At 63.4% G+C, this 114,375-nt stretch carries 101 protein-coding genes and 1 tRNA gene (2 of these 102 cut by a window edge); 47 read left to right on the top strand and 55 right to left on the bottom strand.

The window, feature by feature from the left end; genetic code table 11:
• The 6 genes from GBJ34_RS09595 to GBJ34_RS09570 form a co-directional block, all read left to right on the top strand.
• On the top strand, positions 1-155 hold the final stretch of the coding sequence (locus GBJ34_RS09595) for an ABC transporter permease (protein ID WP_151719039.1). It extends 619 nt beyond the left edge of the window; the window shows 155 of its 774 coding nt (coding positions 620-774); its start codon lies beyond the left edge, outside the window; its stop codon occupies positions 153-155.
• 34 nt (positions 156-189) lie between these two features.
• On the top strand, positions 190-1,230 hold the full coding sequence (locus GBJ34_RS09590; protein ID WP_151719038.1) for an extracellular solute-binding protein: 1,041 nt from the start codon (positions 190-192) through the stop codon (positions 1,228-1,230).
• A gap of 73 nt (positions 1,231-1,303) precedes the next feature.
• On the top strand, positions 1,304-2,464 hold the full coding sequence (locus tag GBJ34_RS09585) for an amidohydrolase family protein (protein WP_151719037.1): 1,161 nt from the start codon (positions 1,304-1,306) through the stop codon (positions 2,462-2,464).
• A gap of 14 nt (positions 2,465-2,478) precedes the next feature.
• Positions 2,479-3,132, top strand: coding sequence for a flavin reductase family protein (locus GBJ34_RS09580; RefSeq protein WP_151719036.1), 654 nt, complete (start codon positions 2,479-2,481; stop codon positions 3,130-3,132).
• Entirely contained in the window at positions 3,132-3,863 is a 732-nt protein-coding gene (locus tag GBJ34_RS09575; RefSeq protein ID WP_151719035.1) for an aspartate/glutamate racemase family protein, read from the top strand. The genes GBJ34_RS09580 and GBJ34_RS09575 overlap by 1 nt, the downstream gene beginning before the upstream one ends.
• Positions 3,860-5,338, top strand: a complete 1,479-nt coding sequence (locus GBJ34_RS09570; RefSeq protein ID WP_226341109.1) for an amidohydrolase family protein — start codon at positions 3,860-3,862, stop codon at positions 5,336-5,338. The genes GBJ34_RS09575 and GBJ34_RS09570 overlap by 4 nt, the downstream gene beginning before the upstream one ends.
• Here GBJ34_RS09570 and glpK read toward each other — a convergent pair.
• A complete protein-coding gene (gene glpK, locus GBJ34_RS09565; RefSeq protein WP_151719034.1) occupies positions 5,335-6,828 on the bottom strand; it encodes a glycerol kinase GlpK in 1,494 nt (497 codons plus the stop codon). The two genes, GBJ34_RS09570 and glpK, sit on opposite strands and share 4 nt — an antisense overlap.
• A 104-nt stretch (positions 6,829-6,932) precedes the next feature.
• Positions 6,933-8,510: a glycerol-3-phosphate dehydrogenase gene (glpD, locus tag GBJ34_RS09560; protein ID WP_151719033.1), complete on the bottom strand. Its 1,578-nt coding sequence runs from the start codon at positions 8,508-8,510 to the stop codon at positions 6,933-6,935.
• Between the two features lie 251 nt (positions 8,511-8,761).
• On the opposite strand from glpD, the gene GBJ34_RS09555 reads away from it, so the two are divergent.
• A complete protein-coding gene (locus GBJ34_RS09555; protein WP_151719032.1) occupies positions 8,762-9,523 on the top strand; it encodes a DeoR/GlpR family DNA-binding transcription regulator in 762 nt (253 codons plus the stop codon).
• Between the two features lie 12 nt (positions 9,524-9,535).
• Here GBJ34_RS09555 and GBJ34_RS09550 read toward each other — a convergent pair whose 3' ends face one another.
• On the bottom strand, positions 9,536-10,105 hold the full coding sequence (locus GBJ34_RS09550) for an HD domain-containing protein (protein WP_226341108.1): 570 nt from the start codon (positions 10,103-10,105) through the stop codon (positions 9,536-9,538).
• A 139-nt stretch (positions 10,106-10,244) separates the two neighbouring features.
• Here GBJ34_RS09550 and ahcY point away from each other — a divergent pair, with 139 nt between their 5' ends.
• The 3 genes from ahcY to GBJ34_RS09535 all read left to right on the top strand — a co-directional run bounded on the left by ahcY (position 10,245) and on the right by GBJ34_RS09535 (position 12,834).
• Positions 10,245-11,633, top strand: coding sequence for an adenosylhomocysteinase (gene ahcY, locus GBJ34_RS09545; protein ID WP_151719030.1), 1,389 nt, complete (start codon positions 10,245-10,247; stop codon positions 11,631-11,633).
• A gap of 124 nt (positions 11,634-11,757) precedes the next feature.
• Positions 11,758-12,339, top strand: coding sequence for a class I SAM-dependent methyltransferase (locus tag GBJ34_RS09540; protein ID WP_192931166.1), 582 nt, complete (start codon positions 11,758-11,760; stop codon positions 12,337-12,339).
• Between the two features lie 153 nt (positions 12,340-12,492).
• Positions 12,493-12,834 carry a DUF2853 family protein gene (locus GBJ34_RS09535; protein ID WP_151719028.1) on the top strand — a complete coding sequence of 114 codons (342 nt, stop codon included), beginning with the start codon at positions 12,493-12,495 and terminating at the stop codon, positions 12,832-12,834.
• Between the two features lie 286 nt (positions 12,835-13,120).
• Here GBJ34_RS09535 and GBJ34_RS09530 read toward each other — a convergent pair whose 3' ends face one another.
• Genes GBJ34_RS09530 through tsaD form a run of 4 tightly spaced genes read right to left on the bottom strand, consistent with a single transcriptional unit; the run spans position 13,121 to position 15,827 of the window.
• Positions 13,121-13,540 carry an EVE domain-containing protein gene (locus GBJ34_RS09530; RefSeq protein WP_151719169.1) on the bottom strand — a complete coding sequence of 140 codons (420 nt, stop codon included), beginning with the start codon at positions 13,538-13,540 and terminating at the stop codon, positions 13,121-13,123.
• The gene (locus GBJ34_RS09525; RefSeq protein WP_151719027.1) at positions 13,537-13,809 is read right to left on the bottom strand and encodes a YciI family protein; all 273 of its coding nucleotides are present in this window, start codon (positions 13,807-13,809) and stop codon (positions 13,537-13,539) included. Before GBJ34_RS09525 ends, GBJ34_RS09530 begins: the two co-directional genes overlap by 4 nt.
• A gap of 3 nt (positions 13,810-13,812) precedes the next feature.
• On the bottom strand, positions 13,813-14,748 hold the full coding sequence (locus GBJ34_RS09520; protein ID WP_151719026.1) for an NAD(P)H-dependent glycerol-3-phosphate dehydrogenase: 936 nt from the start codon (positions 14,746-14,748) through the stop codon (positions 13,813-13,815).
• On the bottom strand, positions 14,745-15,827 hold the full coding sequence (tsaD, locus tag GBJ34_RS09515; protein ID WP_151719025.1) for a tRNA (adenosine(37)-N6)-threonylcarbamoyltransferase complex transferase subunit TsaD: 1,083 nt from the start codon (positions 15,825-15,827) through the stop codon (positions 14,745-14,747). Before tsaD ends, GBJ34_RS09520 begins: the two co-directional genes overlap by 4 nt.
• 45 nt (positions 15,828-15,872) lie before the next feature.
• Between tsaD and GBJ34_RS09510 the strand changes: the two genes are divergently transcribed.
• From GBJ34_RS09510 to GBJ34_RS09485, 6 genes are all read left to right on the top strand, one after another.
• Complete coding sequence (locus GBJ34_RS09510; protein WP_151719024.1) at positions 15,873-16,607, top strand: uroporphyrinogen-III synthase; 735 nt, start codon at positions 15,873-15,875, stop codon at positions 16,605-16,607.
• Positions 16,608-16,688: 81 nt separating this feature from the next.
• On the top strand, positions 16,689-17,807 hold the full coding sequence (locus GBJ34_RS09505) for a COG4223 family protein (protein ID WP_151719023.1): 1,119 nt from the start codon (positions 16,689-16,691) through the stop codon (positions 17,805-17,807).
• Positions 17,808-17,817: 10 nt separating this feature from the next.
• On the top strand, positions 17,818-19,278 hold the full coding sequence (locus GBJ34_RS09500; protein ID WP_151719022.1) for a heme biosynthesis protein HemY: 1,461 nt from the start codon (positions 17,818-17,820) through the stop codon (positions 19,276-19,278).
• 74 nt (positions 19,279-19,352) lie between these two features.
• A tRNA-Thr gene (locus GBJ34_RS09495) sits at positions 19,353-19,428 on the top strand.
• Positions 19,429-19,617: 189 nt separating this feature from the next.
• Positions 19,618-20,061: an Rrf2 family transcriptional regulator gene (locus GBJ34_RS09490; protein ID WP_151719021.1), complete on the top strand. Its 444-nt coding sequence runs from the start codon at positions 19,618-19,620 to the stop codon at positions 20,059-20,061.
• 4 nt (positions 20,062-20,065) lie between these two features.
• Positions 20,066-20,950: an NAD(P)/FAD-dependent oxidoreductase gene (locus GBJ34_RS09485; RefSeq protein ID WP_151719020.1), complete on the top strand. Its 885-nt coding sequence runs from the start codon at positions 20,066-20,068 to the stop codon at positions 20,948-20,950.
• A gap of 147 nt (positions 20,951-21,097) precedes the next feature.
• On the opposite strand, the gene GBJ34_RS09480 is transcribed toward GBJ34_RS09485, so the two are convergent.
• The 10 genes from GBJ34_RS09480 to GBJ34_RS09435 all read right to left on the bottom strand — a co-directional run bounded on the left by GBJ34_RS09480 (position 21,098) and on the right by GBJ34_RS09435 (position 30,993).
• Positions 21,098-21,994 carry a homocysteine S-methyltransferase family protein gene (locus tag GBJ34_RS09480; protein WP_151719019.1) on the bottom strand — a complete coding sequence of 299 codons (897 nt, stop codon included), beginning with the start codon at positions 21,992-21,994 and terminating at the stop codon, positions 21,098-21,100.
• A 5-nt stretch (positions 21,995-21,999) separates the two neighbouring features.
• Complete coding sequence (locus GBJ34_RS09475; RefSeq protein WP_192931165.1) at positions 22,000-22,668, bottom strand: GntR family transcriptional regulator; 669 nt, start codon at positions 22,666-22,668, stop codon at positions 22,000-22,002.
• Between the two features lie 13 nt (positions 22,669-22,681).
• Positions 22,682-23,470: an amino acid ABC transporter ATP-binding protein gene (locus tag GBJ34_RS09470; protein WP_318843222.1), complete on the bottom strand. Its 789-nt coding sequence runs from the start codon at positions 23,468-23,470 to the stop codon at positions 22,682-22,684.
• Positions 23,467-24,156 (bottom strand): ABC transporter permease, encoded by a 690-nt coding sequence (locus tag GBJ34_RS09465; protein ID WP_151719017.1) that lies wholly within the window; start codon positions 24,154-24,156, stop codon positions 23,467-23,469. Before GBJ34_RS09465 ends, GBJ34_RS09470 begins: the two co-directional genes overlap by 4 nt.
• Position 24,157: 1 nt before the next feature.
• On the bottom strand, positions 24,158-24,874 hold the full coding sequence (locus tag GBJ34_RS09460; protein ID WP_151719016.1) for an ABC transporter permease: 717 nt from the start codon (positions 24,872-24,874) through the stop codon (positions 24,158-24,160).
• A gap of 3 nt (positions 24,875-24,877) precedes the next feature.
• Complete coding sequence (locus GBJ34_RS09455; RefSeq protein WP_151719015.1) at positions 24,878-25,729, bottom strand: transporter substrate-binding domain-containing protein; 852 nt, start codon at positions 25,727-25,729, stop codon at positions 24,878-24,880.
• Between the two features lie 17 nt (positions 25,730-25,746).
• A complete protein-coding gene (locus GBJ34_RS09450; protein WP_151719014.1) occupies positions 25,747-26,934 on the bottom strand; it encodes a M20 metallopeptidase family protein in 1,188 nt (395 codons plus the stop codon).
• Between the two features lie 539 nt (positions 26,935-27,473).
• Positions 27,474-28,298: an alpha/beta hydrolase gene (locus GBJ34_RS09445; protein ID WP_151719013.1), complete on the bottom strand. Its 825-nt coding sequence runs from the start codon at positions 28,296-28,298 to the stop codon at positions 27,474-27,476.
• A gap of 27 nt (positions 28,299-28,325) precedes the next feature.
• Positions 28,326-29,777 (bottom strand): NAD-dependent succinate-semialdehyde dehydrogenase, encoded by a 1,452-nt coding sequence (locus GBJ34_RS09440; protein ID WP_151719012.1) that lies wholly within the window; start codon positions 29,775-29,777, stop codon positions 28,326-28,328.
• 16 nt (positions 29,778-29,793) lie between these two features.
• Positions 29,794-30,993, bottom strand: coding sequence for an iron-containing alcohol dehydrogenase (locus tag GBJ34_RS09435; protein WP_151719011.1), 1,200 nt, complete (start codon positions 30,991-30,993; stop codon positions 29,794-29,796).
• Between the two features lie 385 nt (positions 30,994-31,378).
• On the opposite strand from GBJ34_RS09435, the gene GBJ34_RS09430 reads away from it, so the two are divergent.
• The 5 genes from GBJ34_RS09430 to GBJ34_RS09410 all read left to right on the top strand — a co-directional run bounded on the left by GBJ34_RS09430 (position 31,379) and on the right by GBJ34_RS09410 (position 36,290).
• Positions 31,379-32,065 carry a GntR family transcriptional regulator gene (locus GBJ34_RS09430; RefSeq protein WP_151719010.1) on the top strand — a complete coding sequence of 229 codons (687 nt, stop codon included), beginning with the start codon at positions 31,379-31,381 and terminating at the stop codon, positions 32,063-32,065.
• Entirely contained in the window at positions 32,062-33,642 is a 1,581-nt protein-coding gene (locus GBJ34_RS09425) for a sugar ABC transporter ATP-binding protein (protein ID WP_151719009.1), read from the top strand. The genes GBJ34_RS09430 and GBJ34_RS09425 overlap by 4 nt, the downstream gene beginning before the upstream one ends.
• On the top strand, positions 33,643-34,632 hold the full coding sequence (locus tag GBJ34_RS09420; RefSeq protein ID WP_151719008.1) for an ABC transporter permease: 990 nt from the start codon (positions 33,643-33,645) through the stop codon (positions 34,630-34,632).
• A 43-nt stretch (positions 34,633-34,675) separates the two neighbouring features.
• Positions 34,676-35,638, top strand: coding sequence for a substrate-binding domain-containing protein (locus tag GBJ34_RS09415; protein ID WP_151719007.1), 963 nt, complete (start codon positions 34,676-34,678; stop codon positions 35,636-35,638).
• Positions 35,639-35,702: 64 nt separating this feature from the next.
• Complete coding sequence (locus GBJ34_RS09410; protein ID WP_151719006.1) at positions 35,703-36,290, top strand: DJ-1/PfpI family protein; 588 nt, start codon at positions 35,703-35,705, stop codon at positions 36,288-36,290.
• Positions 36,291-36,717: 427 nt separating this feature from the next.
• On the opposite strand, the gene GBJ34_RS09405 is transcribed toward GBJ34_RS09410, so the two are convergent.
• Positions 36,718-37,623: a LysR family transcriptional regulator gene (locus GBJ34_RS09405; RefSeq protein ID WP_151719005.1), complete on the bottom strand. Its 906-nt coding sequence runs from the start codon at positions 37,621-37,623 to the stop codon at positions 36,718-36,720.
• A 99-nt stretch (positions 37,624-37,722) separates the two neighbouring features.
• On the opposite strand from GBJ34_RS09405, the gene GBJ34_RS09400 reads away from it, so the two are divergent.
• The 5 genes from GBJ34_RS09400 to GBJ34_RS09380 all read left to right on the top strand — a co-directional run bounded on the left by GBJ34_RS09400 (position 37,723) and on the right by GBJ34_RS09380 (position 43,092).
• Positions 37,723-38,793, top strand: a complete 1,071-nt coding sequence (locus GBJ34_RS09400; RefSeq protein WP_151719004.1) for a 4-oxalomesaconate tautomerase — start codon at positions 37,723-37,725, stop codon at positions 38,791-38,793.
• Between the two features lie 68 nt (positions 38,794-38,861).
• Positions 38,862-39,833: a Bug family tripartite tricarboxylate transporter substrate binding protein gene (locus tag GBJ34_RS09395; protein ID WP_151719003.1), complete on the top strand. Its 972-nt coding sequence runs from the start codon at positions 38,862-38,864 to the stop codon at positions 39,831-39,833.
• A gap of 5 nt (positions 39,834-39,838) precedes the next feature.
• Positions 39,839-40,366 (top strand): tripartite tricarboxylate transporter TctB family protein, encoded by a 528-nt coding sequence (locus GBJ34_RS09390; RefSeq protein ID WP_192931164.1) that lies wholly within the window; start codon positions 39,839-39,841, stop codon positions 40,364-40,366.
• Between the two features lies 1 nt (position 40,367).
• A complete protein-coding gene (locus GBJ34_RS09385) occupies positions 40,368-41,873 on the top strand; it encodes a tripartite tricarboxylate transporter permease (protein ID WP_151719002.1) in 1,506 nt (501 codons plus the stop codon).
• Positions 41,874-42,036: 163 nt separating this feature from the next.
• Positions 42,037-43,092, top strand: coding sequence for an AbrB family transcriptional regulator (locus GBJ34_RS09380; protein ID WP_192931163.1), 1,056 nt, complete (start codon positions 42,037-42,039; stop codon positions 43,090-43,092).
• A gap of 114 nt (positions 43,093-43,206) precedes the next feature.
• On the opposite strand, the gene tcuB is transcribed toward GBJ34_RS09380, so the two are convergent.
• Genes tcuB through GBJ34_RS09355 form a run of 5 tightly spaced genes read right to left on the bottom strand, consistent with a single transcriptional unit; the run spans position 43,207 to position 49,591 of the window.
• The gene (gene tcuB, locus GBJ34_RS09375; protein WP_151719001.1) at positions 43,207-44,361 is read right to left on the bottom strand and encodes a tricarballylate utilization 4Fe-4S protein TcuB; all 1,155 of its coding nucleotides are present in this window, start codon (positions 44,359-44,361) and stop codon (positions 43,207-43,209) included.
• Positions 44,348-45,754 carry an FAD-dependent tricarballylate dehydrogenase TcuA gene (gene tcuA, locus GBJ34_RS09370; RefSeq protein WP_151719000.1) on the bottom strand — a complete coding sequence of 469 codons (1,407 nt, stop codon included), beginning with the start codon at positions 45,752-45,754 and terminating at the stop codon, positions 44,348-44,350. The genes tcuB and tcuA overlap by 14 nt, the downstream gene beginning before the upstream one ends.
• Before the next feature lies 1 nt (position 45,755).
• On the bottom strand, positions 45,756-46,811 hold the full coding sequence (locus tag GBJ34_RS09365; RefSeq protein WP_151718999.1) for an ABC transporter ATP-binding protein: 1,056 nt from the start codon (positions 46,809-46,811) through the stop codon (positions 45,756-45,758).
• The gene (locus tag GBJ34_RS09360) at positions 46,804-48,474 is read right to left on the bottom strand and encodes an ABC transporter permease (protein ID WP_151718998.1); all 1,671 of its coding nucleotides are present in this window, start codon (positions 48,472-48,474) and stop codon (positions 46,804-46,806) included. The genes GBJ34_RS09365 and GBJ34_RS09360 overlap by 8 nt, the downstream gene beginning before the upstream one ends.
• Positions 48,475-48,478: 4 nt before the next feature.
• On the bottom strand, positions 48,479-49,591 hold the full coding sequence (locus tag GBJ34_RS09355; protein ID WP_192931162.1) for an ABC transporter substrate-binding protein: 1,113 nt from the start codon (positions 49,589-49,591) through the stop codon (positions 48,479-48,481).
• A gap of 160 nt (positions 49,592-49,751) precedes the next feature.
• On the opposite strand from GBJ34_RS09355, the gene GBJ34_RS09350 reads away from it, so the two are divergent.
• Complete coding sequence (locus tag GBJ34_RS09350; RefSeq protein WP_151718996.1) at positions 49,752-50,447, top strand: GntR family transcriptional regulator; 696 nt, start codon at positions 49,752-49,754, stop codon at positions 50,445-50,447.
• 871 nt (positions 50,448-51,318) lie between these two features.
• On the opposite strand, the gene GBJ34_RS09345 is transcribed toward GBJ34_RS09350, so the two are convergent.
• Positions 51,319-51,795, bottom strand: coding sequence for an FCD domain-containing protein (locus tag GBJ34_RS09345; protein ID WP_151718995.1), 477 nt, complete (start codon positions 51,793-51,795; stop codon positions 51,319-51,321).
• Between the two features lie 122 nt (positions 51,796-51,917).
• Here GBJ34_RS09345 and hpaI point away from each other — a divergent pair, with 122 nt between their 5' ends.
• Positions 51,918-52,691 (top strand): 4-hydroxy-2-oxoheptanedioate aldolase, encoded by a 774-nt coding sequence (hpaI, locus tag GBJ34_RS09335; RefSeq protein WP_151718994.1) that lies wholly within the window; start codon positions 51,918-51,920, stop codon positions 52,689-52,691.
• Positions 52,692-53,348: 657 nt separating this feature from the next.
• Here the strand turns inward: hpaI and GBJ34_RS09330 are convergent.
• The 5 genes from GBJ34_RS09330 to GBJ34_RS09310 form a co-directional block, all read right to left on the bottom strand.
• Positions 53,349-56,096: an ATP-binding protein gene (locus GBJ34_RS09330; protein WP_151718993.1), complete on the bottom strand. Its 2,748-nt coding sequence runs from the start codon at positions 56,094-56,096 to the stop codon at positions 53,349-53,351.
• 233 nt (positions 56,097-56,329) lie between these two features.
• Positions 56,330-56,728 carry a response regulator gene (locus GBJ34_RS09325; protein WP_151718992.1) on the bottom strand — a complete coding sequence of 133 codons (399 nt, stop codon included), beginning with the start codon at positions 56,726-56,728 and terminating at the stop codon, positions 56,330-56,332.
• 125 nt (positions 56,729-56,853) lie between these two features.
• A complete protein-coding gene (locus GBJ34_RS09320) occupies positions 56,854-60,576 on the bottom strand; it encodes a PAS domain S-box protein (protein WP_192931161.1) in 3,723 nt (1,240 codons plus the stop codon).
• 258 nt (positions 60,577-60,834) lie between these two features.
• Positions 60,835-61,155 (bottom strand): Hpt domain-containing protein, encoded by a 321-nt coding sequence (locus GBJ34_RS09315; protein WP_192931160.1) that lies wholly within the window; start codon positions 61,153-61,155, stop codon positions 60,835-60,837.
• Positions 61,156-61,160: 5 nt separating this feature from the next.
• On the bottom strand, positions 61,161-62,114 hold the full coding sequence (locus GBJ34_RS09310; RefSeq protein ID WP_151718989.1) for a response regulator: 954 nt from the start codon (positions 62,112-62,114) through the stop codon (positions 61,161-61,163).
• Positions 62,115-62,362: 248 nt separating this feature from the next.
• On the opposite strand from GBJ34_RS09310, the gene GBJ34_RS09305 reads away from it, so the two are divergent.
• Positions 62,363-62,938, top strand: coding sequence for a tyrosine-protein phosphatase (locus GBJ34_RS09305; RefSeq protein WP_226341107.1), 576 nt, complete (start codon positions 62,363-62,365; stop codon positions 62,936-62,938).
• Here the strand turns inward: GBJ34_RS09305 and GBJ34_RS09300 are convergent, their stop codons facing one another.
• From GBJ34_RS09300 to GBJ34_RS09260, 9 genes are all read right to left on the bottom strand, one after another.
• Complete coding sequence (locus tag GBJ34_RS09300; RefSeq protein WP_151718988.1) at positions 62,939-63,967, bottom strand: trans-3-hydroxy-L-proline dehydratase; 1,029 nt, start codon at positions 63,965-63,967, stop codon at positions 62,939-62,941. It lies immediately after the preceding gene.
• Between the two features lie 4 nt (positions 63,968-63,971).
• Entirely contained in the window at positions 63,972-65,648 is a 1,677-nt protein-coding gene (gene lhpI / locus GBJ34_RS09295; RefSeq protein WP_151718987.1) for a cis-3-hydroxy-L-proline dehydratase, read from the bottom strand.
• Entirely contained in the window at positions 65,645-66,646 is a 1,002-nt protein-coding gene (locus GBJ34_RS09290; RefSeq protein WP_151718986.1) for a 4-hydroxyproline epimerase, read from the bottom strand. The genes lhpI and GBJ34_RS09290 overlap by 4 nt, the downstream gene beginning before the upstream one ends.
• Positions 66,647-66,654: 8 nt before the next feature.
• Positions 66,655-67,899 carry an NAD(P)/FAD-dependent oxidoreductase gene (locus GBJ34_RS09285; RefSeq protein ID WP_151718985.1) on the bottom strand — a complete coding sequence of 415 codons (1,245 nt, stop codon included), beginning with the start codon at positions 67,897-67,899 and terminating at the stop codon, positions 66,655-66,657.
• Positions 67,900-67,917: 18 nt separating this feature from the next.
• The gene (locus GBJ34_RS09280; protein ID WP_151718984.1) at positions 67,918-68,640 is read right to left on the bottom strand and encodes an amino acid ABC transporter ATP-binding protein; all 723 of its coding nucleotides are present in this window, start codon (positions 68,638-68,640) and stop codon (positions 67,918-67,920) included.
• The gene (locus tag GBJ34_RS09275; RefSeq protein WP_151718983.1) at positions 68,633-69,301 is read right to left on the bottom strand and encodes an amino acid ABC transporter permease; all 669 of its coding nucleotides are present in this window, start codon (positions 69,299-69,301) and stop codon (positions 68,633-68,635) included. Before GBJ34_RS09275 ends, GBJ34_RS09280 begins: the two co-directional genes overlap by 8 nt.
• Before the next feature lie 13 nt (positions 69,302-69,314).
• Positions 69,315-69,980 carry an amino acid ABC transporter permease gene (locus tag GBJ34_RS09270; protein WP_151718982.1) on the bottom strand — a complete coding sequence of 222 codons (666 nt, stop codon included), beginning with the start codon at positions 69,978-69,980 and terminating at the stop codon, positions 69,315-69,317.
• Positions 69,981-70,051: 71 nt separating this feature from the next.
• Positions 70,052-70,861, bottom strand: coding sequence for a transporter substrate-binding domain-containing protein (locus GBJ34_RS09265; protein ID WP_151718981.1), 810 nt, complete (start codon positions 70,859-70,861; stop codon positions 70,052-70,054).
• A gap of 176 nt (positions 70,862-71,037) precedes the next feature.
• Positions 71,038-72,555 carry an aldehyde dehydrogenase (NADP(+)) gene (locus tag GBJ34_RS09260; protein ID WP_151718980.1) on the bottom strand — a complete coding sequence of 506 codons (1,518 nt, stop codon included), beginning with the start codon at positions 72,553-72,555 and terminating at the stop codon, positions 71,038-71,040.
• A 141-nt stretch (positions 72,556-72,696) separates the two neighbouring features.
• On the opposite strand from GBJ34_RS09260, the gene GBJ34_RS09255 reads away from it, so the two are divergent.
• Entirely contained in the window at positions 72,697-73,728 is a 1,032-nt protein-coding gene (locus GBJ34_RS09255; protein ID WP_151718979.1) for an Ldh family oxidoreductase, read from the top strand.
• Positions 73,729-73,972: 244 nt separating this feature from the next.
• Here GBJ34_RS09255 and GBJ34_RS09250 read toward each other — a convergent pair whose 3' ends face one another.
• The 6 genes from GBJ34_RS09250 to GBJ34_RS09225 form a co-directional block, all read right to left on the bottom strand.
• Positions 73,973-74,929: a dihydrodipicolinate synthase family protein gene (locus GBJ34_RS09250; protein WP_151718978.1), complete on the bottom strand. Its 957-nt coding sequence runs from the start codon at positions 74,927-74,929 to the stop codon at positions 73,973-73,975.
• 183 nt (positions 74,930-75,112) lie between these two features.
• Positions 75,113-75,817: a GntR family transcriptional regulator gene (locus GBJ34_RS09245; protein WP_151718977.1), complete on the bottom strand. Its 705-nt coding sequence runs from the start codon at positions 75,815-75,817 to the stop codon at positions 75,113-75,115.
• A gap of 116 nt (positions 75,818-75,933) precedes the next feature.
• On the bottom strand, positions 75,934-76,665 hold the full coding sequence (locus GBJ34_RS09240; RefSeq protein WP_151718976.1) for an SDR family oxidoreductase: 732 nt from the start codon (positions 76,663-76,665) through the stop codon (positions 75,934-75,936).
• A 55-nt stretch (positions 76,666-76,720) separates the two neighbouring features.
• Positions 76,721-77,449 carry an SDR family oxidoreductase gene (locus GBJ34_RS09235; protein ID WP_151718975.1) on the bottom strand — a complete coding sequence of 243 codons (729 nt, stop codon included), beginning with the start codon at positions 77,447-77,449 and terminating at the stop codon, positions 76,721-76,723.
• A gap of 27 nt (positions 77,450-77,476) precedes the next feature.
• Positions 77,477-78,238: an SDR family NAD(P)-dependent oxidoreductase gene (locus tag GBJ34_RS09230; RefSeq protein ID WP_151718974.1), complete on the bottom strand. Its 762-nt coding sequence runs from the start codon at positions 78,236-78,238 to the stop codon at positions 77,477-77,479.
• 334 nt (positions 78,239-78,572) lie between these two features.
• Positions 78,573-79,532 (bottom strand): sugar-binding transcriptional regulator, encoded by a 960-nt coding sequence (locus tag GBJ34_RS09225; protein ID WP_151718973.1) that lies wholly within the window; start codon positions 79,530-79,532, stop codon positions 78,573-78,575.
• Between the two features lie 225 nt (positions 79,533-79,757).
• Between GBJ34_RS09225 and GBJ34_RS09220 the strand changes: the two genes are divergently transcribed.
• The 7 genes from GBJ34_RS09220 to GBJ34_RS09190 all read left to right on the top strand — a co-directional run bounded on the left by GBJ34_RS09220 (position 79,758) and on the right by GBJ34_RS09190 (position 86,139).
• Positions 79,758-81,200 (top strand): extracellular solute-binding protein, encoded by a 1,443-nt coding sequence (locus GBJ34_RS09220; protein WP_151718972.1) that lies wholly within the window; start codon positions 79,758-79,760, stop codon positions 81,198-81,200.
• 127 nt (positions 81,201-81,327) lie between these two features.
• A complete protein-coding gene (locus GBJ34_RS09215; RefSeq protein WP_151718971.1) occupies positions 81,328-82,206 on the top strand; it encodes a carbohydrate ABC transporter permease in 879 nt (292 codons plus the stop codon).
• Positions 82,207-82,210: 4 nt separating this feature from the next.
• Positions 82,211-83,047, top strand: coding sequence for a carbohydrate ABC transporter permease (locus GBJ34_RS09210; protein ID WP_151718970.1), 837 nt, complete (start codon positions 82,211-82,213; stop codon positions 83,045-83,047).
• Positions 83,048-83,052: 5 nt separating this feature from the next.
• The gene (locus GBJ34_RS09205) at positions 83,053-83,301 is read left to right on the top strand and encodes a DUF2160 family membrane protein (RefSeq protein ID WP_226341106.1); all 249 of its coding nucleotides are present in this window, start codon (positions 83,053-83,055) and stop codon (positions 83,299-83,301) included.
• Between the two features lie 26 nt (positions 83,302-83,327).
• On the top strand, positions 83,328-84,380 hold the full coding sequence (locus GBJ34_RS09200; protein WP_151718969.1) for an NAD(P)-dependent alcohol dehydrogenase: 1,053 nt from the start codon (positions 83,328-83,330) through the stop codon (positions 84,378-84,380).
• Between the two features lie 11 nt (positions 84,381-84,391).
• The gene (locus GBJ34_RS09195; protein WP_151718968.1) at positions 84,392-85,453 is read left to right on the top strand and encodes an ABC transporter ATP-binding protein; all 1,062 of its coding nucleotides are present in this window, start codon (positions 84,392-84,394) and stop codon (positions 85,451-85,453) included.
• Positions 85,454-85,464: 11 nt separating this feature from the next.
• On the top strand, positions 85,465-86,139 hold the full coding sequence (locus GBJ34_RS09190) for an HAD family hydrolase (protein ID WP_151718967.1): 675 nt from the start codon (positions 85,465-85,467) through the stop codon (positions 86,137-86,139).
• 2 nt (positions 86,140-86,141) lie between these two features.
• On the opposite strand, the gene aroE is transcribed toward GBJ34_RS09190, so the two are convergent.
• Complete coding sequence (aroE, locus tag GBJ34_RS09185) at positions 86,142-86,990, bottom strand: shikimate dehydrogenase (RefSeq protein ID WP_151718966.1); 849 nt, start codon at positions 86,988-86,990, stop codon at positions 86,142-86,144.
• Between the two features lie 10 nt (positions 86,991-87,000).
• Positions 87,001-88,527, bottom strand: coding sequence for a GMC oxidoreductase (locus tag GBJ34_RS09180; protein WP_151718965.1), 1,527 nt, complete (start codon positions 88,525-88,527; stop codon positions 87,001-87,003).
• 119 nt (positions 88,528-88,646) lie between these two features.
• Between GBJ34_RS09180 and GBJ34_RS09175 the strand changes: the two genes are divergently transcribed.
• Complete coding sequence (locus tag GBJ34_RS09175) at positions 88,647-89,519, top strand: helix-turn-helix domain-containing protein (RefSeq protein ID WP_151718964.1); 873 nt, start codon at positions 88,647-88,649, stop codon at positions 89,517-89,519.
• A 69-nt stretch (positions 89,520-89,588) separates the two neighbouring features.
• Here the strand turns inward: GBJ34_RS09175 and GBJ34_RS09170 are convergent, their stop codons facing one another.
• From GBJ34_RS09170 to GBJ34_RS09150, 5 genes are read right to left on the bottom strand one after another with little or no spacing between them, the layout of a single operon-like run.
• Complete coding sequence (locus tag GBJ34_RS09170) at positions 89,589-90,548, bottom strand: ABC transporter substrate-binding protein (protein WP_151718963.1); 960 nt, start codon at positions 90,546-90,548, stop codon at positions 89,589-89,591.
• Between the two features lie 18 nt (positions 90,549-90,566).
• Entirely contained in the window at positions 90,567-91,538 is a 972-nt protein-coding gene (locus GBJ34_RS09165; RefSeq protein ID WP_151718962.1) for an ABC transporter permease, read from the bottom strand.
• Positions 91,531-93,039, bottom strand: coding sequence for a sugar ABC transporter ATP-binding protein (locus tag GBJ34_RS09160; RefSeq protein WP_226341105.1), 1,509 nt, complete (start codon positions 93,037-93,039; stop codon positions 91,531-91,533). Before GBJ34_RS09160 ends, GBJ34_RS09165 begins: the two co-directional genes overlap by 8 nt.
• On the bottom strand, positions 93,036-94,175 hold the full coding sequence (locus GBJ34_RS09155) for a Gfo/Idh/MocA family protein (RefSeq protein ID WP_192931159.1): 1,140 nt from the start codon (positions 94,173-94,175) through the stop codon (positions 93,036-93,038). Before GBJ34_RS09155 ends, GBJ34_RS09160 begins: the two co-directional genes overlap by 4 nt.
• A gap of 5 nt (positions 94,176-94,180) precedes the next feature.
• Positions 94,181-95,239, bottom strand: coding sequence for a sugar phosphate isomerase/epimerase family protein (locus GBJ34_RS09150; protein ID WP_151718961.1), 1,059 nt, complete (start codon positions 95,237-95,239; stop codon positions 94,181-94,183).
• A gap of 149 nt (positions 95,240-95,388) precedes the next feature.
• On the opposite strand from GBJ34_RS09150, the gene GBJ34_RS09145 reads away from it, so the two are divergent.
• A complete protein-coding gene (locus GBJ34_RS09145) occupies positions 95,389-96,396 on the top strand; it encodes a LacI family DNA-binding transcriptional regulator (protein WP_151718960.1) in 1,008 nt (335 codons plus the stop codon).
• Positions 96,397-96,532: 136 nt separating this feature from the next.
• Here GBJ34_RS09145 and GBJ34_RS09140 read toward each other — a convergent pair whose 3' ends face one another.
• Positions 96,533-96,841: an H-NS histone family protein gene (locus GBJ34_RS09140; protein ID WP_151718959.1), complete on the bottom strand. Its 309-nt coding sequence runs from the start codon at positions 96,839-96,841 to the stop codon at positions 96,533-96,535.
• A gap of 99 nt (positions 96,842-96,940) precedes the next feature.
• Positions 96,941-97,507 (bottom strand): ActR/PrrA/RegA family redox response regulator transcription factor, encoded by a 567-nt coding sequence (locus tag GBJ34_RS09135; RefSeq protein ID WP_151719161.1) that lies wholly within the window; start codon positions 97,505-97,507, stop codon positions 96,941-96,943.
• Positions 97,508-97,714: 207 nt separating this feature from the next.
• On the opposite strand from GBJ34_RS09135, the gene regB reads away from it, so the two are divergent.
• The 7 genes from regB (at position 97,715) to addA (ending at position 109,173) form a co-directional block, all read left to right on the top strand.
• Positions 97,715-99,061 (top strand): sensor histidine kinase RegB, encoded by a 1,347-nt coding sequence (regB, locus tag GBJ34_RS09130; RefSeq protein WP_151718958.1) that lies wholly within the window; start codon positions 97,715-97,717, stop codon positions 99,059-99,061.
• A gap of 80 nt (positions 99,062-99,141) precedes the next feature.
• On the top strand, positions 99,142-100,743 hold the full coding sequence (locus GBJ34_RS09125; protein ID WP_151718957.1) for a PAS-domain containing protein: 1,602 nt from the start codon (positions 99,142-99,144) through the stop codon (positions 100,741-100,743).
• Positions 100,744-100,803: 60 nt separating this feature from the next.
• Positions 100,804-101,256, top strand: a complete 453-nt coding sequence (gene tsaE, locus GBJ34_RS09120) for a tRNA (adenosine(37)-N6)-threonylcarbamoyltransferase complex ATPase subunit type 1 TsaE (RefSeq protein ID WP_151718956.1) — start codon at positions 100,804-100,806, stop codon at positions 101,254-101,256.
• Positions 101,253-102,260 (top strand): aminoglycoside phosphotransferase family protein, encoded by a 1,008-nt coding sequence (locus GBJ34_RS09115; protein WP_151718955.1) that lies wholly within the window; start codon positions 101,253-101,255, stop codon positions 102,258-102,260. The genes tsaE and GBJ34_RS09115 overlap by 4 nt, the downstream gene beginning before the upstream one ends.
• On the top strand, positions 102,239-102,934 hold the full coding sequence (locus tag GBJ34_RS09110; RefSeq protein ID WP_151718954.1) for a nucleotidyltransferase family protein: 696 nt from the start codon (positions 102,239-102,241) through the stop codon (positions 102,932-102,934). The genes GBJ34_RS09115 and GBJ34_RS09110 overlap by 22 nt, the downstream gene beginning before the upstream one ends.
• The gene (gene addB, locus GBJ34_RS09105) at positions 102,927-105,875 is read left to right on the top strand and encodes a double-strand break repair protein AddB (RefSeq protein WP_151718953.1); all 2,949 of its coding nucleotides are present in this window, start codon (positions 102,927-102,929) and stop codon (positions 105,873-105,875) included. The genes GBJ34_RS09110 and addB overlap by 8 nt, the downstream gene beginning before the upstream one ends.
• Positions 105,868-109,173 carry a double-strand break repair helicase AddA gene (gene addA / locus GBJ34_RS09100; protein WP_151719160.1) on the top strand — a complete coding sequence of 1,102 codons (3,306 nt, stop codon included), beginning with the start codon at positions 105,868-105,870 and terminating at the stop codon, positions 109,171-109,173. The genes addB and addA overlap by 8 nt, the downstream gene beginning before the upstream one ends.
• On the opposite strand, the gene GBJ34_RS09095 is transcribed toward addA, so the two are convergent.
• Together GBJ34_RS09095 and GBJ34_RS09090 are read right to left on the bottom strand one after the other, a co-directional pair.
• The gene (locus GBJ34_RS09095) at positions 109,165-110,028 is read right to left on the bottom strand and encodes a ribokinase (RefSeq protein WP_151718952.1); all 864 of its coding nucleotides are present in this window, start codon (positions 110,026-110,028) and stop codon (positions 109,165-109,167) included. The genes addA and GBJ34_RS09095 overlap by 9 nt on opposite strands.
• An 18-nt stretch (positions 110,029-110,046) precedes the next feature.
• Positions 110,047-112,302 carry an NADP-dependent malic enzyme gene (locus GBJ34_RS09090; RefSeq protein ID WP_151718951.1) on the bottom strand — a complete coding sequence of 752 codons (2,256 nt, stop codon included), beginning with the start codon at positions 112,300-112,302 and terminating at the stop codon, positions 110,047-110,049.
• A gap of 126 nt (positions 112,303-112,428) precedes the next feature.
• Between GBJ34_RS09090 and mutS the strand changes: the two genes are divergently transcribed.
• A protein-coding gene (mutS, locus tag GBJ34_RS09085) for a DNA mismatch repair protein MutS (protein ID WP_151718950.1) crosses the window boundary here: on the top strand, positions 112,429-114,375 show its 5' portion. It continues 693 nt past the right edge of the window; only the first 1,947 of its 2,640 coding nucleotides appear in the window; the start codon lies at positions 112,429-112,431; its stop codon lies off the right edge, out of view.

The following is a 114,375-nucleotide window of genomic DNA, read 5'->3' as shown; positions in this document are numbered from 1 at the left end:
TGTCGGGGCCAGGCACCACCACGCTGCCGGTCTATATCTTCTCGGCCATCCGCGCCGGGATCACGCCGGAAATCAACGCGATCTCCACCGTCATGCTGGTGATCTCGGTCCTGCTTGTCTCGCTTTCCTTCTTCCTCAGCCGCCTGCGGCGCTGAGGCAATAAACATACCAACAGAGAGGAAGACCCCGATGAAAAAGACCCTGCTGGGCCTCGCCCTATCGGCGCTGACTGCGCTGCCGGTGATGGCACAAGACTCTGAAAAGACGCTCTATTTCTACAACTGGACCGATTACTATCCGGTGGAGTTGCTGGCGCGTTTTGAAAAGGAAACCGGGATCAAGGTCATCCTGGACGGCTTTGACAGCAACGATACGCTGCTGGCCAAGCTGCAATCGGGCGGGGCTGCCTATGACGTGATCGTGCCCTCGGATTATGTGATCCCCGGCCTGATCCAAGACGGTCTTTTGCTGAAGATCGACACCCATGCGATGCCGAACTATGCCCATATGAAGGACGCGTTCAAGAACCCGAACTTCGACCCCAAGCATGAATACAGCGCGCCTTACCTTTGGGGGGTGACCGGGCTTGCCTATGACAGCGCAGTCCTTGGCGGCGGCGAGATCGAGCATAGCTGGAAAGAGTTTTTCGAGCCGCGCCCCGAATTTGTCGGCAAGATCGCCGAGCTGGATACCGCAAGCGATGCGGTGCTGGCAGCATCGCTTTATCTTGGCATTCCGCAATGCACCGAAAGCAATGACGACGCCAAGCGCATTCTGGAACTGCTGGAATCCGCCAAGCCCAATCTGAAAATGTATACCTCTGACAGCACGGTTGACCGCATGGCCTCGGGCGAGGTGTCGATGTTCCACGTCTGGAACGGTGCCACCGCCCGCGCCACGCTGCAACGCGACACCATCCGCTTCATCTATCCCAAAGAGGGCACGCCGATGTTCCGCGACAATTTCGCGGTGCCAGCCAATGCGCCCCACCCGGAAAACGCCAAGATCTTCATCAACTGGATGATGACGCCGGAAATCGCGGCAACCGTTTCCAATTCCATCGCCTATGGCAATGCGATGAAATCGGACGCGTTTCTGGATGAAAAATGGCGCAAGATGGATGCGATCAACATGCCCGAGGAATACGCATCTCGGCTGGTTCCGACGCAGGATTGCGGCCCCGCCGCGCGCGAATTGCGCGACCGGATCTGGACCCGCCTGAAGGGCTGATCCGCCCGTCCGCAGAAATGATCCGGCCCTGTCATCATGGGGCCGGGATGACCGAACCGGGAGGAGAGCGACCATGACCACCACCTTTACCAATCTGCGCGACATCGACGGCAACGCCATCGGCATTCGTTGCGCGGGCGGGCGGATCGAGGCGCTCGGCCCGGATGTAACTGCCCCCGATGCCTTTGATGGCGCGGGGCGGCTGGTGCTGCCGGCCTTTGTGGAGCCGCATGTCCATCTGGACAAGACTCTCTGGGGCGAGGGCTGGCAGCCCGGTTACCGCGCGGGCAAACTGCGCGACTATATCGAGAATGAACGTCGGGTGCTGACCGCCAACACCACCCCGCCCGAAGACCGCGCCGGGCGGCTGCTGGCCCGGATGTTGGCCTATGGCACCACCGCCATCCGATCGCATATCGATGTGGCCCCCGATATGGGTCTCACGCATGTCGAGGCGATGTTCCGGCTGCGCGAGACCTGGGCCGACCGGATCGACCTGCAATTCGTGGCCTTTCCGCAGCAGGGGCTGCTCTGCCGCCCCGGCACCACTGACCTGGTCCGCGCCGCGATCGAGATGGGGGTGGAAACCGTGGGCGGGCTTGATCCCGCTGGCATTGATGGCGACCCTGACGGGCAACTGCGCTTTGTCTTTGATCTGGCGGTGGAAAAGGGCGTGGGCGTCGATATCCACCTGCATGACAAGGGCGATCTGGGGGCCTGGCAGGTGGAACGCATCGCCGACTATACGGAAGCCTCGGGCCTGGCGGGCCGCGTGATGATCAGCCACGCCTATTGCCTTGGCATGATCCCCGAGGCGCGGCTGGCGCGGATCGGGCGCAGGCTGGCCGATCTGGGCATTTCGCTGATGACCTCGGCCCCCGCCGATACCGCCGTGCCGCCGGTCGAGGCGTTGACCGCGATGGGCGTCACGGTCTGCTGCGGGTCGGACGGGATCCGCGATGCCTGGTCACCCTTGGGCAATGGCGACATGCTGGAACGCGCCTTCCTGACCGCCTACCGCTTTGATTGGAACACCGATGAGGATCTCCGCCGCGCGCTTGGCTGCGCCACCCATCAGGCCGCCCGCGCCATCGGGCTGGCCGATTACGGGCTGCATCCCGGCGGGCGCGCCGATTTCGTGATGATCGCCTGCGACGGCCCCGGGGATGCGCTGTGCCGCCGCCCTGCGGACCGGCGCGTGGTGCGGCGCGGCCAGTTGCTGCCCGCCGCCTGACAGGAGCCATTCAGATGGATTACGACTTTACCGCCCTTCCGGCGCCCGATCGCTATCGCCTGCTGACCAACTTTATCGGCCCGCGTCCGATTGCGCTGGTCGGCACCCGGTCGGAGGCAGGACATAACAACGCGGCCCCGATGAGCTTTTTCAACGTCTTCTCCCATGAGCCGCCTTTGGTGGTGCTGGGCATCCAGAATCGCGGCAATGGCGAGGAAAAGGATACGGTCGCCAATATCCGCCGCAGTGGCGAATTTGTTGTGAACATGGTCGATATGGCGCTGGCCGATGCGATGATCGTTTGCGGCGTCAACTTTGCCACGGATGTGGATGAACTCGCCTTTGCCGGGCTGACCCCGGTGCCCTGCCAGCAGATCAAGGCCGCCCGCATTGCCGAAAGCCCCTGCGCCTTTGAGTGCCGGGTGGAGCGGATCCTGGATTACCCGCGCCGGGTGCTGATCATCGGCGAGGTGGTGCAGATGCATGTCGATGATCGCTGCCTTGATGCCAGCGGTCGCTATGTGAACCCCGAAACCTATCAACCCATCGCCCGGCTACATGCCGACAATTACATCACCTCGGACCGACAGTTCGAGCTGAAGAAGCCCGAGGCGCTGATCCCGCATGAATTGGCGCAGATCACCCCGCCGGAAAAGGTCACCGCCTGATGCGCATCCATGTCATCAACCCCAATTCCACAACGGCCATGACCGCGACGATTGCCGCCGCCGCACGGGCCGCCGCCAGTCCCGGCACGGTGATTGATGCCCGCACGGGTGCCGGCGCCCCGGTCTCGATCGAGGGCTATCATGATGAGGCCATGGCGGTGCCCGCGATGCTGGCCGCCATTCGCGAGGCCGATCGTTCAGGCGCGGGCGCCCATGTCATCGCCTGTTTCGACGATCCGGGCCTTGCCGCCGCGCGCGAGGTGGCGGGCGCGCCGGTGATCGGCATCTGTCAGGCGGCAGTGCAGGTCGCAACCACACTATCGGCGCGGTTTTCCGTCATCACCACCCTGCCCCGCTCGGTCCCGGTGATCGAGGATCTGGTGACGGCCTATGGCGCGGCGGGCCGCTGCCGCCGGGTGCGCGCGGTGGATCTGCCGGTTCTGGCGCTGGAGGCCGATCCCGCGACCGCCCGCGCGCGGCTGCTGGCCGAAACCCGCGCCGCCATGACACAGGACGGGGCCGAGGCCATCGTGCTGGGCTGTGCCGGCATGGCCGATCTGTGCCAATGGCTGTCGGATCAGGCGGGGCTGCCGGTGATCGACGGGGTCACCGCCGCGATCAGGCTCGCGGAGGCTTTGGCGGGCGCGGGCTACCGCACCTCCAAATCCGGGGCCTATGCCTGGCCACGCGACAAATCCGGCGATCTGGCCGCCCATGCAGGGGCCGCATGATGCGGCTGGATGATCTTGTTCTTGGCCAGCGCCCGGCGGGTCGCACGGCGCTGACCGCCCGCTGGATCATCGCGCATGAGGCGGGCCAGCACCGCCTGCTGGAAGATGGCGAGATCGTGTTTGAAGGCAACAGCATCCTTTACACCGGCCCCCGCTTTGAAGGCGAGGTGGCGCGGCGCATCGATCTGGGCGAGGTGCTGATCTCGCCCGGTTTCATTGATCTGGATGCGCTGTCGGATCTGGATACCACGCTGCTGACGGTGGATTACGGGCCCGGCTGGGCCAAGGGCCGGGTCTGGCCGCAAAGCTATGTCGATGCCGGCCCCTATGAGATGTATACGCCGGATGAGCTGGCATTCCAGAAACGCTATGCCTTTGCGCAATTGCTGCGCCATGGCATCACCACCGCCCTTCCCATCGCCTCGCTGTTCTATCGGGAATGGGCCGAAACGGTGGCGGAGTTCGAAGCGGCAGCCGAGGCTGCGGGCGATCTGGGCCTGCGGGTCTATCTTGGCCCGGCCTACCGGGCCGGTGGAATGGTCTGCACCGCGCCCGGCGTGCTGGAGCCGCAATTTGACGCCGCGCGCGGCATGGCGGGGCTGGAGGCCGCGCTGGATTTCGCGGCACGAATCAAGGGCGCGCATGGCGGCTTGATCCAGCCGATGCTGGCCCCTGACCGGGTGGAGACATGCACGCTGGAGCTGCTGCGCCGCACCATGGCTGCCGCGCGTGAGGCCGATCTGCCGGTGCGCCTGCATATGGCGCAAGGCAGGATGGAACGGGCAACGGTGCAAAAGCTGCATGGCACCACCGCGCCGCAATGGCTGGCCGCCCATGGCTTGCTAAATGATCGGCTGATTGCCCCCCACGCGGTCGAGGCCACTGCGGCGGATCTGGCGCTTTATGCCGATCACGGCGTTACCATCGCGCATTGCCCGCTGGTCTATGCCCGCGATGGCGAGATGCTGCGCTCGTTCCGGCGCTGCCATGATATGGGTATCAATATCGGCATGGGCACCGATACCGCCCCACCCGACATGGTGCTGAACATGGCGGTTGCGCTGATGATGGGCCGCGCGGCAGCGGGCGGATCAGAGGGGCTGACCACGGCCGAGGTGTTCAATGCCGCCACCATCGGCGGGGCCGATGCGCTGCGCCGCCCCGATCTGGGCCGCCTGCAAGCCGGGGCCAAGGCCGATATCGCGATCTTCGACATGGCTGACAGCCATTTCGCCCCCCGCATCGATCCGGTGCAAAGCCTGATCTTCGGCGCCTCGGGTCGGGTGACAAAGGCGGTCTTTGTCGACGGGCGGCTGTCGATGCGCGATGGCGCGGTGCCGGGGCTGGATATGGCGGCGGCCAGGGCGCGCGCGCAGGCGCAGTTTGACGGGCTGCTGGCCAAATATCCCGACCGGACCTGGGGCCATCCCTCAGCGCAAAGCCTGTTCCCCCCGACATTCAAAAAGCTGGATTAACCGCCCATCAGCATGGTGGCCTGCACCGCCCGCTGCCAGCGCGCATGGCGACTATCGCGTGTCGCCGCAGGCATGGCAGGGTCAAACCGCCGCTCCAGCGCCCATTCGCGGGCGAAGGTGTCGGGATCGGGGCAAAGCCCGGCCTGAAGCCCGGCCAGATAGGCCGCGCCCAGCGCCGTGGTCTCGTTCACCTGCGGGCGATCCACCGGCGCGCCCAGGATGTCGGCCAGATATTGCATCGTCCAGTCGCTTCTGGCCATGCCGCCATCGACGCGCAGCGCCGTGGCCGCGCCCCCCGGCCAGTCGGCCTGCATGGCCTCCAGCAGATCGCGGGTCTGATGGCCCACGCTTTCCAGCGCCGCGCGGGCAAATTCCGCCGGACCGGAATTGCGGGTCAGACCATAGATTGCGCCCCGACAATCGGGCCGCCAATAGGGCGCGCCAAGGCCGGTAAAGGCGGGCACCATCACCAGCGCCTGCGCCGGGTCGGCGCTTTCGGCCAGCGCCTGTGTGCCCCCCGCATTGTCGATCACCCCCAGCCCGTCACGCAGCCATTGCACCACCGCGCCCGCCACGAAGATCGAGCCCTCCAGCGCATAGGTGCTTTGCCCGTTCAGGCGATAGGCAACCGTCGTCAGCAGCCGGTTGCTAGAGGCCACCCGCGCGGCCCCGGTATTCAGCAGCGCGAAACAGCCGGTGCCATAGGTCGATTTCATCATGCCTGGGCGGAAGCAGGCCTGCCCGACCGTCGCGGCCTGCTGATCGCCCGCCACACCCCGGATCGGGATCGCCGCGCCGAAAAGATCGGGTTCCGTCACGCCGAATTCATCGGCGCTGTCACGCACTTGCGGCAGCAGCGCCATCGGAATGTCCAGCAAGGCGCAGATCTCTGCGTCCCATGCGTTGCGGCTGATATCGAAGATCAGTGTCCGCGCGGCGTTGGTGGCGTCGGTTGCATGGACCTTGCCGCCGGTCAGGTTCCAGATCAGCCAGCTGTCGACCGTGCCAAAGGCCAGCTCGCCCCGCGCCGCGCGGGCGCGGGCATCGGGGATGTGATCCAGCAGCCATTTCAGCTTGGTGCCCGAGAAATAGGGGTCCAGTAGCAGCCCGGTGCGCGCCGCAATCAAGGCCTCATGCCCACCTGCGCGCAGGTCATCGCAGATCCCCGCGCTGCGCCGGTCCTGCCAGACAATGGCACGGTGCAGCGGCTGGCCGGTGGCCCGATCCCAAAGCAGGGTGGTTTCGCGCTGGTTGGTGATGCCAAGGCCCGCGACCTGCGCCGCGCCGATCCCGGCGCGGTCCAGCGTCTGGCGCACCGTCTGCACCACGGATGACCACAAATCGCCCGGATCATGCTCCACCCAGCCCGAGGCGGGGAAATGCTGTGCAAATTCCTGCTGGGCCGAGGCGATCGGGCGCAAGGTCTGGTCGAACAGGATCGCCCGGGACGAGGTCGTGCCCTGATCGATGGCAAGGATATGGCGGGTCATGCGATGCCTTCTTTATCGGGGCCTCCTGTCGGTGCCCGTCCACAGCTTAGCGATGGAAGGGCGCGCCGGAAACCGTCAGGCCGCAACCGTCCGGCCGCGCGCATTCAGGCCGCGCGCGCCGCCAACTGGTCGATATGGGCGGCCAGCCGCGCGCGCTGTGCCTCATCCAGATGCAGGCCCAGCTTGGTGCGGCGCCACAGGATGTCTTCGGCCGTGCGGGCATATTCGTGCCGCATCAGCCAGTCGACCTCCGCCCCGGTCAGAGTGGCACCGAAATCCTCACCCAGATCCTCCATCACCTCGGCGCCTTGCAGCAGGGCAAAACTGTCGGTGCCATAGGTCCGCACCAGCCGCGCGGCATGGGCGGGCGTCAGGAACGGGAAACTGGCGCCCAGACGCGCCCGCAGATCGGCCACACCATCGACCGGAAAGTCGCCGCCGGGCAGCGCAACGCCCGCCGTCCAGTCGCCGCCCGCCGCTGGAAAGAAGCGTGCCAGCTTTTCCAGCGCATGTTCCGCCAGACGGCGATAGGTGGTGATCTTGCCGCCAAAGACATTCAGCAGGGGTGCCCCGCCTTCATCTAGGCTCAGCACATATTCGCGGGTGGCGGCGGTCGCCGAACTTGCCCCGTCATTATACAAGGGGCGCACGCCAGAATAGGTCCAGACCACCTGATCGGGGGTGACGGGTTTCGCGAAATACTGGCTGGCGAAGGCGCACAGATAATCGCGCTCCTCATCCGAACAGCGGGCATCCAGCGGGCTGCCCTGATGGTCCTTGTCGGTGGTGCCGATCAGGGTGAAGTCATCTTCATAGGGAATGGCAAAGATGATACGGCCATCGCTGCCCTGGAAGAAATAGCAGCGCTCGTGATCGTAAAGTTTCGGCACCACGATATGGCTGCCGCGCACCAGCCGCACGCCTTCACGGCTGCGGATATGCGTGACATTGCGGATCACATCCTCGACCCATGGCCCGCCGGCATTCACCAGCGCCCGCGCCTGATACTGCGCGCGACCCTCTGGCCCCTCGACAGTGATCTGCCAAAGATCGCCCTGGCGCGCGGCCTCCACCACGCGGCTCCGGGTCAGGATACGCGCGCCCCGCGCCGCGGCATCGCGGGCATTCAGCACGACAAGGCGCGAATCCTGCACCCAGCAATCGCTGTATTCATAGGCCAGCCGGAAGCCCGGACGCAGCGGCCGCCCGGCCGGATCATCGGCCAGATCCAGCTTGGCCGTGCCGGGCAGGATCTTGCGACCGCCGAGATTGTCGTAAAGGAACAGCCCTAGTCGGATCAGCCAGGCAGGCCGCCGCCCGCGCATCCAGGGCATCACAAGCCCCAGCAGGCGCGAGGTGGGCGTGTCATTCTCGAACCGCATCGCCGGGTCATAGGGCAGCACGAAACGCATGGGCCAGCTGATATGCGGCATGGCACGCAGCAGGGTCTCGCGCTCGGCCAGTGCCTCGCGCACAAGGTGGAACTCGAAATATTCCAGATAGCGCAAGCCGCCATGAAACAGCTTGGTCGAGGCCGAAGAGGTACCCTGCGCCAGATCGCCCTGTTCGGCCAAGAGGACCGACAGCCCGCGCCCGGCGGCGTCCCGCGCGATGCCGCAGCCATTGATGCCACCGCCGATGACAAAGAGGTCGATCACCCCTGCCGGAGCCGCTTCTGACACCCTGACCTCCCGCCCGTTTTCTGTCTGTCCTGAGGCTTCACGGTTAGCAACTTCGGGGCACCGATCAAAGCCAATTTTCGTTTCACTTCGATTTTCACAAATATGTAACAAAAACGCGCATAGATGGCGGGGTAAGCCGCTGCCTGTGGGCAGGGTCATGCAGTCCGGCCCTTGCGTCAGGCGGGGTCCTTCGTAAACTCTGGCCAGGCGCGCCGTGGCGCGATCCACAATGAACCCGCGAGGCTTTTCCGGTGGCGCTCAGCATCCGTCAAAATGAAATCCTCGAACTTGCCCGCAGCGAGGGCCGCGTGCTGGTAGAGGATCTGGCGCTGCGTTTCGACGTGACGCTGCAAACCATCCGCCGCGATCTGGGCGATCTGGCCGAAGCCGGGCTTCTGGACCGGGTGCATGGCGGCGCGGTGGCCCGCACCGGGATGGTCAATCTGGGATATGAGGCGCGGCGCCGGATGAATGCCGAGGCCAAGGCCGCAATCGGGGCCGCCTGCGCCGCGATGATCCCCGATAATTCCAGCCTGATCCTGAACCTTGGCACCACGACCGAGGCGGTGGCACAAGCCCTGCTGCACCATTCCAATATCACCGTGGTCACCAACAACATGAATGTTGCCAATATCCTGCTGGCCAATCCGGGCTGCGAGATCATGGTGGCGGGCGGGGCCTTGCGCCGATCAGATGGCGGGCTGGTGGGCGAGTTGACCACCCAGTTCTTCGAGCAGTTCAAGGTCGATTACGCGATCATCGGGGCCTCGGCACTGGATGCCGATGGCGATCTGCTGGATTTCGATCTGGCCGAGGTGCGGGTCAGCCGGGCGATCTTGCGACAGGCGCGCGAGGCGTTTCTGGTGACCGATCATTCGAAGATCGGACGCCGGGCCCCGGCGCGGATCTGCAGCCTGTCAGATGTGACCCGCGTCTTCACCGACCGGCCGCTTTCGGACGATCTGACGCGGCGCTGCACCACCTGGGGCACCGGCATCACGATCTGTCGTTAGCCGGGGCCGTCGTCAGGCGTCCATCTCGGCCAGCAGGGCCGCATGGCGCGCAGTATAGTCGGCGCGCACCAGAACCGGCGCGCGCAACTCGATCGCCAGCGCGCGGATCAGATCGGGCTTCTGGCGGCCAAACAGCCGCGTGGCCTCTGCCGCCTCGAACCCCGCGATCTGCACGGCTTCCAGCCAGGCGGAAACATTGTCGGCGGCCTTGATCGCCTTCTTGATCGCCGCAGGCAGCGTGGCAGGCAGACCGAAGCGCAGATGGATCGCCGCCATCAACCGGGCATCCATTTCACCATAGGCGGGGCCAACGGCGGATTTCACCGGGCTGATCATATCGCCGATCACATATTCCGGCCCGTCATGCAGCAGGGCCGCCAGCCGCCAGCGCGCCGCGATGCCCGGATTTTGCAGCGCGAAGATACGCTCGACCAGCAGCGAATGTTCTGCCACCGAATAGGGAAAATCACCCTTGGTCTGGCCATTCCAGCGCGCGACGAAGGCAAGCCCATGCGCGATATCGTCAATCTCGATATCCAGGGGAGAAGGGTCCAGCAGATCCAGCCGCCGCCCCGACAGCATCCTTTGCCATGCCCGGGGGGCCGCTCCCCGATTGTTTCCCAAAACCGCCATAATTTGGACCAAACGCACCCGATAGATTGCCGCAAGAGCATCAGAGTGCTATTTCAGCGCCAAAGAAAAAAGGCAAGGAGTGCGGCGAATGCCGAAGGATTACATCGTCAAGGATATCGGGCTGGCGGAATTTGGCCGCAAGGAGCTGGATATCGCCGAAACCGAGATGCCGGGCCTGATGGCCTGCCGCGAGGAATTCGGCAAATCCCAGCCGCTGAAAGGCGCGCGGATCGTCGGCTCGTTGCACATGACGATCCAGACCGCCGTGCTGATCGAGACGCTGACCGCGCTGGGCGCGGATGTGCGCTGGGCCTCGTGCAACATCTTCTCGACCCAGGATCACGCGGCGGCGGCGATTGCCGCGGCGGGTGTGCCGGTCTTTGCCGTGAAGGGCCAGACCCTGACCGAGCATTGGGATTATCTTGACCGTTCGTTCATGTTCCCCGAGGGCGCGAACATGATCCTCGACGATGGCGGCGACGCCACGCTTTACGTCCTGTTGGGCGCACGGATGGAGGCGGGCGAGGATGTGCTGGCCGTGCCGCAATCCGAAGAGGAAGAGGTCATCAAGGCCCAGATTCAGAAGCGGATGAAGGAATCCCCCGGCTGGTTCGCCAAGACCAAGGCCGCGATCAAGGGCGTCTCGGAAGAGACCACCACCGGCGTGCATCGCCTTTACGACCTGCACAAGAAGGGCCAGCTGCCCTTCCCGGCGATCAACGTCAATGACAGCGTCACCAAGTCGAAATTCGACAACAAGTATGGCTGCAAGGAATCGCTGGTTGATGGCATCCGCCGCGCCACCGACACCATGATGGCCGGCAAGGTCGCCGTGGTCTGCGGCTATGGCGATGTGGGCAAAGGCTCTGCCGCCTCGCTGCAGGGCGCAGGGGCCCGCGTGAAGGTGACCGAGGTCGATCCGATCTGCGCGCTGCAAGCCGCGATGGACGGGTTCGAGGTCGTCCTGCTGGAAGATGTGGTCGACAGCGCCGATATCTTCATCACCACCACCGGCAACCGCGACGTGATCCGCATCGAGCATATGCGCGCGATGAAGAACATGGCGATCGTCGGCAATATCGGCCATTTCGACAACGAGATCCAGGTCGCCTCGCTGCGCAACCACAAATGGACCAATATCAAGGAACAGGTCGACATGATCGAGATGCCCTCGGGCAACAAGATCATCCTGCTGTCGGAAGGCCGCCTGCTGAACCTCGGCAATGCGACCGGCCACCCGTCCTTCGTGATGTCGGCCAGCTTCACCAACCAGGTTCTGGCGCAGATCGAGCTGTGGACCAAGGGCGAGGATTACGCGCCCGGCGTCTATATCCTGCCGAAAGCGCTGGATGAGAAAGTGGCGCGCCTGCATCTGAAGAAGATCGGCGTGAAACTGACCGAACTGCGTGCAGATCAAGCTGAATATATCGGCGTGAAGGTCGAGGGCCCGTTCAAGGCCGAGCATTATCGTTACTGATGTGACACTTTGACCGCCGGGGGCCGCATCAGATGCGGCCCCTGCGCTTTGTAACTAGCGCATTTTCAGCTAGTGTTGAGTGATTATCGCGCCGCAGAGCGCAACAGGGGCAATGAGGGAAACCATGACCGAGCAAGTTCAGGAAGAAAGCAAACGCGACAAACTCCGGGGCCGCCTGCTGGCGAGCCTGCCGAAAGGTGCCCGCGTGGCCGAGGTCGGCGTCTGGGAAGGGGCCTTCTCCAAACGCATTCTGGAAATCTGCGAGCCGGTCGAGCTGCACCTGATCGACCCTTGGCTTTATCAGCCGGAATTTGCCAATACCGGCTTTGGCCGCAAGAAGAACGAAGACCTGATGGAAGTGAAATATCAGGACGTCTGCAACGCCTTCAAGGATGATCCCCGGGTGAAGATCCACCGCGCAATGTCGGATGTGGCATTGGCGGCGCTGCCCGATGCCTCGCTGGACTGGGTCTATCTCGATGGCAACCACAATGCCCCCTTCATCGACAATGACATCGCCCAGGCGCTGCTGAAGGTGAAGCATGACGGCATCATCACTGGCGACGATTTCAACTGGATGGCAGATGCCTCGGGTGCGCCGGTGAAACGCGCGGTCGAGGAGATGGTCGCGAAACTTGGCGATCAGGCGACCCTGACCCTGATGGCCAATCAGTGGATCGTGAAGCTGAACCGCCCGGCACCCTGAGACCCGCTGGCGACAGCCTTCCCCCATATTTTGTTGGGGGGAAGGCGCGACGATTATTCCCTTTGTCCATTGCAACGCATGGCCTAGTGTTGCCGCCGTGATAGCGGCAGCACGCCAGCCAGAACATTAACGATAAAAGCGAGGGATTTGCAGATGAGCAAACGTCAGGCTCTGATCGAGAAATATGCGGGCGATCTGCGCGACAAGTGCAAGGTGGAACCGGATATGGCCCTGTTGACCAAGGTGACCATCGGATGTGGTCCCGCAATTTATGACGCCGATGCCGAAACCGTGGCGGCCAGCCAGGAAAGCGAGATCGAGACGGTCAAGCGCAACTTCCTGATCAAGAAGCTGGGCCTGGCCGATGGCCCGGAACTGCTTGAGGCGATCAATGCGGTGATCGACATCTATGGCCGGTCGGAGCGCAACAAGTATCGCGCCGTGGTCTACTATCTTCTGACCAAGCATTTCGGAAAAGAAGCCGTCTACGCCTGATCGGGATTTGCCCGCAAGGCAAAGCGCCCGCCGGAAACGGCGGGCGTTTTCATGCGCGAAGCCTGACCTGAGCAAGCAGGTGTCGCCCCCTGCAGCATTGTCGTGCAGCATTGTCGTAAAATGCAACGAATTGAAGATTTGGCGGAATCATCGTTCCGCGCTAGACCTAGATCAACGGCAGGACGCCGGGGACCTTTTTCAGAACACATGCGGTGCTTGGGGAGCATGTGGGGTGGATGAAGGGTCCCGCTATGGGGTCGGGGCCCTTCATTTTCTACGTCGCACCTTACGGTTCGATCCCACCCAAACGGCAAACGATCTCCCATTCTGCGCGCGTCACCGGCTGGACCGACAGGCGCATGGATTTCACCAGCGCCATATTCTCCAATCCCGGCTCAACCTTGCAGGTTTCCAGGGTCACGGGCCGCAAAAGCGGCCGCACGGCGCGGATATGCACGCAATCCCAACGCGGATCGTCGGTGGTGCTGTCTGGTGCCGATTCCGCGCTGACCTCGACCACCCCGACAATCTCTTTGCCGATATTGGAATGGTAGAAAAAGCCCAGATCGCCGATCCGCATGGCCCGCATATTGTTGCGGGCCTGATAGTTGCGCACGCCGCCCCATTCCTCGCCCGCAGCACCCTTGGCGACCTGCTGCTCCCAGCTCCAGCTGTCCGGCTCGGATTTGAACAGCCAGTAGTTCATCCGATGACCTTTTTCCATTCGGTGATCTGCACATGCTCGAACAGACCTGCCTTGGCATAGGGGTCATTCGCCGCCCAGTCGCGGGCCTGATCCAGTGTCTCGACCTCCAGCACGACAAGCGAGCCGCACATCTCGCCCGCTTCGTTCAGGAAGGGCCCGGCCATTTCCACCACGCCGGAGGCCTTGATGTGATCCAGATGGGCGGCACGGTTTTCCAGCCGGATCGGCAGAGATTCGGCCTTGTCCTTGCATATAAGCGCGACGCGCATGGGCTACTCCTGTTTCAGAGGGCGGTTCAAAAGGTTCTGCATGGCATCAGCCACGCTGATCTTGCCGTCGGCAAGCGCGGCCACCATGGTGGAGATCGGCATATCCAGCCCATCCGATCGGGCGATCTGCGCCACCGCGCGGGCGGTCGCGGCACCTTCCACCGTGGTGGACAGATCGAACGCCTGCCCCGCGCCCAGCGCGAGGCCATAGCAGAAGTTGCGCGATTGCTGCGAGGTGCAGGTCAGCACCAGATCGCCAAAGCCCGACAGCCCCGCCAAGGTCTCGGCCCGGGCGCCGCGCGCCAGCGCAAAGCGCAGCATCTCGGCATAGCCGCGCGTCATCAGCGCCGCCCGAGAACTATCCCCCAAGCCCGCCCCGATCACCGCACCCGCGGCGATGGCGATCACATTCTTCAGCGCGCCACCCAGCTCTGCCCCGATCACATCGCATGACCGATACAGCCGCAGGACCGAGGTCGACAGGTTTTCCTGCAACTGCTGGCCCAGCACCTCATCTTCGCAGGCCAGCGTCAACGCGGTGGGCAAGCCGCGCGCGATATCGGTGGCAAAACTTGGCCCCGTCAGCACGGCGGGCGATGGCCCGGCAAGGCGCGCCAGAATCTCCACCGGGCCAAGGCCGCTGCGCAGATCAACCCCCTTGCAGCAGGCCACCAACGGGCGGTGGCGCAGGCGCGCGCCCTGTGCATCGATGAATGACGCCAGTTGCTGCATCGGCAGGGCCAGAAGCACGATCTTGGCCACATCGGTCGCATCCAGATCGTTTGTCACCTGCACCGCCTGCGGCAAGATCAGATCTGGCAGCTTGCGGATGGTGCGATCGGTCTGCGATCGCCCCCACAGCACCACCGGCCCCTCACGCCCCAAGGTGGCGGCCAGTGCTGCGCCAAATGCCCCGGAGCCCAGCACTGCAATCGTCATGCCTTAGCCCCCTTCTTGCCCGATCCCAGCAAGGCGGGGCTGGTCTGGTCCAAAGGCCAGCGCGGGCGTGCCGACAGGGTCAGATCATCGGCCCCCGATTGCTGGAACCGCTCGATCCCGGCCCAAGCGATCATCGCGGCATTGTCGGTGCAAAGCGGCAAGGGCGGCGCAAGGAAGCGCACGCCCTGTTCGGCACAAACCACCTCCAGCCGGGCGCGGATCTCGCGATTGGCGGCAACGCCCCCGGCGACCGCCAGCACGGAAACCGGATGATCGCGCAAGGCACGCCGGGTTTTCTCGGCCAGCACATCGGCCACGGCACGCTGGAAGGCCGCGCAAAGATCGGCACGATCCTGACGGCGCAGCCCCCCCAGGCCAGCCATCAACCCGTCCCGCGCGCGCAGCACGGCGGTTTTCAGGCCAGAAAAGCTCAGGTCATAGCCCGGCCGATCCAGCAACGGACGCGGCAACGGGATGCGTTTGGCATCGCCCGCCTCGGCCTCGGCCTGCACGGCGGGGCCACCTGGCTGCGGCAGGCCCAGGATCTTGGCAACCTTGTCAAACGCCTCGCCCGGCGCATCGTCGATGGAGCCACCAAGACGGGTATAATCTTCCGGCCCGTCCACGCGCAGAAACTGACAATGCCCGCCCGAAACCAGCAACATCAGGTAGGGAAATGCAATGCCGTCGGTCAGGCGCGGCGTCAGGGCATGGCCCGCCAGATGGTTCACGCCGACCAGTGGCAAGCCGGTCGCGGCCGACAGGCCCTTGGCACACATCACCCCTGACAGCACGCCGCCAATCAGCCCCGGCCCGGCGGTGACCGCGATGCCGTCCAGATCGGCCAATGTCTTGCCAGAAGCCGCCAAGGCCTCGCGCACGCAGATATCCACCCGTTCGGCATGGGCGCGGGCAGCAATCTCCGGCACGACACCGCCAAAATCGGCATGAAGGGCTGTTTGTCCCTGCACCACGGAAGAAAGGATGACCGCCACACCATCCGGCCCCCGCTGCACCAGCGCGGCGGCGGTATCGTCGCAACTGCTTTCGATTCCGAGGAAGGTAAGGCTCTGTGACATGGCTCGCGGTTGTAACGGGGGCATGGTGGAGGTAACACCTGACACATGGTCAGGCAATCCCGTCCCGGTCCGCTGCCCGCGCAGATCCTGCTGACCCGCCCCTTGGCGGAGGCAGAACGCTTTGCCGATCTGATCCGCGCCAGCAGCCCGGCGCCTGCGCCGGATATCCTGATCTCACCGCTGCTCGCGCCGGAATTCCTGTGCCCGTCCCTGCCAGATCGCGCCTTTTCGGCGCTGGTCCTGACATCTGCGACGGCGGTAGAGGCCTTGCGGCATCTCGGCCCGCCCCGGGCTCGCCACGCCTTCTGTGTCGGCCCGCGCACGGCGGACGCCGCCCGCGCCTTCGGCTTGCAGGCGATCTCGGCCGATGGCGATGCCGAGGCGCTGCTGGACCTGATCCTGCATCACCGCCCCCCCCCGCAGCTCTTGCATCTGCATGGCGAAGAGACGCGCGGCGATCTGGCCCGACGCCTGACCGATGCGGGGATCGAGACCCTGAGCCGTGTGATCTATCGCCAGAACGCGCAGCCGCTGTCAGACGCCGCACGATACATGCTTGCCGGTGTTGCCCCGGTTGTGCTGCCGGTTTTTTCGCCACGTTCCGCCGCCTTGCTCGCCGCCGCCTTGCAGACACAACCTGCCCGTGCGCCGCTGCACATTGTCGCGCTTTCGCAAGCAACCGCAGTCGGTTTTGCGGGTTTCCCTCTGGATTCGCTGACGATCGCAGCACAGCCCAATGGCAAGGATCTGCTTGCGGCGCTGCTGGCGCGGATTGCCTGAGGGCACTGGCCCCTCAGTCGGGTTGAACGCCGGGGGGTGGAGTGATTAGCTGTGATGACAAGTGCAAGGAAGGATAGCGGTATGGCAGAAAACGAATCCAAAGACGTGGAGCCCGTGCTGCAACCCGAGCCGGATCAGCCGCTTCCCCCGATACCAGACACTGAAACGCCCCCTGTCATCGCGCAGGAGCCTGATCGCAGCGGGATGGAACGCCCCGAATCGTCCGTCATGGATGCTGACACCACACCGCCAGCAAAAAGCCGTTCCGGCGGGTTTGGCCGCTTTTTAGGCATCTTGCTGGGTGGCGTGGCCGTGGCCGGGCTCGGCTATGGTCTGGCCGTCTATGGCACCCAGCAGGGCTGGACCCTGCCAATGCTGCAAAAGCCCGCCTCTGCGGCTGAACTGTCTGCGCTGCACCAACAGGTTGAAACCCTGACGGCCCGTCTGACCGAGCTGGAGGCCCGCCCAGCCCCGGCCCCCGCCGCCGCGCCCGATCTGACCCCGCTGGAGGATCGTATCGCCGCGCTGGAGGCCCGGCCCGTAACGGAGGCTGGCCCCGCCGTTGATCTTGCGCCCCTGCAGCAGCGCCTGAATGCGCTGGAGGCCGAAGTTTCAAACCTGCAACCCACTGATGATGCAGCCATTCAATCCGAGATTGCGGCGCAGATTGCCAGCCGGATGGACGCGGTCAAGGCCGAGGCTGGAGCGCTGACCGCCGAGGCCGAACGCCGCGCCGCCGTGATCGGACTGCAAGCCGCGCTGACCAGCGGTCATGGCGTGACCGAGGCGCAGGCCGCGCTGGAGGCCACAGGCATCCCGCTGCCCGAACCCGTCACCGCCTATCTGGCCGACCCCGTCTCGCTTGCCGGTTTGCAAGCCAGCTTCCCCGATGCCGCGCGCGCGGCCCTTGCCGATGCGCGCAGCGCCGCGCGCGCGGATGGCAGCGTGACCGACCGGATGGCGGTGTTCCTGCTGAACCAGACCGGCGCCCGATCCGCGACCCCGCGTGAGGGCGATGACCCCGATGCCGTGCTGTCGCGCGCCGAGGCAGCGCTGGCTGCGGGCGACCTGGCGGCCGTAATGCCGCTGCTGTCCGGTCTGCCCGAGGCCGCACAACCCGCCCTTGCAGACTGGCAGGCTCAGGCCGGGCGTCTGATTGCCGCGCAGGCCGCGTTGGCGCAACTGACATCCGCGGATTGAGGAGACTGAGATGGTCTGGACATTGATCAAGGTCCTGCTCTTCGTGACGCTGGTGGCGGCGGCCACCTGGGGTGCCACGCTTCTGCTGGAAACCGGCGACGGGTTGCGCATCACGGCGGCGGGTTATGAATTCACCCTTGGCCCGTTGCAGGCGGTGATCGGCGCGATCCTGCTGGTGATCGCCCTGTTGCTTTTGATGAAGATCGTTGGGCTGCTGCTTGCCATCCTGCGCTTTGCGGCGGGCGACGAGACCGCGATCTCGCGCTATTTCGACCGCAACCGCGAACGCAAGGGCTATGCTGCGCTGGCAGACGGCATGGTGGCGCTGGCCAGTGGCGAAAACCGCATCGCTTTGTCGCGGGCCTTGAAGGCCGAAAAGCTGCTGGGGCGGCCCGATCTGACCAATCTGATGGTGGCCCAGGCAGCCGAGGCTTCGGGCGATACCAAACGCGCCGAACAGGCCTATAAGGCGCTGCTCGATCATGAACAGACGCGCTTTGTCGCCATTCGCGGGCTGCTAAGCCAAAAGATCGCCGAAGGCGATCGCGAGACTGCGCTTAAGCTGGCCGAAAAGGCCTTTGCGATGAAGCCGCGCCATGGCGATCTGCAAGATGTGCTGCTGAAACTGCAGGCCGAATCGCAGGATTGGAAGGGCGCGCGCAGCACGCTGGATGCGAAACGCCGCGCCGGTGGGCTGACCAAGGATGTGTTCCGCCGCCGCGACGCGGTATTGGCGCTGCAAGAGGCCCGGCAGGTGATGGAAGATGGCGCAAGCATCGAAGCCCGTGAGGCCGCGATTGCCGCCAACAAGCTGTCGCCTGATCTGGTGCCCGCCGCCGCGATGGCGGCGCGCGCGCTTGCAACCTCGGGCGATACGAAAGGCGCAACCCGCGTGCTGCGCAAGGCGTGGGAGGCGCAACCGCATCCCGATCTGGCAGCAGCCTTCGCCGATATCGAACCCGAGGAAAGCCCGACTGACCGGCTGAAACGCTTTCGTGTGCTGACCAGCATCCACCCGGAAAACCCGGAAACCCGGATGCTGGAAGCCGAGCTGCAGATCGCCGACGAGAATTTCCCCGCTGCGCGCCGCGCGCTTGGCGATCTGGCGGAAAAGCATCCGACCGGCCGCATCATGGCGCTTCGCGCCGCCATCGCCCGTGGCGAAGGTGCCGAGGAATCCGAGGTCCGCGCCTGGCTGGCCCGCGCCCTGACCGCACCGCGCGGTCCGCAATGGTGCTGCGACAAGTGCCACGCCATCCATGCGCATTGGGGGCCGATCTGTGACAATTGCGGCGGCTTCGACACGCTGAGCTGGCGCGAGCCCCCGGCGGTCGAAACCCTGAGCCCGACCGGCACCGAGATGCTGCCCCTGCTGGTCAACCCGCCGACACCACACCCCGCGCCCCCGCCCGAGGTGGTCGAGGAGGAGGAACCGATCGACCTCGCCGCCATCGCCCGGCGCGCAAATTAGGGCTACACAAGCCGCAACTTGGATGCTATCAGCGCACCCATATTCGCAATCGGGCCTGCCCGGCGCGCATATGGGCCGCTGTAGCTCAGCTGGTAGAGCACGTCATTCGTAATGATGGGGTCGGGGGTTCGAGTCCCTTCAGCGGCACCAGTTCCTTTTTGGAGCGAACTCAAAATGGCCGCCCTTCGGGGCGGCTTTTTGCGTTTCCGCCCTGGTCGTCAAACTGGCTGGTGAGCAGCCCTTGCCGTCTCCTGCCCCCTGCCCCGGGATGCGGGATGCGGGATGCGGGATGTTGGCACCACCTTGACCTTCACCCCTATTCGTAACATATAGAATTACATGAGACAGGACAGCCGCCTTTCCTCGGTCCTTCACGCCTTGCTGCATATGGCAGAGCAGGACGGACCGATGACCTCCGAGGCGCTCGGGCAATGCCTGGGTGCCCATCCCGTCGTCGTGCGCCGCACCATGGGCCTTTTGCGAGAGGCAGGCCTGGTCTCGGCCGAGCGGGGCCATAACGGCGGCTGGCGTATCGCTGCGGATCTGGAAACCGTCAGCCTGCGCCAGTTGCATATCGTGCTCGGCGAGCCCGCGCTTTTCGCGGTCGGCCATCGCAACGAGGCACCGGAATGTCTGGTGGAACAGGCGGTGAATGCGGCGCTTGAGGGCACCTTTGCGGAAGCGGAGGCCCTGCTTATGGCCCGGTTTGCCGATGTGACGCTGGCCGATCTGGCCCGCGATTTTGCCCGCCGTCATGCCGAGAGGCGGACCAGACAGGAGTAGGACCATGCAGGATGTGATCGTGATCGGGGGCAGCTACGCCGGAATGGCAGCCGCCCTGCAACTGGCGCGTGCGCGCCGCAAGGTGTTGCTGATCGATGCTGGCCAACGCCGCAACCGTTTCGCCAGCCATGCCCATGGCTTTCTGGGGCAGGATGGCGTGCCGCCCGCCCGGATCTGGGAACAGGCACAGGCGCAGCTTCTGGCCTATCCGACCATCGGCTGGCAGTCGGGCAGCGCCCTGACCATTCGGGGCGGCAAGGATGATTTCCATGTCGATCTGGCCGAGGGCGGTTCGGCGCAGGGGCGGCGCATCCTGCTGGCGACCGGCGTGGTCGACGAACTGCCAGATGTGCCGGGCCTTGCCGAACGTTGGGGGCAAAGCGTGTTCCATTGCCCCTATTGCCATGGATATGAGTTGGATCAGGGCCGGATCGGCGTCATCGCCACCGGGCCGATGTCGCTGCATCAGGCGCAACTGCTGCCGGAATGGGGCGAGATCACGCTTCTGACCAATGCCGCCCTGCAACCGGATACCAATCAGCGCGCGGATCTGGACCGGCGCGGCGTGCGGATCGAGGAGACCCCGATCACCCGGATCAGCGGCCTTGCGGATGTGGAGCTGGCGGATGGCAGGGTGCTGGCTTTTGCCGGGCTGTTTACGGCGACTCGCACCCGGCCCGCTGGCCCGCTGGCCGAAGCCATTGGTTGTGACCTGATGGAGACTCCGCTGGGCGTGCAGATTCGCACCGATGACAGCAAGGAAACCAGCGTCCCCGGCATTTTCGCCTGTGGCGATGCGGCGCGCGTGCCGCATTCGCTATCGCTTGCGGTGGGCGACGGGGCTTGGGCAGGGGCGCAATTGCATCGTGCGCTGGTTTGGCCGGACTAAGGACCGATACCGCAGGCCATATTCGGCCGCCCAAAACAGGAATCCGGCGCGAAAAACCGCGCCGGACCGGGGCTGGCACATCCGCGCCCAACCATGAGTCAGCGGCGGCGCTACCGGATCATCTGGAGCACGCGCCCTTGCGTCGGTTTAGCCGGGCTGATCCGTCAGATGGGCGGCCAGATGGTGGATATGTTCGGTGCCGATGCCGCAGCAACCGCCGATGATGCTGGCTCCCTGCGCGGCCCAGCCTTTCGCCCAGCCGCAGTAATGCGGCGGATCAAGATCGGCCCGGATGGATGAGACCGTCTCATTCGCGGCGCCGTCATCGTCCTGCGATTCATCAAAGGCATTGGCATAGACACCAAGCGCCAGATCCGGTGCCGCAGCACGGGCGGCGACAAGGGCCGCGCCCATCACTTCGGGGCGCGAGCAGTTGAACAGCATCGCCTCCGCCCCCAGTTGCTGCGCAACAAGCGCAGCTTCGGCGACGGTTTCGCCGGACCGCAGTTGCGGCGCAGGCATTTCAGCCGGCTCCACATCATCGCGCAGGGTGAAGGACAGCCAGAGCGGTTTGCCGGTCTGGGCCACGGCGGCGGCGGCGGCGCGGGCTTCGGCAAGGCTGCTTTGAGTTTCAGCCAGCCAAAGGTCGACATGCGGTGTCAGCCCATCGACCAGCACACCCAGATATTCCGCTGCCAGCTCGGGCCGGAGCAGTTCCGGCTGATAGGACCCGAAGACCGGCGGAAGTGAACCTGCAACCCGCACGCCCGTGCTTTCACCCACTGCCTGCCGCGCCATCCGCCCTGCCAGATCGGCCAGACGCGCCCCGTCGCTGTGGAAACGCTCTTCGCCGATATGGAAGGGCACCAGGGCATAGGAGTTGGTGGTAATCACCTGCGCACCCGCGCGAATATAACCCTCATGCACACGAGCCACGGTTTCCGGTGCCTCGATCAGCGCAAGCGCCGACCATTCGGGCTGGCGGAAGGGGGCACCGCTGCGTTCCAGTTCGCGGCCCATGCCGCCGTCAAGGATGGTGATCATGGTGTTTAGGCCTTTCCTGCCGCAAGGCTGTGAAAGCCCGCGACGTCCTGAGTGATCGAATAATCGATATGATTGCGCACGGCCGCCTCTGCCTGATCGGCGCTGCCGGTCAGCAATGCCTCAAACAGCGGCTGATGCTCTGCGACAAGGGGATTGCGGCAGGGCCAATGGCTTTCCGACCAGCGGTAAAGCCATTCCATCTTGTCGGCCAGAAGCGCATGGCGGCGGATCAAATGTTGATGCCCGGTCTGGGCCACAAAGCTGGCATGGAACCCCAGATCCGCCGCCACGCGCGCATCTGTGCCTGCGTCATTGGCACGATCCAGCGCAGCAAAGGCCGTCTGGATCAGATCGGTGCCGAGGTCATCGCGCTTTTCGGCCAATATGCGCGCGGCCAACCCTTCATAGGCCGATCGCAGACTGTAGATCTCCCAGATCGCCTGCGCATCAAGCACCGCAACCTTCCAGCTTGAATAGGGTGTGCGGGTTACCAGTTCCTGCGCCTCAAGCGTGAACAGGGCCGAACGCACCGTGCCGCGCCCGGTGCCGATCTGTTCGGTCAGCGCGAGTTCGGTCAAAGTGGCCCCGGGGGGCAGATCGCCGCGGATCACCGCCTCGCGCAGCCAGTCGGTCGCCTGATCCTGCAGACTTTTCCTCTCGATCGGCTGGCGCATCGCGCGGGCTCCTTCAACGGTTACGATCGAAATGGCTGGACAGGAAAGCGCGTGCGCGATCGGATTTCGGGGCACCGAACACCTCGGCAGGCGTTCCATCCTCTTCGATCTGTCCGTGATGCAGGAACACCACCCGCGAGGAAACCTCGCGCGCAAAGCCCATCTCATGCGTGACGATCAGCATGGTGCGCCCCTCGTCTGCCAGCGCCCGGATCACCTTCAGCACCTCACCGACAAGTTCGGGATCAAGGGCGGATGTCGGCTCGTCGAACAGGATCGCGCGCGGATGTTGGGCCAGGGCGCGCGCAATGGCCACCCGTTGCTGCTGGCCACCCGACAGATGCGCGGGCCAGGCGTCACGCTTGTCCGTAAGCCCCACTTTCTCCAACAGCGCCATGGCTTCATCGGTTGCCTCGGCGCGGGAGCGCCCCTGCACGAACAAGGGGGCCTCGATCACATTTTGCAAGACGGTGCGATGCGGCCAGAGATTGAAGTTCTGGAACACAAAGCCAAGATGCCCGCGCATCCGTCTTGCCCTGGCCTCTTCGGCGCGGGTCAGCCGCCCACCCTTGGGGCTAAGGCTGTCAGCCCCGACCGAGACAGTGCCGCTGCCGGGGATCTCCAGCATCGGAATGCAGCGCAGCAGCGTGCTCTTGCCCGAGCCGGACGCGCCGATGATCGAGATGACATCCCCGTCATGCGCGGCGAGATCGATGCCGCGCAGCACGTCGTTCGCACCAAAGTTCTTGCGCAATCCGGTGACGGAAAGGGCCGGGGTCTGGCCCGGAGTCAGAGCTGTCACGGGGTCGTCCTTCCGAATTGCCAGGGCGACAGGCGGGCCTCGGCCCAGGCGCTCGCCCGCGTCACCAGCATCGAGATTGCAAGATAGATCACCGCCGCGCAGAGCAGGATTTCCACCGCCCGCCATGTTTCCGAAATGGCCGCACGGGCGATGCCGGTCATATCCATCAGCGTGATGGTCGAGACCAGCGCCGTGGCCTTGAGCATGGAGATGATCTCGTTTGAATAGGCGGGCAGGGCTTGACGGATTGCCAGTGGCAGGGTGATCCGGCGCAGGATCGCGACACGCGACATGCCGGAAACCCGCCCGGCCTCAACCGCGCCTTTCGGCACCGCACGCAGGCCGCCGCGCAGGATTTCCGAGGTATATGCCGCATCGTTCAGGATCAGCGCCAGCAGCCCGCACCAATAGGGCTCGCGCAGGAAGGGCCAGAGAAAGCTCTGCCGGATGAAACCAAAGCCCGCCAACCCATAATAGATCATGAAGATCTGGATCAGCAGCGGCGTGCCCCGGAACAGGAACACATAGCTGCCCGCGACCGCCGCGCCGATCCGGCTTTGTCGCATCAGATTCAGCAAAAGCGCAAGACAGCCGCCCCCCAGCAAGGACAGAACCCAAAGGTTCAATGTCAGCGGCAAGCCTTTGAGGATGCTTTGAAACATCGAAGACAGGAACGTCAGATCCATTTCAGAACCCCGCCCCATGATGGCCGCGCAGGCTGCGTTTCTCCGCAAGCCGGAACAACTGGTCTGACAGGGTGGTGATGATCAGATAGATCACGGCACCCGCAGCATAGAAGAGGAAATGCTCCTGCGTGGTGCCGGCGGCCACCGAGACCTGGCGCATGGTCTCAACCAGACCCGTCACGGAAACCAGTGCAGATTCCTTGATGACGGATTGCCATTGATTGCCCATTCCGGGCAGCGCGGTGGTCATCGCCTGCGGGGCGATCACCCGGCGGAACAGGGTGAGGCGCCCCATGCCGACCACGCGGCCCGCCTCGATCGTGCCCTTGGGCACCGCCTGATAGGCTCCGCGCAACACCTCGGACTGGCCCGCTCCCGAGATCAGGCCGATGGCCAGCATCCCGGCGACAAAGCCCGAAATGTCGAAAGGCCCCGGGAAACCCAAGGCGGTTCCGATGGCCGCCACCACCTGGCGGCCGCCGAAATAGAACAGATAGATCACAAGGATATCGGGCACGCCGCGCAGCACAACGGTATAGCCCTCGGCCAGCGCACGAACCGGGCCGTTGCCCGCAACACGGCCCCAGGCGACCAGCGTGCCCAGCATCAGCCCGCACAGAAAGGCCGCAACCGATACGGCAAGCGTCATGAGCCCCGCCCTGAACAGGACGAGGCCCCAGCCATCAGGGCCGAAGCCCAGAAGTCCGATATCCCCCATGCGTCAGAGCTTGGGTGTGACGTTGATGCCGAACCATTGCTGCGACATGGCCTCAAGCGTGCCGTCATCCGACATGGATTTCATCGCCGCGCTGATCTTGTCGGCCAGCTCGGCATTGCCCTTTTGCACCACGATGGCCGCGCCGCGCCCCATCACCCCGCCTGCGAAGGCAGGCCCGGTGGTTGCAGCGGTTTCAGCATTCTTTTCAAGGAAGGCCGAGATATTGGTGACCGAAGCCATGGCCGCATCCAGCCGCCCATTGGTCAGATCCTGATAGACATCGGGGCCGTTGGGATAGGTGCGGATGGTGACGCCGCGCGGCGCGAGGTATTTCTCAAGGAAATCCGCCTGGATGGTCGAGACATGGACGCCCACCGTCTTGCCTTCCAGCACCGCGGCGATCGCGGCAATCGCCGCTTCGGTCGCGGCCTCGTCATCCAGATCGACCGAAGTGCCGCCGCCGGGCAGCTCAACCCCGCTTTCCTTCAGCACCGCGAAGGTAGACCCGCCCGTGGTATAGGGCAGCGCGAAATCGACCACCTCCAGCCGCTTTTCGGTGATGGTGACGGAATCGATCACGGCATCATATTTGCCATCGATCAACCCCTGGATCATGCCGTCCCAAGCCTGGCTGATCAGCTCATATTCAAAGCCCGCGCGTTTCGCGATCTCGGCCAGCATATCCATCTCAAAGCCGTAAAGCGTGCCGTCGGGCTTGGTCATGTTGAAGGGCGGGAAGGCCCCCTCGGTCGCGAAGACCAGCTTCTTGCCCTGCGCAAACAGGGGCACGCCAGAGGCAAGGGTCGCGGCGGCGGCAAGACCGGCGCGCAGAAAGGTGCTGCGGGTGATGTTCATGGTGATCCTCGGTTTCGTCAGGACAGGAGTTCAACGGCCATGCGGGTCAGGGCAATGGCGCTTTGCGCGATACAGGCTTCATCGGGCTGGTAATCGGAATTGTGGACGCGGTCATCGCGGCCCGGCTGGCCCGAGCCAATGAAGATCTGGACCGAAGGAATGCGTTCCGAGAAATAGGAGAAATCCTCGGCCCCAAAGGTGCTGCCGGGTTCGACCTGAACCGGCACCCCGAATTGCAGACCAAGCGCCGCGGCGGTGCGGTCGATCATGGCATCGTCATTCATCAGGGGCGGCGCGCCACGCACATATTCCACCTCGGCCCGGACGTTCAGCGCCAGGGCCGCGCCCTCACAGATCCGGCGGAACGAGGCCTCGGCCAGATCGCGCGACTGCGGCGAGCGGCAGCGCACCGTGCCCTCGAACATGCAGGTGTCAGGGATGATGTTCTGCGTGGCACCGCCCGCGATATGACCCACCGTCAACACGGCCGAGAGCGACGGGTCCATCTCGCGCGAGATGACGGTTTGCAATTGGGTGATCATATGCGCCGCTGCGACGATCGGGTCTATGGCGGCATGGGGGCGGGCGGCATGGCCGGATTTGCCATGCACCACCACCTTGAATTCATCACTGGAGGCGGTGCTGGCCCCCCGGTTCAGCGAAATCGCACCTGCGGGATGTTCGGGACGGTTGTGAAAGGCGATGGCCATGTCCACCCCATCCGCCGCCCCATCGGCAACCATGGCGGCAGCCCCGCTTTCCTGCGTTTCTTCTGCGGGTTGGAAGATCAGCCGCACCGTGCCCGCCAGCTGCGGCGCGATCTGCACCAACGCACCGGCCGCGCCCAGCAGGGCCGATGTATGCAGGTCATGGCCACAGGCGTGCATCTTGCCCGCAATGGTCGACGCAAAGGGCAGGCCGGTTTCCTCATGGATGGGCAGGGCATCCATATCGGCGCGCAGGATCAGACAGGGACCGGGCCGCCCGCCCTTGATTTCCGCCACAACGCCGGTGCGGCCGACGCCGGTCTGCGGCTGCAGGCCCATTGCGGTCAGCTCATTCGCAACGATCCCGGCGGTGCGCACCGTCTCAAACCCCACTTCGGGATGGGCGTGCAGATCCCGGCGGATCTCGATCAACCGCGGCTCCACCTCACGCACAAGGTGTTCGATCAGGGTAGCGGGGTCGTTGGGTCGGTCGTTCATCTTGCAAGTCTCGGCATGACAGCGGCTTTTGATCGTTCGGCCATACGTCATGGAACTGTAATCTTGAGTCAATGATCGATGATCGACAATCGGCCATTAAGGACCATTTTTGCTGTGCCATGCCGGGATGGCAGAAGAATTTCCGCGAAACCCATGTGGGCTCTCATCCCCCGAAATGCGCATTATGGCGATGCGCGCGGTGAGACGGGGCTTTGAGGCCCATGGACCCCAAAAGTTGCACCATGGCGGCAACGCCTTCTGGTCGTCGCAGGGGACGTGTCGCAATCGGCCAAACCCAACCCGCCCTCGACCATGGGTCGGGCCACGCGGGCAAGTATGAGACCCCCGGCAGCCACAGCAAACGCGGCCATGAGCCGTGCCGTGATCCCCGTCGGGGCATATCTGGTGCGTCAAACGGCGGCACGAATTCTCGTTAACGGGCCAAGTTTCATGCGCCTCATGCCCTGTTAAGACATCGGAAAACCCTGAATGTCAGCGCCGGGTCCCGCACGGTCCACCCCGCTGCCGGACCTGAACATCTAGCTGTTGGCGACAAGATCGGCCAGCGCGGCACCAAGCGGGCGCATGGGATCAGCAAGATCCAGAACAAGGCTCAGATGGTTCAGGCCGGGTTCCACCCGCAGCACGCATGGGGCTGGCAGCAGGCTGGCCAATTCATGGGCCTGATCGTGAAAAGGGGCGGTCTCGGCCTCGCCACGGGTCAGAATGCGGGGCAGGTCAGGCCGATGCACAGCGTCGCGCGGTGCCCAGAGGGCGGCTTCTTCTGTGGTCATTGCCGCCTCGTTTTTCAGGAAGCTGCCGGGAATGCCGCCAAGGTCATAGATCCCGCTGGCCAGCAGCAGGCCGCGCAAATCCGGCAAGGAGGGGGGCTGGAGATCGCCCCGGGCCCGGGCCGCAAGCAAGCTGGCAAGATGGGCCCCCGCCGAATGGCCCGACGCGGTAAAACGCGCCGGATCCGCACCGAAGGCAGCCGCCTGCGCCTGAATCTGCAGCGCCGCGCGGCGCAGTTGGGCCACAATCGCGCCCAGTCTGGTCGCAGGCATCAAATCATAGGTGACGATTGCCGCGATGCCGCCTGCGGCCAGAACCGGGGCGGCGACAAGGTGATGCACATCCTTTTCGCCCGCCCGCCAATAACCGCCATGGATGAACATATGGATCGGCGCGCCTTGCCTTGGGCGGTCCGGCAAGATCAGGTCATAGGTCTGCCGCGGCGTCGGACCATAGGCAATGTCCGCCCGCAGATCGCGCCCTTTGACAAAGGCACGGCTGCGGGCAGCGGTTTCAGCCATGATGGCATCAAAATCGGGGATGAAGGCCCGGTTGTAATAAAGATCGGTCATGGCCCGCCCCCCTTTGAAAACGCCGGTTCAGAGTTCGACGGCGTAGTATTTCGGCTCGGTGAACTCCAGAATACCGTGAACACCACCCTCGCGACCAAGGCCGCTTTGCTTGACGCCGCCGAAAGGCGCGGCGGGGTCCGACATCAATCCGCGGTTGATCCCCACCATGCCCGTCTCGATCCCGCCCGCGACCCGCATCGCGCGGGAAAGGTCGCGCGAATAGACATAGGCCGCAAGGCCATATTCGGTATCATTGGCCATGCGGATCGCCTCTTCCTCGGTCTCGAACCGATAGATCGGAGCGACCGGGCCGAAGATCTCGTCATGGGCGATATCCGCCGCCGGATCGACATGTTCAAGCACCGTCGGCGGGTAGAAAAAGCCCTCGCGTTCCAGGGGTGCGCCGCCGGTTGTGGCGCGGGCACCGCGCTTGATTGCGTCCGTGACCAGTGCGTCGATCTTGGAGACGGCTTTCGCGGTGATCATCGGGCCACATTGCACGCCCGCCTCATAGCCCGAACCGATCTTCAGCGCAGCCATGCGTTCGGTCAGCCCCTTGACGAAGGCGTCATGGATGCCCGCCTGCACATAGAAGCGGTTCGCGGCCGTGCAGGCCTCACCGGCATTGCGCATCTTTGCGACCATCGCGCCATCAAGTGCAGCATTCAGATCGGCGTCATCCATCACCACGAAAGGCGCATTTCCGCCCAATTCCATCGAACAGGAGACGACAGTCTTCGCGGCTTCGGCCAGAAGCCCACGCCCAACGCCCGTCGAGCCGGTGAAGGAAAGTTTGCGCACGCGCGGATCGGCCAGCATTGCATTGGTCACCTGGCCAGGCTGGCGGGTGGTCAGCACATTGACCACACCCGCAGGAACCCCCGCCTCGGCCCCAAGTCGCGCCATGGCATAGGCGGTCAGCGGCGTCTCGGACGCGGGCTTGAGGATCACGGTGCACCCAGCCGCCAGGGCGGGGCCGATCTTGCGGGTGGCCATCGCGGCAGGAAAGTTCCACGGCGTGATGAGCACCGAAACCCCAATTGGCTCATGATCCACAAGGATCTTGTGTGAACCTGACGGTGTCGGACGGAACTCGCCCGGGATGCGCACCGCCTCTTCGGCATACCAGCGGAAGAATTCCGCCGCATAGCTGACCTCCCCCCGCGCATCCGGCAACGCCTTGCCATTTTCCAAGGCAATCAGCGTCGCAAGTTCTTCGGCATGATCTGTCATCAGCACGAACCAGCGACGCAAGATCTCGGCCCGCTGGCGGGCGGGGGTCTTGCGCCAGTTGGCGGCAGCGGCATGGGCAGCCTCGACCGCGGCCATGGCATCCGCGACAGAAGCATCCGGCACCTCGGCCAGCACCGACCCGGTCGAGGGGTTGATGACGGGGATGCCAGAGCCGCCAATCCATTGGCCATTGATGAAAAGCCCGTGGGCGTGAAGGGCGGGGTCGGCATAGCCGGTCGGTATCATGGTCAGAATCCTTGTGTCAGGCAAGCGCAGCAAGATCGCCGGTGAACGCGGCACCGATCAGGCGGCGCATATCCTCAAGCGGCAGTGGGCGGGGGTTGTTCTGGATCAACCGGGCGATACCGATGCTTTGCTCGGCCACCTCGTCGATACGGTCTTCCGTCAGGCCAAGGTCACGCAGCGTGACGGGGATGCCGATCCGGGCGAACAGCGCCGCGATGGCCGGGATCACCGCGGCGCCGCTGGCCAAGCCCGTCACGCCAGCGATCTGGTCCAGCTCTGAGGCGATGACAGGGGCGTTCCAGGCCATCACATAGGGCATCATACAAGCAACACCTGCGCCATGTGCGGTATGTGTCAGCGCGCCGACCGGATACTGGATCGCATGGGCGGCAGCGGTTCCGGCAACGCCAAAGGCCAGCCCGGCAAGCGTGGCCCCCATCATCACCCGGGCGCGTGCCTCGGCATTGTTGCCGTCGGTGCAGGCCGTCTCCAATCCCTGCCAAAGCAATGAAATTGCCTGCAACGCGAAATGGTCGGACAGGGCGTTCTTGCCGACAAAAACCCGGTCCTGCGCCAGCCCCGGCACAGGGTCGCGACGGATGGCCGTAAAGGCCTCAAGCGCATGGGTCAGTGCATCGGCACCTGCAATGGCGGTCAGGCCGGGGGGGCAAGTCATCGTCAGATCGGGATCACAGATGGCCGCCGTCGGGATCAACCTGGGCGATGATATCCCCACCTTCAGGCTGCGCGCACTGTCGGACAGCACTGCAACCGGCGTGACCTCAGACCCGGTGCCGGCCGTGGTCGGGACCGCGATCAACGGCATGACCGGGCCGGGCACCAGATATTCGCCATAATAATCCTGTGGCCTGCCGCCATGGGTCAGCAGCAAGGCCAGGCATTTCGCCATATCAAGGCAGGAACCGCCACCGATACCGATCACCAGATCAGGGGCAAAATCACCGGCAGCCGCAGCGGCGGCAATCGCCGACTCGACCGGCACATCGGGCAGCGTCCCGGGCTCGATCCGGGTTTCAAGCCCGGCGACTTTAATTCGAGCCACCATATCGCCAAACTGCGCATCCGCCGCCAGCCGCGCATCCGTCACGATCAGCGCGCGCTTGCCCAGCCGTGCTGCAATTCGCCCAATCGCCGCCCGCTGGCCGGTGCCGAAGACCAATTCCTGTGGGGCCCTGATCGTTCCAAACTGCTCCATCCCTCGTCCCTTCCCTGTTCCCTCTGCGGCGCGATGCGCCGCGCGTTCTGTCTGTGCCAAGTCAGGCGGTTCGCTGCACGGCATCCGTATGAACATACCATCCACCTTTCGTTGCGTGTCGGCCCTTCAGGGCAATCTCTGCCCAGCTGGAACGACTGGGCGTCGTCCACGCGATCATTCGGCCTTGCCACCGCCATTCCGCTAGGATGCCGCAAGCTGTTGTTATTGCTTTACTTTGCAGTCGATCCTGCAAGGTTCTGACAGAAGGGCGCGCCGATCTCGGTTTCAAAATATCGTATCCTATAGGATATAGTGTTTGACATACGATATCCTATCGGTATGAGTTTTGCCTGTGTCAAGTCGAATGATCGGGGAGGAGAGGTCCATGGCGGCAACAGCGGAACGGTCTGAGAAGACTGCCGGTATCCGCCCTTCCAGCATCGTGGATGGCGTCTATGACGGAATCTATGAACGGCTGATGTCGCTGGAGATCCCGCCGGGTGCCCGCATCACCATCGACGCCTTGGCGCGCGACATGGGCGTCTCCCAGACCCCCGTCCGCGAAGCCATGAGCCGGCTGGAGCGCGAGGGCCTGGTGCGGAAGGCGCATCTGATCGGATATTCAGCGGCCCCGCAGCTGACGCGCAAGCAATTCGATGACCTCTATGCTTTTCGGCTGCTGCTGGAGCCCGAGGCGGCCGCCATTGCCACCCGCAATCTGACACCGGAACTGCTGGCGGTGCTGGAAGAGGCCGCCGCAGATATGGGCCATGGCGAACCGCCGATGGATCGCAACAGCCGCTATTCCCGCTTTGCCCGGACAGATGCACATTTCCACGACGAAATCGTTCGCATCGCCGGAAATGAGGTGATCCGTCACGCGCTGGCCGATCAGCACATCCATCTGCACATCTTCCGCCTGATGTTTCACACCCGCGTCACCCAAGAGGCGCTTGGCGAACACGAAACGTTGCTTTCCGCCTTCCGCGCAGGCGATGCCGACGCCGCGCGGGCAGCGATGGCGGTTCATATCGAGCGATCGCGGGATCGCCTGCTCGCGGCCTTCGAATGACCGCGCCCCTTCCCAAAACCTTGACAGGTGACCCTGCCGCCCCGGTCGCGCTCCGCGCCGAAGGGCTGGGAAAGGCCTATGGGCCGATTACCGTCCTCTCGGACATCACGCTCGATATCGTTGCCGGCGAGGTCCATGCCATCATCGGCGAGAATGGCGCAGGCAAGTCGACGCTGATGAAGCTGCTATCCGCCCATGTGCAGCCCAGTCTGGGCCATCTGAGCATGGCGGGCCAACGCGTCGATTTCCCCGATGCGGTCGCGGCCGAAGAGGCCGGCGTTGTGCTGGTCCATCAGGAGATCTTGCTGGCCCCGGATCTGACCGTCGCGCAAAATCTATACCTTGGGCGTGAACTGGGTGGCTGGCTTGGCGTGGATGATCACCGGATGGACGCCCGCACGACCGAGGTGCTGGCCTCGATCGGCGCGCATTGTGGCCCGCGTGACCGGGTTTCCGATCTGCCACTGGCGCAGCGCCAACTGGTGCAGATCGCGCGGGCGCTGCTGGATGACCGCAAGGTCGTGATCTTTGACGAGCCAACCGCCGTTCTTGCCAATGACGAGGTGGCGGCCCTGCTGGATGTGGTGCGGGGTCTGCGCGATCGCGGGGTCGCGGTGCTTTATATCTCGCACCGGCTGGATGAGGTCGAGGCGCTGGCCGATCGCGTGACGGTGCTGCGCGACGGGCGGATGATCGGCACATGGGCTGGCCACGATCTGAGCCAACGCCAGATGGCCGAGCTGATGGTCGGGCGCGAGCTGGAGATGCTTTACCCGCCGAAACGCCCGCCGGTCACAGCCGCCCCCATTCTGGTGGTCAGCGATCTGGAGGTGGATCACGGCGCGGTCCATGCGGGCCTTACCCTGCACCCGGGCGAAGTTCTGGGCATTGGCGGCATGATCGGGTCTGGTCGGACCGAACTGTTCGAGGGGCTGATGGGTCTGCGCCCCGCACATGCGGGACGGATCACCATGGCGGGTCAGGACATCACCCGCCGTTCGGTGCGCGACTGGATGGCGGCGGGGCTGGTCTATCTGACCGAAGACCGTAAGGGAAAAGGGCTTTTGCTCGATGAGCCGATGGCCCGGAACCTGACCCTTCAGGCGCTCGATAACGTTCATCCGGGCTTCGTCACCAAGGCCCGCAACGAGATGGCGCTGCTGGAACGCAGCGTGGCCGAATATGACATTCGCGTGCGTTCCCTCGGGCTGGAGGCCGGGCAGCTGTCTGGTGGAAACCAGCAGAAGCTGCTGCTCGCCAAGGTCATGCTGGTGGACCCGCAGGTCATCATCATCGATGAGCCGACACGCGGCATCGATATCGGCAACAAGAGCCAGATCTACGATTTTATCGACAGTCTCGTGCGGGCGGGCAAAGCGGTGATCGTGGTGTCTTCCGAACTGCCGGAGCTGGTCGGACTTTCGGACCGCGTTCTGGTGATGCGCATGGGCCGCATCGTCGCGGAACTACATGGCGACCGGATCACCGAACAGAATGTCGTCTTTGCCGCAACCAGCACAGAGGCGGGCGATCAGCGCGAGACCGTCGCAAATCAAACCAGGCAGGAGGAGCCATAAATGACAAGTGCGACGTCCACACGCGCGACGCCAGAGCCCGGGCGGCGCATCCGCTGGGCCGATATGGGTCCGTTTCTGGCGCTTGCGCTGGTCATCGTGATCGGCACGCTGATCAATTCGAACTTCGTCTCGGGCACCAATATCGCCAATGTCGTGACGCGGTCGGCCTTCATCGCGATCATCGCGGTCGGCGCGACCTTCGTGATCTCTTCAGGCTGCCTTGACCTGTCGGTCGGCTCGATGATGGCCTTTGTGACCGGCATCATGATCCTGACCATGAACCGGCTGGAACCATCGATGGGTGCCAATGCGATCCTTGTGGGTGCAGCTGTCGGGCTTGTCGTCGGTGCCGCTTGCGGGCTTTTGAACGGGTTGATCGTGACCTTGGGCAAGATAGAGCCCTTTATCGTCACGCTCGGCACGATGGGCATCTTCCGTGCGCTGATCACCTGGCTGTCGGATGGGGGCTCCATCCCCATCGCGCGCGAGCTGCGCGACCCCTACCGTCCGGTCTATTTCGGCAATCTGTTCGGTGTGCCGCTACCTGTTGTCATCACCCTGATCGTGGTGCTGGCCGGCGCATTCATCCTCTATCGCACCAAATACGGTCGGCGCTGCATGGCAGCGGGATCGAACTCCGACGTCGCGCGGTTCTCCGGGGTCTCTGTCGCTTGGGTGCGAACGCTGGCCTATGTGATCCAAGGGCTTTGCGTGGCCATCGCCGCCATCTGCTACATCCCCCGCCTCGGCGCGGCGACACCCACCACCGGAGCCCTGTGGGAACTTCAAGTCATCACCGCAGTCGTCATCGGCGGCACCTTGTTGCGCGGCGGCAAGGCCCGGATCTGGGGGACCGTTGCGGGTGCCCTGATCCTCGAGGTCATCGCCAACCTCATGGTGATGTCCAACTTCGTCTCCGAATACCTCGTCGCCGCCGTGCAGGGGGTAATCATCATCCTCGCCATGCTGGCCCATCGTTTCATCAGATAACCGCCCGGGAGGGGCGGAGCATTTCAAAAGGGAGGAACTATCAATGACACTCATCTCCAGACGTGCACTTGGCCTGTTCTCGGCCGCAAGCATCATGGCCCTGTCTGCCGGCGCGGCGTTGGCGCAGGATAAGGTCACGATTGCCGTGTCGATCCCCGCCGCAACCCATGGCTGGACAGGCGGCGTGGTCTACCACGCCGAACAGGCAGAAAAGGAAATCGAGGCCGCCTTTCCGAATATCGACGTGATCGTGAAGACCTCACCCTCGGCCACGGCACAGGTGTCTGCGCTGGAGGATCTGTCTGCCAGCCAGAAGCTGGACGCGCTGGTGATCCTGCCCTTCACCTCGGAAGAGCTGACCGGCCCGGTGGAGCAGGTCAAGGCCAACGGCACCTTCATCGCCGTCGTCGCTCGCGGGCTGACCGATCCGTCGATCCAGGATCTTTACGTTGCCGGCGACAACATCGCCGTCGGTGCCAATACCGCGAAATGGATGGCGGAAAAGCTGGGCAATGAAGGCAAGATCGTTGTGCTGCGCGGCATCCCGACCGTGATCGACGATGAGCGCATCCAGGGCTTCACCGATGTGATGAAGGGCACCAATATCGAGATCCTCGATATCCAATATGCCAACTGGAACCAGGACGAAGCCTTCAAGCTGATGCAGGACTACCTGGCCAAGTATCCGCAGATCGATGCGGTCTGGGCAAATGATGATGACATGCTTCTGGGCGTGCTGGAGGCCGTCAAACAGTCGGGTCGGACCGATATCAAATATGCCCTTGGCGGCAACGGCATGAAGGATGTGGTGAAAATGGTCATGGATGAGAATCCGATGACCCCGGTCTCCACCCCCTATCCGCCGTCGATGGTCAAATCCGCGATCTATATGGTTGCCGGACAGTTCAACGGCCAGGCCCCGATGCGGGGCAGCTTCAAGCTGGATGCGCCGCTGATCACGCCGCAGAACGCCGACCAGTTCTGGTATCCCGACAGCCCGTTCTGATCCCTTTCGCCGGGTGCGTCCGCGCGCCCGGCCTCTGCCACCAAGCCGATTTGAGGAGACCACCATGGCCGGCAAGAAGATCCTGATGCTTTGCGGTGAATTCACCGAAGAATATGAAATCTACGTCTTCCAACAGGGGATGGAGGCCGTCGGCCATACCGTCCACGTCATCTGCCCCGACAAGAAGAAGGGCGAGATGATCCAGACCAGCCTGCACGATTTCGAAGGCCATCAGACCTATATCGAACGCTTCGGCCACCTGGCCGAGATCAACAAGACCTTCTCCGAGGTCGATGTGAACGAATATGATGCGGTCTATGCGGCGGGCGGCCGCGGCCCGGAATATATCCGCACCGACAAGCGCATTCAGGCGATGGTTCGCCATTTCCACGAAGCCGGCAAACCGATCTTCACCATCTGCCATGGTGTGCAGATCCTGATCGCTGTTGACGGCGTGGTGCGTGGCAAGAAGGTTGCGGCACTTGGCGCATGTGAGCCGGAGGTGATCCTGGCGGGCGGCACCTATATCGATGTGAAACCGCATGAAGCCTATGTCGACGGCAATATGGTCTCGGCCAAGGGCTGGACCGGGCTTGCCGCCTTCATGCGCGAATGCCTGAATGTGCTGGGAACCAAGATCACCCATAGCTGAAATGGCGCAGGGCTTCGGGGGGCGGGGACAGCGCCCGCACCCCGATGCAACTCCTGTTCACTGGTCACCCGGTGATTCCGCATGGGCACCCGGATTTGATCTGCGGCATTGCGGCCCTTGGCCGGACACTGTGCCCAGATCCGCAGCCCCGTCCGCTTTGACGGCGCGGCGGACGATGCAGCCGCCACGGCCTCTGCTTCGATAAGGTGTCCCATCGCCTGACTTTCGACCATCAGCCTGCCCGCATCCCCCCTTATTCCAACTTGCAGGGAATGGGTCCAGGGCAGGCCCGTTCGTGGAAAATTGCCCGTGCTTTCTCGCGGGACGAAGCGTGACCGTGGTCGCGGCCGTGCCATGACCCGGTTCTGACAAACTTCCTGTCACCCATTGATGCGGGCCACCCGCTCAGGCCGCCAGGCTTTGGGACCTAGGACCCACGCCATTCATCAACCAGCAGATCGCGGAATCGGGTGGCGGCGGGGGAAAGCGGCGCGCCACGGCGTTCGACGATGCCAATCGTGCGCGAGACGACCGGATTCTCCAGCTTGACGGTCGCGATCAAGGGATGCTCGTGCTGCGGCGTCGCCAATTTGGGCAGAACCGAGATCCCCAACCCCGCCTCGACCAGCCCCAGCGAGGTGGACAGGTGGTTCACCTCGTAAAACCAGTTCAGCTCCAGTTGCAGGCCTGTCGCGGCCAGCGCGTGATCCAGCACGGCCCGGTTGCCGGAGGATTTCGAAACCCCGATCAACGGGTGCCCGACCAGCTCGGCCCAGGGCAGCGTCTCGCGCCCGGAAAACGGGTGGTCGCGGTGACAGGCCAACACGAACGGGTCTTCCATCAGCGGTGTGAACAACAGATCATCGCGGGTGGCACCGGTGATGTTGATGCCAAATTCGACCTCGCCATTCGCCACGGCATCAAGGCCCTCATTCGCAGACAAATCCATGATCCTGAAACGAATTCCTGGATACCTCACATTGAACTCCCGCACGACGCCCGGCAGGAAGTAGAAGGCGGCCGTAGGCACCGAGGCCAGCCGGACCTGCGTTCGGTGCCGCCCGCCAAGGTCGGAAATCGACAGGATCGATTCCTCGAATTCATCGACCAGCCGCCGGACCAAGGGCATCAATTCACGCCCGACCTGCGTTGGTGCGACGCGCCGGGTGGTGCGTTCGATCAACTGGGCACCCACCGCCTCTTCCAGCGCGCGGATGCGCCGCGACAGGGCGGGCGGGGACAGGTTCAACAGCTTTGCTGCGGCATGGAACGAAGAAAGTTCCAGCACGGCAAGAAAGGCCTTCAGATCCAGAAATTCAAAATTATTCCGCATGTCGAAATAATGGATCAATTCTTTGCAATTCACAACACAGATGTTTCCCGGCATTTGAAGGTGAGACGGCGGTGAACCCCGCCGGAGGGAAAGACCGACATGGATGATCTGTTGCGCATACCGTGCGTCCTGATGAGGGGCGGCACGTCCAAAGGGCCATTTTTTCTACGCAGCGATCTGCCGGCAGATCCTGCGCAGCGCGATGCGCTGCTGATCGAGATCATGGGATCCGGTCACCCGCTGGAGATTGATGGAATCGGCGGTGGCAATCCGCTGAGTTCCAAAGTCGCCATCGTGGGGCCCGCCAGCCGCGAAGGCGCGGATGTCGACTATCTTTTCGCCCAGGTGAAGGTCGAGGAACGCCTGGTCGATACTGCCCCCAATTGCGGCAATATGCTGTCGGCCGTCGCCGCCTTTTCGGTGGATCGTGGCCTTGTGCAGCCGGGACAGGCGGAAACGCGGGTCCGGGTCCATAACGTGAATACCGGCAAGATCATCGAGGCGCGCATCCTCACCCCCGGCGGGGAACTGCGCTATCAGGGCGATGCGGTCATTGACGGGGTGCCCGGCAACGCAGCGCCGGTCTATCTTGCTTTCATGGAGGCAATCGGTGCCAAGACCGGGCGGCTTCTGCCCTCGGGGGCACCGCAAGAAGTGATTGACGGGGTTCCGGTTTCGCTGATCGATGGCGCGACGCCGGTGATGATCGCCCGTGCCGAGACCTTTGGCCTGACCGGATCGGAAAGCCCGCATGAGCTGGACCAGAACACCGCCTTCATGGCGCGACTGGAGGCGATCCGCATCAAGGCCGGGCAGCGGATGGGGCTGGGGGATGTGTCGCAATCGGTGCTGCCCAAGCCCGTGCTGATCGGGGTGCCGCAGCAGGGTGGCGATCTGGCGGTGCGCTATTTCACCCCCTGGACCTGCCATTCGGCACTGGCGACCACAGGTGCCGTCTCGGTCGCAGTTGCCGCGACGCTGCCGGACAGCATCGTTGGCACCGCCTTGCCGGACCTGCGCAGCCCGACCGATCTGACATTCGAACACCCGGCCGGCCGCATGGCTGTCCGCGTGGAAACCAACGCGGAAACGGGCGAGCCCGTTGTCTTCGTGACCCGCACCTGCCGCCGTCTGTTCGAGGGCGCGGCACTGGTTCGGCGCAGAAACTGACCGGAGGCCGCAGCAGGGGCTGGACCTGCGGGCACAACCGGAATTCTTTGTTCTAGGGAGGAAATGACATGCTGAATTTCAATCGCCGTGCAGCGCTGGCATTCGGGGTTGCACTGCTGACATCCACGAGCCTGCCCGCGCTGGCGCAAACCTATCCTGACAAGCCGGTGACGCTGGTGGTCTCCTATGCTGCCGGTGGTGGCACGGATGCCATTGCCCGGGTCTTTGCCGCGCGGCTGGAAAAGGCTTTGAATGGCCGTGTCATCGTCGAGAACCGCCCCGGCGCTGCCGCCAATATCGGCACAGAAGTTGTCGCCGCCGCCGAGCCCGATGGCTACACACTGCTGATCGGCAATCAGGGGCCGATGGCGGTGAACCCCCATCTCTTCAAGCTGAAATACGACCCCGCCGAGGCGCTGGATCCGATCGCCATGATCGCCGATGCGGCCCTTGTCATCGTCGTGGGCCCGCGCCTGCAGGCAAAATCCATGGCTGAACTGCTGGAAAAGGCCAAGGCAGGTGAATTGGTCTATGGCTCCGCCGGCAATGCCTCGGCCAGCCATGTCGCAACGCTGCTGCTGGGCCAGACTGCGGATATCAAGCTCAAGCATGTGCCCTACAAGGGTGCGGGCCCGGCGGTGAATGATCTGGTGGGCGGCCATATCGACTTCATGGTCACGACCATCCCTTCGGTCATCGGACTGGTCAATGACGGCACGCTGACCGCTTTGGCCGTCACGGGATCCGAGCGTTTCTCGGAACTGCCCGATGTGCCGACGGTGGCGGAATCCGGGCTGCCGGGCTATACCGCATCCGCCTGGTATGGGCTGCTTGGCCCCAAAGGTCTGCCGCAGGATGTGCGCGACAAGCTGGCCGCAGCGACGACCGAAACCCTGTCGGACCCGGAATTCATCGCCAAACTGAAAAATGACGGCGGCGTCCCCTCGAACCTCGTGGGCCAGGCCCTGGCCGATTTCATGGCCTCGGAACGCGCCCGCTGGGGTGAGGTGGTCAAGGCCGCCGGCATCAAAGTGGAGTAACTGCAATGAGCCATGAAACAAGTGGGGGGCCAACGCCACCCTTGGCCTCTTCCTTTTTTCTGGGCCGTGAACAGCTTGCCGGGCTGAGCCTGATTGGCTTCGGGCTTTTTGCCCTCTATGCAAGCGCCGATCTCCCCTTCTTTACGCAAGGGGGGGTCGGGTCTGGCCTGATGCCACGCTCCCTTGCCGTGCTGATTGTCTTTCTCGGGATCGTGCAACTGGTGCTGACTTGGCGCCAGCCCGCAGAATCCACGGGTCGCTGGCCGATCCGTGACATGATGCCGGTGCTGATCGGCATCTTCCTTTTCGCCGTGACGATCCGGGGGTTCGACTTCGGTGCCTTCCGCATCCCGGTTCTGGGGATGCTGGTCGCCACCCCGCTATCGATCATCTGTTCCGGCCTTGCGGCCAAGGATGTGCGGCCGGTGGAACTGACGATCTTTGCCATCACGCTCACCGCGATCTGCATCGGGTTGTTTCGCTATGCGCTGGCCCAGCCCCTGCCCGTCGCCCCTTGGCTGATCGGATACTGACATGATGGATGTTTTCTACAATCTCGGCCTCGGCTTCGCGGTCGCACTGACGCTCAAGAACGTCTTCTTCTGCTTCGTCGGCTGTCTGATCGGAACGTTGGTCGGCGTGCTGCCCGGCGTCGGGCCGGTGGCCACCATCTCGATCCTGCTGCCGGTGACGCTGGCGCTGGATCCGACCGGGGCGCTGATCATGCTGGCCGGGATCTATTACGGTGCGCAATATGGCGGATCGACCACGGCTATTCTGGTCAATATCCCCGGCGAGGCGACCGCCGTGGTCACCGCGATTGACGGGCATGAAATGGCCAAACAGGGCAAGGCCGGTGTGGCGCTAGGCCTGGCGGCCATCGGATCCTTCATCGCGGGCACCATCGCCACCATCGTGATCGCCGCACTTGGCGTTCCGATGACGAAAATGGGCCTTCTGTTCGGCCCGACCGAATATTTCTCGCTGATGGTGATGGGTCTCGTCTTTGCGGTGGTGCTGGCGCATGGCTCTCTCACCAAGGCGGTGGCAATGATCCTTGTCGGCGTGCTGCTGTCCTGTGTCGGGGCCGATATGGAAACCGGCCGTGAGCGGATGAGCTTTGGCCTGCATATGCTGACCGACGGGATCGAATTCGTTGTGCTGGCCATGGGCATCTTCGGCTTTGCAGAGATCTTCAAGAACCTTGCCGATCCCGAAAAGCGCGATCTGGTCAAAGGCTCCATCGGGCGGCTCTGGCCAACCTTGCGGGAATTGCGGGAGAATATCGGCGCAATCTTGCGGGGCACCGGCATCGGGGCGATTCTGGGTGTTCTGCCCGGCAATGGTGCGATCCTTGGCCCCTTTGCCAGCTATGCGGCGGAAAAGCGCATCTCGAAGCGGCCGCAGGATTTCGGCAAGGGTGTGCCCCAGGCGGTCTCTGGTCCGGAATCGGCGAATAATGCCGGGGCGCAGACCTCGTTCATTCCGCTGCTGACGCTGGGCCTGCCGCCCAATGCCGTGATGGCGCTGATGGTGGGGGCCATGATGATCCAGGGCATCGTGCCGGGGCCGCAGGTCATTGACCGCAACCCCGAACTGTTCTGGGGCCTGATCGCCAGCATGTGGATCGGCAATCTGATGCTGGTCATCATCAACCTGCCGCTGATCGGGCTTTGGGTCAAACTGCTGTCGGTGCCTTACCGGCTGCTGTTCCCGGCCATTGTCGCCTTCTGCTGCATCGGGCTGTTCTCGATCTCGAATGACGCGGCGCAAGTGATGATGGCGGGCGTGCTGGGTCTGGTCGGATTTGCGCTTTACAAGCTGCAGTTCGAGGCCGCGCCACTGGCCCTTGGCTTTGTGCTCGGGCGGTTGCTGGAAGAAAAGCTGCGTCAGGCGCTGATCATCTCTGATGGCAGCATGATGACCTTTGTCAGCTCGCCGCTTTCGGCCTTCCTGCTGGCAATCGGGGCTGTGGCGCTTTGCTTTGCGGTGCTGCCATCCATCCGCAAATCGCGCGAAGACGTCTTCAAGGACGCCTGAGCCGATCCCCCGTGACCGAGATGGCCGCGCAATCTGCGCGGCCATTTCCATTTCCCAAATCAACAACCAGTTTGGTCGCGGCAAAGCCTAGGGATTTCAGCTTCTTGCACCTTATGTATCCCACGGTATACAATACATGGCGATACGGGCAAGGAAACCTGTCATGCTGCCTTCTGGCCTTGGCTTTCCCCTTTTCATGCGCTGCGTGACCGTTGCGCTGGCCGTGGCCGGTGCCACGCTGTTCTGGTTGGCTGGTCTGCCTTTGCCCGCACTTTTTGGCGCGATGGCGGCCTGTCTGCTGGCGGCGCTTGCCGGTATCCGCCTCAAGGGGGCGGGGCAGATCTCGATCCTGGCGCGGGCCATTCTGGGTGTCGCGATCGGTGCCTCGATCACGCCCGAACTGGTACTTCGCATTCCGCAGATTGCGGGCAGTCTGGCGCTGGTGCCGGTCTACGTGCTGCTGATCGGTCTGATTGGCGTGCCCTTCTTCCGGCGCCTTGGCTATGATCCGGTAACCGCCTGGTATGCCGCCATGCCCGGCGGTCTGGGGGACATGCTCTCACTGGGCCAGGACGCCGGGGCCGATGTGCGGGCCCTGTCCCTGATCCATGCCACCCGGGTGCTTGTCCTTGTCAGCGCCGCACCCCTGATCCTGACGGGGCTTTATGGGGCCAGCCTGACCGGCACCGTCGGCGCGCCGCTGCGCGACCTGCCAGTGACCGAACTTGCACTGATGGCGGCGGCGGCCCTGCTTGGCTGGAAAGGCGCAGAGCGTCTGGGTCTCTTTGGGGCCTCGATCCTTGGGCCGATGATCGTCACGGCGGTGCTGTCGCTTGCCGGGCTGATCCATTCCCGCCCGCCCGCCGAGGCAATCCTTACGGCGCAGCTTTTCATCGGCATCGGCATCGGTGTGCATTATGTCGGCACCACCTTGCGCGAAATGCGCGGCTTTGTGCTTTCAGGTCTGGCTTTCGTGCTGATCCTGGCGGTTCTGGCCACCATCTTTACCGAACTGGTCACGCTGACCGGGCTTGCCGAACCTATCGAGGGCTTTTTGTCCTTCGCGCCGGGTGGGCAGGCCGAAATGACGGTGCTTGCGCTGGTGGTCGGTGCCGATCTGGGCTTTGTGATCGTGCATCACCTGACCCGGATGGTTCTGGTCATCATCGGTGCCCCGATTGCGGCCCGTCTTTCCGGGATACGCCGCCGCGCGGATTGACCCCCCCGCCCGAACAGGGAAATGCCCGGCACGTTTCCGCACCGGGCACCCTCCACGCTGCTGCCCGAGAGAGAGGGGCACCTTGGGCGAGCCGCGCATTTTACGGCAGCACCCTCAACCGAAGGCGCGGCGCTTTTCCGCAGCATAGCGGACCAGAGCGAGGCCGCGGAAAATGCCATGCATGAATTTTCCGTAAGGCATGGTGATGAAGAAGCCGAAGACAAAACCCAGATGCAGCGCCAGCATGGTGCCCATCAGCGGGGTGGCCCGCAGGAACAGAAGCGCAAGCCCGGTGACCCCGGTCAAAAGCAGCATCACGATGAAGGCCACATCCATGCCCTTCCGGCTTTCATCCATCAGCTGCGGATCGCGGCGGAACTTGGCCATCAGCAGGCCGATCGGGCCAATGGTGATGCCAATGCCACCCAGCGTGCCCAGCACCACCGGCAGATCATACCACGGATAGGGGGCATCCCAGCCCATCAGGTAATGCCACAGGGTTCCGACCGAGGTTGCCGCAAAACACAGCATGAAACCGTAAAAGGTCAGGTGGTGGTAAAGCCGCCGATTGTCATCGGGCTTGTCGCTTTCGGCCATGCAGCCGACGCCGCCACCGTCCAGATATTTCAGCGTGGCCGCATCATGGGCCCCGCCCGCCAAAGCCTGCGGATCGCGCAGCGTCGACGACGGCTCGCCGATATCGCGCCAGAAATTGACGCAGGACATCACGATGGCCAGCACCGACCACAGAAAGGCCGCGCCAAAGATCGCAACCATCGTGTTATGCGGCATGATCTTGTAGAAGGCACCGGGGCCGGTATGCGTGCCGAACATCACCGCAGGATCGTGCCATGCGGCAAAGCCGATGACAAAGGCCGCGACGGACAGCGCCGCAATCAGCGTCACCATCAGCCCGTTGCGCCGGAACATTGGCGCAAGGAACCCCGGCCAGACATAGCGCGCATAGCTGTCATTGCGCACCTCGGCCAGAACCTTGGGCACGTTCACGTCAAATTCATGCGGCGGTGCAAACTGGCAGTCAGAGTTGCAGGCACCGCAGTTGTGGCACAGGTTCGCCAGATAGGTCAGATCCCCCGCCGAAAAGGCGCGGCGCATCTCCATCGCGGGAAAGACAGCGCAAAGCCCTTCGCAATAGCGGCAGGAATTGCACACTGTCATCAGCCGTTCTGCCTCTGACAGATGCGCCTCGTGATCGGCATTCACCGGCCTTGCTTTGCTGTCGGGGAAGCGGAATTCAACGGCTTGCATGTTTGCCTGCTCCTTCTCCGGCGATGCGCCCGAAGACGCTGCCGATGGTCATACCAATGCCTGCCGCATAGCCGCGCCCCAGCACATTGCCGGCCATGATTTCACCGGCAGCCCAGATGTTTTCCGCCCGCCCGCCATCGGCAAGCTGCACCCGCGCCTCGGCGTCCACCTTCACGCCCAGATAGGTGAAGGTGATGCCGGGCCGGACCGGATAGGCGTAGAACGGGCCTTGCTCGATGCGGCGCGCCCAATTGGTCTTGGCGGGTTCCAGCCCCTCGGTATGGCAGCCGTCAAGGATCGTGTCGTCGAACTGCCCCGGCTGGACGGCGGCGTTGAATCCATCGACCGTTTCGCGCAGCCGCGCCGGATCAAGGCCCAGCTTGCCCGCCAGATCTTCGATGCTTGTCCCGGTGATCGGCGGAAACAGCGACGGCATGAACAGCTTCAGCGCGCGCGCATCAAAGATGATATAGGCGATCTGGTCGGGTTGCGCGGCCACCAGCCGCCCCCAGATCGCATAGCGTTTGGGCCAGATATCCTCGCCCTCGTCATAGAAACGCTGACAGTGTTTGTTCACCACGATCCCGAAGACGACGCAGTCCAGCCGGGTGATGATGCCGCCATCATATTTCGGCGCGCGGGCGTCGATGGCCACGGCGTGGCATTGGGTCGGATCGCCGATCTGGGTCATGCCCTTGCCGATCAGCGTGCGCAGCAGGGAACCCCGGTTATAGGGCGTGCCCCGGATCAGGAAGTTTTCGGCGATCTCGCCCCAACCCTCTTTCAGCCAGTCGATATTGGCCTCGAACCCGCCCGAAGCTGCAACCAGGCCCTTGGCCACCAGCCGGCGTTTGCCGTTCGGGGTGGTCACTTCGGCGGCGACAAAGCGTGGACCGTCCATCTCCAGATCGGTGACTTCGGCCTCATAGGTCATATGGACGCCAAGGCCCTCGGCCGTGCGGTAAAGCGCGCTCAGCATCGCACGCCCGCCTCCGAGAAAGAAGGAGTTGGTCCGCCCAAGGCTGAGCGTGCCACCCAGCGAGGGCTGGAACCGCACCCCCTGTTCCACGATCCAGTTCAGCATGTCCTTGGATTGGTGAATCATCATCCGGGCAAGGTTTTCATCGGTATTGCCCTGCGTTACGCGCAGCAGGTCATCGAAGAATTCTTCCTCGGTATAGGGGCCGGAAAGCGTTTCGGTCGCACTGTCATGGGCGCAGCGCATATTGCGGGTATGGCGGGTATTGCCGCCGCGATAGAAGCGCGGTGCCTTCTCGACAATGGCGACGCTGGCCCCTGCCCGGCGGGCGGCGATGGCCGCGCAAAGGGCGGCATTACCACCCCCCGCGATGACCACATCGTAGGTTTTGTTGAAGTCGACGGGATGTTCCATGTCAGAAAATCCAGACACTTTCGCGCGGAATCCGGATGGGTGACGTCGCATCCCCGACCGCGCTGTCGGTCAACACGCGCAGGCTGTGATTGCCGATCCGATAGACATGTTCCCATTTCTCACCCAGGAACATGGTCGTTGTGCGATGCATCTCGACCGTGTCACGTTCTCCGGGGACGGCCAGGCCCAGCTTGTCCATCCGGCAGATCGCCGTCCCGCCTTGCCCCACCGTGACCGGCTGGCCCATGCGGCCCGTGACCTGCAATCCGTCGCAATCCAGCGTGGCAAAGCCGTCGCCTGCCGCGATCACCTTGCCGGCAAGGCGGACATTGTTGCCGATGAAATCGGCGGTGAAGAGCGTCGTCGGGCGATTATACAGATCCTCGGGGCTTCCCTCCTGTGCGATCACACCGCCATTCAGCAGCACGATCGTGTCGGCAATCGCCAGCGCCTCGATCTGGTCATGGGTGACGATGACCGCCGCGCGTTCTTCGCGGGTAATCAGCTCTTTCAGGAAGGCCCGTGCCTCGTCGCGCAGCTTGGCGTCAAGGTTCGACAACGGCTCGTCCAGCAGCAGCACCGCTGGATCATAGGCCAGCGACCGCGCAATGGCGACGCGCTGCTGCTGACCACCCGAAAGCTGCGAAGGGTAACGTTCGTGCAGATGCCCAAGGCCCAGCACCTCCAGCACCTGGCCCACCTTGCGGCGCACTTCGGCATCCGCGACTTTGCGCAACCGCAGACCATAGGCGACATTGTCAAAGACGGTGCGGTTCGGCCAAAGCGCGTAGGACTGGAACACGAACCCCAGACCACGCTTTTCCGCCGGCAGATCCAGATTGCGACTGCCGTCGAAGACTTCCTTGCCCGAGACCGAGACACGGCCCTTATAGGCGCGTTCCAGCCCGGCGACCGTGCGCAGCAGCGTGGTCTTGCCAGAGCCAGAAGGCCCGAGCAGCGCCGCGATCTGGCCCTTCTCCACCGCAAAGGAGGCGCCTTTCAGCACTTCGACGGCACCGTATTTCAGGTGAATGTTTTCTACGACCAATTCAGGCATCGAGACGAACTCCGAGACGCAGGGCGAGCGCGATGCCGCCCGCAATGACAAGGGTGTTGACCACGGCCAGTGACGAGGCCACGTCGATATTGCCGCCATTCCAGAGGCTGACGAGCATGGTGCCCATGACCTCGTTGCCCTGGCCCATCAGGAAGATCCCGGTGGAATATTCGCGGGCATAAAGCAGGAAGGCCAGAAGCCAGGCCGCCAGCAGGCCATGCTTGGCCAATGGCAGGATCACGTCGCGGGCAACGCGGGCCTGACCGGCACCGGTGACATAGGCGGCCTCTTCCAGCTCTCGGCCGACCTGACCGAAGGAATTGGAGACCAGCCGCAGCCCGAAGGGCAACCAGACCAGGGTATAGGCGACCCACATCGCCACCAGCGAGGCAACCCAGGGCTTCAGGAACGGAACAAACAGGAAGATCCAGAACACGACCAGACCGGCGACAATCCCCGGCATGGCGCGCGGCAGCAGGACAAGAAAATCCAGCACGCGCGTGCTTTTGGCCTGCGAACGGTGGCTGGCCAGCCCGATCAGCGCATAGACACAAAGCGATGCAAAGCCGCCGACAAAGGCAAGAAGCAGCGTGTTGACGATGGACCGGCGGATCAGCGGCAGATCGGCCAGCTTGTGGTAATTGTCAAAGGTCAGCACGTCGCGGATCGCCACCAGCGGGCCCCATGTGGTGACAAAGGACCGCAGCGCGACGCCCGACAACGGCAGCAGGACGACCGCATAAAGCCAGATCATAACCCCAGCCAGCGCAACCCATTTCCAAGGCCCCAGCGGCACGGCATGGGATCGCGTCGCCTTGCCGCCGATGGTCGAATAGCGTTGCGCCGAGCGCAGCATCCGCCGTTGCAGCATGACCAGCGGCAGCGTGACCAGCATGATGAAGATCACCACCACAGCCATCAGCTGATAGGCCGGCCGGCCGAGCAGGGTGTTGAACTTGTAAAGATATGTTGCCAGAACCAGCCGCCCGTCCTGATCGCCCAAGACATAGGGCAGGCCGAACAGCTCGAACCCAAGGAAAGCCACCAGCACCGCACTGACCGCAATCGAAGGCCAGACCAGCGGCAGCGTCACCTTCATCGCGACGGTCAGCGGCGCGCCGCCTGCGACGCGCGCGGCCTCTTCCAGATCGGACGGCACGGTGCGCAGCGCGGTTGCGACATAGATATAGACATGCGGCACATGGGTCAGCGCGACCACCAGCACCAGCATCGGCATGGAATAGACGTTCCAGAACGGCGCGCCGAAGGTCTGTTGCCACCAGGTCGACCAGAAACCCGAGGGCCCGATCGACACGATATAGCCAAAGGCCAGAACCATCGGCGACATGAACAGCGGCAGGAAGATTGCAGGTTCAATCCACCTGCGACCGGGCATATCCGTCCGCACCATCAGAAAGGCAAGCAGCGACCCCAGCGGCACCGCGATCACGACCATGCCCGCCGACAGGATCACCGTGTTCTGCAAGGCATCCCAGAATCCAGGATCGCTGAGCACAAAGCTGTAGGTATCTGCGGTGGGATTGGCGCGCGCACTGAAAAACGCGTCGGTCAGGAAACTTTGCCACAAGATCAGCCCGACCGGGGCAAGGATGAAAAGCGCCGTCAGAAGGACGATGTTGTTCCGCCAGAGATCGCTGCGCATGGGCTTACTTACCCGCCTTCAAGGCATCCGCCCATTCGCGGAAGAAGGCCAGACGCGCCATCGGCTGGATCGCATCCAGAAGCTCCGGGCCGATGCTGACTGGCTTGAGCAGGTCGCCATGTTCCGCGGTCAGACCGGCAATGGTGGCCGGGCCCTCGACATCTGGGCGGATCGCGAAAAGATGCGCCTCGTTGCCGACCACGGTCTGACCGCGATGCGACAGCAGGTAATCCATGAAGACCCGCGCCGCATTGGGGTGGTCGGCCTGTTCGGTGATGATCGCAAGCCGCGACAGCACCACGGTAAAGTCCTGCGGCACCACCACCTTGACATTGGGGTCACGCGCGGCGCGCAGATAGGCATAGGGGCCGATGATATTATAGCCGATGGCATGTTCGCCGGCACTGATCTTTTCCAGCATCGTGCCGGTCGAAGTGTAGAATTTGGCATCCACCGCGCCAAATGCCGTCACCAGCGGCCAGAGCTGGTCGCCGTTCTTGGCATCCTCGTTCACCGCGAAGAATCCAAGCCCCGAGCGTTCCGGGTCATAGGTGGCAACCTTGCCCTTCATCTCGACACGGTTTTCCGTCAGCCATTTGGCAAGGCCGTCCCGGGTGGTGGGCATCTGGTCATCAGCAATGATCTTGCTGTTGTAAACCATCACCACGGGCTCAAAGGTGGTGCCGTAGATCCGGTCGTTATACGACGCCCATTCCGGGATAGCCCCCTTTTCGGGCGAGCCATATTCCGCGGCAATCCCGTCCTCGACCATCTGGTATTGCAGGTCCATTGCCGAGGACCAGACGATATCGGCCTTCAACGCATCTGCGGCGGCCTCGCTGCTCACGCGGCTGAACAGGTCTGCGGCCTTGATCTCGATGTAATCGGCGCGGATCTTTGGATAAGCCTTGGCGAAATCCGCAAGGATCGCCTCGACCGCTGCATGTTCGGTATTGGCATAAATCACCACCGAACCCTCTGCCTCAGCTTTGGCGATGATCTCGGCGTAATCGGCCGGATAGCCTTCGGGGATCTGTGAAAAGGCAAGTGTCGGAAAAAGCGCGGCGCAGGCATACGCCGACAGTCGGCCAAGGGCCGTTACTTTCGGATGCGTCATGGTGTCCTCCCTGGCGAAAGCGGGGTCGAATCGAAATGAATGCTCTCGTGCGATATTGCATATTAGTGTATACAATAAAAAACAACAAAATTCACGCCTGTGGTCATCGCCCTGCCGAAAGGCTATGAAAGTCTGACAAGAGCGATGAGGAACCAAACCAATGAGCCAGTCGGCTTCGCTTGCAACCCGCATTGCAGGGCTGGATCTCGAAGCCGCGCCGGGCACCCGTGGCGCGGGGCTGTCAGATGCGGTTCTTTCGGCGCTCCGGCAGGGCATCCGCAGCGGCTTGATCCAGCCGGGGGATCGGCTGCGCGAGGAAGAGATCGCCGAACACTTCTCGGTCAGCCGCACGCCGGTGCGCGATGCCTTGCGGCGCCTGCTGGAGCGTCGTTTCCTTGAGGTTTCGGGGGCGCGCGGGCTGATGGTGCGTCGGCTGGACCGCGCGGAAGTGTTCGAACTTTATCAGATGCGTGAAATCCTGGAAGGCACGGCCGCCCGCTTTGCCGCCGAGAACGCAAGCCGCGCCGAGATCGACCTGCTGACGGATCTGCATGGCAAGTTCGAGGCGGCGACAGATCCCGCGGAATGGCAGCGGCTGAACAAGCAGTTCCACGAAACGATTGCCGGGGCGGTGCGCAACCGCTTTTTCCACAGCCCGCTGGACGAGTTGCAGGATTTTCTGGCCCTGCTGGGACCCACGACCTTTTCGGTCATCGGCCGGGCATCCCCTGCTGCGGCTGAACATCAACGGATTCTGGACGCCATCGCCCGGCATGATCCCGACGCAGCGGAAGCCGCGGCCCGCGACCATATCCGCAGCGCCTTGTCGACGCGCCTCAGGATGCTTGCGGCATGAACGGTATCATTGCGATGCCCTTTGCTGCGCCCCGGAAATTGTAACCTCCGCGCCTTCCTTCGCCTTTGCGGCATCCATCCTGTCGCTTGACCACGCGATCCATGCGCCGGAAGGGCAGGATGTCAAAGAAGGGGTGACAGGCCGCCGCCGGGCAGGTCACAAATCCTGCGCTGACAGAACGCGCGGCATCGCGTCAAAGGCGCGCCTGGCCCATACGCCGGGGTTGATCGCCGAAGACGGCCGATCATTCGGCACCCCTGCCCCAAGGGCATAGCATCAGGAAGCGCCACCAAGGTGCTGTGAAGATCGATGGCACCTTCCCCCGGCATCAGTCGTGTCGCATGGCTTGGGCCAACGCGCGGGATGCTTCGGCCTGACCCGAGGGAACAGCCCCGCCTTGATCTGGCCACGCGGAATGGCACCCCCCGCCCCGGTTGATCTGATCGCTTCGGCACCGCCATTCGGGCCAAGCGCAATCATCACCGTGACGCCGAGGGAAAGCCGCCCCCCCTGCCAGCGGCAGCGCAAAGAAGATGAAGAAGACCTGCACCAGGAAGGGTGTGTGCGGATCAATTCGACAAACACGACAACCAGCGCGACGCCAAAGAGCGTGCCTGCCCATCGGACCGCAACGCCGGCGTTCCCCATGACCAAGGACCGCAACATGCCGCCGACCGCCACGCCCGGCATGGCCTGCGTCCCCTGCACAAACTCTGGCCAGCGGCAAAGACCACGGCGAAGTCCGGTTTCGCGTCAATTCCCCCTCGCCGGGCCGCGCCTCGCCAATCATCCGGCCGGACATCAGGCCGCGGCCCGCCTCCCTCGTCTTTTCAGGTATCGCCCTGCCGACCGCCCTCCTCCGGGCGGGCCGTCAGGTCAGCCCCTGCTCTTTCAGATAGTCACGCAGGTTGGTTGACGTTCGGCGCAAATGCTCGCTCAGCCGGTCACAGGCATAATCGATGTCGCGCGCCACGGCTGCCTGCGCAATCTCGCTATGCTCCATCATCACATTCCTGTCCCCGGCTCTCTGCCGCAGAAAGATGCGACGGTATCGGTCGTGCAGGTTCAGCAGACAGGAACAGAAATCCAGCAGGATCGGCTTGCCACCCCCCGCAAGCAGGGTCAGATGAAATTCGCGATGCGCCCGCTCCCACCCTTCAAGCGTTTCAGGGCGCGCCGCATCGCGCTCGGTCCGGTTCATCAGGTGCAGGCTGCGCATGACCTGCCCCTCCCAGTTCACGTCACCATGCAGCATCGCCTCGCGCAGCGCCCGGGTTTCGAACTGATCGCGCAGGCTGGCCAACACACTTGCCGCTGTTGGCACCGGGCTGAAAAAGGGGCAGATCATCCTTGGCGGCTCATTCACCCGGCCAGTCAACGTCACCGCGGGTGACGTGATCCAGGCAGATTATGGCCCCTGCGGCACCATCGGCGTCTCATTTGTCTGATCATTGCGCAAAGGAATATCCGATGGAAATGCCCCGGAACCACTTCAAGGCTGCGCTGATGGAAGGCCGATCCCAGATCGGACTTTGGTGCTCGCTGCCCGGCTCCTATGCCGCCGAGGCAGTCGCAGGCTCGGGCTTCGACTGGCTGTTGTTCGACACCGAACATAGCCCGGGCGATCCCTTGACCGTGCTGCCCCAGCTTCAGGCGGTCGCACCCTATCCGGTTTCGGCCATTGTCAGGCCTGCCAGCAATGACCCGGTCCTTATCAAGCGCTTCCTGGATATCGGCGCACAGACCTTGCTGGTGCCCTATGTCCAGGACGCCACTGAGGCCAAGGCCGCGGTCGCCGCCATGCGCTATCCCCCCAAGGGCATTCGCGGCGTCTCGGCGGTGACCCGCGCCACGCGCTTTGGCCGCGTCTGTGGCTATGCGGAGCGCGCTGAAGATGAGCTATGTCTTCTGGTTCAGGTCGAGACCCGGCAGGCTCTCGACAATATCGAGGAGATCGCGGCGGTGGATGGCGTGGATGGCATCTTCATCGGTCCGGCAGATCTGGCGGCAAGCATGGGCTACAACGGCCAACTCGGGCACCCGGCTGTTGTGGCCGCTGTCGAGAACGCGATTGCGCGCATCCGTGCGGCGGGCAAACCGGCAGGTATCCTGACCGCCGACACCGCGTTCGCGACGCGCTGCCTGACGCTTGGCACAACCTTCACGGCGGTTGGCGCGGATGTGGGTATTCTTGCCCGGCAGAGCGAGGCGCTGCGCAAAGCCTTTGAGACAAGGGGCGCATGATCACCGCAGCCCAAGCCTTGCGAGGTCGCATCCGGTGACGCCGATCCCGCTTGCCTGCCTGTGCCCTGTCGGGACTTGCACCGGCCGACACCGTGCGGCTTGCGGCGAACATGGCGAAGGCCCGCATGATCTTTGAACACATGATACTTGAACAGCGGTCGGGCTAATTCGTCGGGCCGGTTGCCGATCCGGTCGCCGATCCGACCGATCGTCTTGCCGCGCTGACCGGCCTGGAAGTGGCCGTTCCGTCCTTCGCTTCAGGCGGTGCCATTCCCAGCCGCCCCAAAGGCTGGAATCTTGCCGTGCTCGCCGAAAACCCGGCGCGTCGACAGGTTAGCCAGTCTTCGAAATCGCGCGCATCCAAGCCATATTGGCCTGTCACTCCGACCATCCGGCGATCATCTGTGCGGATCCCGATCAAGAGGGGAGCCGCATTGCCACCGCCACGGGCGCTCCATATGAAACCCATTGGCAGCTGCAACCGTTCCCGCGCCCGGATTATCCCCATGCGACACCCCGCCACCTTGGTGCGGGGGCACCGCCGTCACCGCGCTATCCGCGTCAATGGCAGCAGGACTGCCCCGCAGTCGCGCGGCGAACCGGATTTCCTCCATGCTGGCCGCTTTCCAGACAGCAGGCTGGGGCCGCCCCTGCCCCTCAGTCGCTGACCACTGGTGACATCAACAGCGTCTTGATCGCGCCGGACAAATCCACGGCATTGACCGGCTTGGCAATGCAGGTGTCAAATCCAGCGGCGATGTAATCCGCCACCTGATGCGGCATCGCATTGGCGGTCACCGCGATGATCGGCACATTACGTTCCGCATCATTGCCCTCCAGCCGCCGGATCTCCTCCAGCGCGGTCGGGCCATCCATGATCGGCATCGCGATATCCAGCAGCACCGCGTCAAATTCCTGCGTCTTCCAGGTGTTCACCGCCGCCAGCCCGTCTTCAACGGTGGTCACCTCGGCGCCACAGCTTTCCAGAATCAGGCGCATCACCATGCAATTCGTCGGATTGTCATCCGCCACCAGCAGGCGCGCCCCGCTCAGATCGGATTTCTGCGACCCCGTCGACACCTCGACCTCAGCCTCCTGCACCACCACATCGTTCAGGGGCAGGGTCACGCGAATGGTCGTGCCCTCGCCCGGCACCGAAGAAGCATCGATCGTGCCGCCCATCATTTGCACCAAACGCTGGGTGATCGCCATGCCAAGGCCGGTGCCACCGAACCGCCGCGAGATCGTGCTGTCGGCCTGGGTGAACTCTTCATGCAGGCGGCTCAGCTGTTCGGGGGTCATGCCGATGCCGGTATCCTGCACCTCAAGCACCAACGGTTTGCCCGCCCGCCCGCTCAGCCGGACAGTCACCTCACCCTCCTGGGTGAACTTGATTGCGTTGCTGATAAGATTGTTCAGGATCTGCTGGAAGCGCAGCGGATCGCCGCTGCGATGACCGCCGGCATTGCTGCCGATCAACAGATCCAGATCAATATGTTTCTCTGCCGCGACATGGGCATGCAGGTCATGGGCGCGCTGTGCCACTTCCACCGGATCAAAAGGCACCTGTTCCATTTCCAGCTTGCCGGCCTCGATCTTGGACATATCGAGGATGTCGTTCAGAATGGTCAACAGCAGCGTGCCGGAACGGCGGATCGTGCCGATCATCCGCTTCTGCTCGGGCGTCTGCAACATGCCCTCCAGAATCTCGGCCATGCCCAGAACGCCATTCAGCGGCGTGCGGATCTCGTGGCTCATGTTCGCAAGGAAGGCGGATTTGGCCTTGTTCGCATCCTCGGCCTTGCGGCGCGCCATATACAGCTCGGTCACATCGGCACCGACACCGCGATAGCCAAGGAAGCGGCCCTCAGCGTCAAAGTTGGGGGCACCGCTGATGCGGAACCAGCGTTCGTCGCCCGGAACCATCATCGGCGCGCGGAACACGAAATCCTGGAAGGGCTCGCGCCGCCGCTGCAACGCATTCAGCCCTTCCCAATCCGCGCTTTCCTCGGCCGCGGGGTGCCGGCGCATCCATTCCAGGCTGGTCAGGCCGATCATCTCGTCGACGCCGGGCCCGTTCCTGGCCCAGCTTTCGGTGCGGGAACGATAGACATAGCGCAGATCGGCATCTTGTTCCCAGAACCAGGCCTCTGACACCGCTGCAATGTCGTAAAAGCGATCTTCGGCCGACTGGCGGTCGATCAATGCCTGTTCCAGCGCCGCCTTGGCCACCACCAGCGCCTCTTCGCGGGCCTTGCGTTCGCTGATGTCGATCTCGATCCCGGCCATGAACAGCGGCTTGCCTTCCGGGTCGCGGCGCAGGATCTGGCTGCGATCAAGGATCCAGACCCAATGCCCGTCGGCATGGCGCAGCCGGTATTCGGTTTCGATCATGTGATCGCCGCGTGCCTCGGCAATGTCGAACAGTGCCTCGGTGCGTTCCAGATCATCGGGATGCACATGATCGCGCCAAAGCTGATAGGTCGGTTTTTCCGGCATATCGGCAAAGTCCAGACCGATGATACGCGCCCAATGTTCGTTATACTGGCTTTCATTGGTGCGCACGTCCCATTCCCAGGTCGCCAGACGCGCAGATTCGATGATGTTGCGGCGACGCAGCTCAGCCATGCGCAATTCGCTGATATCGGCATGGGTTTCCACCCATTCGCCCATTTCGGTGCGCGTCACGCTGATCTGGATCACCCGGCCATCCGGCAGGCTGGTCTCTCGTCGGATCGTGCCCGTAACAGGCACATGTCGCATCTGCTCCAGCCAGGGGTCCTCGCGGCCGACAGCATCGGGAAACTGGCCAACCGCCAGCCCATGTTGCAGGATTTCCTCCTGCGGCACACCCGGTCGCAGCATCGGGGCAAGCGCCGGGTAAAGTTCCTGATAGCGGCGATTATAGAGCGCGAGGCGGTTCTGCGCATCGTAAAGCGCAAAGCCCTGTTCCACCGCGCCCAGCACCCGGACAATTTGCTGGCGCGCGGCGGCCAGTGCCTGCCGTTCGATCTCGGTCGCGCGCGAGATTTCGGCGTCATGGCCAAGCTTGCGCTGCGCCAGCGCGACAAGCGCCGATCCCAACGACAAAATCAGCGCCTCGTGTTCAGCTACACAGGATAATGCCGATGCGGTGCCCTGCAGAACCAGAACGCCCTCCAGCCCCCGCCCCGATACCGGCAACTCACGCGCCGTCACAGCCGCATTGCCGTCACGCTGGTCCTGCCAATTGGCCAGCAGCATCGCATTGCCTTCATGCTTGCAGGACAGGCTGACCGAGGACAGGTCAAGCGCCGCGCCAATCTTGGTCACGGTGCCTTGCAGCGCCTCGTTGGCCTCGTCACGGCTTGCAGCAGCCAGGGCGCTGAAGGCGTCCAGTGCCACCTGCAGGAAGTGCGTGCCCATTCTATCCTCCTTGCCCGGAAAACCCGCTCACAGACGGTGGCCGCGCAAGTCTGGCACGGCCTGCCGGTCAAAATTCCGGCCCCTCTGATATGCGGGAATGTCCTTCGCGATGCGGCCCAAACCGGGCCACGTTACAAAACCTGTTGTGCCGACTGTCCCACCCTGCAGGACCGCCATCTCTGCTTTCGATGCGCGGATCCAGGTCCGGCCTGCATCGAAGCCCCCACGCCCTGTCAGGCACCCGGTGCCATCGGCGGCACCGCACCACCCAGCAATTTGCGGACGGTCGCGACAAACACCTCACCCGAGATCGGCTTGGGAAGCAATGTCTCCAGCCCGAAGGCCGATGTCCGGCTGCCCGGTGCGGAGATGGCCGCACTCAGCCGCAAGATCGGCGTCTCTGAATTCCGCGTGCGGCTGGCACGCAGATGCCGGACAATCCTGTCCCCCGTCACAACCGGAAGATTCTGATCCAGGATGAGAAGATCAAACGGATTTGTCAGCACCTCTTCCAGCGCTGCCCGCCCATCGCCCACCACCGTCAGATCCACGCCAACTGCCTCTTGCAGCAGGCTGGCATAGATCTGCTGACTGATCTCATCATCTTCTGCCAAAAGAACTTTACGCTGCATTGCCGAAACCTACCCACCCAAACCCGGACAACAACCAGAAACGTTAACGTCGTTTTATGCGTACAATCTGCGATCACTATGGCATAAACTTGGCATATGTCAGAGAAATTCTAAGTCACCGCGCCTCATTCCTTCCCTAAGGGAAGCTTGGCGGCAACACCCAATGTTTTCTGAAGATCGCGCAGGCTGTAGGGCTTGAGCAGGTAGCCGTCAAAATCCAGCTTCAACAGTTCGGCACCATCGCTGGCAAAGATCTCGCCCGTCACCGCAACAACACGGGTTCGCCGCAATCCTCGCGCTTTCTCGATCTGGCGGATCAGTTCCAGCGCGGTGCGGCCGTCCATCACCGGCATGGTCAGATCCAACAGGATCACGTCGTAATGCTGCCCTGCAGCATGGGCCTCTTCCCATTTGTCCAGCGCGCGACGCCCGTCCTCGGCCAGATCCAGCGAAACCCCAAGCTGCGACAACATGCCCGACAAGACTTCGCGGTTGGTGGCATTGTCATCGACGCCCAGCACATGCAGCGAAGATCCGGTGGAGGGCGGAACCACGCGCTCCGCGGGCGCGGGCTGCGGCGCGGCCAGGCTGCGCGCCGGCGCGGCCTCGGGCACGGCTTTCGTCGGCGCGATCACCGGCGCGGATCCATCCACCATCGCCAGCGGCAAGGTCACGCTGACCGAGGTGCCACGCCCCTGCGCCGATTCGATGCTGACGCTGCCACCCATCTTCTGTGCCAGCTCCCGCACGATCGAAAGGCCAAGGCCGGTGCCGCCAAAACGCCGCGTCGTGCCGACCTCTGCCTGTTCGAAACTGTCGAAGGCGCGCGCGGCCTGTTCCTCGGTCATTCCGACGCCGGTATCGGACACCCGCACCACCACGGGCTTACCAACGCGACACGACACATTCAGCCGCACCTCGCCCTGTTCGGTGAACTTCATCGCATTGCTCAGCAGGTTGTGCAGGATCTGCCGGATGCGATGACCATCGCCCATGCGCGGCACGTCGCAGCCCGACGAGCTGAACACCTCGAACTCCAGACCCTTTTCCTCGGCCTGCACCGCATAGGTTGCCGCAAGCTGCGAGATGATCTCGCCCAGCACGATCGGGGCATGTTCCAGTTCCATCTTGCCCGCCTCGATCTTCGACATGTCGAGAATGGAGTTCAGCACCGCCAGCAGCGTCGCCCCGGATTGACGGATCGAGGCGATCATCTTGCGCTGCCCCGGATCGGTGATCTGCATATCCAGCACCTCGGCCAACCCCAGAACGCCATTCAGCGGCGTGCGGATCTCGTGGCTCATATTGGCAAGGAAGGTGGATTTTGCCCGGCTCATTTCCTCTGCGTGCAGCAGCGCCTTTTCCAGCGTCTCCGTCACCGCGATCTGTTCGGTGATGTCCCAGAACGAGATCACCACATTGCGGTGCCCATCCCCGCCATCCACCGGAGAGACATTGCCCGTCAACACCCGCCGCGTGCCATCCGGCCAGCGCACTGCATATTTCACATCGCGCACCGGCCCCCCGGCCTTACCGACCAGCTCGAACGGATATTCGTGACTGGCCAGCCGTCGACCGTCGACATGTTCCAGCCGCCATGGGGCTTCGCCGTCGCGATTGCCGTTGCGCATCCCCGGTTCCAGATTGAGGATCCGCCGCGCCTCGGTGTTGCAATAGATCAGAATGCCGTTCTCGTCATAAAGCGAGATCGCCGCCACGCTGCTTTCCATCGCGCTGCGCAACTGCGCCTGGCTGGCGTCAACCTCGCGCTCCAGCCGTTTGCGCTCACTGATATCCAGATGCACGCCGACCATATGTTCGGGATTGCCATCGACATCACGTTGCAGGACCTGCCCCCGCGACATGACCCAGACCCAATGCCCCTTCTTGTGCAGCAGACGCATTTCGAATTCGAACACGCCGGACCCAAAGCCCGGCAGATAGACATTCCGCTGCTCGAAAACATCGCGATCATCCGGGTGGATCAGGTCGATCAGGGTGGCAAGCGGGAAGCTGCGCGGCAGCTCGTCGCCGCGGCCAAGGATCTGCGCCCAATGGCCGCCGGTGGTCATCTGGCCCTTGCGCACATCCAGCTCCCATGTGCCGACCTGCGCGCCGTTCATGATCGAGACCAGCCGTCGCCGCGCCTCGTCGCGCTCTTTCAGAACCGAGACCAGTTCCTGGTTCATCGAATCCAGCGCCTCGATCTGGCGGCGGCGCGCGGTCACATCGATGCCGATGCCGATCAGGCTGCCATCCGAGGTGCGGCTGTGCACCCGGCGCAGCCAACGTCCGTCACGCAGTTGCACCTCATCGGCGTAATAGGGTTGGCGATAGGCCGCCAATTGCTCATCCAGCCATTCCTCCAGCTCGCTGTCGTCCTTGGGCGAGTTGAAGAACCCCTCCGATGCGCCCCGCCGGAACAGCTCACGCAGGGTGATGCCCGGCTCGATCCCCTTGGCAAGCTCCGGGAATTGCTTGCGGAAGGCGGGGTTGCACAGCACCAGCTGTTCGTCGCCGTCAAACACCACCGCCGCATCAGGCAACGCGTTGAGCGCGCTTTCCAGTTGGCGATAAGAGGCTTCGGCCCGGCGCGCCATCGCTTCGGTCGCGGCTTCCTGCATCTTGATATGGGTCACATCGGTCTCGATCGAGACCCATCCCTCGACCTGACCGTTTTCGCCGGTCAACGGCAGAACGTTGAAATCAATCCAGTAACGGTTGCCATAGCGATCCTGGTTGATGGTCTGGCCTGTGAAGGCGCGTTGCTCCTCCAACGCCGTCTCCAACCCATCCGCCGCGCCCTGATCGCTGTCATCGCAGCGCACCAGCGATTTGAAGTCACGGCCCCGGATCTCTTCATTGCTCCAGCCGCTGCGCCGTTCAAACGCGGCATTGACCCATTGCACACGGCCTTCGATATCCGTGAAAATCGCAAGGTTGCCCATGGATTGCACGACCCGGCGCAGACGCAGCATTTCGGATTGCAGGGCCCGGCGGCGCGAGATGTCGCGCACGATAAAGATCGCGCTCGGCTTGCCCTCAGGCGTGGTCGCATCCTTGCGCGACCCGCTCAGCTCAAAGGTGAAATCGCCCGTTGGCAGCTTCATCGAATAGATGACATTCTGCACCCGGCCCTGTTCCAAAACCGTATGCAGGGCTTTCGTCGCAATCGCCTGCACCGGCTCGGGCAGCACTTCGGCCAGTGTCTTGCCCTTCATTTCCTCGGGCGGCCGCGCCATCAGATGCGGCGGGCCGGCATAAAAGCCGGTATAGCACGCGTCAGCATCGACCTCGAACATCAGCTCGGGCATGGCATCCAGGATCGCGGTCAGGCGATGGATCGCCTCGGTCTGCTGGGTCTCGCGCGCGCTACGCTCCAGCAGCATCAGCGTCAGCGCCATCAGTTGCAACACGCCCGAGGTGCAGCGGCCGGACAGGTCTGCCGCCTCGACCAGCAGAACCCCGCGCAGACGGCCTTCCTGCATCACCGGCAACAAGGTGCATTGCGCAATGCCCGCCGCCAGCAACTGCGCCCGCGCCTCAAGATCGGTCGGCAGCGCAGCGGTGTCGGGCAGGCTCACCGGGCGGCACGCCTCCAACTCGTCTATCCACGGCAGGACCAATGTTCGGCAATCGCCCGACATGGCCATGGCCGCGCCGTCGCCATGGCTGGCCTGCAATGTCGTCTGGTTCTCGGGTGTCGAAATGCAAAATAGCCAGCACCTTGCGCTGCCCACCTGAGCGGAGGCCCGCGCCAGCGCCCGTTCGATGGCCGGCCCGATTTCATGCGCCGGTGCGCGCAGCAGATCGCCAAAGATCGATAAAATCTCGGAATCTTCGAGCATCCGGTCCCTCTTTTTTTCATCCTGTTTAGTCCGCATGGACGGCTGCTGACCGATTTCGTCCATGCGGTTGCAAATTGCTTCTCATCAACTCAGGGTTGCTTCAAGCAAAATCGTGTAAGATGCATCGCGCAAAACACAGCGGCCCCCGCCGCTGGGACGGCGGAGGTCACCCTTGCCGGGCCATTGCAACAGGCGCACAGGACAAGCCGCCCGGAACGACCGGACCGCCTTGCGACTGGCCAACTTGAAAGAACGGACTCAGGCGGACAGTTCGACCAGCACCGCATCAAGGATCGGGGCACCCTGACGCCAGGCCAGAGCCAGCCCCACTTCTTTCTTGCGGAACGCGATGGTCACACGGTCCAGTTCCATCGCCCGCAATCCGAGGGCCGGAAATCCCAGGGTCAGCGCCACGCCCGCAATCTTGTGGACGATTTCACCCATGGCCAGAAAGCTGGCCTCGGGGTCACGTCCCTGTTCGATGCGGTTGCGCAGTTCGATCAGGTCTTTTGCCCGCGTCGCATTCAGCGCGATGAACCTGTCGCGCAGAGGCGCAAGCGACGGCGAAATATCGGCCATGGCGGTCATGCCCATTTGCGGGCAGGCATCGCGATCGGATGATGCTCCACCGCAGCGATTGCCCGCAGCAGCAGATCATCGCCGTTGCGCAACCGCGAGAACAGCGTCTTGCGCACCATCGCCCCCACCGCGACATCCGGCGTCGGGATACGGTCGGCCAGATAGATGCCGCTGAATCCTTCCAACCCGATATTGATCGCGTCCTGGATCGCAGATTGATCCACCCGGCCCTGTTCGCCGGTCAGCACCGCCACGAAATTGCCGTTCCCGGCATAGGCGATCAGCGCCGAGGTCGATTTCAGCGCATCTTCGATGCAGGACGACACATCGCCCAGCATGTTCATGAAGGCAACCGGGGTCGCCGCGCTGTAAATCGTTGCAGCATTCTGGATCGAGATTGCAAAGGCCGATGCAGTGTAGCTTTCGCGCAGCCCCAGGCTCAGCAGATAGTTTTCCAGCGCAAGATATTCGATCAGCCGGTCATAGCCTGGGATCACCAGCTTGGTGCTCAGATCGAATTGCAGCTCGACCATGCCATCGGCAGCCGCCGCGCGGTACTCCAGCAACGAGGTGCGCAGCTGCTCTTGCACGAGGCGGGCAAGCATCGCCATGCGTGCCTTCAGCTCCACCACGTCGAGCGGCTTGTTCAGGTAATCGGTGGCCCCGGCATTGAAGGCCGCATCGATATAGCTGCGATCCGACATGGAGGTGACCATCATGATCGGAACGCGGTTGTATTTCGGCATGGAGCGGATCATGCGGCACAGCTGCACGCCATCGGTGCCGGGCATACGGATATCGAGAAGGATGCAATCGAACGTGTCTTTGCTATGCTCGATCTCGCGAAGCGCAGCCTGGGCCGAAAAGGCCGGAGTCACGTCGTTATATCCAAGTTCGCCAAGCGCAACTTCGAGAATTTCGACGAAGATCGGTTCGTCATCCACAGCGAGGATTTTCATGTGGCAGCCCTTTCTGTGACGTGGGTCTGGCCGCGCGTGACGCACATTGCCATTCCACGTTTCAACTACAGCGATAGTTGTGCCGGATCGTGGTTAAAGTGTGGCACCACTACGGCAATACCGCCATGTGTGCGGCAGCGCAGGCCAAGGGCAAAACCCAAGGAAAATGCCCCGAATTTCTTGCCGTAAGCGCCGTGTAAGGATCGACGTTCATGGCTTCCGTCAGCGATCCCGGACGGAGAAATGCCATGTCAAGCAAGCCCATGCGGGCCCTGCGCACCGCTGCCATCGGGCTTGGCCTGACCTGCGCGGGGCTTGTGCTCTGGCCGGTCTGGCTACAGGCCAATGACAACTTCCACATGGTTAAAAATGGCGTGCTTTACCGCTCGGCGCAGCCCGGTCCGGGCGATCTGGCACGGGCGGTGCAGAATCACGGCATTCATAGCGTGCTGAACCTTCGTGGCGCGCAACCTGACGCAGAATGGTATCAGGTCGAACGGCGGGATGCGGCTGCCCTTGGTCTGCAACACGTCGATTTCGCCATGTCGGCCAGCCGCAAGCCCGACCCGCAGGATGTGGCCGCTTTGCTGAAGGTGATGCGCGATTTGCCGAAGCCGGTCCTGATCCATTGCCGCAGCGGATCGGATCGCACCGGCTTTGCCGCGGCGCTGTATCTCGCGGAGCTTGCAGGTGCCGACAAAGAAGTGGCAGAGCGCCAGCTATCCTTTGCCTATGGCCATGTCGGCATCCCGATGCTGTCGGCGGCCTGGCCGATGGATCAAGGCTGGCAGGAGGTCGAAGCGCAGCTGCCTCCCGCCAGCTGATCAGCGCGCCCCCCAAGTATCGCTCAGGCGATAGCCTTCAGGCCAGGGGTCGCTCGGGTCCAGCATGTGCTGATGGATGCCGGTGATCCAGCCCCGGCCGGAAATCTCGGGCAGGATGGCCGGAAGGTCACCCACCGTCGTGGTGCCGAGGATGCGGCCCGAAAAGGTCGACCCGATCAGCGACACGGCGGTCAGCCGGTCTTGCAGCCCCATCTGTCCGCGCGCATGTAGCACCGCCATCCGCGCCGACAATGCGGTTCCGGTCGGCGACCGATCCACCTTGCCGGGCTGGATCGCCACCGCGGCCCCGGCGCGCAGTTCATGCCCCTCGCGCGTGACCGGCCCCGCAAACAGGCAGAACGAGAAATGCCGCCAATCGGGGTTGGTCGGGTGGTGAAAGCCCAGCTGCTCGGTCGCGGCATTGGTGATCTTCACGCCGAGCTTGGCGATATCATGCGCCTCGTCCGGGGTCAGCCCAAAGCCAAGCGCGGGCGCATCGACAAAGACAAAACTGTCACCGCCATAGGCCGTGTCCACGGTCAGGGTGCCCAGCCCCTCGACCTCCAGACTGGCATCTAGATTGGCGGCAAAGCTGGGCAGGTTCTGCACATAGATCCGCTCGGCCTTGCCATTGCGGCATTCGGCGCGCACCCGCACCAGCCCGCCCGGTGCCTCAAGCACCATATGGGTTTCGGGTTCCGTCATCGGGATGATGCCCGCATCCAGCAGCACGGTGGACACGCAGATCGAGTTCGACCCCGACATCGGCGGGGTATCCTCTGGCTCCATGATGATCCAGGCCGCCTGCGCCTCGGGGTGTTTGGGCGGCACCAGCAGGTTCACATGGCGAAAGACACCGCCACGCGGCTCATTCAGCACGAAATTGCGCAGCGTGTTGTCGCGCGCGATCCAGCGCGACTGTTCCCAGATCGTGTCGCCCGGTGGCGGGGCCACGCCGCCCACGATGACATCGCCCACCTCGCCCTCGGCATGGGCGGAAATCACATGGATGGTTTTGCTGCTGCGCATCGGATCATTCCAGCCAGAGGGGAAGCCTGCGGGGGGCCTGGCCGGTGACGGCGGCGGTCGCGCAATCGGCCAGACTGCCGAAACGCACGGCGCGGCCCGACAGGCCTGGCCCGTAATGAGCATATTTGCCAGAGTTCGTCATCAGCGCGCGAGTTCCCGGCGGAAAGACAGGTTCCGAGATCGAGCACCAGCACAGATCCGGCAGGACCTGCACGCCCGATGCCTCCAGCGCCTGAAGCGTGCCCTCGGCGCGGGCCTCGGCCATCACCTGCCGTCCGGCGGTGACGATGGTGGCAATGGTGGTGGGGCGCCCCGCCAGGGCTGCAGCCAGCGCGCGACATTCCAGCAGCGACGCATGTGGGCTACCGACCGCGACCAGTTCCACTCGTTCCGGCCCCTCATTCAGCAGGCGCCAGCCTGCGGCCATGTCCGCTGCGGTGATGCGGGCATAATCGGCATCCGGGGCGATGCGATCCGCCTCGGGCGTCACGCCCTCGATATGCAGCATCGGCGCGGCAGAGGTGGTGCCAAAGGCCGCGCAGACCGCCTTCAGGTTTTCCGGCGTGGGCCGCCCGGGCGCGAGGCCCCGCAGCAGCGGAATGCGGTCAGGGGCCGCCTTGCCCGCCAGATATCCGATCAGCGGCCAGAAGCTGTCATCAATCGCCATCGGCAGATCGACATCGATGATGCGCCGCGCCTGACGCGGGCCATCCAGATAAACCCCAGACAGGGGCGCGCGGCCGGTCAGCGCAATGCACAGATCCAGAAAATCCGGGTGTTTTGCCGTGCGCGCGCCCAGCACCGTATTGGCATAGATCACCGCATTGGATTCCGCCCAGGCAATCGCCTCGCCCTCGACCGGGGCGGTATCAAGAAGATAGGGCGAACAGGTGAAGGTCGGCTGGCAGCCCATGCGCACATAGGCATCGGCCAGACGCTGCGCCGGGCCGCCAAAGCTGGGCGGCACGCCCTGCTCCCGCCAATGACCATGATCGACCGAGATCGCGTTCATCGTGGCCGGGATGCAGATGCGCGCGCCCATATCGGCCATCTTCTCGGCGAAGGTCAGATTGGCGGGGCTGGCATAGATACAGCCATCAATATGGCCCTGCGTCACGTCGATCAGCCGGGTCGCGCCCTGATTGGCCGCCATGGCGCAGATGATGCGCATGGCTTCCTGACAGGCGACGCCCTCAGTGCCGTCCAGCATGGCGCGGTCCTGATCCGTCAGATCCAGCGTGGTGGTGGCAGGGGGGGCGACCGGGATCACCAGATCGCCCGCCGTGATGGAGGTATCGGTGATCACCGCACTTTGCGCCTGCGCCAGCTCTGCCCAGGCCTCGGGCGTCAGGCGCAGGACCGGCAACGGCACGTTGAACATGCCGCCCGCGATCAGGGCGCCCAGCGTCACCACATCCTCGGGTTCGGAAAACACCAGTGCCGCCGGCGCCACCCCGTTCAAGGCCATATCCAGTAAAACCCCCGACCCGGTGCAGGAGCCCCGGGTAGAGGGCATCATCAGAATAGCGCCGCTGAGGGATCGGCCATGCAAGGGGTGGTGCACGTCGATCACCCGCGCGGTGGCCGGATCGACCCCGCCCCAGAAGGATAGCGGTTCAAGACTAGCGATGATGGGGCCTGCGGCAGCCCCCGTCAGGATGCTGCGCGCGCGATGGGTCATTTTACGACAAAGCCATGCGCATAGGGATCGCGATCATCGATGAAAATGGTGTTGATGCCGGTCTGCCGCGCCCATCCCCCGATCGAGGGGATGATTGCGGGCTTGCCCGCCACCGTCACCGCAGCCTCGACCCGGCCCTTGAAGATCGAGCCAATGATCGATTCATGCCAGAACTCGTCCCCAACCTTCAGCTTGCCCTTGGCGGCAAGCTGCGCCATGCGGGCAGATGTGCCGGTGCCACAGGGGCTGCGATCAATCGCCTTGTCTCCATAGAACACGGCATTGCGGGCATGTGCACCCTCCACCGTCGGTACGCCAGTCCACAGAATATGGCTCAACCCGTTGATCGCCGGATGTTCGGGGTGGATGAATTCGTATTTGGCATTCAGCGCCGCGCGCAGTTTCGGGCTGAACCCGATCAACTCGCCTGCGGTGAAATCGGCCATATCGCGGAAATTCTTCTGCGGCTCCACAATGGCGTAGAAATTGCCGCCGTAAGCCACATCCACCACGATCTCGCCCAGCCCCTCCACTTCGGCCGTCAGGCCTTCGGCATAAAGGAAGCCCGGCACATTGGTCAGGCGCACTTCCTCGACAAAGCGGCCTTCCTGGCGATAGGTGATATCCACCTTGCCCGCCGGGGCGTCGATGGACAGTTTACCCGGCTCGCGCGGCTGGATCAGCCCGTTCTCGATCCCCATCGTGATGGTGCCGATGGTGCCGTGACCACACATCGGCAGACAGCCCGAGGTCTCGATGAACAGCACCGCCACATCGCAATCGGGGCGGGTCGGCGGATAAAGGATCGAGCCCGACATCATGTCATGGCCGCGCGGCTCGAACATCAGGCCGGTGCGGATCCAGTCAAACTCGCGCAGGAAATGCGCGCGCTTTTCCAGCATGTCCTTGCCCTCCAGTCGCGGGCCACCGCCCGAGACAAGACGCACCGGGTTCCCGCAGGTATGCCCGTCGATGCAAGAGAAGGTATGATTGGCCATGATGGACCTCAGAAGCGTTGCGGAGAGAAGGGGGTCAGGTCGATGGCGGGGGTGGCCCCCGTCATCAGATCAGCGACAAGGCGGGCGGTGCCCGCCGATTGCGTCAGGCCAAGATGGCCATGACCAAAGGCATAGGTCACGCGCTTGGTGGCGCGCGCCGCACCGATGGCGGGCAGGCTGTCGGGCAGCGACGGACGGAAGCCCATCCATTGCACACCGCCCGCAGGTTTCAGCCCCGGCAGGAAGCCTTGCGCCTTTTTCAGCATCGCCTCGGAGCGTTTGAAATTCGGCGGCATGTCCAGCCCGCCAAGTTCCACCGCGCCACCGACACGGATGCCGGTCGACAGGCGGCTGACCACGAAACCATGGCCGCCAAACGTGACCTGCATACGCAGATCAAAGGCGTCTGACGGCAGCGTGGTGTTGTAACCGCGTTCGGTTTCAAGCGGGATCCGGTCGCCAAGGCTGCGGGCGATGCGATGCGAGAACGCCCCCGCCGCCAGCACGACACGATCCGCCCGCCGGGTGATGCTGTCGCGACACACAAGTTCCACGCCGCTGTCTTGCGGAATCAGGCTGTCAACCTCGGCCCGCTCAAGCGTGCCACCATTGGCGCGGAAGCGATCCGCCAGTGCAATCGTGTAAAGTTTGGGATCGGCGATGGAATACCAGCCGGGCGTGAAGGTGCCATGGGTGAAGCGCGGCGCAAGGCCGGGCTGCAACGCGGCCATTTCCTCGGCCCCTATATGGCGGAACTCGATGCCATGGTCGGCGCGCGCCTTCCAGCCGGGCAGCGAGGCATTCAGCTCGGCCTGGCTTTCATAGACCTGCAGATTGCCATCCTTGCGTAGCATCGGCAGCGTGCCGGTGGCCGCAAGAAACGGCTCCAGCTCGGCCTTGGACAGATCCATCAGCGCCGTCTGCGCCACCGTCGAATGCGCCACACGCGCCGGCGAACAGGCGCGCCAGAAGCGGAACATCCAGGGCGCGATCTTCAGCGCATAGGAAGGCGGCACCGACAGCGGCCCCAGCGGGTCCAGCAACCATTTCGGCGCTTTCTTCAGGATCCCCGGCGAAGCCAGCGGCAGGATATCTGTAAAGGCGAAAGCCCCGGCATTGCCTGCCGAAGCCCCGGCTGCGGGCCCCTCACGGTCGATCACCGTGACGGAAAGCCCGCGTGCCTGAAGGGCGAGCGCTGCGGAAAGCCCGACAACGCCCGCTCCGATGACGATCACATCGGTCTTGCTGGTCATAATTCCCTCAATGGGCCCTCAATGGGTGGCGGCCAGGAACTTTTGCAGCTCCGGGTCTTTCGGCGCACCGAACAGCTCTTCCGGCGGGGCGATCTCTGCCATCACACCCTTGTGGAAGAAGGCCACGCGGTCGGAAACCTCGCGCGCGAACTTCATCTCATGGGTGACGCAGATCATCGTCATGCCCTCGGATGCCAGCATCCGCAGGGTATCGAGCACCTCGCCCACCAATTGCGGGTCCAGCGCCGATGTCACCTCGTCGAACAGCATGTAGTTCGGCGACATGGCCAGCGCGCGGGCAATCGCCATGCGCTGTTGCTGCCCGCCCGACAGACGCCCCGGATAGACCGAAAGCTTGTCGCCCAGCCCCACATGCTTGAGCTGCTTTTCAGCTTCGGCCGCGGCCTCGGCCTTGGAGCGTTTCAGCACCTTCACCTGCGCCAGCATGACATTTTCCTGCACCGTCAGATGCGGAAAGGCATTCCATTGCTGGAACACGATGCCGATCTTTTCGCGCAGCTTGTTCAGGTTGGTGCCCTTGGCATGAACCTCGGTGCCATCGACCTTGATCCGACCGGAATCGATCGGCTCCAGCCCGTTGATGCAGGTCAGCAGCGTCGATTTCCCCGAGCCGGAGCCGCCGATCACCGTCAGCACCTCGCCCTTGGAGACGGTCAGGTTGATACCCTTCAGAACTTCCAGCGGACCAAAGGATTTACGGACATTTTCGATCTCAATCATTGGACCACCGTTTTTCGAGATAGCCGCCGAAACGGGCAATGGGGAAGGAGATGAGGAAGTAGAAAAGCCCGCAGATCATCAAGAGCAGCAGGGGTTCCTGCAGGCGGGTGATCAGGATCTGCGTGTTTTTCAGAAGCTCCGGCACCTGAACGATATAGACCAGCGCCGAATCCTTCATCACGCCAAGCGCGAGGCCGATCCAGGACGGAAGCGCCACCCGCGTTGCCAGCGGCATGACGATGTTCCACATGTCCTGGCCCCAGCTCATGCCAAGCGATCGAGAGGCGCGGCGCAGGTTTGCAGGCACCGCCTCGATGCCGCCGCGCACGATTTCCGAGCAATAGGCGGCGGTATACATGGCCAGCACGCCACAGGCGACTGTGAAGCCCGAAACCTTGCCGATCTTCAGCGTCGGCACCAGGATCATGTTCACGAAAGCATTGGCCAGGATCAGCTGGATGAGCAGCGGGATCGAGCGGAAGACATCCAGCACAAAGGTCAGCGGCAGCGCCCACCAGGGGCCAAGCTGATAGCGCAGCACCCCGAAGATGATGCCCAGAATGGTGCCAAGAGACACCGCAATCGCGGTGACCAGCAGGGTCATGCCGGCACCTTGCGCCAGCAGCCAGAGGTCGTTTGAGGTTAGTCCGGTGTTGAACATTGCTGCGCGCCCCTCAGTAACGGAACAGGCGCGCGGCAAGCAGCCGGGCCGACACGGTGATCACCTTGGTGATCACATAGAAGATCACGGCGGCGATGGCGAAATATTCAAAGGTGCGGAAGGTCCGGTCGGTCAGCGCCTTGGTCACCCCGAACAGGTCGGTATTCATCGCAACGACCGCACCAAGCGAGGTCATCAGGATGGCCCAGACCATCTGGTTGGTGATCGGCAGGAACGAAATGCGCAACATCTGCGGCATTACCACATTGGTGAAGGCCTGCCCCTGCGACATGCCCAGCGAGCGTGCAGCCCGCGTCTGGGTCTCGGGGATGGCTTTCAGCGCACCGCGGAAGTTTTCGGCCAGATAACCCGCATTGTTGAAGGCGATGCCGATCAACAGCGACAGGTAGGGCGACAGATGGATGCCAAAGCCCCCAAGCCCGAAATGGACCATATAGATCTGGAACAGGGCCGGGGTATTGCGCGCCACCTCGACCCAGGTGCTTGCCACACCTGACAGCAGCTTGTTGCCCGAGCGCCGGAACACCGTGAGCAAAATGGCGATGGTGATGCCGATGGCCATCGACAGCAGCGCGATCTGGATGGTGACCCAGGCACCCTCAAGCATCTGCGGCAGCGATGCGAAGGCCTGGTTCCACCGGAAACTGTAATTGAACATGAACCGCCTCTCTTCCTGGAACGGAGAAGCGGCGCGAGGTTTTCCCCCGCGCCGCGATAAAGGCGGGACGCTTAGCGGTAGACGCCCGGGATGGTCAGGCTGGCGGGCTCACCCTCGCCGACCCATTTCTTGTAAAGCTCGGCATAACGGCCGGTGCGGACCTGCTGGTTGACGAACAGGTCCATGAAGTTGATCAGGCCATATTCTTCACGCAGGGTGATCAGTGCGACATAGTCCGGCACCATCGGGGCCTTGTCGACGATCTGGATGCCCGGGAAATTGCCGGTCTTCACATTGGCCTGTGCCACTTCCATGGTGGACACGGTCGCGTCCAGCTGGCCCTGGCTCAGCGCCAGGAAGACGTCAGCCTGGTTCTGATAGGGACGGAACTCGCCCGCGCCCCAGGATTTGACCTGCTCTTCCAGCCAGATCGCCTCATAGGTGCCAGCGGTGGCGCCCACGACCTTGCCCTTCATGCCATCGGCGTCGGTGATGCCCGATTTCTCGCTGGCGACAACGGCGTTCTCAAAGGCATAGTAGGGGATCGAGAAGCCAACGGTCTTGGCACGTTCCAGCGTGTCGGAAGTCGAGGCCACCGCCACATCGACCGAACCCGACATCAGGGCCGGGATACGCTCGGGGAAGGTGGTTTCGACGACCTCGGGCTTGACGCCCAGAGCGGCAGCCAGATCGCTGCAATAGTCAACATCGAACCCGATCGGGTTGTTGCTTGCATCGCGCGAACCCATCGGCGGGAAATCAAGCACCACGGCGCAGCGCAGCGTGCCCGAAGCGATGATATCGTCCAGCTTGTCGGCCTGAGCCGTGGTGGCAAGGCTGGCAGCCAGCGCAATACCGCCGAGCGCAATCGAAACTTTCATGCAGAGTCTCCCTTGGTTCAGTGCCCGAACTAACGATTCGGATCGTTTTCCAACGATAACACTATAAGCATCGGGTTCGAGTTTAAATACAAATAATATACAACTCGTATTCCCGCAGCGTCAGATTGACGAAATCCCATGCAGGATCCCGTCAATCTGCTTGGTCAGCGCGCGGTTCAGCCGCGTGCGTCTTCCGGCAACAGGTCTTGTGGCAGGTTCTGATACGAGACCGGCCGCAGGAAGCGGCGGATCGACAGGGTGCCGACCGATGTTGCGCCGAAATTGGTCGAGGCCGGGTATGGCCCGCCATGAACCATGCTGTCCACCACTTCGACCCCTGTGGGGAAACCATTGACCAGAACCCGGCCCGATTTGCGCTCCAGGATCGGCAACAGACCCTGGGCCGCCGCCAGATCGGAACTGTCCATATGCATGGTGCTGGTCAATTGGCCCTCAAAGCCGCGGGCCAGTTCGCGCATTGCCTCGACCGAGCCCACGCGGACCACCAGACCCAGCGGCCCGAAGACCTCCTGGCTCAGACCGTGATCGTTCAGGAAGGCGTCTGCCGTGGTCTCGAACAGGTTGGGCGAGACGGCGCGGCCGGTCGATTCCGTTTCCAGCACGCTGTTCACGGCATTCGAGGCCACGAAACGCGCCTGACCGTCATTATAGGCCTTGGCGATGCCATCGGTCAGCATGGTTTGCGGCGCGACCTTTTCCAGTGCGGCTTTGGTCGCGGCGACAAAGGTGTCGGCATCCTTGCCATCCAGCACCACCGCGATGCCCGGATTGGTGCAGAACTGCCCCGCCCCCATGGTCAGCGACCCGGCCCAGCCAGTGCCCAGTGCCTCGGCCCGTGCGGCCATCGCCCCCGGCAGCATGAACATCGGGTTCACCGAACCCAGTTCACCAAAGAAGGGGATCGGTTCGGGGCGGGCGGCGCAAAGATCGAACAGCGCGCGACCACCTGCAAGGCTGCCGGTGAAGCCCACGGCCTTGATGAACGGATGCTGCACCAGCGCCTCGCCAACCTGACGATTGCCGCCCTGGATCAGACTGAACACGCCTTTCGGCATACCCGTTTTCGCGATCGCGGCGTGGATCGCCTCGGCGATGATCTCGCCGGTTCCGGGATGGGCGGAATGGCCCTTCACCACCACCGGGCAGCCTGCGGCCAGGGCGGCCGCGGTGTCACCACCGGCGGTGGAAAACGCCAGCGGGAAGTTCGAGGCACCGAAGACTGCAACCGGCCCGATCGGGCGTTGCAGCATGACAATCTCGGGGCGCGGGGCCGGTTGACGATCCGGCAGGGCGGCGTCGACGCGGTGATCCAGATAGGCACCCTTGCGGATATGATCGGCGAACAGGCGCAGCTGGCCGGTGGTGCGGCCGCGCTCGCCGTTCAGGCGGGCTTCGGGCAGGCCGGTTTCCTGGGTGCCGATCTGGGTGATCGCCTCGGCGCGGGCTTCGATTTCGTCGGCGATGGCGTCCAGAAACGCCGCACGCTCGGCCCGGCTGGAATAGCCATAGGTCCAGAACGCCTCTTCGGCGGCGTCGCAGGCCCGGTTCACCAGATCCACACTGCCCAGCGCGAAGTCATGCGCCGGCCCATGCGCGGGCGCGGAGGTAAAGGTAGCAGCGCCGCCCACCCATTCGCCTGCGATCAGATGCTTGCCGTGCGGGGTGAAAGTCATGTCGGGCCTCATGTTCATGCGTTTGGTTGTTCGGCTTGCGGGAATCAGCATATTGCCACGCGGCATTGCTTGAAACCCCGTCATCTTACTGCATACTTTGTGTATGCAAATTGCTCAACCCAAAGACAGAGAGGCCCCGGCATGTCCGAGAAAACCGTCCTGAGTATCGAGACACTGACCCGGCTCACCGAAGAAATCTTCCGCAAGGCCGGGGTATCGCCCCTTCAGTCAGCGGCGGTTGCACGGGTGATTGTGGCCGGAGAACGGGACGCCTGCAAGTCGCATGGCGTCTATCGGATCGAGGGCTGCCTGCGCACGCTGAAGGCGGGCAAGGTTGAGCCATTGGCGGTGCCCGAGCTGATCGACGATGGCAGCGGGGTGATCCGGGTGGATGCAAAGGGGGCCTTCTCGCCCGCGGCCTTTGAACTGGGCGCGCCGGTTCTGGCGGCACGCGCACGGGAACTGGGTGTCGCGGCATTGGTCATCAATTCCTGCCTGCATTTCTCGGCGCTCTGGCCCGAGATCGAGGTGCTGACCGGGCACGGCCTGGCCGCGATGGCAATGTGCCCCAGCTATTCCGCGGTTGCGCCTTCGGGCGGCACCACGGCACTTCTGGGCACCAATCCCTTCGCCTTCGGCTGGCCGCGAAAAGATACCACGCCTTATGTCTTTGATTTCGCAACCAGTGTCGCCGCGCGCGGCGAGATCGAGCTGCATCGCCGCGCGGGCAAGTCATTGCCCGAAGGCTGGGCGGTGGACGCGGACGGCAAGCCCACCACCGACCCGGAAGCCGCATTGCAGGGTGCCCTGCTGCCCTTTGGCGCGCATAAGGGCTCTTCGATCTCCACCATGATCGAATTGCTGGCAGCGGTGATGATCGGCGATCTGACCAGCCCCGAGGCGCTGGATTATCTGGGGTCGATGTCGCTTCTGCCGCATCATGGCGAACTGATCCTGGCCTTCAGCCCGGAACGCTTTGCGGCCGGTCGGACCGACCCCTTCGCCCGTGCCGAAGTGCTGTTCGAGGCAATCAGCGGTCAGGGTGCCCGCCTGCCTTCGCAACGCCGCTTTGCGGCCCGCAAGACAGCAGAGGCCAATGGCATCACGCTGACAGCGGAGGAGATGGAAATGCTGGAGCGCCTGCGCGCCGGCGGGCTGGATGCGGTGACCTGACGCCACAACTGGGAAGTTCATCCTGCCATGGTCCAAAAGGCGCAGCTTGGAACCGCGGTGGCAGGATGGGCGCGCGGGCCAGGCCCGCTCAGGCAAATAAAGCGGGGGGCTACCCCCCCGGCTGCGACGTTCCCCGCGATATTTGCGGGCCGAAAATGAGCCGGATCTGCACGCAAAAGGCCCCCCGCCGCAGCGGAAGGCCCTTCTGTCAGGGTGGTGGCCCCGGTCGTTCTTGCAGCCGCAATCAGGCGTATTTCTGCGCCTCGGTCTTGGCCGACCAGTCGGCAAACCAGGCATCGAACAGCGCCAGTTGCGTCTCGATGAAGCCGCGCTGGCTCGGCGACAGCTCGTCGGTTTCGTTGAAGTGCAGCTTGTATTCCGGGTTCCCCTTCAGCACCATCATATGCTTGAAGAACAGCACGAGGTCGGGGCCGGCATCGACGGTGGCCAGCACCAGCAGCGCCTCATCCAGCTCTTTCGCCAGACGGCGGGCGGTCGCGTCGCCCTTGGCGGCAGCCTGGCTCAGCGCGGTCAGCAGCAGCACTTCTTTCGGCAGGACACAGCCGATGCCGGTGATCGCGCCGGTCGCGCCGCAATTCACGAAGCCATGATAGACGGCGGTATCAACGCCGATCATCAGGGTCACGCTGTCATCCTTGGAGGTGATGTGCTCGGCCGCATAGGACAGGTCGGCATTGCCGCCAAATTCCTTGAAGCCGATCAGGTTCGGGTGCTCGGCGCGCAGCGCGAAGAACAGGTCGGCGCGGGTCGCAAAGCCATAATAGGGGCTGTTATAAATCACGGCAGGCAGGTTCGGCGCAGCCGCCAGGATCGCCTTGAAGTGGTTCTTCTGGGCGGCGATGACATTGCCCCGCGACAGGACGCGCGGGATCACCATCAGGCCCTGTGCGCCAACCTTGGCGGCATGGGCGGCGTGTTCCACGGCGATCTTGGTGTTGACGGCGCCGGTGCCGACGATGACGGGAACACCCGCTTTCACCAGACGCTCCACGCCCTCCATGCGTTCGGCATCGGTCAGGAGCGGCCAATCCCCCATGGAGCCGCAATAGACCACGGCGGACATGCCCAGGCCGATCAGCTCTTTGCCCTTGGCAACCAGCGCATCGAAATCGGGCGTGCGGTCAGCCTTGCAGGGGGTCATCAGGGCCGGGATGGTGCCGGTGAAAATGGTCGAAGTCATCTTTCTCTCCTCTGTGACGGCCACGGCTATGCTGCGGGGCACGCGATGCGGGTTGGCGCGAATCTCTGCGTCCTTTCCTACACAATACCTATTGTATTTTATTTGTCGACAAGAAATCCGCACGCAAAGAAAAAGGCGCGCAGCACAGGGCCACGCGCCTTCTGCAAGCAGGTTTGGGGCGGTTCAGATCGCGATGGGCATCCGCCGGTCGCGCGCCACGAAACTTTGGATCTGATGCACGATCTGGTCGGCATGGGCCGTGGCCAGCCGATCTGCGGTGGCAATGTCACGGGCAGCGATGGCCGCGATCATCTGGTCATGCTCTTCGACAAAACGATAGGGCAGACGATCCTGATAGGAGGAATAGTAAAGCCGCAGGATGCGCCGCCCCTCATCCAGCAGGCGGAAGAACAACGAGGCGTAATAGGGATTGCGCCCGGCTTCGGCGATGGAGGCATGAAAATCGCGATTGGTTGCGATCATCGCCAGTGCATCCTGTGCCTCGACCGCCGCCGCAAAACGCGCCTGATGGGCGCGGATGATCTCCAGATCCGCAGGATCGTGATATTCCGCCGCCAGACGCGTGGTCATGCGATACATCAGCGTCAAGGCGTCGAAGAACGTATAGAGGTTCATGAAGTCGATATGCGCCACGATGGTGGAGCGGTTGGGCAGCGTGGTCACCAGCCCCTCGCCCGCCAGCCGCACCAGCGCCTCGCGGATCGGTGTGCGCGACATCGACATGCGTTCCGACAGCTGCACCTCGTCAATCGGGCTGCCGGGCGGCAGAACCAGATCAAGGATCTCATCACGCAGGGTGTCATAGACGTATTTCACGCCGGATCCGCGCTTGCGATCGTTGCTTGCCGTTTCCTGTGCCTGTGTCATGCCAACCCTCTTGTCTACATGAAAAATACTTGAAGACGGGTTCGGGTCAATGACTCGATTGCAACCGGGCCGCGATAGCGCGGCGACCGGCGCATTTTCGGGCAGGCAGCGCGGGGTCAGCGAATAGAGAAACCGCCATCCACCATCACGGTTTCGCCGGTGATCATCGCGGCCTCGGCGGAAGACAGGAACAATGCGGTCGCCGCGATCTCCGCCGGTTGGGCAAACCGGCCAACCGGAATTTCGGCCCGCGCCTTCACGCCTTTTTCCCCAGACCAGCCGACCAGCGCCATCGGGGTTTCCACCACCGTCGGCGCGATGGCATTCACCGTGATGCCAAAGCCCGCCCATTCCAGTGCCAGCACGCGGGTTTGCAGGATCAGGCCCGCCTTGCTGGACCCATAGGCGGCATGATCGGCAATCGCGATCACCCCGGCCTGGCTGGACACATTGACGATCCGCCCGCGCCCCGAGGCCTTGAGGAAAGGCAGTGCCGCCGCCGACATCAGCCATGGCGCACGCAAATTGATGCGCATCGTCCGGTCCCAGGCCTCCACATCCGTGGTGTCGGCGGGAAAGACGATGCCCAGCCCCGCATTGTTCAGCAGGATATCGATGCCCATTTCGGCACCGATCTGCGCCACGGTATCGGCAATTGCTACCGGATCTTCCAGATCCAGCCGATAGGCGCGGTGCTGCGGTCCAAGGCGTGCCGCCAAATCATCCGCCGCGCTGATATCGACCAGCGCCAGGCGGGCGCCCGCAGCGGCAAAGCGTTCCGCCATGGCGGTGCCGATGCCGCCCGCAGCGCCAGTAATCAGCACGCTCAATCCGCTCAGATCCGTCATCTTGTCCTCCCGCAAGGCAAAGGGGCGGCCCGGATCATCTGGCCGCCCCATCTGTTCAGATATCGAAATTGGTCGGCAGCACGATCATGTCGCGGATCGTGACATTGCGTGGCCGGGTCAGCATGAACAGGATCGCATCCGCCACCTCGACCGGCTCGATCAGGCTGCCATTTTCCTTGGCCTTTCGCAGATTCTCTTCCGGCCAATCCGCCAGCAGGGCTGAAACCACCGGCCCGGGCGACACCTGCCCCACCCGGATGCCCTTTTTGTTGAGCTGCCGCCGCATGGTCTGCACGAAACAGGTGATCGCCCATTTGGACCCGGAATAGACCGGCTCCCACGGCACCGGGAAATGGCCTGCAACCGAACAGGTCACGAGGATGTCGCCGCTACCGCGTTCCGACATATGCGGGATCACGGCATGGACGTTTTTCATCACCGCATTGACGTTGAGGTTCAGCATACGGTCGATGGTGGCCGGATCGGTTTCCACCAGATCGCCGCCGATATAGGTGCCCGCATTGCAATGCAGGATGTCGATATGGCCCACCTTGGCGAGAATCTCGGGGATCATCGCGTCACAGCTGGCCGCATCCAGCAGATCGGTGCGCTGCGCCACCGCCTTGCCGCCAAAGCGGGTCACCAGCGCCTCCAATGCGGCAGCGTCGCGGTCCACCATCACCACGGTCGCGCCTGCGGCAATCAGCGCCTCGGTCGTGGCAAGACCAATGCCCGAGGCCGCGCCGGTAATCGCCGCGATCTTGCCTGTCAAATCCAGTGCCATAAGTGTCTCCAGCCTGTCTTGGCGATATCAGTGGGTGAGGTAGCCGCCATCGGCGACCAGAACGGAGCCCGTGACGTAGCTTGCAGCATCAGAGGCCAGGAACAGCGCGCAGGTCGCCATCTCGTCCGGCTGGGCAAAGCGGCCCATCGGCGTATTCGCCGACCAGACCGAGCTCCATTCCGTATTGGCGATGCCGCCCTTGGTCATGTCAGAGACCACATAGCCCGGTGCCAGCGCGTTCACCCGGATGCCCTTGTCGGCATATTCAAAGGCCATGGTCTTGGTCATCTGGTGGATGGCGGCCTTTGACGAGTTATAGGCCACCTGCAATTGCGGCTTGTTGGCGACATAGGCCGAGATAGAGCCGATATTGACCACCGCACCGGACCCTTGCGCCAGCATCGGCTTCACCGCCGCACGGGCGATGCGGAACGGCGCCATGAGGTTGGTGTTCATGATATAGGCAAGCTGGGCATCGTCGAATTCATGGAAATTGCCGTTGGCCGCGACGCCTGCATTGTTCACCAGCACATCCAGCTTGCCAAAACGCGCAAGGGTTGCCGCCACGATCGCATCTGGGGCCGCCTCCTCGGTCACATCCGCCGCGATCCAGTCATAGGTATCTGGCGCGCTGTCCAGCAGGGCACGCAGCGCGGGCGTCTCGCTGCGGCTGGTCAACATGCATTTCGCCCCTGCCTCACCGAACAGCCGCGCAATCGCCAAACCGATACCGCGATTGCCGCCTGTGATCAGCGCCACCTTCCCATCCAGTCTGAACCTGTCCAACATTCTCTCTCTCCCTGTCTCGCGGACCTGCGCCGCCGGACCAGCGGGCACGACCGGACAGGCCGCGTGCAGGTCGTCGCGCCGCCCCATCCGGCTTCGGTCCGTCTTCATCCTGTTTCCTGCACCGCAATGCGGGCCAGCCTTGAAGGCCTGCAAAAGCGGGTGACTCGCGTCACATGGCGAGATTGTTACATTTGCATACTGATTATTACAAATGGAAATTCATCGGATTTTTCGGCCCGGATCCGCGCATGAAAAAGCCCGCCCGAAGGGGCGGGTTTCAGGCCAAGGACCACAAGAAGGCGGGCCTCAGGCAAGCGTGCCACAGTCAGCGGTATCAGCCCTCACGCGCAAGAACCGCTTCGGCGGTCACGTCATCGGTGATCAGCGTATTGGCCAGACCGCGCTGCAACACGGCCCGGATAATCTCCACCTTGTGGTGCCCCGAGGCGACAAGGATCCGCGTCGGCACCCGCTCCAATGTCTCCAGGGTGATACCGATGCTGCGCGCGTTCAACGGGTTGTCGACCTCGCGCCCCTGCGCATCCAGAAACCGCCCGACGACATCGCCCACGGCACCGGATGCAATCAAATCCTGCGGGTCTACCTCAGACGGAAAGCCCTCAGACACCAGATAGGATTTGGGCGATACATCGCTGCATGTCAGGATCGCCGCGTCCAATTGCTCGAACTTGGCGAAATGGTCGCGAAACTGCGCCTGCGACAGAAACAGATCGCGATCCACGCCATCGGACAGAAAGTTCGGCGCGGCCAGCAGGGAATAATTCGCCCCCAACCGCTCCGCAAAACCGGAGGCGATCCCGAAGGAGTTGAACTTCGCCCCCCGCGCCGTGCCCCCGAACATGGAGATCACCTCAAGCTCGGGGTAGCTTTGCCGCGTCATGTTGCTGATCGCGCATTGCAGCGTCATGCCCCAGGACACGCCGATCTTGCGCCAGGCCCCGGTTTCAAGCTGCCGGGTCAGATAGCTGGCCAAGGCCACCCCGGCCGGAAAGTGGAAATCGTAATGCTCGCGATCCGCAGGTGCGATCATCGCCTGCTCAAGCCCATAGGTCGCGACCAGCTTTTCCTGCAATTCCAGGCGCGGCAGGAAGGGTGATTCAATCTGGATCTTCACCATGCCGGTGGACCGCGCGCGCTGGATCGCCTGATTGACGCGCAGCCGCGTCACCTGCATCCGCGCCGCGATCTCGGCTTGGGTCATGCTGCTGACATAGTAGTGCCAGCAGACCTCGCTTACGAAGGCGTCCCCGTCGTCGACCTTATCTCTGGCCATCTGTCACTCGCACCCTCGCTTGGCTTGTCAGGGCAATCTAACTGTGCAGGGCCGGTCGCATCCAGCCCCCGGATGCATTTTTACATATGTTCTATACTTCATACATATGAAAATAACACTTGAGTGAATCGGAATGCATTTGTAAGAAAGTAGCGGGGAGGGCGAAGACGGCGGGAAGAGCGTCGTCTGTCCCAAAGCACCAAACCAAAAACTGGGAGGAGAGAAATGAGCTTTATCAGCAAGCTCGGCGTTTCCGTCATCGCATTGGCGGTTTCCGCCACTGCGGTTTCCGCCGAATCCAGCAATGCGGCCTTCTGGGCCGAAGCCGGCAAGGCCTATCAGGGTGTCACCCTGCATGGCGTCACCGAATCCACCCCGCCGTCCAACTATGTGAAGGATGTGCTGGCCCCGGAATTCGAAAAGCTGACCGGCATCCGCGTCGACATCGAGACCACCTCGTGGGACCAGATGTATGACAAGGCCATCAAGGACATGGAGGCCGGGACCGGCATCTATGACATGGTCTATATCGAACAGGATATCATCTACGCCTATCTGTCGCGCAACTTCCTGGTCGATACGACCCAGCTGCTGAAAGACAACCCGGCCCTGAAGGCGCCGACCTATGACGAGGCGAACTTCACCACTTTCGCCAACTATTTCCGCGGTGAGAACGGCGATCTGTTCGGCATCCCGATGGAGGCCTTCATCAAGGTCTATCTCTATCGCACCGACCTGTTCAACGACCCGGAGGTGCAGGCCGCCTTCAAGGAAAAGACCGGGCGTGACCTGAAGCCCGCCACCACCCATGCCGAATATACCGAGATTGCAGAGTTCTTCACCCAGTGGGGCAAGGATCACGGCGGCGATCTCTGGGGCACCACCGCGCAGGCCCATACCGGCCACGCGGCATCCTGGTACGAGTATTTCGAGTCGATCGCGCCGACCTTCGGTGTCTATAACTGGGGTATCGACGCGAACAACAACTACGCCGCAACCGTCGCCAATGGCGGCCAGATGAACTCGGATGCGGCAAAGGCCGCGATGAAATACTGGCTGCATCTGCGCGACATCGCCCCGCCGGAATCGGTGCAATCGACCTGGACCGAGGTGGCCACCACCTTCGCCGCAGGCCGCGCGGCACAGGGCCTGGTTTACGGCGAAAATGCCGCCTGGATCGCCTCGGATGAAAGCAAGTCGCGCGTTGTCGGCAAGGTCGGCGTCGCCATGCCCCCGATGGAAGCCGGCGTGATGGCCGATGCCGAATCCGGCAAGGGCTATGTCGGCTACTACGACGGTGGTGCTTTCGGTCTGCCGATCACGTCGAAGAACAAGGAAGCGGCGATGCTCTTCCTGCAGTTCATCGCGCAGGACGAGGTTCAGGCCGATTGGGCGCTGGCAGGGTCGCGGATCACCAATAACGCCACCTATGACGATCCGAAGGTCCAGGAGCTGGATGCCAAGCTGAACGGCTACTTCACCATGCTGCGCGATCAGGGCAAACTGTTCGCCGGTGCGCCGCCCTACCCGTTCCACGCCCAGCTGCGTGAAGCGACCGCGCCGATCTTCTATCAGATCCTGACCGGCGCCATCGATCCCGACAAGGGTCTCGATATGATGGCGGAGAAGTCCGAAGAAGAGCTGAAAGCCCTCGGCTACCGCAAGTAACCCCGCCTCCCCGGGGACACGGGGTCGCCGCTCCCATAGGCGGCCCCGACCACCTTTTCTCCTGACATTTCGGGCCGGCACCAATGATCGGCCCCGACGCGCCACTGCGATACCGGAGGATCGCGCCATGCATCCCAACAAGCTGGGCTGGCTTTTGCTTGCGCCCACAATGCTCATTCTGTTCCTGTTCGGCGTGGTGCCGTTCTTCTATGTGATCTGGGTGTCGTTCCACCAATGGAACCCCTTTGCCGCAGATCCTTCGATGATCTTCAACTGGGCATCGAACTATCGCCAGTTGGTCTTTGACGCGCAATTCATGGCATCCCTCGGCGTGACGCTGGCCTTCGTGTTCTTCGCGGTGCTGTCGGAACTGGTGATCGGCTATCTGCTGGCACAGGCCTTCATGAAGGATTTCCCCGGCAAGGCTTTCTTCCGCACCATCCACACCCTGCCGCTGATCATGGCCCCGATCATCGTGGGCTCGATCTGGAAGCTGATGACCACGCCCTCGATCGGGATCATCCCGAGCCTCTTGGACAGCTGGTTCGGCTACAACCTGAATATCGGGCAGAGCGCCATGGCCGCCTTCATCACCACCGTGGTGATGGATATCTGGCACTGGACGCCCCTTGTCACCCTGTCGCTGATCGCGGCGCTGGTCTCGCTGCCCGCAGACCCGTTCGAACAAGCCCAGATCGACGGTGCCAACAAGCGTCAGATCTTCTGGCACATCACCCTGCCGATGATCCGCCCCGCCATTATCGCCACCGTCTTCATCCGATTGATGGATGCGATGCGCACCGTGGACGAGGTGCTGATGCTGACCGGCGGCGGTCCGGGCTCCGCCACCCGCTATGTCGGCGTGCATATCTTCAAAGAGGTCTTCCCGCGCACGAATTACGGCTATGGCTCCGCCATTTCGGTGATCGTCCTCTATCTCACCATCGTGGTCTGCTGGCTGCTTTATGTCGGCCTGATCGCGCCGCGCAACACCAAGAAGGGCTGATCAGATGAAGCGATCCAATCCCTGGCTGATGGTCCTGTTCTGGGTCATCATCAGCTTTCTGACCCTGTTCCCCATTTACTGGCTGTTTGTCATCTCGGTGAAACCGGCGGTCGATCTGTTCTCCACGCCAGATATCTGGCTGACCAAGGTCTATTGGCAGAACTATATCGATGTGCTGAACGACCGCACGCTGCGCGGCTATATGATGAACTCGCTCATCATCTCCAGCGGCAATGCCGTCCTTTGCACCACGCTGGGTTTCCTGACCTGCTATGCGCTGTCGCGCTTCAACCTGCCGGGCAAGGAAAGCATCTTCTTCTGGACCATCACCAACCGGATGGCCCCGCCCGCCGTGTTCCTGCTGCCGATGTATCTGTTGCTGACGCAGGTCTACCGGGTGGGCGATTTCGCGCTGGCCGATACCCGGATCGGCATGATCCTGGTCTATTGCACCTTCAACCTGCCCTTCGCGATCTGGACCTTGCGCCCCACGCTGGACGGTATCCCGCGCGAGCTGGATGAGGCCGCCTATGTCGATGGCGCAAGCCCGCTGCGGGTGATTGTCGAGGTGGTCTTTCCGCTGGCGCGGCCGGGTCTTGCGGTAACACTGATCCTGACCTGGGTCTTCGCCTGGAACGAATACCTGCTGGCCGCGACACTGACGAATTTCAACGCCCGCACCCTGACCACGGGCCTGTCGGAATATGTCACGACCACCGGCACCGAATGGGGGATCATGGCCGCGATTTCGGTCTTTACCCTGATCCCGGCCCTGATCGTCTTCAGCCTGGTGCAGCGCCATATCGTGACCGGCCTGACCTTCGGCGCCGTGAAAGGATGATGACCATGAGCACCCAAGACGACGATATGCCGCTCGCCATCCTGCACACCGACGAGGATCACGGCCCCGCGCCCGAGAAGGCAGGCTTCCTGCCGATCGAGACCAACTGGTTTGACCGGGTCTTCATCTCGGTCGTGATCTGGGTCGCGCTGTCGCTGTTCTGGTTCCGCTTCATGGAACCTGCGGGCCTGACGATCTGGATTTCCAACGCCATCGCGCTTGCGCTGGCCTGTCTGATCGTCACCCGGGGCTGACGCGAAAGCCAAGAAAGGAACTGACTATGGAAGCCCTTGTTCTTGAACGTAAAGACGAGCTTTCGCTGCGTGACTTCCCGCAGATCGACCGTGACGAGGCCGTGCTGGGGCCACGCGATGTGCGCATCAAGCTGCACACGGTCGGCATCTGCGGGTCGGATGTGCATTACTACACCCATGGCCGGATCGGCCCCTTCGTGGTCAATGCGCCGATGATCCTGGGGCATGAGGCCTCGGGCACGGTGATCGAGACCGGATCAGAGGTCACAACCCTGAAACCCGGGGATCGCGTCTGCATGGAGCCGGGCATCCCCGATCCCAATTCGCGGGCAACCCGGCTGGGCCTTTACAACATCGACCCGGCGGTGCGATTCTGGGCGACCCCCCCGGTGCATGGCATCCTGCGGCCGACCTGTGTTCACCCCGAGGCCTTCACCTTCAAGCTGCCCGACAATGTCAGCTTTGCCGAGGCCGCGATGGTGGAGCCGCTGGCGGTGGGCGTTCATGCCGCCACCAAGGCGCGCATCCGCCCCGGCGATATCGGTGTGGTGCTGGGGGCCGGGCCCATAGGCCTTGTCACCGCGCTGTCGGCGCTGGCTGCGGGCTGTGCCCGGGTCTATGTCACCGATCTGGCCGAGAAAAAGCTGGAGATCGCGGCCAGCCTCAGCCCCGCGATCATCCCGGTCCATGCGGCGCGCGAAAGCATCACCGACCGCGTGAAAGCGGAAACCGGGGGCTGGGGTGCCGATGTGGTGTTCGAGGCGACCGGCGCGCCCAAGGCGGCTGCGGGCGTGTTCGAGCCGCTGGCACCGGGCGGCTGTGTCGTGATGATCGGCGGCCAGCCCGATCCGATCAGCTATGATGCGGGTGCTGCCATGGTGCGCGAGGCACGGGTGGAAAACATCTTCCGCTACGCGCATGTCTTTCCGCGCTGCGTTTCCATGCTCGCCTCCGGGGCCATCGACGTGAAACCGCTGATTACCCGGACTTTTGACTTCAAGGACAGTGTGCGTGCCTTCGAGATCGCCGCGTCGGCCCCGCCGGCCGATGTGAAAATGCAGATCGAATTGCCGCAATAAGGGGGCCCGCTATGGCTGATGTGAAAATCAAGAATGTGATCAAGCGTTACGGCGCGGTTCAGGTCATGCATGGTGTCAATGTCGATATCGGACATGGCGAATTTGTGGTGCTGGTCGGCCCGTCGGGCTGCGGCAAATCCACCCTGCTGCGGATGCTGGCCGGGCTGGAAGAGGTCAGCGATGGCACCATTTCCATCGGCGACCGGGTGGTGAATGACATCTCGCCGAAAGAGCGCGACATCGCCATGGTGTTCCAGTCCTACGCGCTTTATCCGCACAAGACCGTGGGCGAGAATATCGGCTTTCCGCTGCGCATGGCCAAGCGCCCCAAGGAGGAGATCGACGAGAAGGTGCGCCATGCGGCAGGCATTCTGGACCTGACCCACCTTCTGGACCGCTACCCCAAGCAGCTTTCGGGCGGGCAGCGCCAGCGCGTGGCCATGGGGCGTGCCATTGTCCGCGATCCGCAGGTCTTCCTGTTCGACGAGCCGCTTTCCAACCTGGACGCCAAGTTGCGCGTCACCATGCGGGTGGAGATCAAGGAGCTGCACCAGCGGCTGAAGACGACCATCGTCTATGTCACCCATGACCAGATCGAGGCCATGACCATGGCCGACAAGATCGTGGTGATGCGTGACGGACGGGTGGAACAGATCGGTGCCCCGCTCGATCTTTACGACCGGCCCGGCAACGTGTTCGTTGCAGGGTTCATCGGCTCTCCCTCGATGAACTTCCTGCGCGGCACCATTGCCAGCACGGGCGGCGTGAAGGAATTCGTGTCGGAAGCCGGTCTGCGTCTGCCCGTCCCCCCTACGGCGGCAACCGAGGGGCAGGCGGTGGTCTATGGCATCCGCCCCGAACATATCGGGGTTGGTGACAACGGCACCCCGGTTTCGGTGGTGGTGGTGGAACCCACCGGATCCGAGACCCAGATCTTTGCCCGCGCCGGGACCGATCTGGTCAATGCCGTGGTGAAGGATCGCGTCCGCGCCAATCCGGGCCAGCAAATCGGCTTTGTGATTGATCCGGCCAATGTGCATCTGTTCGATCGCCAAAGCGAACAGCGGATCTGAGGGCAAGGCAGGTGCGCCGCGCGGTCATCTTCGATCTGGACGGCTGCCTCGTCGACAGCGAACCCCATTCGCTGGAGGCGCTGGCCGCCGAGATGCGCGCCATCGGCATCCATGATGCCACGTCTGAGGAGATCGGCGCGCGTTTCCTTGGCGTTTCGCTGTCGGTGATCCGCGCCTATGTTGCCGGGCGCGCGGGCAGTCCCGTGCCGCCCGATTTCGACGCAAAGGTAGAGCGCCGGTTGTTTGCCGCTTACCGCGATCACCTGCGCCTGATCGACGGCGTGCCGGACCTTCTGGCGCGTCTGCAAGCTGCAAACATTCCCATGGCGATTGCCAGTGGTGGTTCGATCCCCCGTCTGACTGAGACCCTGCGCATCGCGGGTCTGGATCGGGTGTTTGAAGGCCGCGCCTTCAGCGCCGATCTGGTGCCCCATGGCAAGCCCGCGCCGGATCTGTTCCTTCATGCCGCAGCCGCCCTGGGGGTCGATCCCGCCGATTGCGTGGTGCTGGAGGATTCGCCCCATGGCATCGAAGGGGCCCGCCGTGCAGGGGCCCGCGCCGTAGGGTTTGTCGGCGGCAGCCATCTTGCCGGGCACAGGCAGGCCCATGCCGATCTGCTGCGCGCCAAGGGGGCATCACGGGTGCAGGCAGATATGAACGGCATGTTCGAGCTGCTCTGCGCCTGAGGTCACAGTTTCAGATCAATCAGCGCCTGCCGCATCACGCCTGCATCGGCGTCAATCCCGGTCCAGTATTTGATGCCAATCACACCCTGATTGACCAGCATCCCAAGACCATCCGCCGTCACACAGCCTCGCGCTGTGGCGGCTTTCAGCAGGCGTGTCAGCGGCGGGTTGTGGATGCCATCCGCCACCACCATGCCGGGGTGCAAGGTCTCGAGATCAATATCCGGCAGGCCGTCCACATCCGGGAACAGACCGATGCTGGTGGCATGGATCACGATATCGGTGCCCGCGGGGATGCGGAACATACCTTCCCAGGGCGCATATTCGGCAGTGGCGGGCGTGTTCTCTGACAAGAGACGCGCCACCTCCTGCCCGCGCGCGGCGCTGCGGTTCACCACGGTGATGCGCGCAGCCCCGGCCAGCGCCATTTCCACCGCCACAGCACGCGCCGCGCCACCGGCCCCGAACAGCACCACCGATTTGCCGCGCGGATCGGTGACCGCCTGCAAGGCCTTCACGAAGCCCTTGCCATCGGTGTTTTCCCCGATCAGCTGATCGCCGCGCCGCACGATGGTGTTCACCGCCCCGATCAGCCGGGCGGATTCCCCCAATCCGTCCAGATGCTGGATCACCGCCACCTTGTGCGGGATCGAGCAGTTGAAGCCGCGCCAGCCCATGGCCCGCGCACCGCGCACCGCGTCACCAAGCGCATCGGGCGCCACCTCGACATTGATATAGCGCCAGTTCAGCCCGTGATGGCGAAAGGCGGCCTCGATCATCGCGACCGTCGGGTTTTCCGCCGCAGGCATGGCGAAGGATCCGGTCAGCGGGCTCAGGAAATCATGGGTCATGGATGGCTCCTCAGGCGGCAGCGGCGTGCGGCCAACGGGTTTGCAGATGGCTGCCCACGCGCAGCGCCTGCGCGGCGATGGTCAGGGCGGGATTCAACGCCGCCGATGACGGAAAGAACCCGGCATCGACGACATAGAGATTGGGATGGTCATGCGCGCGGCACCAGCCATCCAGTGCGGACTGGCGCGGATCATCGCCCATCCGCACCGTGCCGCATTGATGCGAGGGGGCCTCGATCCCGAAATGGTGCTGCAAGACCAGCGGGAACATGCTGCGCAGCAGGCGACGCACATGACGGACAAAGCGCAGATGCGGCGCGCGGTCGCCGGGGCGATAATCCACCTCGACACGGTCGCCTTCCAGCAGACGCACGCGGCTTTCCGCCACCGGCAGATCCTCGGACATGCACAGGATGTCGATGCTGTGCCGTCCCAGAAGGTTCGCAGCAAAGCGCGGCACCCAAGGATAGGCACCACCAATCATCGGCCCCTGAATGTTGCCCAGCATCTGGATATTGCCACGCGCGGCCCGGTCCTGCGGCAGTCCGTGATAAAAGTCGTTGATCGACAGGGTCTTGGGGAACCGCGTGTCATTCACCCCGAAGGGGTGCAGCGCCATCAACCCGGTCAGGTGATGGTTCATCAGATAGCGCCCCACCACACCGGAGCGATTGGCAATTCCCTGCGGGTTCTGCGCATTCGCAGAGCGCAGCAGGATCAGCGCCGAATTGATCGCGCCCGCACTCAGGATGAACAGGGGTGCATCGATCCGCAAGGTCTCGCCGCCGCGGCGGATTTCAGCGGCGGTGATCCGTTGGCCCGCATCATCGGTCAGCAGCCGCCGCACCTCTGCCCCGGTCCAGAGCGTGACATTGTCCCGCCCCAGCAGCGGGCGGATCAGCCGCATCTCGGCGTCACCCTTGGCCCCAAAACGGCAGGCAAAGGCATCGCAAGTGCCGCAGCGCCGGCAGCTGCCGCCGGGGCCAAGATCCACCGCGGATGGCATGTGAAACGGCCGCAACCCCCGCTTGGCAAACCGCGCCGCCAATCCGGCAATCAGCGGCTCATGCGGGATGGCAGGATGGGGATATGCTTTGCGCGGCGGCTCGGTCGGGTCATCTCCGGCATGACCGCGCACGCCAAAGATCGCCTCGGCCTGATCGTAGAATGGCGCGAGATCGTGATACCCGAGAGGCCATGCGGGCGAGGTGCCATCTTCATGCGGGACCGCCTCGAAATCGCTTTCGCGAAAGCGGAACATGGCGGTGCCGTAGAATTTCGTATGGCCACCGACATAGTAATATTGCCCCGGACGATAGCGCCGCCCGGTCTGATCCTGCCATTCATCGCGGGTTTTATAACGCGCTTGCACGAAGACCGCCTCGGCATCCGCATTCTGCGGCTCGTTCGGCAGAAAATCCCCGCGCTCCAGGATCAGGATCTTGGCCCCGGTTGCAGCCAGTTGCCGCGCCACCGCGCCGCCTCCCACGCCGGATCCGATGATCACCACATCGGGTTTGATGGTCACTGTTTCCATGGCTGCCCCCTTATCCCATATGCAGGGTATCTGCGGACAGGTGGCCCGCACCATTCCCGTGGGCCGCAACTTCTTGTATGATAGCCGCATCGTCAGTGGCCACTCGGGGCGGTATCATCATGCAACCATGGTTTGAAACCGTCGCTATTCCGCCGGATCGGTCATGGCTGCTGTTTGACCGGCAATTGCCGGAATTTCCCTTCAACTGGCATTATCACCCGGAATTCGAGCTGACGCTGACAGTCAACAGCCAGGGAATGCGCTTTATCGGCGATCACGTCGCGCGCTATGGCGACGGCGATCTCGTGCTTTTGGGGCCGAACCTGCCACATGCCTGGCAATCGGAGCGTGGCTCTGCCGAAGGCATCCATCGCGCCATCGTCTGCTGGTTCACCCGCGACTGGATCGAGGCGCTGATCGCCCTTCTACCCGAAATGCATCTGCTGCGCCCGCTGCTCTCCGAGGCCAGTCGGGGGCTGGAATTCGGCCCGGATCTGACCGCGCGGCTGAAGCCACGGTTGCTGGCACTTGGCAGCTTGCCCCCCGCCGGGCAGGTGCTGGAATTGCAGGCGATACTGATCGAGATGGCCCAGACCGCGGAACGGCGCGCACTGTCCTCGGGCGAGATCCGGACCGGCGAGATCGCCCGCGACCGCCGCCGGATGGAGCGCGTCCTGCAATGGCTGCACGAGCATTACCGACAGCCCCTGCGGTTGGCGCCGCTATGTGATCTGGCGCATCTGACACCCAGCCAGTTGCAACGCATCTTCCGCCGCAGCACGCGGATGACGATCAGCCAATATGTCGGGCAATTGCGCATCGGGCAGGCCTGTCAGCTACTGGCACAGACCGATCACCCGATGGCGCATATCGCGCTGGAATGCGGCTTTTCGGATGCGGCGCATTTCGCCCGGCAGTTCCGGCAGGCGCGCGCCATGACCCCGCGCGACTATCGCGCGGCATTGCGTCTTCGGGCCAAGCCCACAAGATGATGGGCCGCCCGCATATCGCGGACGGCCCACTGGCGCGCTAGATCCCGTTGGTATGGGGAACGGGAAACCTTAGAACGGGCTATCCGGGAAGTAGAAACGCTCAGCGTTTTCCGGCGTGATCAGGGTCGAGCCGATGATGAAGCGGCCATAGACCGGCGTCTCCGAGACAAAACGCAGCGCGGTCAATTCGATCGCCGCCGAAATCAGCGCCGGCGGATAGGTGACATCGACCGGCACTTGCGGGTCCTTGTCCATGACCCGCTTCACGATCTCTTTCATCCCGGCACCGCCGATGATCCACATTTCCTTCTCGCGGCCGGCCTGTGCGATGGCCTCCATCACGCCGATGGCCATATCGTCATCGGAGGCCCAGACTGCGTCGATCTTGGGATATTTAGACAGGTAATCCTGCATGACGGTAAAGGCGTCATCCCGGTTCCAGTTGCCGTGTTGCTTGTCGAGGATCTCGATGCCCGAGCCCTCCAGAGCTTTTTCGAAAGCGGCAACGCGCTCATTGTCGAGCGTGGTCGGGATGCCGCGCAGCATCACGATCTTGGCCCCCGAGGGCAGATTGGCCCTGAAATATTCGCCCGCGACACGGCCGAAGGCGGTATTGTCACCGGCCACGAACAGGTCTTCGATGCCCTCGACCGACAGGCCACGGTCCACCACGGTCACCCATTTTCCGGCATCCTTCACCGCCTTGACCGGGCCGGTCAGCGGCTCGGATTCGAAGGGCAGCACGATCAGGCCGTCGATGTTGCGGGTGGCCAGCATGTCTTCGATATCATCGACCTGCTTGCCCGGCTCGCCCGCGGTGGCCAGCACGAATTTCACGTTGGGATAGGTGGCTTCCAGACGTGCGATGGATTGTTGCGCGTGCCAGTTCAACCCGCCCATGAAACCATGCGTCGCCGAGGGGATCGACACGCCGATGGTATAGGTCTTGTCCTGGGCCTGGACCGCCCCGACGGTTGCGGTGGCCATGGCAAGTGCGGCGGCGGCACCAAAGAAATGTCTGCGTTTCATTCTTTCTCTCCTCCCAGATTACCGCCCTTCGGCGGATGATTTCCCGCGTTGCAGCACAACGGCGAGCACGATGATAACCCCTTGGATGGCCCCGTTCAGATAGGGCGAAACCAGATCGGCGAGGTTCAGGATATTGTCGATCAGGCTCAGGATCAGGACGCCGATCACCGTGCCCCAGACCCGGCCAAAGCCGCCCTTCAGCGCGGTGCCCCCGATGATGACGGCGGCAATCGCCTCCAGTTCCCACAAGAGGCCGGTGGAGCCGGAGGCCGAGCCAAGCCGCGGCACATAAAGGATGGTGGCAAGGCCGACCAGCAGGCCAAGGATGACATAGGTCATCAGCTGCACCCGCTCCACCTTCACCGCAGAATAGCGCGCGACCTTGTCATTCGATCCGATCGCCTCGCAATAACGGCCATAGCGGGTGTGGCGCATCACCACCTCGCCCAGAACGGCGATGATGGCGAAGACGATGATCGGCCATGCAATACCAAACAGGCCATCATAATAGACCGGACGGTAGAATTGCCGCGCCTCGAAATTCAGCGACAGGGTGCCGCCATCGGCGATCCAGGTGACCAGACTGCGAAATATCCCCATCGTGCCCAGCGTCACGATGAAAGGTTCTATCCCGACCTTTGTAATCAGCAACCCGTTGCCAAGGCCCGCCAGCAGCCCCACCAGCAGCGCAACGCCCATCCCCGCCAGCACCAGCGGCACGCCGATGCCAAGGCTGGGGATCATCGCATTCATCGCAAGGATCATCATCCCGGCAATGAAAGCCGCCATGGAGCCGACCGACAGATCCAAGCCCCCCGAGGTGATGACAAAGGTCATCCCCACCGCAATCATGCCAATAAAGGCTGACCGCGCCAGCACGTTGGTGATATTGCCCGAAGACAGGAAGTTGGAGTTCAGAAAGGCCCCCAGGACAACCAGCAGCACAAGGGCGGCCAGCGGTCCGAGGGTGGATAGGGACAGGTTACGCATCCTCGTTGACCTTTTCGCTCGTGCCCATGACCAGCCGCACCACGGCGGTTTCGGAAATCTCGTCGCCCTCCAGCACCCCCGCCACGCGGCCCTGCCGCATGACCAGAACCCGGTCGGACAGGCCAAGCACCTCTGGCATGTCGGAAGAAATGACGATCACGCTCAGCCCTTCGCGGGCGAGACGGTCGATGAAGTGATAGATCTGGCTCTTGGTGCCGATATCGATGCCGCGCGTCGGTTCATCGATGATGACCACCTGCGGCTCGGGTAGCATGGTCTTCGCCAGCAGCAGCTTTTGCTGATTGCCGCCGGACAGATTGCCCACCGCCATCTCGCGGCTGGGGGCGCGAATGTCGAAATCGCTGATCGCCTTGTCCAGCGCCACCTCTTCTTGCGGGCGCGAGATCAGCAGGCCGCCGAAACGATCCAGCGTCGAAAGGGTCAGGTTCTGGCGCAGGTTCTTGGCCAACAAAAGCCCGCGTTCCTTGCGATCCTCGGTCAGATAGGCAATGCCGCGCGCCGCGGCATCCGCCACTGAACGGATACTGATCGGGGTGCCATTGCGCAGAACCGTGCCATGATGGGGGCGCAGCCCCATCAGCCCTTCGGCCAGTTCGGTGCGCCCCGATCCCACTAGGCCGGAAATGCCCAGAACCTCGCCCCGGCGCAGCGTCAGATTGATGCCCTCAACCAGTGGCGGCACCGCGAAATCGCGCAGCTCCAGCACGGCGGGGCCAAAATCCTGCCGGCGCGGCGGGAAGATGTCGTTCAGGTCGCGCCCGACCATGGCGGTCGCCATCCCGTCTTCGGTCAGCTCACCGCGCACGGCTTGGCGCACCACGGCCCCATCGCGCAGCACAGTGATGCGGTCGGCCAGATAGGTGATCTCTTCCAGCCGGTGCGAGGTGTAAAGCAGCGCGACGCCTTGCGCGCGCAGCCGGTCGATCTGGCGAAACAGCACCTCGACCTCACGATGGGTCAGCACGGCTGAGGGCTCATCCATGATCAACACCCGCGCATTGCGCGACAGGGCCTTGGCGATCTCCACCATCTGACGGTCCGAGACCGGCAGATCCCGGATCCGGGTATCGGGGCTGACCCGGCATTCCAGCTGATCCAGCAGAACCTGCGTGTCGTCGCGCATCGCCTTGTGATCGAGGAAGAAGCCACCTTTTTCACGGCCAAGCCAGATGTTCTGCGCCACGGTCAGATCCGGGGCGAGGTTGAACTCCTGGTGGATGACCACGACCCCCATCGCCTCGGCCTCGGCACCGCTGCGCCAGGGGGCGGGCGCGCCATTCAGCAGCACCTCGCCCGAGGTGGCGCCCAGATAGCCGCCAAGGATCTTCATGATGGTGGATTTTCCGGCACCATTCTCGCCGATCAGGGCGTGAACTTCGCCAGGCATCAGCGCGAAATCGATCCCGTGCAGGATCTCGATCGGGCCAAAACTTTTCTTCACGCCCTGCAGGGCAAGGGCGGGCACTGCCCCCGTTGTCACAGCAGCACCCAGGACGCATTGCGTTTGGCAGATTGCACGCAGGCTTCGACAAAGCGCATTCCGCGCAGCCCGTCCTCGATGGTCGGGTAGATCACACCTTCGGGTTTGGGCTGCCCGGCATCAAAGGCGCGGATCGCGCGCGCAGCTTCGGTGTAGATCGTGGCGAAGGCCTCCAGATAGCCTTCGGGATGGCCACCCGGAATGCGAGTCACACGTTGCGCATCAAAGCCCGCGCCCGCGCCACCCCGGGTGATCAGCCGCTTGTCCTGACCAAAGGGGGTGAACCACAGCCGGTTCGGGTCTTCCTGCGACCATTCCAGCCCGCCCTTTTCCCCATAGATGCGCAGGCGCAGCCCGTTTTCATTGCCGGGTGCCACCTGACTGGCCCAAAGCGTGCCCTTGGCACCGCCCGCATAGCGCATCATCACATGGGCATTGTCGTCCAATGGCCGCCCCGGCACGAAGCTGGTCAGATCTGCCGCCAGCGCTTCAGGCTCCTGCCCTGCGACAAAAGCCGCAAGGTTATAGGCATGGGTGCCGATATCGCCCAATGCACCGCCCGCCCCCGAACGCGCCGGATCGGTGCGCCATTCAGCCTGTTTTGAACCACTGGCCTCGGCCGCCTCGGTCAACCAGTCCTGAACGTATTCCACCTGAACCAAGCGGATCTTGCCCAGCTCGCCCGCAGCCACCATGGCGCGGGCCTGACGCACCATTGGGTAACCGGTGTAATTATGGGTCAGGATGAACAGCGCCTTGGCCTCGGCGGCAACCTTGGCCAGCTTGCGCGCCTCGGCCATGGTGGCGGTCAGCGGCTTGTCGCAGATCACATGGATACCGCGCTTCAGGAATTCGATTGCGGGGCCTGCGTGCATATGGTTCGGGGTCACGATGGCCACGGCGCGGATGCCATCCTTCAGGCGAGCCTCCCGGGTGGCCATCTGGCGGTAATCGTCATAGATCCGGGCCGGATCCAGGCCCAGTTCCGCCCCGGACGCACGCGCCTTCTCCGGCGTGGAGGACAAGGCCCCCGCCACCAGACGGAACTCGCCGTCAATGCGCGCAGCGATCCGATGCACGCCACCGATGAAGGCGCCCTGCCCGCCGCCGACCATCCCAAGATTGATTGCTGTCATGGTGTTCAGACCTCCAGCCCGAGGATGCGCCGATTGGTCATGCGATCGGTGCCTGCATCGGCAAAATCATCAAAGGCTTTTTCGGTGACGCGGATGATATGATCCTTCACGAAGGCCGCGCCTTCCCGGGCCCCGTCTTCGGGGTGCTTCAGGCAGCATTCCCATTCCACCACCGCCCAGCCATCAAAGCCGTATTGCGTCAGTTTGGAGAAGACGGCCCCGAAATCAACCTGCCCATCACCGAGGCTACGGAAGCGCCCGGCCCGGTTCACCCAGGACTGGAAGCCGCCATAGACGCCTTGCCGCCCCGTCGGATTCAGTTCCGCATCCTTCACATGGAACATGCGGATCCGCTCGTGATAGATGTCGATATGGGCCAGATAATCCATGTTCTGCAGCACATAATGCGACGGATCATACAACATGCAGGCCCGGGCGTGGTTGCCGACCCGCTCCAGAAACATCTCATAGCTGATGCCATCATGCAGATCTTCGCCGGGATGAATCTCATAGCAGATATCAACGCCCTGATCTTCCGCATGGTCGAGGATCGGCAGCCAGCGCCGGGCCAATTCGTCAAAGGCTTCCTCGACCAGTCCTGCGGGGCGCTGCGGCCAGGGATAGACATAGGGCCATGCCAGCGCGCCAGAGAACGAAACCTTCCGATCAAGCCCCATGCGGCGCGAGGCCGTCAGCGCCTTCTTCACCTGATCCACCGCCCAGGCCTGACGCGCCGTCGGATTGCCACGCACCTCTGGGGCGGCAAAGCCGTCAAACATCAGATCATAGGCCGGATGGGTCGCGACAAGCTGGCCCTGAAGATGGGTCGACAATTCGGTGACTTCCACCCCGGCCTCGGCACAGATGCCCTTCACCTCGTCGCAGTAATCCTGCGAGGTGGCGGCAAGATCGAGGTCGATCAGACGGCGATCCCAACTTGGGATCTGCACCCCAATATAGCCGATATCGGCCGCCCATTTTGCTATCGCAGGCAAAGAGTTGAACGGTGCCACATCCCCCGCAAATTGTGCAAGAAACAGGCCAGGCCCCTTGATCGTCTGCATCACACCCCTCCCCCAAGGCATAATGTAATCGGTTGCAACAAGGATAGACAGACGATGTAATCGGTTGCAAGATAATTCTTGCGCTGAAATGCGCGCGGCATCGGAAATGGCGATTGAGGGCCGCGCCACGGCGTCCTAGAAGAGACGACATGAAGCACGACCGGCCAAAACTTCGCGATGTTGCCCGGCTGGCGGGGGTCTCTACCGCCACGGTCAGCCGTGCCCTGTCCAATCCCGATATGGTCAGCGAAGACACCCGTGCCGCCGTTCATGCCGCGATCGAGGCGACCGGCTATCGGATGAACCTTGCCGCGCGCAACCTGCGCCACCAGCGCACGGGCGGCATTGTGGCACTGGTGCCCAATCTGGCCAACCCGTTCTTTTCGCAGATTCTTTCGGGCATCGCATCGGTTCTGGGGCCGGCGGGCTATAACCTTCTTGTCGCCGATACGACCGGCGCCGGCCCCGACCTCTTACTGGACTATGCCGAGCCGTCGCGCGCCGATGGGCTGATCGTGCTGGATGGCAATTTCCCCATGGTCGCGCTGGAACCCGGGCGGGTGCCCGTGGTGCAGGCCTGCGAATGGGTGCCGGGCCTGCCTGCCGCGCGGGTCAAGATCGACAACCGGGCGGCAGCGGGGGTTGCGGTCGGCCATCTGCTGGATCTTGGCCATCGCCGCATCGGCCATGTCACCGGGCCGGCGAACAACGTGCTGACCGAGGCGCGGATTGGCGGCGTGCGCGACAGGCTTGCCGAGGCAGGCCTGCCCTTCCCGGATGAGGCCGTATATCAGGGCGATTTCTCGCTCGATTCCGGGCGCCAGGCGGCTGGTCAATGGCTGACGCAACCGCGCGACAGCCGCCCCACAGCCGTATTTCTGGCTTCTGATGCGATGGCTTGTGGCTTTATCGGCGAAGTGCAGCGCCATGGGCTTTCCGTGCCCGGCGATGTATCGGTCGTTGGTTTTGACGATATCGAACTGATCGCCCATATCGCGCCGCCCTTGACCACCATTCATCAGCCGCGCGCCGAAATCGGGCGCCTGGCCGCGGAACGCCTGCTCGCACAATTGCGCGGCGAAAGTCAGGCAGATGGCGACACGATCCTGCCGGTGGAATTGCTGATCCGCGCCAGCACCGCGCCGCTTGCGATCTGATCGCCCATATCTGCCAATTCTGGTACGGCGCTTCCTGCCGGTTTGAAATCGCACCTGCCCAATTTGTGGGCAGACGCAATTCTAATGGACAACCTTCCCCGCGGCCCCAGTCCGAGCGCGACAAAGATCGCCGCGATCAGATCGCCAGATCTTCGGGCGAACGCCCGGCATTCAGCGCCGCCTCATACCAGCGCGGCTTGCGCCCGCGACCCGACCAGGTCTCTGACGGATTTTCGGGATTGGCATATTTTGCCGTTGCGGCCACACGCTTGCGTGTCACCGGCGTGCCCAGAAGTTCAGACAGGGTGAAGCCCATCTGGCGTGCCCGGTCTTCAAGCTCAGCCACGGCTTCTTTCTTTTTACGATCCTCGTAGGAAGCGATTGCTTTTGCCACCTGCGATTGCAAATCTTTAAGCTCTTTCAACGAAAGTGCATTGAGGTCCATCCGTTAGTCCCTTTCCGGATCTGCGCCTGAGACAATCATTGTCTTTATTTCACGCGCATTGGACCTGCAATTATATGCGCATTGCCCGATCAGGACAACTTATTTGGGGCCGCGCTTTGCCAGGATCCGCTGCAAGGTGCGCCGATGCATATTCAATCGCCGTGCAGTTTCAGAAACATTGCGGTCGCACATTTCATAAACACGCTGGATATGCTCCCACCGCACGCGGTCTGCCGACATCGGGTTTTCCGGCGGCGCAGGCAAGGCCTCGCCCCGCGCCAGCAAGGCATTTGTGATCTCATTGGCATCGGCGGGCTTCGACAGATAATCAATCGCGCCGATCTTGACCGCCGCCACGGCAGTCGCAATGGCACCATAGCCGGTCAATACGACAATGCGGCAATCGGGGCGACGTTCGCGCAATGCCTCCACCACATCCAGACCATTGCCGTCTTCCAGACGCAGATCGACCACGGCATAGGCCGGTGGCCGCGATTGCGCGATGGCCTTGCCCGCAGCCACGCTTTCGGCGGTGTCGGGCTGGAAACCCCGCTTCTCCATCGCGCGCGCCAGCCGTTTCACGAACGCCTCATCATCATCAACCAGCAGAAGCGAGCGGTCCGACCCCAGATCCGGCCCCAGATCCATTTCCAGATCATCGCCCATCATCAATTCCCTTCAAGGTCCCGTCATTTTGCGAAAACCCTAGGCCCGTTCTGGGGCAAGGTCAATTTTCCCGCCCCCGGACCGTTGCAGATCGCCCCGCAACACCCGATCCTGGGTTGTGGCGGGCATTGGCGGCAACGCGGCGCATTGATCCGTTGTCGCCCGACCATTAGGCCAGGCATCATCAGTTGTTACGGGACAGGCACCATGCCGCACAGCATTCGATCCGACCTGCCGCAAGTCGCCGATGAAGGCGTGCTGCATCTGCGCACCCTGATCCTGATCCGCTGGGCCGCGATCACCGGGCAGATCGTTACGCTGTTGATCGCGCATTCCGTGTTCGAAATCGGCTTTCCGCTGGGGCTTTGCGCGCTGGTCGTTGGTGCCTCGATCATCGTCAATCTGGTGCTGGTTTTCCTGTTTCCCGAAAGTATCCGGCTGAATGAACATCAGGTTTTCCTGACCCTGATGTTCGATCTGGCACAGCTTGCACTCTTGCTCTGGCTGACAGGCGGTCTGACCAATCCGTTCATCCTGCTGATCGTGGCACCCGTCACCATTTCGGCCACCGCGCTTTCGGCCCGCGTCACCTTCTTTCTTGGCTGCGTCGCCATTGTCTGCGTCTCGGTCCTGTCGGTGACCTATCTGCCGCTAACGCTGCCTGAGGGGCGGCATTTCAGCCTGCCAAGCCTGTTTGCCTTTGGCTTCTGGCTTGCCGTTGTGATTGGCATTGCGTTCCTTGGGGCCTATGCCCATCGCGTCTCGGCCGAGATCCATCGGATGCAGGATGCCTTGCTAGCCACCCAGATGGCGCTGGCAAGGGCCCAAAAGCTCACGGATCTGGGGGGGGTAGTGGCTGCTGCCGCGCATGAGCTGGGCACCCCGCTGGCCACGATCAAGCTGGTCAGCACAGAGATGATGGACGAGCTGACGGGCGATCAACGCGCCGATGCCGAACTGATCCGCGATCAGGCCGATCGCTGCCGCGAAATCCTGCGCGGCATGGGCCGCGCCGGGCGCGACGATCTGCAACTGCGTCAGACCACGCTGGATGCCCTGCTGCGCGAGGCGGCAGAGCCCCATATGGGACGCGGCAAGCAGATCGACTTCCAGATCCTGCCTGCCGCCCCCGCCCAGCGCCCGCCACAGGTGCAGCGTCACCCCGAGATCATCCATGGCCTGCGCAACCTGATCCAGAACGCGGTGGATTTCGCCGACAGCCAGGTCTGGGTCAGCGCAGAATGGGGTCCGGCGCGTCTGCGCCTGCGCATCAGGGATGATGGGCCAGGCTATCCGGCTCAGGCCATCGGTCGCTTGGGCGAGCCCTTCATGCGCAACCGCAGGTCCAGCGAGCCCAACCTGCGCCCGGGCTATGAGGGGATGGGGCTGGGCCTTTTCATCGCGAAAACCCTGCTGGAACGCACCGGCGCCCGCATATCCTTTGCCAATGCCAGCGGCGAGGGCAGCACCGGCGCCATCGTCGAACTGGTCTGGCCGCTGGAGCGGATCGTGGCAGCTGACGGTCCCTTGGGACAGAACCCTTTGAACGCCTAAGGTGGTTACAGGGTTGCTTAACCCTACATTAACCTTCTCGCCGCAAGCTGATCGGAACCAAGACCGGCTTGAGGACCAACATGATCGCCTGGGCACCCTCCGTCATGCTAGTGCTGACCTGTGGCCTTGTCGCCCTTGGTAGCGTCTTTGTCCTGGCCGCCCTGCAACAGCGTGCAGATCCCCAGAATGGCACGATCTTCCTCGACCGGATCGGAGGCACCTGTTTCCTCTTCGATCAGGATATCCTGCTGGACGCCACCCCGCAGGCCCGGGCGCTTCTCTCGCAGGGGGCCACATCCGGCACCGCTCAGCAGCGCCTTCTGGCCTATCTCTTGCCCCGCTTTCCGGGTGTCGAAACCCAGCTTGCGCAGCTGGAGGAAGAGGGCGCGATCCAGATCACCGCCGCCCAACCCGATGGCAGTTGGCTGACGCTGGAGGCTGAATTGCGCGGGGGCATCACCCGTCTGTCACTTCAGCAATCCGAAAGCGCCAGCCTCACCGGCGGTCAGGATCTGCTGATCCAAAGCAGCATCCGCAGCGAACTGGGCCAGGTGCGCCAGGTCCTGCACGCGATGCCGCTGCTGGTCTGGCGCGAATCTGCGGAGGGAGAGATCACCTGGGCCAATGGGCAATATCTGGACATGCTTATCCATCGCCTTCCGGCGGGGGAGGATCTGGCCTGGCCATTGCCGCCGCTGTTTGATGCGGTGCCACCTGGGCAGGATACCATTCGCCAGCGCCGCAAACTGACCCAAAATGATGGGGCGACGCGCTGGTTCGAGGTGTCGGTGACCGAAGCGGGCGATACAAGGCTGCATTTCGCGCAGCCGGTCGATGCGCTGGTGCAGGCCGAAACCGCGCTCAGCGAATTTACCCAGACCCTGACCAAAACCTTTGCGCATCTGCCCATCGGGCTTGCGGTATTTGACCGGCAGCGCCAGCTTGCGCTGTTCAACCCGGCCTTGCTGGATCTGTGTGAATTGCCGATCGATTTCCTGTCGTCACGGCCCACGCTTTTCGCCTTTCTCGATGCGATGCGGAGTCGCAGCATGATCCCGGAACCCAAGGATTATCGTAGCTGGCGCAAGCAGATGGCCGATCTGGAACAGGCCGCAGCCTCGGGCATGTATGAAGAAACATGGAGCCTGCCTTCCGGCCAGACCTATCGCCTGACCGGCCGACCGCATCCCAATGGGGCGCTGGCCCTGATGTTTGAGGATATCTCGACCGAGGTGTCGCGCATCCGCCGCTATCGCGCCGATCTGGAATTGGGCCAATCCGTGCTGGATGCGGTGGACAGCGCGATTGCGGTCTTTGGTGCAGGCAACCGGCTGGTCATGGCCAATAGCCAATATTCAACCCTTTGGGACCACGACCCCGGCGGCACGCTTGATGCCGGAAGCCTGGCCGCCATCGCCGATCACTGGCGACAAAACTCTGCCCCAAATCCATTCTGGGCCGAGGTTGCAGAATTTTGCGACAGCGCCCGGCAAGGCGATACGCTGATGGGTGAGGTGCGGCTGCTGGATGGGCGGTTGGTGCATTGCCGGGTGCTCAAGCTGCCCGCCGAGGCCACGATGATCCGATTTGACACCGCCCTGCGCGGCGAGGCGCGGCACGAACCCTATTATGCCGATGCCCATCTGCAGCTGGAATTCGACGCCCTTCTGAAACGCGCCTGACCGCTATCGGGGCTTGCATCTCGGCTTGCGGTGGCGGGCGTGGCGGCTAAAACTGCCCGCATGTTGGATGACGGTCTGTTCCTGCCCGATGATGCGGCAACCTCTGCCCTCGCCGCCCGGTTTGCCGCGCGGCTGGCACCGGGTGATGTGCTGTTGCTTTCGGGCCAGATCGGTGCCGGCAAAACCCATTTCGCCCGCGCGCTGATCCGCGCAAGGCTGGGGGCGGATATCGAAGTTCCCTCGCCCAGCTTCACCCTTGTGCAGACCTATGAAGATGCTTCGGGTGATATCTGGCACGCCGATCTCTACCGGCTCGCGCATCCCGATGAGGTGATCGAACTGGGGCTTGAAGCCGCTTTTCGCGATGCGATCTGCCTGATCGAATGGCCGGATCGCCTGGGCAGTCTGGCCCCCGAGACCGCGCTGCATCTGACGTTCAGCCTTCAGGGCGAAGGACGTCTGCTGCATTTCACGCCCGCCGACCATCCTCTGCTGAAAGACCTTCTTCCATGAACCGCCGCGCGCTTTCCGACGCCTTTGTGCAGCGCGCGGGATGGGGTGCCGCCCAGCGCGGCTTTCTGGCCGGCGATGCCTCGGATCGCAGCTATGACCGGCTGCGCCTTGGCCCAAAATCCGCTGTCCTGATGGATGCCCCGCCCGGCAAGGGCGATGATCCCGCCGATTTCATCGCCATGGCGCGGCATTTGCGCGGCCTTGGCCTTTCGGCACCCGCGATCCTTGCGGAAGATCTGAGCAATGGCTTTCTGCTGCTGGAGGATCTGGGCGATGCGATTTTCGCCCGCCTGCTGGAGCGTGATCCCGCGCAGGAACCCGCGCTCTATCACGAGGCTGCCGGGGTTCTGGCGCATCTTCAGGCCAGCCCCGCGCCAAATGGCCTGCCCGATCTCAGCGCCCATGACTGGGCCGCAGCTGCGGGGTTCGCCTATGACTGGTATCGTCGCGGCGTCACCGGGTCAGTGGGCGATAGCGGCCCTTTCATCGCAACGCTGACCGGATTGCTGCAACGCCACGCCGACGGGCCGCGCGTGCTGATCCTGCGGGACTATCACGCCGAAAACCTGCTTTGGCTGCCAGACCGGCAGGGCCTCGCCCGCGTCGGATTGCTGGATTTCCAGCTCGGCCAGATGGGGCAGCCCGGCTATGATCTGGTCTCGTTGCTGCAAGACGCCCGCCGCGACGTGCCAGCGGCAATCGAAATCGCAACACGCGACGGGTTCCGCGACCGGATCGGGGCTGGATCCGCCTTCGACGCCGCCTATGCGGTGCTGGGCGCGCAGCGCGCCCTGCGCATCATCGGCATCTTCGCACGGCTTTGCATGTTTGGCGGCAAACCCGGCTATCTGGCGCTGATCCCGCGGGTCTGGGGCCAGCTGCAACGCAATCTTGCACATCCCGCACTTGCCCCGCTCGCCACCATCTGCGCCCGTGACCTGCCCGAACCCACACCCGAAAATCTGAACCGGATCAAAGCCCTATGCCCTATCCCCGCGCCCTGATGCTGTTTGCCGCGGGCTTTGGCACCCGGATGGGGCCGCTGACCGCCAGCCGCCCCAAGCCGCTGATCCCGGTCGCCGGGCGCACCTTGCTTGATCACGCTCTGGATCAGGCCCGCGCCGTGCCGCTGGACCGGACCGTGGTCAATGTCCATTATCTGGCCGACCAGATCCGCAGCCATCTGGCAGATCGGCCAGAGATCCTGATTGCGGATGAGACCGCCGAAATCCTGGAAACCGGCGGGGGCCTGCGCGCGGCAAGGCCCTTGCTGCAATCCGACCCGGTTTTCGTGATGAACAGCGATGGCGTCTGGACCGGGGCGAACCCGTTACAACAGCTTCTGACCGCCTGGCGGCCCGAGGATATGGACGTGCTGCTGCTGCTGCTGCCCGCCGGGCAGTTTACCGCCCATCGCGGAACGGGGGATTTCCTGATGGATGCGCATGGCCGGATCAGCCGGGCCAAGGGACAGCCCGGCTTCAGCTATATCGGTGCCCATATCAGCCGCACCGATCGGCTGGATGAAATCCCGGATCGCGCCTTTTCGCTCAATCGGCTCTGGGATGATGCGATTGCGCGCGGCCGCGCCTTTGGTGTGCTGCATCAAGGCGGATGCGCCGATGTCGGTCGCCCCGAAGGCATTGCCGAGGCAGAGCGGCTGCTGGCCGATGTTTGACGCATCCTCGCCCCGACTATACGCCCTGCCGCCCGGTATCGACTTCCCGCGCGAATTGGTGCGCGGCTTGCAGGCCCGCATGATCGGGCAGCCGCCCGAGGCGATGGCGCGGGTCACGCTGTTTCTGAACACCCAGCGGATGCGCCGCCGTGTGACCGAGATCCTGACGGCAGAGGGCGCGCATTTCCTGCCGCGCCTGCGGCTGGTCACAGACCTGTCCGCGGAAGGCGCGCGCTTTGGCATCCCCGCCGCCGCGCCGAAACTGCGCCGTCGGTTGGAACTGATGCAGCTTGTCCTGGGCTTGTTGGACGCGCAACCCGATCTGGCACCACGCGCCGCGCTGTTCGATCTGGCCGATAGCCTGGCGGGGCTTCTCGATGAAATGCAGGGCGAGGGTATCACGCCGGATCAGATTGGTGCCCTTGATGTCTCCAACCATTCGGCGCATTGGGCGCGGACACAAAGTTTCATGCGCATCGTCGGGCCGTTCTTTGCCGACGAGGCCAATCCCGATCCGCAGGCCAAGCTGCAACGGGTGATCGACGCGCTGCAAACCGAATGGGCGGCGCGCCCGCCCGCCGATCCGATCCTGATTGCGGGTTCGACCGGATCGCGCGGCACCACCTTGCGACTGATGCGACTGGTCGCCGCGCAGCCCCAGGGTGCGATCATCCTGCCGGGCTATGATTTTGACCAGCCGACCGCGATCTGGGCGGGCATGTCGGACGCGCTGACCGCCGAGGATCATCCGCAATACCGCTTTCGCAAGATGATGGATGTGTTGGGCCTTGGTCCGGGTGACGTTGCGCGCTGGACCGCAAGCGCCGCGCCCTGCCCGGCACGCAACCGGCTGATCTCGCTGTCGCTGCGCCCCGCACCCGTCACCGACCAATGGCTGAGCGAGGGCCAGCACCTGACCGATCTGACCGGGGCTTGCAAGGATCTGACGCTGATCGAGGCCGACAGCCCCCGGGATGAGGCATTGGCGCTGGCACTGATCCTGCGTGACGCCGCCGAAAAGGGCCAACGCGCGGCGCTGATCACCCCAGACCGCACCCTGACGCGGCAGGTTGAGGCGGCCCTCGACCGCTGGGGCATCACGCCTGACGATTCCGCCGGGGTGCCCCTGCCTCTCAGCCCACCGGGGCGGCTGCTGCGGCATATTTCGGCTCTGTTCGGCCAAAAACTGACCTCTGCGGCGCTGCTGACGCTGCTGAAACACCCGCTGACCGCCTCCAGCACCGGGCGCGGAACCCATCTTTTGCTGACGCGCGAGCTGGAACTGTCGCTGCGCCGCAATGGCCCGCCCTTTCCGACGCCGGACAGCCTGCGCCAATGGGCCAGCACCCGGAAAGAGGCCGAGGCGGCCGCTTGGGCCGAATGGATCATCACTGCCACCGACGGGCTGGAAACCCTGCTGCCACGACCGCTGCCGGATCATCTGGCGCATCATGTCACACTGGCAGAAACACTGGCACGCGGGCCATGGGGCGATGGCAGCGGCGGCTTGTGGGACAAGGCCGCGGGGCAGGAGGCCGCCCGCGTCATTGCCGATCTGCGGCAAGAGGCCGGGGCAGCGGGCGTTCTGGCGGTGCATGATTACCGCAATCTGTTTGATTCCGTGCTGCAAACCGGCGAGATTCGCGAGGATCGCGGGGCCCATCCCGGCATTATGGTCTGGGGCACGCTGGAGGCGCGCGTCAGCGGTGCCGATCTGGTGATCATGGCGGGGCTGAATGACGGCTTGTGGCCGAAACTGCCCAGCCCCGACCCTTGGCTGAACCGCAAGATGCGCAAGGATGCGGGTCTAAGCCTGCCCGATCGGTTGATCGGCCTGTCGGCGCATGACTATCAACAGGCCATCGCCGCCCCCCGCGTCGTGCTGTCGCGCGCGCGCCGCGATGCGGAAGCCGAGACCGTGGCGTCGCGCTGGCTGAACCGGCTGACAAACCTGTTGGACGGCTTGCCGGATCAGGGCGGGCCACAGGCGTTGGCTGCGATGCGCGCCCGAGGACGGGATTGGCTGCATCTGGCCGACCGGCTGGAACAGCCTGCCGCGTCAATGCCGCTGGCTCCTCGTCCCTCTCCGCGCCCGCCGGTTGCGGCGCGGCCGCGCGAATTGGCGTTGACCCGGATCGCCACTTTGATCCGAAACCCCTATGACATCTATGCCCGCTACATCTTGCGGCTATTCAAACTGGAGCCCCTGCATCGTGACCCAGATGCACGACTGCGCGGATCCACCCTGCACCGCATTCTGGAAAGTTTCGTGCGCCAACCACGCCCGGCCGACCCTGTTGCGGCGAAGGCACTTCTGCTGCAAGTAACTGAATCGGTGCTGGCGGATGACGTGCCTTGGCCCGCCGCGCGGTTGTTGTGGCAGGCGCGGATGGCGCGGGCCGCCGATTTCTTTCTGGCCCATGACGGTGCCGATGGCGGTGTGCCGGTCATGCTGGAAGAAAAGGGCAAGACCCGGCTGGACGGGCTGGATTTCACCCTGTCCGGCACGCCTGACCGGATCGACGCCCTGCCCGACGGGCGGCTGCATATCATCGACTACAAAACCGGCACGCCCCCGACCGAGGCGCAGCAAAAGACCTTCGACAAGCAGCTCTTGCTGGCGGCCTGCATGGCCGAACAGGGTGGGTTTCGCCAACTTGGCCCGTCCGAGGTGGCGAGGATCAGCTATGTCGGGCTGGGCAGCAGCCCCAAGATCGTCTCGACCGCGATGGAGCCCGATCTGATCGCGGGCACCTGGGCCGATCTCCATCGCCTGATCGGCAGATATATGGTGCCGGAGACCGGCTATACCGCCCGAAGGGCCATGTTCGAGACGCTTTTTCCCGGCGATTACGATCATCTGTCGCGTTTTGGCGAATGGGAAATGACCGATGCGGCGCAGCCCGTGACCTTATCGGAGGCAAGACGTGACGATGCATGATGCCTCCTCGCGCCAGGTGACGGCAGCCCGTCCGGGCTGGTCGACCTGGCTTTCGGCCAATGCCGGGTCGGGCAAGACCCGGGTGCTGACCGACCGCGTGGCGCGGCTGCTGCTGGCGGGTGTCGATCCCGCGCGCATCCTGTGTCTGACCTATACAAAGGCCGCAGCATCAGAGATGCAGAACCGGCTGTTTGCCCGGCTGGGAGCCTGGGCGATGAAACCCGAAGCCGCATTGCGGCAGGCCCTGGAAGAGCTCGGCGAAGGTGCCGATGTTTCACAGGAAACATTAGCCGATGCGCGGCGGCTGTTTGCCCGCGCCATCGAGACGCCGGGGGGCTTGCGGATCCAGACCATCCACAGCTTCTGTGCGTCTCTGTTGCGGCGCTTTCCGCTTGAGGCGAGGGTGTCGCCGCAATTCACCGAGTTGGACGACCGCGCCGCCAAATTGCTGCGCGAGGAGATCATCGAGGAACTTGCCGCCCAGATCGCCCCCGATGTGATCGCCGAAATGGCCGCGCTTTATACCGGCGAGGATTTCGGTCAGTTGGCAGCCGAAGTGGCCGCGCATTCCGATCTGCTGTTGCCAGCCAAATCCGCCGCCGAGGCGAAGCAGGCCTTTGGATTGCGCGGGGATGACAGTGCCGAAACCCTTCTGGCCGAGGTGTTCCTGGGGGATGAGGCCGCCTGGATGCCGGATGCGCTGGAGATCATCGCGCGCGGCAAGGCGACCGATGTGAAACTGGCGGATCGCCTGGCCGCGCTGAACTTCGCCCAACCCGATCTGGGCACATTGTCTGCGCTGGAAGGGCTGTTCCTGTTTGGTGCCAACACCATGGCACCCTTTACCGCCAAGACCGAAACCCTGCCCACCAAGGACACCCGCACGGCACTTGGCGACCTGCTTGGGGAACGCCTTGCCAACCTGATGCGGCGGGTTGAGGCCGCGCGCCCGCGCCGCACCGCCCTGCTGGCCTCCGAGCGGATGCGGGTGCTGCACCGCTTTGCGGGTGCCTTCCTGCCGCTTTATGAGCGGCGCAAGATGCTGCGCGGGGCGTTGGATTTCGACGATCTGATCGCCCGCGCCAAGGCGTTGCTCACCGATCCTGCTGTGGCGCAATGGGTGCTGTTCCGGCTGGATGGCGGCATCGACCATATCCTGGTCGACGAGGCGCAGGACACCTCGCCCGACCAATGGGCGGTGATCGAGCTGCTGGCGCAGGAGTTCACCTCGGGGGCCGGTGCCCGCGATCTGGATCGCACGATCTTTGTGGTCGGCGATCAGAAACAGTCGATCTATTCGTTTCAGGGGGCCGATGTCACCGGCTTTGCCCGGATGCGCGCGCAGTTCCAGAGCCAGTTGGACACCATCGGCGCCCCGTTCCAATCGCTGGAATTGAGGCATTCCTTCCGGTCCTCCCCGGCCATTCTGGATCTGGTCGACCGCACCTTTTCCGAAGCGCTGCATCCCGATCTGGGCGGGCCATCGGCGCATATCGCCTTCAACGAAGACATGCCGGGACGGATCGAAATCTGGCCGCCGATCGAACCTTCTGCCAACCCCGAGGATGAGGATTGGGCCGATCCGGTCGATCTGGTGACGGGCGAACATCACGCCGCCGAACTGGGCCGTCGCGTGGCCAGCCGCATCGCGGAGATCCTGGCCGCCGGCACGCTGATCCCGGATCGTGGCACCATGCGCCCGGTTCATGCCGGCGATATCCTTATTCTGGTGCGGCGGCGTTCCCCGCTGTTCACCGAGGTGATCCGTGCCTGCAAGGCGGCAGGTCTGCCCATTGCCGGGGCAGACCGGCTGCATCTGGGCGGCGAGATGGCGGTGAAGGATCTGATCTCGCTTCTGGCCTTTCTGACCATGCCGGAGGACGATCTGGCGCTGGCGGAATGCCTGCGCTCGCCCCTGCTGGGGCTGGATGAGGCCGGGCTTTACGCATTGGCGCAGCCCCGCAAGGGGTACCTGTGGGAAGCATTGCGCAACAACCCCGATCACACTGAAATCGTCTCTATCCTGCAGGATTTGCGCAATCACGCCGATTATCTGCGCCCGTTTGAACTGCTGGAACGCGCGCTGACCCGGCATGACGGGCGGCGCAAGTTTCTGGCCCGTCTGGGCGCCGAGGCAGAGGATGGCATTGACGAATTGCTGTCACAGGCCATGGCCTACGAGCGCAGCGATGTGCCGAGCCTGACCGGATTTCTGACCTGGCTGCAATCCGACGACGTGCAGGTGAAGCGCCAGATGGAAAGCGGCGGGCGCAAGATCCGGGTGATGACCGTGCATGGTGCCAAGGGGCTGGAGGCACCCATTGTCATCCTGCCCGACACCGCCGATACCCGCGCCAATGATCGCGACGAAATCTATCCCTTTGGCGAAACGGCGCTTTGGCGCACGCCGGCTGCAGAAAGCCCCGAAGCGGTCACCTCCTTGCGCCGCGAGCGGGCGGATCGCGCCAAGGCAGAATCGACGCGGCTGCTTTATGTCGCGCTGACGCGGGCGCAAAGCTGGCTGATCGTCGCGGCGGCGGGCAATCTGGCCTCGCAGAAGAATGGCGGTGACAAGGACCCGGCGTGGTATGACCTGATCCGCAAGGGGGCGGAGGCGCTTGGAGCGCAACCGGGCAAGGATGGCGTGCTGCGCTATGCGTTGGGCGATTGGCCGCTAGGGGAAAGCGTCTCTGATACGGCGGAAACGGCACCCGATTCCGCCCTGCCTGATTGGGCCTTGCGGGCGGCCCCCCTGCCCGATCCAGGGCTGAAACCGCGCAGCGCCTCGGCGCTTGGCGGGGCCAAGGTGCTGCTCTCGGACAATGAACCCGAGGAGGGCGAGGCCGCGCGCCTGCGTGGCACCATGCTGCATCTTCTTTTGGAGCATCTGCCGGGGATCGCCCCCACCGATTGGCCCCCGATCGCAGAGCCGTTGGTGCCGGATGCCGCCTTGCGCAAGGAATTGCTGGCCGAGGTGAATGCGCTGCTGGCGCAGCCCGAACTGGCCGCGCTTTTTGCGCAGCCAGCCCTTCTGGAAGTCTCGGTGACAGCGGAATATGAGGGCGAGCGGCTGGTCGGCACCATTGACCGGCTGGTCCTGACCGCGGATCGCGCGCTGATCATCGATTACAAATCGAACCGTCTGGTGCCCAAGACCGAGGCGGAGGTGCCCGAAGGGCTGCTGCGGCAAATGCGGGCCTATGCCCATGCGCTGCGGCAGATCTATCCGCACCACCAGATCGAATGTGCCATCCTGTGGACAGCGCAAGCTCAGTTGATGCCGATTGCGTCAGTATGAGGCGAGAAAGATTTCGACCTCTGATCGCGCAGGAATGGCCTGTGCGGCCCCCGCGCGCGTGACCTGCAGGGCAGAGGCGGCCGAGGCCTGGCGCATCGCATCCTCGCGCGTCATGCCAAGGTCAAGCGCCGCGGCCAGCGTGCCGATAAAGGTATCGCCCGCGCCAGTGGTATCGACCGGATCCACCTTGAAGGCAGGCACGAAAAGCGGCTCTGATCCGGCAGAAATCCACTCTGCACCCTTGGCACCCTTGGTGATGATGCAATCAAGCGGCGGCAGCGCACCAAGCGCCGTCCGCAATTGTTCAGCCTCGCCCTCATTCATCACCAGAAGCGAGACATGTGGCAGGATGGCCTGCACCGCATCAATCTCGAAAGGGGCGGCGGAATAGATCACCCTCAGGCCCCGCGCAGCGGCCAGCGCCGCAGCCTCGGCTTGGGCAGAGGTTTCATTCTGGATCAACAGCGTATCGCCCGGCTGCGCCACCGCCAAGGCGGCTTCGACCATCCCGGCGGTCAGGGCCCGATTGGTGCCAGGATAGATCACGATGGCATTCTCTGCCGCCGGATCGACATTGATGATGGCGTGGCCGGTTGCCATATCCAGCACTGACAGCGCAGCAAGATCCACGCCGTAACGGCGCAGATCATCGCGAACCCAGTCACTGTTCGGCCCGATAGCCCCGATATGGATGACATGGGCACCTGCGCGGGCTGCCGCGACCGATTGATTAGCCCCCTTGCCGCCGAGCCCCTGATCATAGGCCAGCGCAGACAGCGTCTCGCCCGGGGCGGGCAGGTGCGGCACGCGGTAAACATGGTCGATATTGATCGAACCCAGATTGTAAATCGTCATGCAGCCCCTCCCCGGATCTCAGCCGATCTTGCAGGCGGCCAGCGCCGCCATGTTCAGGATATCGTTCACCGTGGAACTGGTCGAACAGATCTGAATCGGCTTTTTCACCCCGGTCAGGATCGGGCCGATTACAGTGGCCCCCGCCATTTCCTGCATCAGCTTGATCGAGATCGAGGCCGAATGCCGGGCCGGAACGATCAGGATATTGGCCGGGCCGGACAGGCGACAGAACGGATATTGCGCCATGGCACGCGGATTGAGCGCAACATCCACCGCCATTTCGCCATCATATTCGAAATCGACCTTCATCGCGTCCAGCACACGAGGGGCGCTGTGCATCTTGGTTGCACGTTCTGAAACCGGATAGCCGAAGGTAGAAAAGCTGACGAAAGCCACGCGCGGCTCAAGCCCCAGCCCGCGTGCCACGCTGGCGGAGCGGATCGCGATCTGGGCCAGATCCTCGGCCTCGGGCCATTCATGGACCAGCGTGTCCGAAATCAGAACGATCCGCCCCTTGTGCAGCAGGGCCGTCACGCCCACCGCCCCATCAGCGGCCTTGGCGTCAAACACATGGTTGATCAGGCTCAGCACATGCGCCGATTTGCGGGTGGCCCCGGTGACCAGACCGTCGCCATGGCCATGCGCCAGCATCAGTGACGAAAAAACGTGCCGATCACGGGTCGCCAGACGACGGATATCGTGATCGTCAAAGCCCTGCCGTTGCAGACGCTGATAGAGGAAATCCTTGTATTGCTCCAGGTGGCGGGAATTGCCGGCATTCACCACCTCCAACTCGCGCACAGCATCTTGCAGGCCCGCCGCCTCCAGCTTTTCGCGCACATCGCTTTCGCGACCGACCACCAGCGCCTTGCCGAGACCGGCGCGCTGATAGGCAACGGCGGCACGCAACACGCGGGGGTCATCGCCTTCGGCAAAGATCATCCGGGCCTGTGCGGCCCGCGCACGGGCATGGACGCCTTGCAGGATCGAGGCGGTCGGATCCATCCGCGACTTCAGGCTCAGCTCATAGGCATGGAGATCGATGATCGGGCGGCGCGCCACGCCGGTATCCATCCCGGCCTTGGCCACCGCAGGCGGGATCACATAGATCAGACGCGGGTCGAACGGCGTCGGGATGATGTAATCGCGCCCGAAAGACAGCTTGCGGCCATAGGCCATCGCCACTTCATCCGGCACATCCTCACGCGCAAGCAGCGCCAGCGCCTTGGCGCAAGCGATCTTCATCTCGTCATTGATCGCGCGGGCATGGATATCCAGCGCGCCGCGGAACAGATAGGGGAAGCCCAGGACGTTGTTGACCTGATTGGGGTAATCGCTGCGGCCGGTTGCCACGATGGCATCGGCGCGCACGGCATGGGCCTCCTCCGGGGTGATCTCCGGGTCGGGGTTTGCCATGGCGAAGATCACCGGATTGTCGGCCATGGAGGCCACCATCTCCGGCGTCACCGCCCCCTTGGCCGAAACGCCCAAGAAGACATCGGCCCCCATCATCGCCTCTTCCAGAGTGCGGGCATCGGTGCGCGCGGCATGGGCCGATTTCCACTGGTTCATGCCTTCGGTGCGGCCCTGATAGATCACGCCCTTGGTGTCGCACATGATGCAATTGTCATGCTTGGCACCCATCGCCTTGAGCAGCTCAAGGCAGGCGATGCCGGCGGCACCGGCACCATTGAGGACGATCTTCACATCCTCGATCTTCTTGCCGCTGATCTCCAGCGCATTGATCAGGCCTGCGGCGCAGATCACCGCCGTGCCATGCTGGTCATCATGGAAGACCGGAATATCCATCATCTCCTTGAGGCGCTGCTCGATGATGAAACATTCCGGGGCCTTGATATCCTCAAGGTTGATGCCGCCGAAGGTCGGGCCCATCAGGCTGACCGCCTTGATGATCTCTTCCGGGTCTTCGGTATCCAGCTCGATATCGATGGCATTCACGTCCGCAAAGCGCTTGAACAGCACCGCCTTGCCTTCCATGACCGGCTTGGAGGCCAGCGCCCCAAGATTGCCCATGCCGAGGATCGCGGTGCCGTTTGAGATCACCGCAACCATGTTGCCCTTGACCGTATAGTCATAGGCTGTCGCCGGATTGTCGGCGATGGCTTGCACCGGCACGGCAACGCCGGGGCTATAGGCAAGGCTCAGGTCGCGCTGCGTCGCCATCGGGGTCGAGGCGACGATATCGTATTTGCCCGGACGCGGCTCAAAGTGGTAAGCAAGCGCCTCCTCGGCGGTGATCTTGGTCTTGGACATCAGGGGGCCATCCTGTGGGAGTTCTCAGCCGTCTTAGCGCCCCCTTCCCCGTCTGCCAATTGCGGTTTGGCGCTTTTCCCGCCCAAAGCGGTTTTGTAGGGTCAGCGAACCGATGGAGGGTGATGCGTGACCGACGATGCCGTGACGCCGATGATGGCGCAATATCTGGAGATCAAGGCCGGCTATGCCGATGCGATCCTGTTCTATCGGATGGGCGACTTCTACGAGATGTTCTTTGACGACGCGGTGGCGGCGGCCGAGGCGCTGGATATCGCACTGACGAAACGCGGCTTTCATCTGGGCGAGCCGATCCCGATGTGCGGCGTGCCGGTTCATGCGGGCGACGGCTATCTGCTCACGCTGATCCGCAAAGGGTTTCGCGTGGCGATTGCCGAACAGATGGAAGACCCCGCCGAGGCCAAGAAACGCGGATCGAAATCGGTGGTGCGGCGCGATGTGGTGCGGCTGGTCACCCCCGGAACCCTGACCGAAGACACATTGCTGGAGGCGCGGCGCCACAATTTCCTTTGCGCCTTTGCCGAGGTGCGCGACGAGGGCGCACTGGCATGGACCGATATTTCCACCGGCGAATTGCGGGTGATGCCCTGCCCCCGCGCGCGCCTGTCGCCGGAACTGGCCCGCCTTGCCCCGCGTGAGGTTCTGGTCAGCGAAGCGCATGAACAGTCTCTGCACGGCCTGATTGAAGATCTGGGGGCTGCCGTCACCGTGCTGGCGCGTGGGTCATTTGATTCCACCGGATCGGAAAAGCGGCTTTGCGCATTGTGGCAGGTTGGCACGCTGGAGGCCTTTGGTGCCTTTGAGCGGGCGGAGCTTGCCGCCATGGGCGCGCTGGTCGATTATCTGGATCTGACGCAACGCGGCAAGTTGCCCTTGCTGCGCCACCCCCAGCGTGAGGCGCTTGGCGGCGCGATGCAGATCGATGCCGCAACCCGGCGCAATCTGGAAATCACCGCCGCGCTGTCGGGCGGGCGGGCAGGATCGCTTTTGGACACCATCGACCGCACGGTGACCGCGGGCGGCGGGCGCCTGCTGGAACGGCGGCTGTCTTCGCCCTCGCGCGATCTGGCGATGATCGAGGCGCGCCATGACGCGGTGACCCGGCTGCTGGAGGATGCCCGGCTGCGCGACGATCTGCGCGAGGCCCTGCGCCGGGTGCCGGATATGGACCGCGCGGTCTCGCGCCTTGCCTTGGATCGGGGCGGGCCGCGCGACTTGGCTGCGGTGCGAAATGGGTTGCAGCAAGCGGCATTGATTGCGTCGCGGATCGCAGGGTCAGCCGAGGGCCTTCTGGCGCAGGCCGCATCGGGCCTGACTGGAAATGATCAAATAATTTCCCTTTTGAAACAATCTATTGCTGAAGATCCACCGCTTCTGGCGCGTGATGGTGGCTTCATTGCCGAAGGATTTGACGCCGATCTGGACGAGACAAGACGCCTGCGCGATGAAGGCCGCGGCGTGATTGCTGCCATGCAGGCCGACTATGCGTCACAAAGCGGCGTGCAGAGCCTGAAGATCAAACATAATAATGTGCTTGGCTACTTCATCGAAACCACGGCAACGCACGCGGAAAAGATGCTGGCGCCACCGCTGAACGAGATCTTCATCCATCGCCAGACCACGGCCAATCAGGTGCGCTTCACCACGATCGAATTGAGTGCGCTGGAGACCCGTATCCTGAACGCGGGCAACCACGCGCTGGAGATCGAGAAACGCCACTTCGCAGATTTGCGCGCCGCCGTTCTGGCCGAGGCTGGCCGGATCGGCGTGGCAGCTGCCGGTCTGGCGGAACTGGATGTGGCGGCGGGCTTTGCCGACCTGGCCACATCGGAAGATTGGGTGCGGCCGCGGGTCGATGCCTCGCACGCCTTCAACATCGAGGGCGGTCGGCATCCGGTGGTGGAGCGCGCCTTGCAGCGGCAGGGCGTGCCCTTCATCGCCAATGATTGCGCGCTGACCGGAGAAAGCGTGCCAGCGATCTGGCTGCTGACCGGCCCGAACATGGCGGGTAAATCGACCTTTCTGCGGCAGAATGCGCTGATCGCCCTGCTGGCC

Origin of the sequence: Gemmobacter serpentinus, from assembly GCF_008973825.1 — a bacterium.
In the GTDB taxonomy this organism is placed as follows: Bacteria; Pseudomonadota; Alphaproteobacteria; order Rhodobacterales; family Rhodobacteraceae; genus Gemmobacter; species Gemmobacter serpentinus.
Note: the sequence above shows the minus strand (reverse complement) of the source record. Positions and strands in the feature narration are given on the sequence as shown.

What these genes read in the sequence shown, in the direction of transcription:
- GBJ34_RS09590 (WP_151719038.1), top strand. Translation starts at nt 190, where the DNA reads ATGAAAAAGACCCTGCTGGGCCTCGCCCTATCGGCGCTGACTGCGCTG.
- GBJ34_RS09585 (WP_151719037.1), top strand. Translation starts at nt 1,304, where the DNA reads ATGACCACCACCTTTACCAATCTGCGCGACATCGACGGCAACGCCATC.
- GBJ34_RS09580 (WP_151719036.1), top strand. Translation starts at nt 2,479, where the DNA reads ATGGATTACGACTTTACCGCCCTTCCGGCGCCCGATCGCTATCGCCTG.
- GBJ34_RS09575 (WP_151719035.1), top strand. Translation starts at nt 3,132, where the DNA reads ATGCGCATCCATGTCATCAACCCCAATTCCACAACGGCCATGACCGCG.
- GBJ34_RS09570 (WP_226341109.1), top strand. Translation starts at nt 3,860, where the DNA reads ATGATGCGGCTGGATGATCTTGTTCTTGGCCAGCGCCCGGCGGGTCGC.
- glpK (WP_151719034.1), bottom strand. Translation starts at nt 6,828, where the DNA reads ATGACCCGCCATATCCTTGCCATCGATCAGGGCACGACCTCGTCCCGG.
- GBJ34_RS09550 (WP_226341108.1), bottom strand. Translation starts at nt 10,105, where the DNA reads ATGCTGTCGGGGCGGCGGCTGGATCTGCTGGACCCTTCTCCCCTGGAT.
- ahcY (WP_151719030.1), top strand. Translation starts at nt 10,245, where the DNA reads ATGCCGAAGGATTACATCGTCAAGGATATCGGGCTGGCGGAATTTGGC.
- GBJ34_RS09540 (WP_192931166.1), top strand. Translation starts at nt 11,758, where the DNA reads ATGACCGAGCAAGTTCAGGAAGAAAGCAAACGCGACAAACTCCGGGGC.
- GBJ34_RS09535 (WP_151719028.1), top strand. Translation starts at nt 12,493, where the DNA reads ATGAGCAAACGTCAGGCTCTGATCGAGAAATATGCGGGCGATCTGCGC.
- GBJ34_RS09530 (WP_151719169.1), bottom strand. Translation starts at nt 13,540, where the DNA reads ATGAACTACTGGCTGTTCAAATCCGAGCCGGACAGCTGGAGCTGGGAG.
- GBJ34_RS09525 (WP_151719027.1), bottom strand. Translation starts at nt 13,809, where the DNA reads ATGCGCGTCGCGCTTATATGCAAGGACAAGGCCGAATCTCTGCCGATC.
- GBJ34_RS09520 (WP_151719026.1), bottom strand. Translation starts at nt 14,748, where the DNA reads ATGACGATTGCAGTGCTGGGCTCCGGGGCATTTGGCGCAGCACTGGCC.
- tsaD (WP_151719025.1), bottom strand. Translation starts at nt 15,827, where the DNA reads ATGTCACAGAGCCTTACCTTCCTCGGAATCGAAAGCAGTTGCGACGAT.
- GBJ34_RS09510 (WP_151719024.1), top strand. Translation starts at nt 15,873, where the DNA reads ATGGTCAGGCAATCCCGTCCCGGTCCGCTGCCCGCGCAGATCCTGCTG.
- GBJ34_RS09505 (WP_151719023.1), top strand. Translation starts at nt 16,689, where the DNA reads ATGGCAGAAAACGAATCCAAAGACGTGGAGCCCGTGCTGCAACCCGAG.
- GBJ34_RS09500 (WP_151719022.1), top strand. Translation starts at nt 17,818, where the DNA reads ATGGTCTGGACATTGATCAAGGTCCTGCTCTTCGTGACGCTGGTGGCG.
- GBJ34_RS09490 (WP_151719021.1), top strand. Translation starts at nt 19,618, where the DNA reads ATGAGACAGGACAGCCGCCTTTCCTCGGTCCTTCACGCCTTGCTGCAT.
- GBJ34_RS09485 (WP_151719020.1), top strand. Translation starts at nt 20,066, where the DNA reads ATGCAGGATGTGATCGTGATCGGGGGCAGCTACGCCGGAATGGCAGCC.
- GBJ34_RS09480 (WP_151719019.1), bottom strand. Translation starts at nt 21,994, where the DNA reads ATGATCACCATCCTTGACGGCGGCATGGGCCGCGAACTGGAACGCAGC.
- GBJ34_RS09475 (WP_192931165.1), bottom strand. Translation starts at nt 22,668, where the DNA reads ATGCGCCAGCCGATCGAGAGGAAAAGTCTGCAGGATCAGGCGACCGAC.
- GBJ34_RS09465 (WP_151719017.1), bottom strand. Translation starts at nt 24,156, where the DNA reads ATGGATCTGACGTTCCTGTCTTCGATGTTTCAAAGCATCCTCAAAGGC.
- GBJ34_RS09460 (WP_151719016.1), bottom strand. Translation starts at nt 24,874, where the DNA reads ATGGGGGATATCGGACTTCTGGGCTTCGGCCCTGATGGCTGGGGCCTC.
- GBJ34_RS09455 (WP_151719015.1), bottom strand. Translation starts at nt 25,729, where the DNA reads ATGAACATCACCCGCAGCACCTTTCTGCGCGCCGGTCTTGCCGCCGCC.
- GBJ34_RS09450 (WP_151719014.1), bottom strand. Translation starts at nt 26,934, where the DNA reads ATGAACGACCGACCCAACGACCCCGCTACCCTGATCGAACACCTTGTG.
- GBJ34_RS09445 (WP_151719013.1), bottom strand. Translation starts at nt 28,298, where the DNA reads ATGACCGATCTTTATTACAACCGGGCCTTCATCCCCGATTTTGATGCC.
- GBJ34_RS09440 (WP_151719012.1), bottom strand. Translation starts at nt 29,777, where the DNA reads ATGATACCGACCGGCTATGCCGACCCCGCCCTTCACGCCCACGGGCTT.
- GBJ34_RS09435 (WP_151719011.1), bottom strand. Translation starts at nt 30,993, where the DNA reads ATGGAGCAGTTTGGAACGATCAGGGCCCCACAGGAATTGGTCTTCGGC.
- GBJ34_RS09430 (WP_151719010.1), top strand. Translation starts at nt 31,379, where the DNA reads ATGGCGGCAACAGCGGAACGGTCTGAGAAGACTGCCGGTATCCGCCCT.
- GBJ34_RS09425 (WP_151719009.1), top strand. Translation starts at nt 32,062, where the DNA reads ATGACCGCGCCCCTTCCCAAAACCTTGACAGGTGACCCTGCCGCCCCG.
- GBJ34_RS09420 (WP_151719008.1), top strand. Translation starts at nt 33,643, where the DNA reads ATGACAAGTGCGACGTCCACACGCGCGACGCCAGAGCCCGGGCGGCGC.
- GBJ34_RS09415 (WP_151719007.1), top strand. Translation starts at nt 34,676, where the DNA reads ATGACACTCATCTCCAGACGTGCACTTGGCCTGTTCTCGGCCGCAAGC.
- GBJ34_RS09410 (WP_151719006.1), top strand. Translation starts at nt 35,703, where the DNA reads ATGGCCGGCAAGAAGATCCTGATGCTTTGCGGTGAATTCACCGAAGAA.
- GBJ34_RS09405 (WP_151719005.1), bottom strand. Translation starts at nt 37,623, where the DNA reads ATGCGGAATAATTTTGAATTTCTGGATCTGAAGGCCTTTCTTGCCGTG.
- GBJ34_RS09400 (WP_151719004.1), top strand. Translation starts at nt 37,723, where the DNA reads ATGGATGATCTGTTGCGCATACCGTGCGTCCTGATGAGGGGCGGCACG.
- GBJ34_RS09395 (WP_151719003.1), top strand. Translation starts at nt 38,862, where the DNA reads ATGCTGAATTTCAATCGCCGTGCAGCGCTGGCATTCGGGGTTGCACTG.
- GBJ34_RS09390 (WP_192931164.1), top strand. Translation starts at nt 39,839, where the DNA reads ATGAGCCATGAAACAAGTGGGGGGCCAACGCCACCCTTGGCCTCTTCC.
- GBJ34_RS09385 (WP_151719002.1), top strand. Translation starts at nt 40,368, where the DNA reads ATGATGGATGTTTTCTACAATCTCGGCCTCGGCTTCGCGGTCGCACTG.
- GBJ34_RS09380 (WP_192931163.1), top strand. Translation starts at nt 42,037, where the DNA reads ATGCTGCCTTCTGGCCTTGGCTTTCCCCTTTTCATGCGCTGCGTGACC.
- tcuB (WP_151719001.1), bottom strand. Translation starts at nt 44,361, where the DNA reads ATGCAAGCCGTTGAATTCCGCTTCCCCGACAGCAAAGCAAGGCCGGTG.
- tcuA (WP_151719000.1), bottom strand. Translation starts at nt 45,754, where the DNA reads ATGGAACATCCCGTCGACTTCAACAAAACCTACGATGTGGTCATCGCG.
- GBJ34_RS09365 (WP_151718999.1), bottom strand. Translation starts at nt 46,811, where the DNA reads ATGCCTGAATTGGTCGTAGAAAACATTCACCTGAAATACGGTGCCGTC.
- GBJ34_RS09360 (WP_151718998.1), bottom strand. Translation starts at nt 48,474, where the DNA reads ATGCGCAGCGATCTCTGGCGGAACAACATCGTCCTTCTGACGGCGCTT.
- GBJ34_RS09355 (WP_192931162.1), bottom strand. Translation starts at nt 49,591, where the DNA reads ATGACGCATCCGAAAGTAACGGCCCTTGGCCGACTGTCGGCGTATGCC.
- GBJ34_RS09350 (WP_151718996.1), top strand. Translation starts at nt 49,752, where the DNA reads ATGAGCCAGTCGGCTTCGCTTGCAACCCGCATTGCAGGGCTGGATCTC.
- GBJ34_RS09345 (WP_151718995.1), bottom strand. Translation starts at nt 51,795, where the DNA reads ATGATCTGCCCCTTTTTCAGCCCGGTGCCAACAGCGGCAAGTGTGTTG.
- hpaI (WP_151718994.1), top strand. Translation starts at nt 51,918, where the DNA reads ATGGAAATGCCCCGGAACCACTTCAAGGCTGCGCTGATGGAAGGCCGA.
- GBJ34_RS09330 (WP_151718993.1), bottom strand. Translation starts at nt 56,096, where the DNA reads ATGGGCACGCACTTCCTGCAGGTGGCACTGGACGCCTTCAGCGCCCTG.
- GBJ34_RS09325 (WP_151718992.1), bottom strand. Translation starts at nt 56,728, where the DNA reads ATGCAGCGTAAAGTTCTTTTGGCAGAAGATGATGAGATCAGTCAGCAG.
- GBJ34_RS09320 (WP_192931161.1), bottom strand. Translation starts at nt 60,576, where the DNA reads ATGCTCGAAGATTCCGAGATTTTATCGATCTTTGGCGATCTGCTGCGC.
- GBJ34_RS09315 (WP_192931160.1), bottom strand. Translation starts at nt 61,155, where the DNA reads ATGGCCGATATTTCGCCGTCGCTTGCGCCTCTGCGCGACAGGTTCATC.
- GBJ34_RS09310 (WP_151718989.1), bottom strand. Translation starts at nt 62,114, where the DNA reads ATGAAAATCCTCGCTGTGGATGACGAACCGATCTTCGTCGAAATTCTC.
- GBJ34_RS09305 (WP_226341107.1), top strand. Translation starts at nt 62,363, where the DNA reads ATGTCAAGCAAGCCCATGCGGGCCCTGCGCACCGCTGCCATCGGGCTT.
- GBJ34_RS09300 (WP_151718988.1), bottom strand. Translation starts at nt 63,967, where the DNA reads ATGCGCAGCAGCAAAACCATCCATGTGATTTCCGCCCATGCCGAGGGC.
- lhpI (WP_151718987.1), bottom strand. Translation starts at nt 65,648, where the DNA reads ATGACCCATCGCGCGCGCAGCATCCTGACGGGGGCTGCCGCAGGCCCC.
- GBJ34_RS09290 (WP_151718986.1), bottom strand. Translation starts at nt 66,646, where the DNA reads ATGGCCAATCATACCTTCTCTTGCATCGACGGGCATACCTGCGGGAAC.
- GBJ34_RS09285 (WP_151718985.1), bottom strand. Translation starts at nt 67,899, where the DNA reads ATGACCAGCAAGACCGATGTGATCGTCATCGGAGCGGGCGTTGTCGGG.
- GBJ34_RS09280 (WP_151718984.1), bottom strand. Translation starts at nt 68,640, where the DNA reads ATGATTGAGATCGAAAATGTCCGTAAATCCTTTGGTCCGCTGGAAGTT.
- GBJ34_RS09275 (WP_151718983.1), bottom strand. Translation starts at nt 69,301, where the DNA reads ATGTTCAACACCGGACTAACCTCAAACGACCTCTGGCTGCTGGCGCAA.
- GBJ34_RS09270 (WP_151718982.1), bottom strand. Translation starts at nt 69,980, where the DNA reads ATGTTCAATTACAGTTTCCGGTGGAACCAGGCCTTCGCATCGCTGCCG.
- GBJ34_RS09265 (WP_151718981.1), bottom strand. Translation starts at nt 70,861, where the DNA reads ATGAAAGTTTCGATTGCGCTCGGCGGTATTGCGCTGGCTGCCAGCCTT.
- GBJ34_RS09260 (WP_151718980.1), bottom strand. Translation starts at nt 72,555, where the DNA reads ATGACTTTCACCCCGCACGGCAAGCATCTGATCGCAGGCGAATGGGTG.
- GBJ34_RS09255 (WP_151718979.1), top strand. Translation starts at nt 72,697, where the DNA reads ATGTCCGAGAAAACCGTCCTGAGTATCGAGACACTGACCCGGCTCACC.
- GBJ34_RS09250 (WP_151718978.1), bottom strand. Translation starts at nt 74,929, where the DNA reads ATGACTTCGACCATTTTCACCGGCACCATCCCGGCCCTGATGACCCCC.
- GBJ34_RS09245 (WP_151718977.1), bottom strand. Translation starts at nt 75,817, where the DNA reads ATGACACAGGCACAGGAAACGGCAAGCAACGATCGCAAGCGCGGATCC.
- GBJ34_RS09240 (WP_151718976.1), bottom strand. Translation starts at nt 76,665, where the DNA reads ATGACGGATCTGAGCGGATTGAGCGTGCTGATTACTGGCGCTGCGGGC.
- GBJ34_RS09235 (WP_151718975.1), bottom strand. Translation starts at nt 77,449, where the DNA reads ATGGCACTGGATTTGACAGGCAAGATCGCGGCGATTACCGGCGCGGCC.
- GBJ34_RS09230 (WP_151718974.1), bottom strand. Translation starts at nt 78,238, where the DNA reads ATGTTGGACAGGTTCAGACTGGATGGGAAGGTGGCGCTGATCACAGGC.
- GBJ34_RS09225 (WP_151718973.1), bottom strand. Translation starts at nt 79,532, where the DNA reads ATGGCCAGAGATAAGGTCGACGACGGGGACGCCTTCGTAAGCGAGGTC.
- GBJ34_RS09220 (WP_151718972.1), top strand. Translation starts at nt 79,758, where the DNA reads ATGAGCTTTATCAGCAAGCTCGGCGTTTCCGTCATCGCATTGGCGGTT.
- GBJ34_RS09215 (WP_151718971.1), top strand. Translation starts at nt 81,328, where the DNA reads ATGCATCCCAACAAGCTGGGCTGGCTTTTGCTTGCGCCCACAATGCTC.
- GBJ34_RS09210 (WP_151718970.1), top strand. Translation starts at nt 82,211, where the DNA reads ATGAAGCGATCCAATCCCTGGCTGATGGTCCTGTTCTGGGTCATCATC.
- GBJ34_RS09205 (WP_226341106.1), top strand. Translation starts at nt 83,053, where the DNA reads ATGAGCACCCAAGACGACGATATGCCGCTCGCCATCCTGCACACCGAC.
- GBJ34_RS09200 (WP_151718969.1), top strand. Translation starts at nt 83,328, where the DNA reads ATGGAAGCCCTTGTTCTTGAACGTAAAGACGAGCTTTCGCTGCGTGAC.
- GBJ34_RS09195 (WP_151718968.1), top strand. Translation starts at nt 84,392, where the DNA reads ATGGCTGATGTGAAAATCAAGAATGTGATCAAGCGTTACGGCGCGGTT.
- aroE (WP_151718966.1), bottom strand. Translation starts at nt 86,990, where the DNA reads ATGACCCATGATTTCCTGAGCCCGCTGACCGGATCCTTCGCCATGCCT.
- GBJ34_RS09180 (WP_151718965.1), bottom strand. Translation starts at nt 88,527, where the DNA reads ATGGAAACAGTGACCATCAAACCCGATGTGGTGATCATCGGATCCGGC.
- GBJ34_RS09175 (WP_151718964.1), top strand. Translation starts at nt 88,647, where the DNA reads ATGCAACCATGGTTTGAAACCGTCGCTATTCCGCCGGATCGGTCATGG.
- GBJ34_RS09170 (WP_151718963.1), bottom strand. Translation starts at nt 90,548, where the DNA reads ATGAAACGCAGACATTTCTTTGGTGCCGCCGCCGCACTTGCCATGGCC.
- GBJ34_RS09165 (WP_151718962.1), bottom strand. Translation starts at nt 91,538, where the DNA reads ATGCGTAACCTGTCCCTATCCACCCTCGGACCGCTGGCCGCCCTTGTG.
- GBJ34_RS09155 (WP_192931159.1), bottom strand. Translation starts at nt 94,175, where the DNA reads ATGACAGCAATCAATCTTGGGATGGTCGGCGGCGGGCAGGGCGCCTTC.
- GBJ34_RS09150 (WP_151718961.1), bottom strand. Translation starts at nt 95,239, where the DNA reads ATGCAGACGATCAAGGGGCCTGGCCTGTTTCTTGCACAATTTGCGGGG.
- GBJ34_RS09145 (WP_151718960.1), top strand. Translation starts at nt 95,389, where the DNA reads ATGAAGCACGACCGGCCAAAACTTCGCGATGTTGCCCGGCTGGCGGGG.
- GBJ34_RS09140 (WP_151718959.1), bottom strand. Translation starts at nt 96,841, where the DNA reads ATGGACCTCAATGCACTTTCGTTGAAAGAGCTTAAAGATTTGCAATCG.
- GBJ34_RS09135 (WP_151719161.1), bottom strand. Translation starts at nt 97,507, where the DNA reads ATGGGCGATGATCTGGAAATGGATCTGGGGCCGGATCTGGGGTCGGAC.
- regB (WP_151718958.1), top strand. Translation starts at nt 97,715, where the DNA reads ATGCCGCACAGCATTCGATCCGACCTGCCGCAAGTCGCCGATGAAGGC.
- GBJ34_RS09125 (WP_151718957.1), top strand. Translation starts at nt 99,142, where the DNA reads ATGATCGCCTGGGCACCCTCCGTCATGCTAGTGCTGACCTGTGGCCTT.
- tsaE (WP_151718956.1), top strand. Translation starts at nt 100,804, where the DNA reads ATGTTGGATGACGGTCTGTTCCTGCCCGATGATGCGGCAACCTCTGCC.
- GBJ34_RS09115 (WP_151718955.1), top strand. Translation starts at nt 101,253, where the DNA reads ATGAACCGCCGCGCGCTTTCCGACGCCTTTGTGCAGCGCGCGGGATGG.
- GBJ34_RS09110 (WP_151718954.1), top strand. Translation starts at nt 102,239, where the DNA reads ATGCCCTATCCCCGCGCCCTGATGCTGTTTGCCGCGGGCTTTGGCACC.
- addB (WP_151718953.1), top strand. Translation starts at nt 102,927, where the DNA reads ATGTTTGACGCATCCTCGCCCCGACTATACGCCCTGCCGCCCGGTATC.
- addA (WP_151719160.1), top strand. Translation starts at nt 105,868, where the DNA reads ATGCATGATGCCTCCTCGCGCCAGGTGACGGCAGCCCGTCCGGGCTGG.
- GBJ34_RS09095 (WP_151718952.1), bottom strand. Translation starts at nt 110,028, where the DNA reads ATGACGATTTACAATCTGGGTTCGATCAATATCGACCATGTTTACCGC.
- GBJ34_RS09090 (WP_151718951.1), bottom strand. Translation starts at nt 112,302, where the DNA reads ATGTCCAAGACCAAGATCACCGCCGAGGAGGCGCTTGCTTACCACTTT.